74 protein-coding genes, 1 pseudogene and 1 riboswitch (1 of these 76 running past the window's edge) are annotated in these 115,343 nt (G+C 52.6%); of the genes and pseudogenes, 44 read left to right on the top strand and 31 right to left on the bottom strand.

Features of this window, described 5'->3' with window-relative positions; genetic code table 11:
- Positions 1 to 99: the beginning of a hypothetical protein gene (locus IPN95_21745; protein ID MBK9451991.1), read on the bottom strand. The gene continues 210 nt to the left of window position 1, outside the view; only the first 99 of its 309 coding nucleotides appear in the window; it begins with the start codon at positions 97 to 99; the stop codon falls past the left edge of the window.
- A gap of 338 nt (positions 100 to 437) precedes the next feature.
- On the opposite strand from IPN95_21745, the gene IPN95_21740 reads away from it, so the two are divergent.
- Entirely contained in the window at positions 438 to 761 is a 324-nt protein-coding gene (locus tag IPN95_21740) for a hypothetical protein (protein ID MBK9451990.1), read from the top strand.
- A 202-nt stretch (positions 762 to 963) separates the two neighbouring features.
- Here the strand turns inward: IPN95_21740 and IPN95_21735 are convergent, their stop codons facing one another.
- Both IPN95_21735 and IPN95_21730 read right to left on the bottom strand, forming a co-directional pair.
- Entirely contained in the window at positions 964 to 1,920 is a 957-nt protein-coding gene (locus IPN95_21735) for an aldo/keto reductase (protein MBK9451989.1), read from the bottom strand.
- A 186-nt stretch (positions 1,921 to 2,106) separates the two neighbouring features.
- Positions 2,107 to 3,993, bottom strand: a complete 1,887-nt coding sequence (locus IPN95_21730) for an SBBP repeat-containing protein (protein MBK9451988.1) — start codon at positions 3,991 to 3,993, stop codon at positions 2,107 to 2,109.
- Between the two features lie 267 nt (positions 3,994 to 4,260).
- On the opposite strand from IPN95_21730, the gene IPN95_21725 reads away from it, so the two are divergent.
- The 6 genes from IPN95_21725 to IPN95_21700 all read left to right on the top strand — a co-directional run bounded on the left by IPN95_21725 (position 4,261) and on the right by IPN95_21700 (position 29,498).
- On the top strand, positions 4,261 to 6,261 hold the full coding sequence (locus IPN95_21725; protein ID MBK9451987.1) for a tetratricopeptide repeat protein: 2,001 nt from the start codon (positions 4,261 to 4,263) through the stop codon (positions 6,259 to 6,261).
- A gap of 9 nt (positions 6,262 to 6,270) precedes the next feature.
- Entirely contained in the window at positions 6,271 to 7,023 is a 753-nt protein-coding gene (locus IPN95_21720) for a response regulator transcription factor (GenBank protein MBK9451986.1), read from the top strand.
- A 330-nt stretch (positions 7,024 to 7,353) separates the two neighbouring features.
- The gene (locus tag IPN95_21715; GenBank protein ID MBK9451985.1) at positions 7,354 to 15,252 is read left to right on the top strand and encodes a hypothetical protein; all 7,899 of its coding nucleotides are present in this window, start codon (positions 7,354 to 7,356) and stop codon (positions 15,250 to 15,252) included.
- Positions 15,225 to 19,376, top strand: coding sequence for a T9SS type A sorting domain-containing protein (locus IPN95_21710; GenBank protein ID MBK9451984.1), 4,152 nt, complete (start codon positions 15,225 to 15,227; stop codon positions 19,374 to 19,376). The genes IPN95_21715 and IPN95_21710 overlap by 28 nt, the downstream gene beginning before the upstream one ends.
- Positions 19,377 to 19,489: 113 nt before the next feature.
- Positions 19,490 to 20,992, top strand: coding sequence for a hypothetical protein (locus tag IPN95_21705; protein MBK9451983.1), 1,503 nt, complete (start codon positions 19,490 to 19,492; stop codon positions 20,990 to 20,992).
- 13 nt (positions 20,993 to 21,005) lie between these two features.
- A complete protein-coding gene (locus IPN95_21700; GenBank protein ID MBK9451982.1) occupies positions 21,006 to 29,498 on the top strand; it encodes a PKD domain-containing protein in 8,493 nt (2,830 codons plus the stop codon).
- Positions 29,499 to 29,685: 187 nt separating this feature from the next.
- On the opposite strand, the gene IPN95_21695 is transcribed toward IPN95_21700, so the two are convergent.
- The gene (locus IPN95_21695) at positions 29,686 to 30,072 is read right to left on the bottom strand and encodes a hypothetical protein (GenBank protein ID MBK9451981.1); all 387 of its coding nucleotides are present in this window, start codon (positions 30,070 to 30,072) and stop codon (positions 29,686 to 29,688) included.
- Positions 30,073 to 30,390: 318 nt separating this feature from the next.
- Here IPN95_21695 and IPN95_21690 point away from each other — a divergent pair, with 318 nt between their 5' ends.
- From IPN95_21690 to IPN95_21635, 12 genes are all read left to right on the top strand, one after another.
- Positions 30,391 to 31,308, top strand: a complete 918-nt coding sequence (locus IPN95_21690) for a hypothetical protein (protein ID MBK9451980.1) — start codon at positions 30,391 to 30,393, stop codon at positions 31,306 to 31,308.
- 8 nt (positions 31,309 to 31,316) lie between these two features.
- Positions 31,317 to 31,805, top strand: coding sequence for a hypothetical protein (locus IPN95_21685; protein ID MBK9451979.1), 489 nt, complete (start codon positions 31,317 to 31,319; stop codon positions 31,803 to 31,805).
- 70 nt (positions 31,806 to 31,875) lie between these two features.
- Positions 31,876 to 32,115 (top strand): hypothetical protein, encoded by a 240-nt coding sequence (locus tag IPN95_21680; GenBank protein ID MBK9451978.1) that lies wholly within the window; start codon positions 31,876 to 31,878, stop codon positions 32,113 to 32,115.
- Positions 32,112 to 32,402, top strand: coding sequence for a type II toxin-antitoxin system RelE/ParE family toxin (locus IPN95_21675; protein MBK9451977.1), 291 nt, complete (start codon positions 32,112 to 32,114; stop codon positions 32,400 to 32,402). Before IPN95_21680 ends, IPN95_21675 begins: the two co-directional genes overlap by 4 nt.
- Before the next feature lie 8 nt (positions 32,403 to 32,410).
- Complete coding sequence (locus tag IPN95_21670; protein MBK9451976.1) at positions 32,411 to 34,195, top strand: serine/threonine protein kinase; 1,785 nt, start codon at positions 32,411 to 32,413, stop codon at positions 34,193 to 34,195.
- Between the two features lie 360 nt (positions 34,196 to 34,555).
- Positions 34,556 to 35,101: a hypothetical protein gene (locus tag IPN95_21665; protein ID MBK9451975.1), complete on the top strand. Its 546-nt coding sequence runs from the start codon at positions 34,556 to 34,558 to the stop codon at positions 35,099 to 35,101.
- 478 nt (positions 35,102 to 35,579) lie between these two features.
- Positions 35,580 to 36,020, top strand: a complete 441-nt coding sequence (locus IPN95_21660; GenBank protein ID MBK9451974.1) for a T9SS type A sorting domain-containing protein — start codon at positions 35,580 to 35,582, stop codon at positions 36,018 to 36,020.
- 37 nt (positions 36,021 to 36,057) lie between these two features.
- Positions 36,058 to 36,399, top strand: coding sequence for a hypothetical protein (locus IPN95_21655; GenBank protein MBK9451973.1), 342 nt, complete (start codon positions 36,058 to 36,060; stop codon positions 36,397 to 36,399).
- 327 nt (positions 36,400 to 36,726) lie between these two features.
- Positions 36,727 to 36,939, top strand: coding sequence for a hypothetical protein (locus IPN95_21650; protein MBK9451972.1), 213 nt, complete (start codon positions 36,727 to 36,729; stop codon positions 36,937 to 36,939).
- A 141-nt stretch (positions 36,940 to 37,080) separates the two neighbouring features.
- Positions 37,081 to 37,785 (top strand): hypothetical protein, encoded by a 705-nt coding sequence (locus tag IPN95_21645; GenBank protein ID MBK9451971.1) that lies wholly within the window; start codon positions 37,081 to 37,083, stop codon positions 37,783 to 37,785.
- A 236-nt stretch (positions 37,786 to 38,021) separates the two neighbouring features.
- Complete coding sequence (locus IPN95_21640; GenBank protein ID MBK9451970.1) at positions 38,022 to 38,204, top strand: hypothetical protein; 183 nt, start codon at positions 38,022 to 38,024, stop codon at positions 38,202 to 38,204.
- A 14-nt stretch (positions 38,205 to 38,218) separates the two neighbouring features.
- Positions 38,219 to 38,497, top strand: a complete 279-nt coding sequence (locus IPN95_21635; protein MBK9451969.1) for a hypothetical protein — start codon at positions 38,219 to 38,221, stop codon at positions 38,495 to 38,497.
- A 106-nt stretch (positions 38,498 to 38,603) separates the two neighbouring features.
- Here IPN95_21635 and IPN95_21630 read toward each other — a convergent pair whose 3' ends face one another.
- The 6 genes from IPN95_21630 to IPN95_21605 form a co-directional block, all read right to left on the bottom strand.
- The gene (locus tag IPN95_21630; protein MBK9451968.1) at positions 38,604 to 38,954 is read right to left on the bottom strand and encodes a type II toxin-antitoxin system RelE/ParE family toxin; all 351 of its coding nucleotides are present in this window, start codon (positions 38,952 to 38,954) and stop codon (positions 38,604 to 38,606) included.
- A complete protein-coding gene (locus tag IPN95_21625; protein MBK9451967.1) occupies positions 38,951 to 39,199 on the bottom strand; it encodes a hypothetical protein in 249 nt (82 codons plus the stop codon). Before IPN95_21625 ends, IPN95_21630 begins: the two co-directional genes overlap by 4 nt.
- A 93-nt stretch (positions 39,200 to 39,292) precedes the next feature.
- Positions 39,293 to 40,759, bottom strand: a complete 1,467-nt coding sequence (locus tag IPN95_21620) for a hypothetical protein (protein MBK9451966.1) — start codon at positions 40,757 to 40,759, stop codon at positions 39,293 to 39,295.
- A gap of 3 nt (positions 40,760 to 40,762) precedes the next feature.
- A complete protein-coding gene (locus IPN95_21615) occupies positions 40,763 to 41,131 on the bottom strand; it encodes a BlaI/MecI/CopY family transcriptional regulator (GenBank protein MBK9451965.1) in 369 nt (122 codons plus the stop codon).
- 408 nt (positions 41,132 to 41,539) lie between these two features.
- Positions 41,540 to 42,292, bottom strand: coding sequence for a class I SAM-dependent methyltransferase (locus IPN95_21610; protein MBK9451964.1), 753 nt, complete (start codon positions 42,290 to 42,292; stop codon positions 41,540 to 41,542).
- Positions 42,293 to 42,388: 96 nt separating this feature from the next.
- Positions 42,389 to 44,491 carry a DUF3857 domain-containing protein gene (locus IPN95_21605; protein ID MBK9451963.1) on the bottom strand — a complete coding sequence of 701 codons (2,103 nt, stop codon included), beginning with the start codon at positions 44,489 to 44,491 and terminating at the stop codon, positions 42,389 to 42,391.
- A gap of 660 nt (positions 44,492 to 45,151) precedes the next feature.
- Between IPN95_21605 and IPN95_21600 the strand changes: the two genes are divergently transcribed.
- The 3 genes from IPN95_21600 to IPN95_21590 all read left to right on the top strand — a co-directional run bounded on the left by IPN95_21600 (position 45,152) and on the right by IPN95_21590 (position 47,738).
- A complete protein-coding gene (locus IPN95_21600) occupies positions 45,152 to 45,805 on the top strand; it encodes a penicillin acylase family protein (protein ID MBK9451962.1) in 654 nt (217 codons plus the stop codon).
- A 70-nt stretch (positions 45,806 to 45,875) separates the two neighbouring features.
- Complete coding sequence (locus IPN95_21595; protein ID MBK9451961.1) at positions 45,876 to 46,370, top strand: hypothetical protein; 495 nt, start codon at positions 45,876 to 45,878, stop codon at positions 46,368 to 46,370.
- Between the two features lie 510 nt (positions 46,371 to 46,880).
- The gene (locus IPN95_21590) at positions 46,881 to 47,738 is read left to right on the top strand and encodes an RNA polymerase sigma factor RpoD/SigA (protein ID MBK9451960.1); all 858 of its coding nucleotides are present in this window, start codon (positions 46,881 to 46,883) and stop codon (positions 47,736 to 47,738) included.
- 80 nt (positions 47,739 to 47,818) lie between these two features.
- On the opposite strand, the gene IPN95_21585 is transcribed toward IPN95_21590, so the two are convergent.
- Positions 47,819 to 48,355 (bottom strand): hypothetical protein, encoded by a 537-nt coding sequence (locus IPN95_21585; protein ID MBK9451959.1) that lies wholly within the window; start codon positions 48,353 to 48,355, stop codon positions 47,819 to 47,821.
- Between the two features lie 169 nt (positions 48,356 to 48,524).
- On the opposite strand from IPN95_21585, the gene IPN95_21580 reads away from it, so the two are divergent.
- On the top strand, positions 48,525 to 50,300 hold the full coding sequence (locus IPN95_21580) for a DUF4139 domain-containing protein (protein MBK9451958.1): 1,776 nt from the start codon (positions 48,525 to 48,527) through the stop codon (positions 50,298 to 50,300).
- 6 nt (positions 50,301 to 50,306) lie between these two features.
- Positions 50,307 to 52,283: a glycosyltransferase family 39 protein gene (locus IPN95_21575; GenBank protein MBK9451957.1), complete on the top strand. Its 1,977-nt coding sequence runs from the start codon at positions 50,307 to 50,309 to the stop codon at positions 52,281 to 52,283.
- A gap of 87 nt (positions 52,284 to 52,370) precedes the next feature.
- On the opposite strand, the gene IPN95_21570 is transcribed toward IPN95_21575, so the two are convergent.
- The gene (locus tag IPN95_21570) at positions 52,371 to 52,841 is read right to left on the bottom strand and encodes a hypothetical protein (GenBank protein MBK9451956.1); all 471 of its coding nucleotides are present in this window, start codon (positions 52,839 to 52,841) and stop codon (positions 52,371 to 52,373) included.
- A gap of 155 nt (positions 52,842 to 52,996) precedes the next feature.
- Positions 52,997 to 56,440 carry a T9SS type A sorting domain-containing protein gene (locus IPN95_21565; GenBank protein ID MBK9451955.1) on the bottom strand — a complete coding sequence of 1,148 codons (3,444 nt, stop codon included), beginning with the start codon at positions 56,438 to 56,440 and terminating at the stop codon, positions 52,997 to 52,999.
- Between the two features lie 224 nt (positions 56,441 to 56,664).
- Between IPN95_21565 and IPN95_21560 the strand changes: the two genes are divergently transcribed.
- Entirely contained in the window at positions 56,665 to 58,746 is a 2,082-nt protein-coding gene (locus IPN95_21560) for a T9SS type A sorting domain-containing protein (protein MBK9451954.1), read from the top strand.
- Positions 58,747 to 58,815: 69 nt separating this feature from the next.
- Here IPN95_21560 and IPN95_21555 read toward each other — a convergent pair whose 3' ends face one another.
- The 5 genes from IPN95_21555 to IPN95_21535 all read right to left on the bottom strand — a co-directional run bounded on the left by IPN95_21555 (position 58,816) and on the right by IPN95_21535 (position 67,792).
- On the bottom strand, positions 58,816 to 59,514 hold the full coding sequence (locus tag IPN95_21555; GenBank protein MBK9451953.1) for an endonuclease V: 699 nt from the start codon (positions 59,512 to 59,514) through the stop codon (positions 58,816 to 58,818).
- Complete coding sequence (locus IPN95_21550; protein ID MBK9451952.1) at positions 59,507 to 62,482, bottom strand: DUF504 domain-containing protein; 2,976 nt, start codon at positions 62,480 to 62,482, stop codon at positions 59,507 to 59,509. The genes IPN95_21555 and IPN95_21550 overlap by 8 nt, the downstream gene beginning before the upstream one ends.
- 354 nt (positions 62,483 to 62,836) lie before the next feature.
- Complete coding sequence (locus tag IPN95_21545) at positions 62,837 to 64,228, bottom strand: ankyrin repeat domain-containing protein (protein MBK9451951.1); 1,392 nt, start codon at positions 64,226 to 64,228, stop codon at positions 62,837 to 62,839.
- Between the two features lie 72 nt (positions 64,229 to 64,300).
- Positions 64,301 to 66,958 carry a hypothetical protein gene (locus tag IPN95_21540; protein MBK9451950.1) on the bottom strand — a complete coding sequence of 886 codons (2,658 nt, stop codon included), beginning with the start codon at positions 66,956 to 66,958 and terminating at the stop codon, positions 64,301 to 64,303.
- A 114-nt stretch (positions 66,959 to 67,072) separates the two neighbouring features.
- Positions 67,073 to 67,792: a hypothetical protein gene (locus IPN95_21535; GenBank protein ID MBK9451949.1), complete on the bottom strand. Its 720-nt coding sequence runs from the start codon at positions 67,790 to 67,792 to the stop codon at positions 67,073 to 67,075.
- A gap of 344 nt (positions 67,793 to 68,136) precedes the next feature.
- Between IPN95_21535 and IPN95_21530 the strand changes: the two genes are divergently transcribed.
- On the top strand, positions 68,137 to 68,487 hold the full coding sequence (locus IPN95_21530) for a hypothetical protein (protein ID MBK9451948.1): 351 nt from the start codon (positions 68,137 to 68,139) through the stop codon (positions 68,485 to 68,487).
- 137 nt (positions 68,488 to 68,624) lie between these two features.
- Here the strand turns inward: IPN95_21530 and IPN95_21525 are convergent, their stop codons facing one another.
- From IPN95_21525 to IPN95_21490, 8 genes are all read right to left on the bottom strand, one after another.
- Complete coding sequence (locus IPN95_21525) at positions 68,625 to 68,990, bottom strand: Uma2 family endonuclease (protein MBK9451947.1); 366 nt, start codon at positions 68,988 to 68,990, stop codon at positions 68,625 to 68,627.
- Positions 68,991 to 69,036: 46 nt separating this feature from the next.
- Positions 69,037 to 69,201, bottom strand: coding sequence for a hypothetical protein (locus IPN95_21520; GenBank protein ID MBK9451946.1), 165 nt, complete (start codon positions 69,199 to 69,201; stop codon positions 69,037 to 69,039).
- An 81-nt stretch (positions 69,202 to 69,282) separates the two neighbouring features.
- Positions 69,283 to 70,479 (bottom strand): DUF1501 domain-containing protein, encoded by a 1,197-nt coding sequence (locus tag IPN95_21515; protein MBK9451945.1) that lies wholly within the window; start codon positions 70,477 to 70,479, stop codon positions 69,283 to 69,285.
- Positions 70,476 to 71,894: a DUF1800 domain-containing protein gene (locus tag IPN95_21510; protein MBK9451944.1), complete on the bottom strand. Its 1,419-nt coding sequence runs from the start codon at positions 71,892 to 71,894 to the stop codon at positions 70,476 to 70,478. The genes IPN95_21515 and IPN95_21510 overlap by 4 nt, the downstream gene beginning before the upstream one ends.
- Positions 71,895 to 72,009: 115 nt before the next feature.
- Positions 72,010 to 72,198 (bottom strand): hypothetical protein, encoded by a 189-nt coding sequence (locus IPN95_21505; GenBank protein MBK9451943.1) that lies wholly within the window; start codon positions 72,196 to 72,198, stop codon positions 72,010 to 72,012.
- A 63-nt stretch (positions 72,199 to 72,261) separates the two neighbouring features.
- On the bottom strand, positions 72,262 to 73,461 hold the full coding sequence (locus IPN95_21500) for a restriction endonuclease (protein MBK9451942.1): 1,200 nt from the start codon (positions 73,459 to 73,461) through the stop codon (positions 72,262 to 72,264).
- Entirely contained in the window at positions 73,458 to 74,402 is a 945-nt protein-coding gene (locus IPN95_21495) for an AAA family ATPase (protein MBK9451941.1), read from the bottom strand. The genes IPN95_21500 and IPN95_21495 overlap by 4 nt, the downstream gene beginning before the upstream one ends.
- 99 nt (positions 74,403 to 74,501) lie before the next feature.
- Entirely contained in the window at positions 74,502 to 76,079 is a 1,578-nt protein-coding gene (locus tag IPN95_21490; GenBank protein ID MBK9451940.1) for a hypothetical protein, read from the bottom strand.
- A gap of 451 nt (positions 76,080 to 76,530) precedes the next feature.
- Between IPN95_21490 and IPN95_21485 the strand changes: the two genes are divergently transcribed.
- Complete coding sequence (locus IPN95_21485; protein ID MBK9451939.1) at positions 76,531 to 78,084, top strand: amino acid permease; 1,554 nt, start codon at positions 76,531 to 76,533, stop codon at positions 78,082 to 78,084.
- An 84-nt stretch (positions 78,085 to 78,168) separates the two neighbouring features.
- On the opposite strand, the gene IPN95_21480 is transcribed toward IPN95_21485, so the two are convergent.
- The 3 genes from IPN95_21480 to IPN95_21470 all read right to left on the bottom strand — a co-directional run bounded on the left by IPN95_21480 (position 78,169) and on the right by IPN95_21470 (position 80,790).
- A complete protein-coding gene (locus IPN95_21480; protein MBK9451938.1) occupies positions 78,169 to 79,359 on the bottom strand; it encodes a T9SS type A sorting domain-containing protein in 1,191 nt (396 codons plus the stop codon).
- 223 nt (positions 79,360 to 79,582) lie between these two features.
- Positions 79,583 to 79,794: riboswitch (cobalamin riboswitch) on the bottom strand.
- A 106-nt stretch (positions 79,795 to 79,900) separates the two neighbouring features.
- Positions 79,901 to 80,296 carry a hypothetical protein gene (locus tag IPN95_21475; protein MBK9451937.1) on the bottom strand — a complete coding sequence of 132 codons (396 nt, stop codon included), beginning with the start codon at positions 80,294 to 80,296 and terminating at the stop codon, positions 79,901 to 79,903.
- Positions 80,293 to 80,790, bottom strand: coding sequence for a hypothetical protein (locus IPN95_21470; GenBank protein MBK9451936.1), 498 nt, complete (start codon positions 80,788 to 80,790; stop codon positions 80,293 to 80,295). The genes IPN95_21475 and IPN95_21470 overlap by 4 nt, the downstream gene beginning before the upstream one ends.
- Positions 80,791 to 81,098: 308 nt before the next feature.
- Between IPN95_21470 and IPN95_21465 the strand changes: the two genes are divergently transcribed.
- Genes IPN95_21465 through IPN95_21445 form a run of 5 tightly spaced genes read left to right on the top strand, consistent with a single transcriptional unit; the run spans position 81,099 to position 92,310 of the window.
- Entirely contained in the window at positions 81,099 to 81,656 is a 558-nt protein-coding gene (locus IPN95_21465) for a hypothetical protein (GenBank protein ID MBK9451935.1), read from the top strand.
- Between the two features lie 7 nt (positions 81,657 to 81,663).
- On the top strand, positions 81,664 to 89,619 hold the full coding sequence (locus tag IPN95_21460) for an HYR domain-containing protein (protein ID MBK9451934.1): 7,956 nt from the start codon (positions 81,664 to 81,666) through the stop codon (positions 89,617 to 89,619).
- Positions 89,564 to 91,675 carry a SprB repeat-containing protein gene (locus IPN95_21455; protein ID MBK9451933.1) on the top strand — a complete coding sequence of 704 codons (2,112 nt, stop codon included), beginning with the start codon at positions 89,564 to 89,566 and terminating at the stop codon, positions 91,673 to 91,675. The genes IPN95_21460 and IPN95_21455 overlap by 56 nt, the downstream gene beginning before the upstream one ends.
- Positions 91,632 to 91,958: a hypothetical protein gene (locus IPN95_21450; GenBank protein ID MBK9451932.1), complete on the top strand. Its 327-nt coding sequence runs from the start codon at positions 91,632 to 91,634 to the stop codon at positions 91,956 to 91,958. Before IPN95_21455 ends, IPN95_21450 begins: the two co-directional genes overlap by 44 nt.
- Positions 91,888 to 92,310 (top strand): T9SS type A sorting domain-containing protein, encoded by a 423-nt coding sequence (locus tag IPN95_21445; protein ID MBK9451931.1) that lies wholly within the window; start codon positions 91,888 to 91,890, stop codon positions 92,308 to 92,310. The genes IPN95_21450 and IPN95_21445 overlap by 71 nt, the downstream gene beginning before the upstream one ends.
- Before the next feature lie 702 nt (positions 92,311 to 93,012).
- On the opposite strand, the gene IPN95_21440 is transcribed toward IPN95_21445, so the two are convergent.
- Together IPN95_21440 and IPN95_21435 are read right to left on the bottom strand one after the other, a co-directional pair.
- On the bottom strand, positions 93,013 to 96,816 hold the full coding sequence (locus IPN95_21440) for an HYR domain-containing protein (protein ID MBK9451930.1): 3,804 nt from the start codon (positions 96,814 to 96,816) through the stop codon (positions 93,013 to 93,015).
- Positions 96,817 to 97,756: 940 nt separating this feature from the next.
- A complete protein-coding gene (locus IPN95_21435; GenBank protein ID MBK9451929.1) occupies positions 97,757 to 98,614 on the bottom strand; it encodes a hypothetical protein in 858 nt (285 codons plus the stop codon).
- Between the two features lie 731 nt (positions 98,615 to 99,345).
- Here IPN95_21435 and IPN95_21430 point away from each other — a divergent pair.
- From IPN95_21430 to IPN95_21375, 12 genes and pseudogenes are all read left to right on the top strand, one after another.
- Positions 99,346 to 99,753 (top strand): hypothetical protein, encoded by a 408-nt coding sequence (locus IPN95_21430; protein MBK9451928.1) that lies wholly within the window; start codon positions 99,346 to 99,348, stop codon positions 99,751 to 99,753.
- Between the two features lie 150 nt (positions 99,754 to 99,903).
- A complete protein-coding gene (locus IPN95_21425) occupies positions 99,904 to 100,416 on the top strand; it encodes a hypothetical protein (protein MBK9451927.1) in 513 nt (170 codons plus the stop codon).
- Positions 100,417 to 100,436: 20 nt separating this feature from the next.
- Complete coding sequence (locus IPN95_21420; protein MBK9451926.1) at positions 100,437 to 108,422, top strand: HYR domain-containing protein; 7,986 nt, start codon at positions 100,437 to 100,439, stop codon at positions 108,420 to 108,422.
- A 16-nt stretch (positions 108,423 to 108,438) separates the two neighbouring features.
- A pseudogene (locus tag IPN95_21415) lies at positions 108,439 to 108,795 on the top strand (HYR domain-containing protein).
- Between the two features lie 213 nt (positions 108,796 to 109,008).
- Positions 109,009 to 109,905, top strand: coding sequence for an HYR domain-containing protein (locus IPN95_21410; GenBank protein ID MBK9451925.1), 897 nt, complete (start codon positions 109,009 to 109,011; stop codon positions 109,903 to 109,905).
- A 20-nt stretch (positions 109,906 to 109,925) separates the two neighbouring features.
- Complete coding sequence (locus IPN95_21405; protein MBK9451924.1) at positions 109,926 to 111,626, top strand: SprB repeat-containing protein; 1,701 nt, start codon at positions 109,926 to 109,928, stop codon at positions 111,624 to 111,626.
- A gap of 29 nt (positions 111,627 to 111,655) precedes the next feature.
- A complete protein-coding gene (locus IPN95_21400; GenBank protein ID MBK9451923.1) occupies positions 111,656 to 112,165 on the top strand; it encodes a hypothetical protein in 510 nt (169 codons plus the stop codon).
- A complete protein-coding gene (locus IPN95_21395; protein MBK9451922.1) occupies positions 112,143 to 112,325 on the top strand; it encodes a SprB repeat-containing protein in 183 nt (60 codons plus the stop codon). The genes IPN95_21400 and IPN95_21395 overlap by 23 nt, the downstream gene beginning before the upstream one ends.
- Before the next feature lie 42 nt (positions 112,326 to 112,367).
- Positions 112,368 to 112,889, top strand: a complete 522-nt coding sequence (locus IPN95_21390; GenBank protein ID MBK9451921.1) for a SprB repeat-containing protein — start codon at positions 112,368 to 112,370, stop codon at positions 112,887 to 112,889.
- Positions 112,837 to 114,027: a SprB repeat-containing protein gene (locus IPN95_21385; GenBank protein ID MBK9451920.1), complete on the top strand. Its 1,191-nt coding sequence runs from the start codon at positions 112,837 to 112,839 to the stop codon at positions 114,025 to 114,027. Before IPN95_21390 ends, IPN95_21385 begins: the two co-directional genes overlap by 53 nt.
- Before the next feature lie 3 nt (positions 114,028 to 114,030).
- On the top strand, positions 114,031 to 114,960 hold the full coding sequence (locus IPN95_21380) for a SprB repeat-containing protein (GenBank protein MBK9451919.1): 930 nt from the start codon (positions 114,031 to 114,033) through the stop codon (positions 114,958 to 114,960).
- A gap of 2 nt (positions 114,961 to 114,962) precedes the next feature.
- On the top strand, positions 114,963 to 115,343 hold a 381-nt coding region (locus tag IPN95_21375; protein ID MBK9451918.1), incomplete at its 3' end, for a SprB repeat-containing protein.

Genomic DNA, 115,343 nt, shown 5'->3' with positions numbered 1-115,343 from the left:
CTGATCCCGAAGTTCATCACTGCGCGTGTAAAGACCGATGACGAGATGGCCATCAGGCAATTCAAATATGTCACCAACATTCAACCTTTGCCGCGCCATTGCTGATCTGAAATATCGTCTAAGATAGGCCCTGCCACGTGATTTGGCAAACTGCTGAGGGCACTTTCGGACTTTGTGTGTGCATTAGGATGATGGCAAATTCTTCAGCAGCAACGGAAAACAAGGGCAGATTGGCATTGGCCAATAGGAGGGAGGGCATCATTTGCAATTGCACCCCATTCCCCACCTTGCAATTCCCGCGACCTTTTGTAACTTCATGGCCGCACAGTTGATGAACCATTGGGCAAGCCGGGAGGTGCATTCCTTTTCCCTTGTTGTGCTTTGGTCGGAAGTTGGCGCATTTACCTCAAGTGAAACCTCTTTAACTGGATAATACCATGCTAGGACTCATTCTACTTTACTTTATTGGCAAGAGATTCTACGATTTGGCCAACACTTACGAAAAAAGCCCCTGGCCATTTGCCATTTTGGGGGTCGTGACCTATTACGCAGGCACCTTTTTGTTTGGCATTTTGCTCGGCATCACCCTCGAAATCTTCAGCCCGGGCACGCTCGACGACATGAACGACTTCGTGGTGGGTTTGATCGCGATGCCTTTCGGAATCCTCTGTTCCGTGGGACTCTTTTATCTCCTCCGCCGGATTTGGGAAGGGCAGCGCGTGGATGCCGTTGCGAGCATGGGCCCCAAAGACAATTTCTGAGGCTGCCAAGGGGATGATTTTGCCGCTTGGCTGCGCTAGGTGGAGGTCATGGAGCGCGCGATCCGTTCGGATCTCAGTTCCAATTGGCCTTGTTTTGCGTTTCAGGTAGATCAGGGCAGGACGGGAGCAGCATCAATGATGAAGGTCCCGATTGCGCTTGGATCAAATTCTGCGATGATGGAAAACGCCCTCTTTGCCCCGTTCAATGCCGCGCGCCCCGACCGTCGTCGCAGTACATTCCTGCAATGATCGCCAAATCGGCGGCTGTCAATTCCACGTTGTAGGCACCCAGATTCTCTTCCAAGCGATGGACCTTCCTGGTTCCGGGAATCGTCGTGATTTCATCGTTTTGAGTCAGGATCCAAGCGAGGGCCACTTGTGCGGTGGTCACGCCCTTGTTTTGGGCTATCTCCCGGATCACCTCGACAAATTTCAGATTTTCCTGGATGGCCTCGTCGGTAAAACGAGGATTGACTAGTCGGAAATCCCCTTGCTCAAAATCAGCACGGCTCTGAATTGCACCGCTTAAAAAGCCGCGTCCCAAGGGGCTGTAGGCGACAAAGGTGATGCCCAATTCGCGGCAGACCGCCAACAATTCTTGTTCCGGCTCACGGCTCCACAACGAATATTCCGTTTGCAGGGCCGAAATCGGATGCACGGCATGCGCTCGGCGCAACGTTTCCGGATCTACCTCAGAAAGACCGATGTACTTCACCTTTCCCTGCTTGACGAGCTCAGCCATGGTGCCCACGATTTCTTCGATCTCTACCTGCGGATCTTTGCGGTGCATGTAATACAAATCGATCGCCTCGACGCCCAATCGTTGCAGACTTTGGTCGCAAGCCTGCCGAATGTAATCCGGCTTTCCATTCACTCCCAGGAATTCGCCATTGGGCCCACGCATGACGGCAAATTTGGTCGCCAAACAGAGCTGATTCCAGCGCCCTTTGAAGGCCTTTCCCAAGAGTTGTTCATTGGCGCCGCTGCCATACATGTCTGCCGTATCAAAAAAGTTGACGCCCAAGTCGATGGCCTTGTGCAGGGTGTGAATGGATTCGGCCTCGTCAAAGGATCCATAAAACTCCGACATGCCCATGCAGCCTAGGCCGATACGATGAATACTCACGGTACTGTGACCGAGCGTCGTGCTTTTTTTCATACTCTCTTCCGATCGTTCTTTGGACAAATATCAGAAGATTGGGAACGCGATACCCATTTCTTGCATCTATTTTTTACCATGACTGCCTCGCGCGATGGAGGAGCAATCTTGTGTGCAAACAAGGCAGCCAATGTTGTAAAATTCGGACTTGCTGCTCTTCGAAGAACAAAAATGCCGATTCGCCGCTTAACGCTTCATAAACCGTGCATTTTTCATTCCCGACGCCGTCTGAATGCGCAGCACATAAACACCTTGCGGCAGCGCCGCGACCGAAAAACGATGGGTGGTTTCCATTTGTACCACAGCCCCCAACATGTTGGTGAGGGTAATGGATTCAATGACTTCCAGCGATTGGATATTCAGGGTTTCCGTTGCGGGATTGGGGTAAACCTGAATGGCAGCGGCTGCCAAGGCATCGTCTGTCTGCGTGATCGTGACCGTCGTGCAGGTGGATGTGTCCGCGCAAGTGCCTTGGCTCACGATCACAGCGTAGTTGCCGCTTGCATTCGGCGTAAAGCTCTGACCATTCGCGCCTGAAACCGGGGCAAACAGGTTGCAATCCATCCATTGGTAGGAGGCGCCTGGTTGGTTGGCAGAGAGCGTATTGCCGCTTACTGTCACGCTGGTATTCAGAAGACAATTCCCGATTTTCTGAACAAAAGAATCAAAATTACCCATCGAGGTCAATGTCAGTGTCCCTGCGCCGGGGTCAAAATCTGCGGAATCGCCAAAAGTCCCCGTGGTGTAAATACTGCTGGTTGCATCCACGAAGATCGATTCGCCACGATCGGTTGTGCTACTGCCCATTTGCCAGACGTTCATGAATCCGCCGGCGCTGTCAAGGTTCAGGATGAAAACGTCCATGTTGCCCACTGCAGTCAAGGTCGTGGTGCCTGCACCGGGATCAAAATCCCCATTGCCCATAAATCCACCTGTAATGTAAACTTCGCTGTTGGCATTGACCGCTATGGCATTGCCGTAGCCAAAGCCGGAGGTGGGTAGGACTTTGGCCCAAGCATAATCCCCATTGGCATTCAATTTTGAAACGAAAATCACACCAATGCCACTTCCCATGTAAAGTGAATTTGGACCCGGGTCCATATCGACGCTGCTGTTGATATAGCCAGTCGTATAGACATTGAGATCGGCATCCAGGGCAATTCCTTGGCCATAATAGTCCCCGGCACCACCCTCAAAATGTTTGGCCCATACGAAGTTGCCCGAGGCGTCCAGTTTGGATATAAAAACTTCACTGCCAAATGAATACAAGTCAAAGGCGGGGCCATTCGGATCAAAATCGACGCTGTCTTTGAAGCCTCCCGTGGTATAGACGTTTCCAACATCATCGAGTTCCAAATCGTAAACTTCGTCCCTGTCGATGCCTCCAAAGCTTTTTGCCCAAACGAAATTGCCGGAAGCATCGAGTTTTGAGATGAAAATATCAATATTTCCGTTGGAAACGAGCTGAAAGGTAGCAACACCTGGATCAAAGTCCACGGTATCCACAAAGTATCCCGCCGTGTAGATATTGCCCAAGGGATCGATTTTGATGCGTTTTCCTACACTTTCGCCACCTGATAATCCATTGGTAATGAAATTTTTGGCCCAAACGAATTCGCCTGCAGCATCCAGCTTCAAAACAAAAATTTGCGCACCGTATGCGGATGTCATATTAAAAGTTCCGGCTCCCGGGTCAAAGTCCCCGGTACCTGCAAACTGGCCTGTGACATAGACATTGTTGTTTTGGTCAAGGTCGATGCCCCAAGCCCAAGTCTGGCTGTTGGTTTGGACTTTTTTTGCCCAGACAAAGTTGCCGACAGCATCCAATTTGGAAATATAGGATGCTCCCAAGGTACCATTGGATGTCATGTGATAAACGCCCACTCCGGGATCAAAATCCGTGGTATCGTAGAAATAGCCGGTGGAATAGACATTGCCATCACCATCCACGACAACCGAGGTGCCTTTCTGCGAACTGATACCCCCCAATTGTTTCGCCCATTGAAACGTCTGCGCCTTCGCAGCGGAAAGTCCAAAAAGGGCAACAAAGAAAAACGTAAATGTGATTCTCATACAAATTATAGATCGATATTCAGGGCAAGGATATCGGAATTGGATGCGAATGTGGTGCAGAAGTTCAGGAATGGTCGGGATTGTTCAGGAATGGACGGGTGTTTCCCGGATGCTCAAACAATGCGCCCGCTTACGGCATCAACACCACCAAATACTAAACCTTGTTTGGCTTGACCCAATGCAGGAGTTTCATTTGTTTTGCAGGATGCGGTCTGTCGGCCGTCTTTTGGCCTGCGCGGTAGCAGTTTTGAATTTCGAATCCCCTCGATGAAAACCCCCTTCGCTTGGACGCGGAAAATGCGGTTGTTGCCTTTTGGCAGCAGCGGGTTTGGTCGTTTGCTGCTCATGATGGTGCTGCTTTGGGTTGGTCATTCAAAGGTAAAGGGGCAGGATCAGCATTACCTTGACAGCCTCAAACAGGCCGTGACCCGATTGCCCGCGGATACCAACACCGTGCTTGGCCTCAAGAAAATCGCCAATTACCTTCGCTACGAAGACGCGGAGCAGGCAATCCTCTATGCCAAACGGGCCTTGGAATTGTCGATTCGGCTGGATTACAAACGTGGAATCGCAAGCAGCTATCAAGTGGTCGGGCAATGTTATTTGCTCGAAAGCAAGTTGGACAGCGCCTTGGAATGCTTCAAACTCGGTGGTATTGAAGCTGCGAATGCGGGTTTGCGCAAGTCGTTGTTTCAGGCTTTTTTGAATGCCGGCATCGTTTACGAAATCCAGGGCGACTATCTGAATTCGGTCAGGGTGCAATTGAAAGCGCTGGATATGGCGCAGCAGGACCAAATTGGCAGCGATATCCGCGACTGCGAATACAACCTTGGCATCACCTATTTCAAGATCGGCAGTTACGATTCGGCAATGACCTATTTCCAACATTCGAGTGCCCTGCATTTCGAGGCGGGGGATTTGGCCAACTATGCCGCCGCCGAGGACGCCATCGGAAACGTCTATTTGCATCAGCACCAATGCGACAAGGCCAAACAACATTACCGCACAGCCATCGAAACCGCGAAGGCACTGGAATCAGGTGGTAACCTTTCGCCCAAGTACCTGAACCTCGGGAGCGCTTATTTTTGTGAGAAGGACTATGCCAACTCGATTGCCATGAGCGAAAAGGCCAAGGAATTGGCGATTGTATCAGGGCAGCCCGGCGTGGTGGCAGACTGTTACAACAATCTGGGAAACGCCTACCGCGCCAATGGCAACCTGGACCTCGCACTGGAAAATAGCCTGCGCGCAGTGGAATTGGGGAAATCGATCGACCGCCCGGAAACGGTGTTGGAATCGTTGGGGAATCTTGTGGAAGTGTACATTCTGAAGGGAATGGCCGACGAGGCACTGCAGTACAATCAGGCGCTCCGTGAATTGCAGGATTCGCTACAATTGGACAAAGCGACGTCGGAAATTTCGCGGTTGCGGGTGGAGTTTGAAGTGGAGCAAAATGCGCAGAAGCTGCTCTTGCTGCAAGAACGGACCGCGAATGCAGAGTCCAAGGCCGAAAAAAGTGCTTTGTGGTTGATCGTGTTTGCGACCTCGGCGATCGCCTTGTTGTTGATTTTGGCCGTGATTGCCCTTTTTCAATATTTCCGTAAGCGCAACGCCGAGCTGAAGATGGCCCAAGAAGCCGCCGAATTCAACCTCAAAAAGCGGGCATTGGAGCAACGGGCGCTCCGGGCGCAGATGAATCCGCATTTTATCTTCAACAGCCTCAATTCCATTCAAAGGCTGTATGTCGAGGGCGACTTGGACCGCGCCGGCGATTATATGAGCGATTTTGCGACCATTTTGCGCAAAATTCTGGACCATAGCGGGAGTGAAAGCATCTCCCTCGCCGCCGAATTGGAGACGCTGCAACTTTATCTGCGGTTGGAGGAGGCCCGGTTGGAAGGCCAATTGGACCACGAAATCACGGTAGATGAAGACATTGACATCCACAACACCCATTTGCCACCCTTGATTTTGCAGCCCTTTGTCGAAAATGCCATTTGGCACGGGATTTTGCCCTCGGCAGGCAAAGGGAAAGTCGGCATTCACCTGAAGATGGGCGAACAGGACAATACCTTGATTTGCACCGTGGTCGACGACGGCATTGGGATTGAAACTTCGCGCAGCACCAAAGCCAATTCGATCGGCCACGAAAGCAAGGGCATGAAAATCACCCTCGAACGCTTGGGAAGTGAAGGGGAGGTGCTCGCCGAACAATTGCCGGAGGGCGGCACAAGGATCACATTAAGAATCCCCGTATCTTACCATTAAGGAAGGAATATGCTCAGGGCAGTCATCATCGACGACGAAAAAAATGCCAGGTTTCTGCTCAGCGACCTGTTGACCCGCCATTTTGCGGATCGTGTGAGTATCGTTGGCGAGGCCAATGACGTGGATACGGGCTTGGTGGCGATCGAGAAATATCAGCCGGATGTCGTTTTCCTGGACATCAAAATGCAGAAGGGCACTGGATTTGACCTGCTGCAAGCCTTGCCCGCGATTGATTTTGAGGTGGTGTTTGTCACCGCCTACGACAATTTTGCCATCAAGGCATTTGATTTTGCGGCGATCGGCTATTTGCTCAAGCCTGTGAAGTCCGTGGACCTGCGCAACGTGATCGAGCGCATCGAGAAGGAATCGCGGCGCACCAAGGAAGCGACCGAGCAACGGGTGAAGGTATTGATCGACAATTACAGCGATCAGCCGGGCAAGCTCAAGCGCATCGTGATCAGCAACATGGAAGGCTTCAAGGTCGTGAACATGGAAGATATCATTCGACTGGAAGCCTCGAGCAACTATACGACGTTCATCTTGAGCCATGACCGAAAGATCGTGGTGTCCAAGACCTTGGGCGAATACGAAGAACTGCTCAATGACCATGGATTTTTCCGCATTCACCAAAGCCATATTGCCAACCTGCGCCATGTGGAAGCCTACCACAAAACCGACGGCGGGCAAGTGCAAATGTCTGACGGGGCGCTGCTTACCATCAGCCGAAACCGCAAGGCTTCGTTCATGCGGCGCTTTTTTTGAGGAGCTTCCTTCGAATGCATTTCCGGATGCTAGATGGGTCGGTGCATCTACGCGACAAATAGCCCCAATCACTCATTCATCTGACAGGATCAAAATTCCGTCTGCAAGCTTTACGAAGGTAGCTTGAGGTAGGTCATGGCCTGCCTTGTGGTATCTCCGAGGGTTGGGGATAAGATTTCTCCTGAAATCTTCGGATGCAAGTGGTTGAATTCGAAGGATCGTCTTAGCTTTGCGCCGCCTTTTGGGGCAGGTGCAAGCCAATGACACCAACGGAATAATGTACGGGACTTCGGTTCTTTTTTGGGTGTTTACCCCTCTATGATCAGAATTATGCGGAATTTTCACACGTTTTTGCTCGCGACTTTCCTATTGGTCTTTGCCGGATCCTTGTCTGCGCAGACGATCACGATCACTTCACCCAACGGCGGTGAAAGTTGGAACGGCTGTACTGCCCGAAACATTACCTGGAGCATGTCAGGTATCGGCAGTCCCTACTTTGACATCGACTATTCGCCCGACAACGGCTCCAACTGGGTGGCTGTCGCGAGTAATTACTTTTCGCCGGGCGGCACCTATTCTTGGACCCTCCCCAACATCACGTCGAGCAGCTTTTTGGTGCGGGTCAAGCTCAGTTCCAACGGCGCGATTGTGGACGTGAGTAACTCCACCTTCACGGTCACCGGGCCGCTCATTTTGACATCGCCCAACGGCGGTCAAAGTTGGGTTACCGGTACAGTGCAAACCATTACTTGGACGCCCAACGGTACGAGCAACAACTATAACATCGAGTATAGCACGAACAATGGGGCATCATGGCTTACCATCGTGAATCCGCTCAGCACCACAGGCAATACCTACAACTGGACAATCCCGAACACGCCGAGCAACACCTGCCTTGTCCGTGTCAGCGACAACGGTGACCCCACTTGCAAGGTGGATGTGAGCGACAACGTATTTTACATCCTCTCCTCCATCACTGTGCAGCAACCCAACGGTGGGCAAAACTGGACTGCCACGGTGGGATCTCAAGGCGTGTCGGTGAACATGGACAACGTAAACTTGACCGCCAATACGGGCAATTTTTACGACAATGGCGGCTCCGGCGGCAACTATACCTCCGGTGCAGTGCTGACGAAGACCTTCACACCCGACGTCGGCACCAACAAGTTGCGCATCAACTTCAACAGCTTTGCCACCTACAATTCCAGTGACGTCCTCCGCATTTACAACGGCCCCTCGATCGCATCTCCATTGGTCGGCGCGTATAGCGGTAGCACCCTTCCACCATCGTTCACGTCTACGCACGCTACAGGCGCGCTGACCTTCACATGGACTACCGGTTCTGGCAACACAGCCGCTGGTTGGGACGCCTATTTTGTAAGTGTCGGAACGCCGACACAAAACCTGAACTGGTCCATCGTCGGTACAAGCGGAAAATTCAACCTCGACTACAGTACCAACAATGGCACGAGTTGGATCCGGATCGTCTCCGGGCTTCCTTCCTCCACCGGCACTTTCCCTTGGAGCATTCCCAACACGCCCAGTACGAACTGCCTTGTCAAGGTTTCTGATGCTGCCAATGGCGGGATCGTGGACCAAAGCGATGCCGTTTTTACCATTGGCCCCGCGAATCCATTGCTGCTTGCACCGAATGGCGGTCAAACGTGGTATGCAGGAACCGTGCAGAGCATCACATGGGTTCCGGCATTCTTCACTGGCGCCAATGTGAAACTCGAATACAGCATCGACAATGGTGCGACTTGGATCAACATCGTCAGCAGTACGCCGAATGCATCCGGTACTTTTGCCTGGACATTGCCCAACAACCCGAGCACCACGGCGCGTGTCCGCGTGAGCGACGCCCTCCTGTCCACAAGCAATGACATGAGCGACGCCGTATTCACGATCGGGCCACATGTAACGGTGACCTCTCCAAACGGCGGACAGAACTGGACCGGCTGTAGCACGCAAAATATCGTATGGAACCATGGTGGTACCACAGGCATATTCGATATTGACTTCAGTACGGACAATGGAACGACATGGAGCGTTATTGCCAATAATTACAATGCGGGTTCAGCTGGGCCAACCTCTTCTTATCCTTGGCAGGTGCCCAATATCGGTACACTACAAGGGCTGATCCGTGTGCGGGATGACGGTGACGTGCTCAAGACGGATGTGAGCAATGCCGTTTTCACCACAACACAGACCACAAACATCGTCCTGCTCTCTCCCAACGGCAATGAGAACTGGGTAACGGGTACAACACAGGCAATCACCTATTCGGTGGGCGGCGGTGTCACCACGGTCTATCTGGAATACAGCACCGACAACGGCACCTCTTGGAATACCATCATCGGAAGCACATCGGGTGGCGTGTATAACTGGGTGATTCCTAACACACCCAGCAACGTTTGCTTGGTTCGTGCCACAGATACCGGCAACGCTTGCAACAGTGATCAGAGCAACAGCAACTTTGCAATCGTCTCTCAAGTGACGGTCACCGCTCCGAATGGTGGCGAAATATGGCAGGCAACAGTCGGCAACCAAGGATTGAGCTATAACATGGACAACGTGCCTGTGACACTCAATACCGGCAACTTCTATGATGGAGGAGGCATCGGCGGAAGCTATCTTTACAATGGCGGTACGACTTATACGAAGACCTTCACGCCTGACATTCCAACGAATAAGCTGAGAGTGACCTTCACAGCATTCAATACCTACAGCAGCTATGATCAGTTGAAAGTCTATAACGGACCTAGCAACCTGTCTCCACTCATCGGCACCTATTCTGGCACGAGCATTCCACCCACTTACACTGCGACGAATGCCACAGGTCAGTTGACTTTTGAATTCCGCAATACCAGCGGGTCGACGACATACCCGGGCTGGGAGGCCTATCTGACAAGCGTAGGAACTGCCACCCAAAACGTGACTTGGACCATTGTCGGCACTTCCCAGAAGTTCAATCTGGAATACAGTACCAACACGGGGACAAGTTGGACGCGAATCCTCACAAATTATCCATCCACCAATGGCCTTTTTGCATGGTCTGTCCCCAATACACCGAGCACACAGTGCCGGTTCAGGGTGGTAGACTATAACAACAATGCAATTGTGGATCAAAGCGATGCCAACTTTACCATCGGGCAAGCCTCTGAATTGTTGCTGGCACCGAATGGCGGGGAAAATTGGTATGCAGGGACCGTGCAGAACATCACTTGGGTGAGCATGTTCAACCCGAGTCTGAACGCAAAGCTGGAATACACCACCGACAACGGCACCTCTTGGACGACGATTACGAACTCGACACCCAATACAGGTTCGTATGCGTGGACGCTGCCCAATACCCCGACCACGCAAGCGAGGGTGCGTATCAGTGATGCGATCACATCGACCATCAACGACCAAAGCAATGCGGTGTTCAACATTCGTCCTTATGTTACGGTATCATCGCCCAACGGAGGACAAACCCTTGCAGGCTGTTCTATCGTGACCTTGTCATGGTTGCATGGTGGCACCACTGGGTTGTTTGACGTCTTTTACAGCCTGGACAATGGCGCGACATGGGTGCAGATAGCCAACAACGTCAATTCAGGCGCTGGACCAAACGGTTCTGTTTCGTGGCAGGTGCCCAACACATCCTCCTCACAGGCACTTGTGCGGGTAACGGATGACGGCGATCCGCTCAAGACGGACAATAGTGATGCGACGTTTACCATCACGCCCACCAATTACGTCACGGTGTTTTCTCCGAATGGAAATGAAGCTTGGATAGCCAATAGCAGCCGTGCGATTACCTACAGCGTATCCGGCCCGGTGACCAACGTGGCCATTGAGTACAGCACAAACAACGGCACGTCCTGGAATACCATCACCAGCAGCACAAGCGGTGGCACTTATATCTGGACAGTACCCAACATCAATTCGACGCAGGCATTGATCAGGGTTTCCGATGCCTCCAACGCATGTATTGCTGATGAGAGCAACGCGGTGTTTTATATGATCTCAACCGTAGCCGTTACCGCTCCCAATGGTGGAGAAGTCTGGCCGGCGACTGTGGGTGCGCAAGGACTCGTGCACCAGATGGACAACGTGCCTGTCACACTCAACACGGGTAATTTTTACGATGGAGGTGGCTTCCTCGGCTCCTATGCTTACAATGGTGGTGCGACCTATACGAAGACCTTCACGCCTGATATCCCAACCAATAAGCTGCGGGTGACTTTCACGGCCTTCAATACTTACAGCAGCTATGACCAGTTGAAAGTCTTCAACGGACCCAGCAACCTTTCTCCGCTGATTGGCACATACTCCGGCACGTCCATTCCACCATCTTATACCGCGACCAATCCCACAGGTCAGTTGACCTTTGAATTCCGGAATACCAGCGGCTCTACTACTTATCCAGGCTGGGAAGCCTATCTTACAAGCGTAGGAACTCCCACCCGTAGCGTGAATTGGAACATTACGGGTACTTCTCTGAACTACAATTTGGATTACACCACTAACAATGGGACTTCTTGGACACGCATCCTGACCAAATACCCTTCCTCAATCGGGACATTTGCGTGGCAGGTACCCAATACGCCAAGTACAAACTGCCTGTTTAGAGTCATGGATTTTGATAACAATGCGATCGTAGACCAGAGCGATGCGACGTTTACGATCGGATCTGCCTTGCCGGTATTGCTGACCCCCAATGGTGGGCAGACATGGTATGCGGGTACCTCCCAAGCCATCACTTGGGTCTCGATGTTCATGCCAAGCCCGACGGTCAAATTTGAATACAGCATCGACAATGGCGCCACTTGGCTGCTGATCACAAACAGTGCTCCCAATACGGGTTCTTACAACTGGACGATCCCCAACAACCCGAGCACCACGGCCAGGGTTCGCATCAGCGATACCGCCAACAACACCATCAATGACGTCAGTGATGCAGTCTTCACAATCGCCCCTCATGTTACAGTGACTGCCCCAAATGGTGGGCAGAACTTGCTGGGATGTAACGTTCAAAGCATTTCATGGGCGCATGGTGGCACCACGGGACTTTTTAAGATAGAACTCAGCACGGACAACGGTACTTCATGGTCCACGATATCAGCCAGTTATAACGGTGGCGCAGGTCCGAATTCTTCCCTCAGTTGGGTTGTACCAAACATTACAACCACCCAAGGATTGATTCGTGTATCAGATGCTGGCGATCCGCTGAAAACAGATGTAAGCAACGCCACATTCAATATCAGCCAGACGAGCAATGTACAATTGCTTTCACCCAATGGGGCGGAAGTGTGGGTAGCCAACACGGTCCAAAACGTCACATATACCGTTTCTGGCGGCGTGACCGCTGTGGATCTGGAATACAGCACAGACAATGGCACGAGCTGGAATACCATTGTCAATAGTACATCGGGTGGTGCTTATGCTTGGACCATCCCTAACGTGAACAGTGCACAATCACTGGTAAGGGTTTCAGATGCCTCCAACTCGTGCAACTCCGACATGAGCAACGCGGTGTTCAGCTTGGTATCGCAAATCGCGATCACCAACCCTAACGGCGGGCAGACGTGGCCGGCCACTGTCGGTAGCCAAGGACTCACATATTCGATGGACAACACCCCAGTGACGTTGAACACAGGCAACTTCTATGACGGAGGTGGACTCCTCGGAAGCTACCTCTACAATGGTGGTGCGACTTATACGAAGACCTTCACGCCTGACATTCCAACGAATAAGCTGCGGGTGACGTTCACGGCTTTCAATACTTACAGCAGCTATGACCAACTGAAAGTCTTCAACGGGCCCAGCAACCTTTCTCCGCTGATCGGCACCTATTCCGGCACGAGCATTCCACCTGCTTTCACGGCGACGAATGGCACTGGTCAGTTGACCTTCGAATTCCGCAATACCAGCGGGTCGACCACCTACCCGGGCTGGGAAGCCTACATCACAAGTGTCGGAACACCGACACAGAATGTGACTTGGAACATCATCGGGACTTCGCAGAAATTCAACATGGAGTACACCACCAACAACGGCACAAGCTGGACAAGGATATTGACGAACTATCCTTCCACACTTGGTTCGTTTGCATGGTCGGTACCCAATACGCCAAGCACCAATTGCAAATGGAAGGTGATTGACTACAATAACAACGCCATCGTTGACCAGAGTGATGCCACATTCACCATCGGAGCAGCTTTGCCGGTGCTGTTGGCACCAAATGGTGGACAAACATGGTATGCTGGCACCACCCAAAATATCACTTGGATATCGATGTTCATGCCGAGTCCGACGGTGAAGCTGGAAGTGACGACAGACAATGGAACGACGTGGACGACGATCACGAATAGCACCCCTAACACGGGCAGTTATGCATGGACACTGCCCAATACCCCGAGTACGACATGCAAGGTGCGCATCAGCGACACCTCTAACAGCACGATCAACGACGTCAGCGATGCCAATTTCACGATTGCCCCACACGTCACGGTGACTTCACCGAATGGTGGCGAAAACTGGCTGGTCTGTGCAAACCGCGTCATCACTTGGACACATGGAGGAACCACTGGACTGTTTAACATCAGCGGCTCCACGGACAACGGCGCAACATGGTTTGCCATTGCGAACAACTACAACGGTGGCGCAGGTCCTAGCGGATCGATCGCATGGCCTGTTCCCAACGCCAATTCCGCACAGTGCCTTGTCAGGGTCACGGACGCAGGCGACCCCTTGAAAACCGATCAGAGCAATGCGGTGTTTACAATTACGCCTACCAACAACGTGACCTTGCTCACGCCCAACGGTGGCGAAGCATGGGTGGCTGGCACCGTCCGGTCGATTACTTATTCCTTGAGTGGCGGTGTCACGACTGTAGATTTGGAATACAGCACAGACAACGGCGTCACCTGGAACACGATTGTCAGTGGCAATACCGGTGGCGTTTATAACTGGACGGTTCCAAATGTGAATTCCAACGTTGCTTTGGTGCGTGCGGTTGATTCGAGCAACCCTTGCAACAATGATGCAAGCAACGGCAACCTCTACCTGATTTCGACCATCCAAGTCACCGCACCCAATGGCGGGGAAATCTGGCAGGCGACGGTCGGAACGCAAGGACTCACTTACTTGATGGACAATACGCCGGTGACTTTGAACACAGGAAACTTCTATGATGGAGGTGGCCTCCTCGGCAGCTATCTTTACAATAGTGGGACGACCTACACGAAGACCTTCACCCCCGATATTCCTACGAATAAGCTGAGGGTCACCTTTACGGCATTCAACACTTACAGCAGCTATGATCAGTTGAAAGTCTTCAATGGCCCGAACAACTTGTCTCCACTCATCGGGACATATTCCGGCACGAGCATTCCGGCTACCTATACAGCGACGAACCCGACTGGTCAGTTGACCTTCGAATTCCGGAATACCAGCGGCTCTACCACCTACCCAGGCTGGGAAGCCTACATTACCAGCGTGGGCACCGCCACACGAAATGTGAATTGGAACATCACGGGTACATCGCAGGTATTTAATCTGGAGTATACCACGAACAACGGTTCTTCTTGGACACGCATCCTTTCGAAGTTCCCTTCTTCAACAGGAACATTCGCTTGGTCGGTCCCGAATACCCCGAGCACGAACTGCAGGTTCAAGGTCATGGACAATGGCAACAACGCCATCGTCGATCAAAGTGACTCAGTCTTCACAATCGGACAAGCTTCGCAGTTTGTCGTCACCCAATGGTGGCGAAATCTGGTATGCCGGCACAACCCAAATATCACTTGGGTGAGCATGTTTAACCCATCTCCCAACGTGAAGCTGGAGTACAGCATCGACAATGGCACTACTTGGGTTACGATCACCAACAGCACACCCAATACGGGAAGCTATGCTTGGACAATCCCGAATGCGCCGAGCACGACTGCCTTGGTACGCGTCAGCGACGCCAGCAACAACACATTTAACGATGTGAGCAATGCTGTCTTCACGCTCAGACCGCATGTTACGGTGACAGCCCCAAATGGCGGTCAAACGTTCAACGGCTGCGTAACCACCTCCCTTACTTGGGCGCATGGCGGTACCACGGGCTTGTTCAACATTGCCTACAGCTCGGACAATGGCACTACTGGGTACCCATTGCCAACAATTACAATGGTGGTGCTGGGCCGAACTCCAGCTTTTCATGGCAAGTGCCTAACATCTCCACCACGCAGATGATCGTAAGGGTAAGGGATGCAGGCGACACACTCAAAACAGACGTCAGCAATGCGGTCTTTACCGTCAATCAAACCACCAATGTGGTGGTCGTAGCGCCTAACGGCAACGAAAACTGGATTGCCGGAACTACGCAGAGCATCATGTACTCCGTTTCCGGGGGCGTGACAAACGTGAGTTTGGAATACAGCACCAATGGGGGCACCTCTTGGTCGACGATCGTTTCCTCGACTTCAGGCGGTTCTTACAGCTGGTTGATTCCGAATGTTTATTCTACGAATACGCTGGTGCGTGCAACGGATATTTCAGTTGCTTGCAACAGTGACGTGAGCGACGCGCCATTTACACTGACATCGAGCGTAACGGTCACCGTTCCCAATGGCGGAGAGGTCTTCCCTGCGACGGTGGGGCCACAAGGCAGTAACTGGGTGATGAACAACATTACCGAGACGATGAACACGGGCAATTTCTACGACGCCGGTGGCCCAACGGGGAACTACAGTTATTCGGGTTCCGTGATCGTGAAAACCTTCTACCCTGACGTTCCTGTGAACAAGTTGCGTGTCGCCTTCAACAGCTTCAGCACGTACAATTCGAGCGACTTCCTCCGTGTTTACAATGGTCCGAATATCTCTGCACCGGTTTTGGGTACCTACAGTGGTTCGACATTGCCTCCGACGCTCACTTCCACGCACAGCACTGGCGCGTTGACATTTGCCTTCACCACAGGGTCTGGGAACGTCGGCGCTGGCTGGGATGCGATGATTACGAGCATGGGTGGTACAGCAACGCAGAATGTAACCTGGAACATTATCGGAACTTCGCAGAAGTACAACATGGAGTACAGTACCAACAACGGTACGAGCTGGATCCGTATTCTCACGAATTATCCTTCAAGCACAGGCTCATTCCCTTGGCAAGTGCCGAATACGGTGAGTACCAACTGCCTCTTCAAAGTGATGGATTTCAGCAACAATGCCATCGTGGACCAAAGCAATTCGGTATTTACGATCGGCGAACCCACTCCTTTGTTGGCAGTGCCCAATGGCGGTGAAACTTGGTACTCGGGACAATCGCAGAACATTGTATGGTCTGCACCTAGTTTCCTCAATACCTTGGTCAAACTCGAATGGAGCTCTGACAACGGTGCAACGTGGAACCTGATCAATGCCAATGCGCCCAACAATGGAACGTACGCTTGGACAGTTCCCAATACCTTGGTGCCATTGCCCGTTTGTCTCGTGCGTGTGAGCGACTTTACGTTCAGCTACAAGTATGACATCAGCAATGCCGTCTTCCAGATTCGTCCACCGATCATGATCGTGTCGCCGAATGGTCCTTCAGGCTCGACATGGCGCGCTTGCACCTCGTCTTCGATTACTTGGACAGCAGGCGCCTCGGCCAACTACAAAATTGAGTTGAGCACCAACGCAGGTAGCACCTGGACGATTGTGAATGCCAACTATGCAAGTGGGTCAAGCAATGTGAACTATCCGTGGTCGATCCCCAATACACCAAGCACGCAATGTTTGGTCAAGGTCACCGACAATGCGAATCCGTTGTTTACCGACATCAGCGACAGCTTGTTCACGATCAGCCCAAGTATCCAAGTGACCTATCCTAACTTCGGAGCAACCATCCAAAGCGGATCGGTCACCAACATCACTTGGGTGAATTACAACGCATCCAACTTCTACAACATTGACTACACGACTGATGGAGGTTTGACTTGGACGAACATTGTGACCAATTACAATACTGGAACCTCCAGCTATGCTTGGACGGTTCCGGTGATCAACAGTACAAATTGTCGCGTACGAGTCACGGACTTCACATCGAGTTGTAAAAGCGACATTTCGGACTTTTCGTTCACGGTCCAGCCGACCGCGCCTCCTGTCACGATTGTAGCCCCCAATGGTGGTGAAAGTTGGGCTGGCTGCTCGACGCAAAACATCACTTGGACCACCAATGGTACAAGCACATTGTTTAACATCGAGTACTCCACCGACGGTGGCAATAGTTGGAATACGATCGTTACGAATTACAACACGGTCACCAATACCTACAGCTGGACTGTACCCAATATTGCCACCGGACAGGCATTGGTTCGCGTGACGGACGCTACAGCAAGCACGAAAGTGGATGTGAGCAACAACGTATTCACGATCACGCAGCCGGTCACGGCCGTGATCAACCCGACGGGAACGGTGAATATTTGTGCAGGCGCAACGGTGACACTCACCAGCAACAGCGCAACTGGAAACGTCTGGAGCACGGGCGCTACGACGCAATCGATCTCGGTGGGTAGCAGCGGCACTTATACGGTGACAGTGACCAACACGGGTTGCTCTGCGACCAGTTTGGCAACGACCGTGGTGGTAAATCCATTGCCGCCAACACCAACTATCACGGCGGGTGGATCGACAACGTTCTGCGCAGGTGGATCGGTGACGCTGACTTCAAGTGCGGCTTCGGGCAACTCGTGGTTGCCTGGTGGCCAAACGACACAGCAGATTTTGGTGACCGCTTCGGGAACCTATTCTGTGCAAGTCACCAATGCTGCGGGATGCTCAAGCACGAGCAACCCGACAACGGTGACTGTGAATGCGCTGCCAACCGCGCCGACTGCAAGCAGCAACAGCCCTGTGATTGTCGGTGGTACGATCAACTTGACGGCATCGACCGTGAGTGGTGCAACCTATGCTTGGACGGGCCCGAATGGATTTACCTCCACGGCACAAAATCCAACGATTTCCGGGGCTACTTTGATCATGGGCGGCACCTACACCGTGACCGCGACCGTCAATGGTTGTACGAGCACGGCCTCGACCACGCTCGTCAACGTTTCCAACGGCAGCGGCACCAGCCAATTGAGCGGTACGATCTTGCATCCAAATGGATTAAGCACGATTCGCACCACGACGGTTGCGCTGACCGGACCTACCAATGCCTCCATGGTGACGGGTACCAATGGTCAGTTCAACTTCGCAGGGTTGACCACGGGCGGCAACTACACGCTCACACCTACGAAAGCCAATGATACGGTCACCAACAATGGTGTCACGACTTTGGACCTTGTGTTGATGCAGCGTCACATTTTGAACATTGACACGTTGAATTCATCCTACAAGATTCTTGCGGGCGACGTGAACAACAGTTCGACTGTCACCACCTTGGACATTGTGCTTACACGTACGGTGATTTTGCAGACCAACTTGACCTTCCCCAGCGGCAGGTTGTGGTCCATGGTCGATGCCGGCTACGTATTCCCCAATCAGTACAGCCCATGGCCTTTCCCGTCCACGATCAACTATCCGGCGGTATCGACCCAGACCAATCAGAATTTCTACGGCATTAAGCTGGGAGACGTGAACTGGTCTTGGAATCCAAACACGGCCAAGACGGCGACGGTAGGGGAGCGGTATGTAAGCTTCGGAGACTTCTCCGGCCAAAAAGGTGACGAAATTTCGATTCCTGTCATGGTCGAGGACTTCCAGGCCATTGCCGGCTATCAGTTCACGATCAATTGGGATCCATCGGTTCTGCAATTGGTTGGCGAGGAAGGCATGGCAACCGAGGCATTCTTTGGCGAATCCAAAATCGATCAGGGTGCATTGATGGTGTCGTGGAATGAGCCAAATGGCGATTTCATCACCTTGCCAGACGGTGGAACGCTGTTTAACCTGCGTTTCAAAGTCGTCGGCGAGGCTGGTACTTCGACGGCCATCACCGCCACAAGCAACAGCGTGGCTGCCGAGGCTTACAACTTGAATTTGGAGGTCTTGGAGATCAAATCCCGCGACGGTCAGTTCAAGGTCGCCGGCGACCAAGGTGCGCAAGCAGGCGGCGCGGCGGTACAATGGTATCCAAGCTTCCCCAATCCGTTTTCCAAGGAGACGACCATTCGCTTTGATCTTCCCGAAACCCGTCAGATGCAGTTTACCATCAGCGACTTGCGTGGCACAGTGGTGAATCAGTTTGGCGGCGTATTTGAGCAAGGCATGCATGAAGTGAAGTGGGACGGCACGTCGACCAACGGAAAGCAGCTTGCTGCGGGAACGTATGTCATGCGCATCGAGGCAGGGAGCGAATCCCATTCTTACCGTCTTGTTTACATCCGCGAATAATCCCGCGTGACGCGTATGCAAGCGGCATTGAGCGCAATTCAAGATTGTTGTTCAGTCCTCTCCAAGGCTTTGGAGGGGACTGACAACGATTCCTCTTCAATTCAATTTGCCTGATGAAATCACTCCTGACCGGAATCTTTGTTGGCTTGCTCCTCTGCACGCGCGGATGGGCAATGCCTGCCGGTCAATTTGAATTCTTTGCAGATTCACTCACGGGAAACCAAGGTTCGCAGGTGATTGTGCCCATCAGGGTGAATCATTTTGATTCCATCATTTCCGTGCAGGGAACAGTTGCTTTTGACAGCGCGGTGCTTGCATTTGTCGGCGTTCAAAACATGAATTTGCCCAGCATGACCAATGCCAATTTCGGGACTTCGTATGTTGTCAATGGCAAGCTGACATTCTCCTGGAATGAAAACAATCTCACGCCAATTTCAATTCCCGACGGCAGTGAAATCTTTGGCGTTGTCTTTCAATTGGTTGGTAGTCCAGGTTCAGAATCTCCCGTTGCGATCACAGCGATTCCTACCCTCATCGAAGTTGTCAACTGGGCATATACGCCGATACCTTTTGTAACGCGGAGCGGCAATGTCCGCATCAACGTCCCCACGGTCTGCGAAATTCCGGATTCGTTGAATGCGACCGGCGTGTTGCAAACACAGGCGCATTTGCAATGGCATTCGACCAATCCCGGTGCCAACTACTTCCTCGAATGGGGTATTTGGGGCTTTACGCCGGGTTCCGGCCTTGGAAACGCATCCGGCACCTCCCAACAGGGCAACAATACTGTGTTGGTTTCGAACCTGCAGGCGGGAGGGACCTTTGAATTTTACGTGCAGGAAGAATGCGACAGCCTGAATACGGTGAGTGCAGGTCCGTTTGGATTCGCGACGTTGGCACCTGCCGCAGCAGTGACCATTTTCGGAGATTCGATTGAAGGTCCTTCCGGTGTAATGGATACGATTTACATCCGTGTTTTGGGCTTTCAGGACATCATCAGTGCACAAGGGACCTTGTCTTGGGATGCGGGCGTGGCCACTTATGGGGCTGTGATTCCGCTGTTGCCCAATATGTCCTTGTCCAATTTTGGCTTGACCGCTGTCGCCCAAGGAATTGTGACCTTTTCTTGGAACGATCCGAGCCTGATTGGCGTCAATCTTGCAGACTCTGCAGCGATGTTTGGTTTGCAGGTCCTCTACGTCGGCGCTGCCGGGGCGGCCTCCGATGTAGATTTCGTCCAATCTCCCACGCCTTGGGAATTGGTAGATGTCAGTTTCAACACGGCGCAATTGACCCTGCTTCAAGGTCATCTTTTGGTCACAGGTTCCGGAACCGGAATAGCCGCGGATCCATCCTTTGCCGAAGTTCAAATTTATCCCAATCCGGTTTCCGCTGATCGCGGCCGGTTTACAGTGTTTTCCGGTAGCGGTTTCCCCACGGTACAGCATGTATCCTGGATGAACGGCTTGGGCCAATCTTTCCCCCTCGATTGGATTTGCACTGGAAATATGATCGAATGCCAAATCCCTTCCGAAACCGCCTCAGGTTTTGGGTTCCTGAATGTCGAAACCGACGCAGGGCACTTTTTGAGAAAAATTGTTTTCGACAGACCTTAATTCCACGTTTGACATGAAAAAAATCTTGACATTTTTGAATTCGAAGGTTCCTTCCCTCAAAGGGTGGATCGCTTGTTTGCTCTTGTTTTTTGCCGCCACTCAGGCCAAGGCCACGTTCACGATCTGGGCCGACACCGTCAGCGGCACCAATGGCTCGCAGGTGGATGTAAGCGTAAAGGTGCGTGAGTTTACCGACATTATTTCACTTCAGGGCACATTTCAGTGGAACGTGGCTGTCGCGACTTACAACAGCACCGTTGCCTACAACTTGCCGTTTTTGTCCGGATCCAATTTTGGAACCGCACAAATCGGAACCGGTAGGCTGACCTTTTCGTGGAATGACAACAACGTCACCGGCATCACGGTGCCGGCAGGCACGACGATTTTCAAAATCAGGTTTAATTTGGTGGGTTCAGGTGGCTCAACCACACCGGTTTCAATCGTCAATTCTCCGACGCCGATTGAGGTGGTCGATCTGAGTTTTGCTCCTATACCTTTTGTGGTCAATCCCGGGAAAATTGACGTGACAGGTGGTGGTGCTTGCGCGATTACCAATCTCTCGGCTGGTACGCAAACAGCTTGCAATCCAGGGACCAATACCTATACGCAGCAGGTCACCGTGACCTATAACAACGCGCCTGGAACGGGAACGCTGAATGTCGCCGGACAAAGTTTTGCCATTACAAGCAGCCCCCAAACCGTGACTTTGACCGGTTTGACGGCCAACGGCGCTGCGGTCAACGTTACATCCAATTTTTCGGCATCGCCGGGTTGTGCCTTGACTGCCAATAACTTGTTTACAGCCCCGGCTTCTTGCTCGTCGGGCATTTTTAAGATATTTGCGGATTCTGTCAGTGGAAACACCGGTTCGCAAGTAGATGTTCCCATCCGTGCAAACGAATGGACCAATCTGATTGCAGCGCAGGGCACGGTTTCCTGGAATACCTCCATCGCAACCTACAACAGCATGACCTTTTTTGGATTGCCAAGTATGTCGCTGTCCAATTTCGGGACGACGCAGGTGGGAACGGGTAAACTGACTTTCTCTTGGAATGACCCCACATTGATCGGTGTCACAGTTCCTGACTCGGCGATCATTTTCACCATCCGATTCAACATTGTGGGCACACCTGGCTCACAAACCCCTGTTTCTTTCGTCAACACACCTACGCCGCTGGAATTCACCGACAATTCGTTTACGGTCATTCCGCATACCACCCGCAACGGAAATATCCGGGTGAATGGCTCGGTTCCGCAATTCAAAATCTTTGCGGATTCTGTTCAAGGCCCGACACTTACCACGGTGGATCTTCCTGTGCGCGCCAACGACTTCAATAACCTCATTGCGATGCAAGGTACGGTAGATTGGGGCGGCACAACGGTGGCAACCTACAATAGCATCCCATTTTTTGGCCTTCCCAACATGTCGCTCTCCAACTTCGGGACGACGCAAATCGGCACGGGAAAACTGACCTTTTCTTGGAATGATCCGACACTTGTGGGGGTCACCGTCCCGGATTCGGCGATTTTGTTTACGGTACGGTACAACTTGGTGGGCGCGCCAGGGGCAGTCACGCCGGTCACCTTTGCCAATACACCCACACCACTGGAATTTACCGACAATACCTTCGCTGTCATCCCGCATACCACGCGCAACGGCCAACTCAAGATCGTGGCCGCAGGAAATACAATCACCACTGGAACCGTAACAGGTTCGCCCTTCTGCGCCGGCGCCACTTTCAACCTTCCTTTCACCATTACCGGGCCGTATATTGCCGGCAACGTTTTTACGGCGCAGCTCTCCAACGCCTCGGGTAGTTTTGGTTCGCCAGTGACGATCGGCACGCTTGTGAGCACGACTGCAGGCACCATTGTTTGCACAATTCCCGGCGGTACCGCCACGGGAACAGGCTACCGGGTACGTGTCGTTTCCAGCACCCCTGCGATCGTGGGCAGCGACAACGGCGTAAATATCACGATCAATGCAATTCCTGCGACGCCGACGGTTTCGGCCTCCGGTCCGCTGACATTCTGTGCACCGGGTACGGTCGTACTCACGAGCAGCAGCCCAACCGGGAATGTTTGGAGTCCGGGTGGCGCGACGACACAAGCTTTGACGGTGTCGACAAGTGGATCCTATACGGTATCGGTGACAACGTCAGGATGCACCTCAGCAGCCTCTGCGCCAGTGGTGGTGACGGTAAATGCAGCGCCATCGACGCCCACAATCACACCTTCGGGGCCAACGACATTTTGCGCAGGTGGTAGTGTCAACTTGACCTCCACGGCTGCGACTTCCTATCTGTGGAGCCCCGGTGGGAGTACAGCGCAGAGTGTGAGTGTGAGTGCGAGCGGTTCCTACACCGTTCAAGTGACGGGTAGCAATGGTTGTACAGCAACCTCTGCACCTACGGTGGTCACGGTGAATGCTTTGCCCGCAACACCGACGATCACGCCCTCCGGCCCAACGACCTTTTGTGCAGGTGGAAGTGTCACGTTGACATCCACGGCTGGCACAAGTTATCTCTGGAGCCCCGGCGGAGCGACAACGCAAGCGATTTCGGCGACGACTTCAGGTTCCTACACGGTCCAAGTCACCAATGGTGCAGGTTGCACTGCTACCTCAGCACCGACGGTCGTGACGGTCAATCCACTTCCCGCAACACCTGTAATCACAGCTTCCGGTCCGACGACCTTCTGCGCTGGCGGAAGCGTCACGCTGAACAGCAGCAGCCCCGTCAACAACGTCTGGACACCGGGCGGCGCTACGACGGCTTCGATTTCAGCGACGACGAGTGGCACTTATTCGGTTGTCGTCAACAACGGCGGCTGTACTTCTTTGCCTTCGAATAGCATTACGGTCACCGTAAATCCATTGCCTTCGACGCCCGTCATTACGCCTTCCGGTCCGACGACCTTCTGCACGGGCGGCAGCGTGACCCTGACTTCGACCGCAGCGAATGCCTATCTCTGGAGCCCTGGCGGGAGTACAGCGCAGAGTGTGAGTGTGAGTGCGAGCGGTTCCTACACCGTCCAAGTGACCGATGCCAATGGTTGTTCGGCGACGTCCGCACCTACGGTGGTGACGGTCAATCCACTTCCCGCAACACCTGTGATCACGGCATCCGGTCCGACGACCTTCTGCGCTGGCGGAAGCGTAACGCTGAACAGCAGCAGCCCCGTCAACAACGTCTGGACACCAGGCGGTGCTACCACAGCTTCGATTTCAGCGACGACGAGTGGCACATATTCGGTTGTCGTCAACAACGGCGGCTGTACTTCTTTGCCTTCGAATAGCATTACGGTCACCGTAAATCCATTGCCTTCGACGCCCGTCATTACGCCTTCCGGTCCGACGACCTTCTGCACAGGCGGCAGCGTGAACCTGACTTCGACCGCAGCGAATGCCTATCTCTGGAGCCCTGGCGGGAGTACAGCGCAGAGTGTGAGCCTTGAGCGCGAGCGGTTCCTACACTGTCCAAGTGACCGACGCGAATGGTTGTTCGGCGACGTCGGCACCTACGGTGGTGACCGTCAATCCACTTCCAGCAACGCCTGTGATCACGGCATCTGGTCCGACGACCTTCTGCGCTGGGGGAAGCGTCACGCTGAACAGCAGCAGCCCGTCAACAACGTCTGGACACCGGGCGGCGCCACAACAGCTTCGATTTCAGCGACGACGAGCGGTACCTATTCAGTTGTCGTCAACAACGGCGGCTGTACTTCTGCGCCTTCGAATAGCATTACGGTCACCGTAAACCCATTGCCTTCGACGCCCGTCATTACCCCTTCCGGTCCGACGACCTTCTGCACGGGCGGCAGCGTGACCCTGACTTCGACCGCAGCGAATGCCTATCTCTGGAGCCCCGGCGGGGCGACGACACAAACCTTGAGCGCGACCACAAGCGGTTCCTACACGGTCCAAGTGACCGACGCCAATGGTTGTTCGGCCACGTCCGCACCTACGGTGGTGACGGTCAATCCACTTCCCGCAACACCTGTGATCACGGCATCTGGTCCGACGACCTTCTGCGCTGGCGGAAGCGTGACCCTCAACAGCAGCAGCCCTGTCAACAACGTCTGGACACCAGGCGGCGCTACCACAGCTTCGATTTCAGCGACGACGAGCGGTACCTATTCAGTTGTCGTCAACAACGGCGGCTGTACTTCTGCGCCTTCGAATAGCATTACGGTCACCGTAAACCCATTGCCTTCGACGCCCGTCATTACGCCTTCCGGTCCGACGACCTTCTGCACAGGCGGCAGCGTGACCCTGACTTCCACTTCCGCGAATGCCTATCTCTGGAGCCCTGGCGGGAGTACAGCGCAGAGTGTGAGTGTGAGTGCGAGCGGTTCCTACACCGTCCAAGTGACCGACGCCAATGGTTGTTCGGCAACGTCTGCTCCTACCGTCGTGACCGTCAATACCTCCGCAGTGACCCCTACAATAACCCCATCCGGCCCGACGACCTTCTGTACGGGTGGAAGTGTGACGTTGACATCCAGCGTAGCCAGCGGTTATGTTTGGAATCCCGGCGGCGCGACCACGCAAGGCATCACGGTCGGCACAAGCGGGACCTACACCGTGCAAATCACGGATGTCAACGGTTGTACTGCCACCTCAGCGCCAACCGTGGTCACCGTCAATCCAATTCCTGCGACACCTTCGATCACGGCATCTGGTCCGACGACCTTCTGTTCTGGCGGAAGCGTCACTTTGAACAGCAGCAGCCCTGTCAACAACGTTTGGACTCCCGGCGGCGCGACAACTGCATCCATTTCGGCGACGACAAGTGGCACATATTCTGTGGTTGTGAGCAATGGCGGATGTACTTCTGCGCCTTCGAATAGCATCACCGTCACGGTAAATCCTTTGCCTTCGACGCCAACGATCACGCCTTCCGGTCCGACGACCTTCTGCACGGGCGGCAGCGTGAACCTGACTTCGACCGCCGCGAATGCCTATCTCTGGAGCCCTGGCGGGAGTACAGCGCAGAGTGTGAGTGTGAGTGCGAGCGGTTCCTATACCGTCCAAGTGACCGACGCAAATGGTTGTTCAGCAACCTCAGCACCGACGGTAGTGACGGTGAATCCACTTCCCGCAACACCTACGATCACGGCATCTGGACCGACGACCTTCTGCGCCGGCGGAAGCGTGACCCTCAACAGCAGCAGCCCGAGCAACAACGTCTGGACACCGGGCGGTGCGACGACTGCTTCGATTTCCGTGACAACGAGCGGAACTTATTCGGTGGTCGTCGACAACGGGGGTTGTGTTTCTGCGCCTTCGAATGCCATCACGGTGACCGTGAATGCGGCTCCTGCCACACCTACCATCAGCGCATCCGGCCCCACCACGTTCTGTACTGGCGGATCTGTAACGCTGACTGCACCATTGGCAACGAGTTATCTCTGGAGTCCAGGCGGTGCCACCACACAGGCCATCACGGTCAGTGCCAATGGTTCTTACACGGTGCAGGTAACCAATGCATTGGGTTGCTCGGCAACTTCGGCGCCCACCGTTGTTACGGTCAACAGTTCGGCGGTGACGCCAACGGTAACGCCTTCCGGTCCGACGACCTTCTGTACAGGTGGCAGTGTCACCCTGACTTCCAGTGCGGCAAGCGGATTTGTCTGGAGCCCCGGCGGCGCCACGACGCAATCCATCAACGTTTCGACAAGTGGATCTTATTCGGTCCAAATCACCGATGTGAACGGCTGTACCGCTACGTCTGCACCTACAGTTGTGACCGTGAATCCTATCCCGGCAGCACCCAGCGTTACAGCGGGCGGTCCGACGACCTTCTGCGCTGGCGGAAACGTCGTCTTGACCTCCAGCGTAGCCTTGGGCAATACTTGGTCACCCGGCGGTGCTACGACACAGGCCATTACGGTGACCACAAGTGGTTCCTATACGGTGACGCAAACGGTATCGGGATGTACTTCCCCGGCATCTGCGCCTACCGTCGTGACGGTAAATCCGATCCCGGCAACCCCGACGATTTCGGCGTCTGGACCGACGACATTTTGCGCAGGCGGCAGCGTCGTGTTGACCAGTAGCAGCCCGACGGGCAACGTTTGGTCTCCCGGCGGCGCGACGACGCAATCAATCACGGTTTCTGCCAGTGGATCTTACAGCGTCCAAGTAACAACCTCTGGTTGTACATCGGCGGCCTCAGCCCCAATCGTCGTGACGGTGAATCCTACACCAGCCGCGCCTACGGTTTCCGCCTCAGGTCCGTTGACGTTCTGCGCAGGCGGAAACGTGGTATTGACATCCAGTGCGACATCCGGCAATACTTGGTCTCCAGGTGGCGCAACGACACAGGCCATTACGGTCACCACATCTGGATCCTATACGGTCACCGAAACAGCTTCCGGCTGTGTTTCAGCTGCCTCAGCGCCAGTGGTGGTCACTGTCACCCCTGCACCTGCCGGACCCGTGATCACACCCAGCGGCCCAACGACCTTTTGCGTAGGCGGCAGCGTAACGCTCACCTCCAGCGCTTCCAATGGTAATCTTTGGTCACCGGGTGGTGCCACGACGCAAGCAATTACGGTCAATACCTCCGGCACCTATACGGTGACGCAAACGGTTTTGGGTTGTACTTCGGCACCTTCTGCGCCTGTGACCGTCACCGTGAATGCTGTTCCTGCAACGCCTAGCATTTCCGCATCCGGCCCCACGACCTTTTGTGCTGGCGGATCGGTGACATTGACCAGTAGCAACCCTTCGGGCAACTTGTGGTCTCCTGGAAATCAGACGACGCAGACGATAACAGTGACCGCATCTGGAAACTATACCGTCATGGCGACGGCCTTGGGTTGCAGTTCGGCAACGGCCGTTCCAGTCACGGTAACCGTGAATCCGGTACCTTCGACACCTACTGTTTCAGCATCCGGTCCGACGAGCTTCTGTATTGGGGGCAGCGTCACCTTGACGAGTTCGAGCGCCACCAACAATACCTGGAGTCCTGGCGGAGCAACGACGCAGTCGATCACGGCATCAGCTTCAGGTTCCTACACCGTCCAAGTCAGTAACGGATTTGGTTGTACAGCGACATCGGCCCCGACGGTTGTCACCGCAAGTGCCCAGCCATCGACGCCGACGATTACGCCAAGCGGCCCAACGACATTCTGTGCTGGGGGAAGCGTAACGCTCACATCGAGCAGCGCAACCAACAATAGCTGGTCACCTGGCGGTCAAACCTCTGCTTCGGTTTTGGTGACTGGCAACGGTACCTACACCGTGGTCGTGACCAACCAAGGTTGCGCAAGTAACCCGTCTGCGCCGGTGACGATTACCGTGCAGCCACTTCCTGTTGCGCAATATACCGCGACCACGGCTGGCTTGAACGCAACATTCACCGACAACACCCTCAATACGCCGATTAGCTGGAGCTGGAATTTTGGGGACGGAAACACCTCCACCTTGCAGAATCCGACGCATACTTATGCTGCTGCGGGCAGCTACAGCGTCTGTTTGACAGCGACGAATGCCTGCGGAATCAATGTCAGTTGCCAAACGGTGACGGTTTGCCAGCCGCCGGCGGCAGCCTTCAGCAACACGGCCAATTTGCTGCAATTGTCGTTCGCAGATGCTTCCACGGGTGTACCGACTTCTTGGAGCTGGGACTTTGGTGATGGCGGAACTTCGACTTCGCAGAATCCAAGCCATACCTACGCTGCGCCCGGCACCTACAATGTCTGCCTCACAGCAACCAATGCTTGTAGCACAAGTACGAGTTGCCAGAATGTGACCGTCGTTTGTCCACCGCCAGTGGCTGGCTTTTCGACAATTGTCCTCGGCTTTCAAGCCAATTTCACCGTTCAGAGCACTTCTACAGGTACACCGACATATTCGTGGGACTTTGGCGATGGCGGCACGTCGGTGTTGTTCAACCCCAGCCATACCTACGCTGTCGGCGGATTGTACAACGTCTGCTTGACGATGACGACAGAATGCGGTACGGATACCTATTGTGATACCATTTCGGTGGCTTGCCCGACGCCTGGAACGGACTTTTCCTTTGCTGGAAACTTGTCGTCGATGGCCTTCACGGACTTGAGCAGCAATTCCCCGAATGCCTGGGCTTGGGACTTTGGCGACGGCGGGACGAGTACACTTCAAAATCCGACGCATGCTTATGCTGTGGTTGGCCTGTTTTATGTTTGTTTGACGGCAACCAATGATTGCGGAGCCTCAACGATGTGCCACGATGTGGATGTCATTTCCGGTGTGGAAGATGCCTTGGAATGGTCAGAAGTGGGGCTTTTCCCGAATCCTACACGGGACAGGTTCACGGTAGCCGGGACCACGGCAAAGCCGGGTGTCCTGCTGATTGAAGTGACTGACCTCTATGGTCGTCAATTGATCCATCATACCGCTCAGGCGGGGGCCAACTTCAGTGAGGAGATCGCTGTGGATGGGCTTGCGGCCTCGGTTTATATTGTGAAGGTGACACGCGGAGCGCAATCTCGCATATTCCGCTTGGTCAAAGAATAAAGTACTCCTACATTGATTCTCAGCCGATGGCGCTCAGCGATAGGATTTTAATCCTTGCTTGGGCGCCATCGCGTTTTTGGATCCGTCGGAAATGGAATGCAAAAACCTTCATTTTGGCAGTGATTCGCTCCGCCAAAATGAAGGTTTTTGCCGGCAATGCGATTGCCGGTGAACTCAATATTATCTACTATTTCAGCGCCTTCTCGAAAAAGTCGCGTACGTAGGCAATTTCCTGGTGTTCAGTCATTTTGTCTGCCGATTGGACGACAATCTTGATGTTGGCAAAATGCGCATCGTCGGCAAGCAGATTGTGCAGCTCCCGCTTGGCATCCGTGGGACCAAACAACAAAACGGAATCGTAATGCTGGATGATTTCGCCGAGACGTTTGTAATAATCCAGATGCTGATGGTGCTCCTTATTGTGCATAATATGTTCGCTTTTGCCCAAACTATCCTCTTTGACAGTCTGCGTAAACGCGGAATGCACGTGGAGCGTCTTCATTTCCGGCGCCAATTCGATCACATGCGCGTTGGCGTGATCCATCCAAATGCCTACTCTTTTTTCGATTTTCATCTTTTATTCCGTTTTAGAATGACAAAGTACCCTTTCTTTAAAGCCGAAGGAGTAACCTGACCATTGTCATGCAAAAGTGGCGCGGCGGAGGGAGGGAAATGTTACAGAATTATTGGAAAGAGTTGTAGAATCGGCAGGGGATGGGATTGTCCGCATCGTGAAGTAGGCAACCGAATTCATCGCGGCCTGCTTACCGGTATGGTGCAACTGTTCTGAAAATGATGGAAAGAGGGTTCTGATACTTGAAATTCTGAGAAAAAAACACGAAATTGATGCGGATTCCACCTTCTTAAGTCACCCTCTTCATGATTCAGGCACATGGCAAGTGAAATGCATTCATCCAGGCAGCTCAAGGAAAGCAGAAAATATGGAAATGATGCCGAAAACGGCGTGAAAACCAATTCGGGAGCAACAAAATCTCCGCCACAATTCAAACTCGAAGCTTCAAGCGCCCAAGGGCCCGAGGGAGCAGAGGTGGCCATTGATGACATACACGACGCCGGATTTGGCGTACGGATCAACCACGATCAGAAGACGCTGCAAATCGTGGCGAATGTCTACACAAGCACAGGTGCTGCGCATCTTCAAGCCCAACAGGCAGCGGCGACATGGAATGCGAAAACGAGTACAGCAGACGGGTATACCATCTCCTTTGACATGCAGGTGATTCAAGTGGAGAGGGTAACACAAGAGGAGGTGATGGCCACTTACCCTGACAAGGAATGGTATAATAAGAAAGGGAAGCTCAATCAGAGTCTGGTGAACAAGTACATCGTCGGACTCACCAGAATGAGGGCAGTGGATGCTGCTGAGGCTGACCCGATTGGGAAATCGTTTGCCGGCAACCAAGGGATGTATTCACGCGTCGTAGATGGCGAATCTTACGTAGGTGGACAGACCGGCAATGGAAAACACGCAGACATGAACACGCATCGCGAGAAGGGTGATTTGGGTGACAACAACGACCTCGTCGTGCACGAGTTTGGGCATTTCTTTGGATTGGATGACGAGGACGGTAACCACGATGGCACTACCGACGCTTATTACCCTGGCGACGGAGGTACGATGGAATACGAGGGAAGTGATCTGCACGATATTAGCGAGGCTGATGTTCAGACAATTCTGCGGTACGCCAAGGATGCCCTTGCATCTACCAAGGAAGGTGAGGAATCCCCCATTCGAATTCTCGAATCTGTTGGAATGTCAGATGGCAACAACCCCATCGGCTATAAATGAGTTGATGGATGAAGAAGTTGCTAGCGTATGCCTTTGCTTTACTGATTTCAATCTTGGCCCCGATGCAGGCCAAGCCTTGCAGTTGCATCGGGGAGGCAAATCCAAAGCAGGCGCTCAAGGCTGCAGACCGCGTATTTCGAGGCAAAGTTTTGCGCGTGGAAGCCTTCGACGTTCCCGTGACGTTGTTTGGGAGCGATTCCAACCATAAGGTACCCTTCAAGCGCTACACCATCCAAATTCAAAAGATGCTCAAAGGGAAGATGCTCCGAAGGCAGATTGCCGTAATCACCGGCGTGGGCCACGGCGACTGCGGATTCAACTTCACCGAAGGCAAGGAATACATCATCTACGCCACTTGGCGGACGCAATTCCTGAACGATGAACCGACCGTTCGGCGGTTCCTTTACACGGACATCTGCACGCGCACGACGGACGATGTGGAGGACGAGTTGAAGGCGATTGGGGCGGGGAATGCAGGCGTCTCCAACCGAAATTAGCTCATAGCCCGCCGGTTTGGTAGGAGGTGAATACTTGCGGATTACCTCGCGATCGCATATATTTGATTCCATGAAAGAGGTGATCACCATCGAGGAGCTTCGTGCAAGCATTTTTGAGCGTCTGACGAAAATTGCCAGCAAGGACATTTTGGTGCAGATTCATACCTTGCTTCAAACGGAAGAAGAAGATCGTGATTGGTGGGATGACCTATCAGTAGCCCAGAAAACAAGCATCGAGGCGGGCCTGGCAGATTTGAAGGAAGGCCGTCGGAAATCTCATGCCGAAGTCATGAAAAAGTACGGGATGTGAAGTGGACGGTTTTTCATTCGAAGCGATCCGAAGACGAACTGGAGCAAATCCGAGCTTACCTACATGATGAATTTGGCAAGGCATCCGCCAAGAAATTTCTTGAAAAAATCGACAAGGCAATTCGGAAGATCGAATCGCAGCCCGAATCAAACCCATCTACGAAAAAACACAAAAGCCTTCGCAGGTGCAGTATCAAACCCTATACCGTTATGTTTTACCAAATCGTTTTGGACGAAATCGAAATCGTCGCCATTGTTGATTCCCGTCGCGATTTCATAGATCCCTGAACCTTTCCATGCTCACTCCCAACACCGTCATCCAAAACTACCGCCTGGTCCGCAAGCTCGGCGAAGGCGGCATGGGCGAAGTTTGGCTCGCGGAGCATTTGACCATCGCGCGGAAGGTCGCCATCAAGGTCCTGCATGCGCAGTACGCGCGCAACCCGAAGATTCAGCAGCGCTTTCGCAACGAAGCGGCCACGCTTTCCAAGCTGAAGCATCCCAATATCGTGGCGCTGTATGACTTTATTGAAAGCGATTCCGACATCTACCTCGTGATGGAATATGTCGAGGGCCGCAATTTGGAGGAGGTGGTGCGCACCGACACGGGACCGATGCCCACGGCGAAGCTCTTGCAGATTTTCAAGCAGATTCTGTCTGCGGTGGGTTATGCGCATCAGCAAGGTGTGGTGCACCGCGACATCAAGCCCTCCAATTTTATGATCGGCGACGATGGCGTCGTCAAGGTCTTGGACTTCGGAATCGCCAAACTCCTCGAAGACGATCAGCACCTCACCAAGACCGGCCTTCGCATGGGCACCACCTTCTACATGAGTCCCGAGCAGGTGAATACCGAGGCGGTAGATCATCGCTCAGACATCTATTCCCTCGGCGTGACCCTGTTTTTCCTCGCGACCGGCAAGGCCCCCTACGAAGGCGAAACCTCGGAGTACAAGGTCTTCGATCAAATCGTGCGCACGCCGCTGCCCGCAGGGCGGACGGTGTACGTGGGCGTGGCCCCGGAGGTGGATGCGGTGATCGCAAAGGCGACGAAGAAGGCTCCTGCGGATCGGTTTCAGGGGTGTGGGGAGTTTTGGGAGGGGTTTGCGGCGCCGGCGAAACCTGTTTTGCCCAAAGAGCAACTTCCTTCAGCGGCAAATCGGTACCCGAATTGGAAACGGATCAGTGCATTGGCATTCCTGCTTGGATTCATTGTGGTCGCCGTCGTACTTGTTAGCAAAAATGTGAAGGGAACGGAACCAAACAATGCTTCGATCGCGCGTGAAAAGGCGATTGAGGATTCGCTTTTCAACGATTCCTTGTTGAGGGCAACAGTTGAGCGTGACAATCAGGATGTTGTAGCAGAATCGAAAGTACCGGAGAACGAAGTGCCACTTGAGGAGCAAAGTGACATTGACGGGGATGGAATCGAGGATTTGAACGACGCGTGTCCGAAAGAGAAAGGGAGCCAAGGAGAACAATGGCTGCCCAAAACGAGTCGAGATCATGATGGAATTTCTGACTCTCAGGATTTATGCCCAGATAGGTTTGGTAATCAATTGCATAGAGGTTGTCCCGATACTGATGGAGATGGAGTGTATGATGATCATGATCAGTGCATTACTCTAATTGGTACTAAAACGAATTATGGATGTCCCCTCAACGATTCTGATAACGATGGTTTGCCTGATACATCGGACAGATGCCCTTACGCAAAAGGAACAAAGGCAAACTTTGGTTGTCCTGATGGGTATTCCGTTGTGGAAGGCGATATCGATGGTGATGGCGTGACAGACAGATTGGACAAATGTCCGAATGAAAAAGGAACGAAGACGAATGATGGATGCCCTGATCAGCCTCAATTTGAAAATGAGGATAGTGATGGCGACGGAGTATCGAATCGAATGGACAAATGTCCCACTGCTAAAGGACTCATGGCGAATTCTGGTTGTCCAGAGGGATATCGGACGATTGATTCCGATCAAGATGGGGATGGCGTAGCAAACCTATTGGACAAATGTCCGAATGCCAAGGGAACCAAAAAGAATCACGGATGTCCCGATGGGTACAGAATCGACTAGGAAGCGACACTACTCTAGTGGCAGAAGCTGCCACTTTGATGAAATTGACGACTATTTGACGGTTTTTTCCCAAAAGAGAAATGTATTTTTCAGTTGAGGTTTTAGGGCATGAATGGCACCTTTATGAAGGGGAGAGACAAGGCTAACTACACATCGTCCGAGTCGTTCGCGCGACGCTGCATTAGGGGTGGGTGGGTTACATTGTGATTTCTCCATCAGTGGAAGCCTAGATTGGAGAGACCGTTGCCAAAGGAGTTGAGGAAACAATATCGGGACGAAACCATTATGAAAAAAAGCGATACCTTGTAAAAAGGTGACGATTCATCCACCTTCTAAGCTGGGAATCCTTAACTCTGCCCAATGTTAGTGAAAAAGCAAATTATGAAAAAGGGAACCATTGGAATCATTCTTCAAATACTGTTCTTCCAGTTATCATTTTGCCAATACTGGCAACCATTGTCAACAGGTGTTACGTCTACAGGCATACTGGGCGGGGTTTCTTGTATGGTTGTTTTCAATAACCAATTGATTGTGGGAGGCGTTTTTGATAACGCTGGAGGAGTTCCAACAAGTAACATAGCTTCTTGGGATGGTTCAAATTGGGCAGCTTTGCAGAATGGCTTATCGGGCCAACTAGGAACCTATCCAAGTATTGATTGCTACCCCTTGGCTGGAATAAATGGGTGTATAAATTCTCTTGCTATTTACAACAATGAACTCTATGCAGGTGGAAAATTTAGCAATGCAAGTGGCATAACGGTAAACAATATCGCCAAATGGAATGGCTCCTCATGGAGCGATGTTGGCGGAGGAATCAGATTTAACAATTCTAGCGGAGGTGCTGGCTCCTATATTTCCTCGATGGCCGTTTACAACAATGCACTTCACGTCGTTGGTCTTTTTTGATACCGCAGGTGTGACAGTAGTAAGAAACCTAGCCAAATGGGATGGGGTGAGTTGGTCAGATGTGGGTGGGGGCATAGGTGGGTCGTCAGTTCTAAAAACGGGAACGTTATTAGTGCACAGCAATTCGCTTGTAGTTGGAGGGTCTTTTGATACGGTTGGCAATGTCGCTGCCAATAATATCGCAAATTGGAACGGCTCTGCTTGGAGCACATTTGGCTTTGGCATACCTGACTACGGGGGCGGATTATATGACAATGGAGTAACTGACCTTGCGATTTTTGGCGGCAGCATATTTGCTGGTAATCGCACAACAGGAGTTTCATGGTGGAACGGAACTTCATGGCAATCCGTCGGGGGTGGCCTAAGCATGACCGGTAGTTCTGGAACCGCCTTACTCAGCAATTGTTAGCAATAATCAACTTGTTGTGGGTGCCTTTGGTAGTGCTGGATTGATACCAAATGTCTCCAACATAGCTGTTTGGGATGGATCAAGTTGGGGACATCTAACCCTCCAAGCACTTTCGGATCTTCAGGGCTTGGTGGATGTGTTGGAGCGCTATGTATCTATAATGGGTATCTATACGCTGGTGGAACGTTTGGTTATGATGTTGTAAATGCTTCAATTCCTTTGAAAGGTGTTGCTAGACTTAATGCTTCAGTGGGACTTAATGATTCCGCAAACGAGAGAAATGTTTCAATCGGACCGAATCCTGCGCATGACATGATTTCCCTCAATTTGAATGGAATATCAGAGATCACAAATTTTACCATGACCAATTCTATGGGGCAAGTCATACATAGTCAGAAAAGAATGTTCGATCAACATCAGATTGAATTGTCTTCTTATCCATCGGGCATATACTTCATGACGTTTGAAGCCAAAAACGAACGATTGACTCGGAAATTGGTCCTTGAATGAGGCAATTCGCATGTTGATACGGAATTTTCATTCCTGCTTGTTGCGTAAAATTGGTATCAAAATAGAGTCATTAGATTTATACTTTGTTGGGTTGGTTAGTTTGATAGAGCAAGAAATGAACAAAGAGTCCATGGTAAAAGTACTGGAGATGCTCCAAGAACATCGCGATGAATCATTAGGCCTACAATGTTTCAGCAATTGTTCGATAATGGAAATAATTGGGGCATTAAACGAATGTACCAATGACATTGTTGATCCTGAGATAAGAAATAATTTAGTACTTGAGATCTATCAAATGGATGGCCCAGAGGGGTGCTTTCCCATGGCCAAAGGTGTTCTTCTAGCTTCGTTTGGGATTGGATTCAAATTGAAGCGATGAAGTCTCCTGATAGGAAAGCTAACTACAAAGGACGATTGCCAAATGATATTTTTGGAAGTTGAAGTCTAATGTCGATTATCACCAAGTCTATAACCATTCAGGAATTGCTTTCAATGAATTGTCCATCTGCAATTCCAAGCCTGTGAGGTCGCCTACCAAATAGAATTCCTTGTTGCGCTGAGTTTGCCTTCGGCGCGATCTTCAGCAAAAGTTCACACCAGCCCTTGAGGAGCTTTGCCGAAGTGAAGATTGGTCGAATCCGGAAACCTATTCCTTATGTTTCAGCACCACTAGCAGATAACCTCAAGGTTGCACATATTTGTAAATATGGAAAATCCCGTTCAAAATTTCCCGGAGATCAAGCGTGAGGCATTGCATCTCCTGATCGAATTGCAGGATGAGGCTCTGCTGTCTGAGGTACATCGAATCTTCAGTACCCAGGCCGACTGGTGGGATGACTTGACCCCAGAGGAGCAGGCAGGCTCGACGAGGCCGACAGACAACTTGACGCGGGCGAGTCCTATACCAACGAGGAAGTGACGGCCAGAGTCAAGGAATGGATCAAAAGATAATCTGGTCCAAAAGGGCCGACGCCAGCCTTGAGCGGCTGTTGCGCTACCTAGCCATCGACCGCAACTGATACCCACGTATGCGCACCAACTTAAATCAATTTCTCAAAATATGAAAAGACCCTCCAAGGACGAACTGGAACAATTCAACGCCTACTACGCAAAAGACACCGCATTCGCGGCACATGCCCGTCTGCTGCAAAGCAAGTGGCGTCAGGACAAGGGATTTCCAATAGCCGAAGGCAAACTTGGCAACTACTTGGATCTTGAAGTTTCAAAGACGGAGAAGTCGAACTTTTTGACCAACAACATCAAGCAACTCGTCACCGAAGAAATTGCAAACGCCAAGCAAATGAAAGCGCTCATCGGAGAACCGAGAATTTGGAACAATCTGCTGTCCTCGCAGCCACTTTGTTTCAACTTGTTTGGGGAGTTGAGTCCTGCCTCGGATTTGACGACAAGGTATTTTCAGGCGCTTTTTCCCGGACGCATCGATAAGGTGACCGCTGTAAAGTTTGAGTATTCGCCAGGTCGAAGGAATCTCAAGTACCTTGGTGACAATTCTGCGTTTGATGTTTTTGTTGAATATACCAAGGGCGGAAAAAGGGGCTTCATTGGCATCGAAGTGAAGTATTCCGAGAGTCTGAAGGAAGAAACGAAAGCCGTTGCAGACAAAAATTTCAAGTCGCGCTATGAGGAGGTTTCGGAGAAAAGCGGTCGTTTCAAACCCAACAGCGTGGAGGCATTGCGTCAACCGCCGATCGCCCAGATATGGCGCGACCATCTGCTTTCCATTTCCCTTCAGGCAGGACTATGACGAAGGATTCTTTGTATTCCTTTTTCCTTCCGAAAACGAGCATTGTCAGCAGGGCGTAAATGAATACCGAAAATTTCTGGCATCCGACCACGAAGTAGAGAACGGCTTCTATCCAAGGCATTTGGAGGAGTTTGTCGATACGATGGTGAGCGTTTCAGGAGCAGAGTGGGCAAAGGAACTCAAAATGAGGTACCTTGGCTTGACGTGATCCGGTATCGATAGAAAGACCAAAATCCATGCCCTACCACAAAGAAATCCGCGGAAACGAGCTCTATCTCTGGATGAACGGCAACCTCATTTACAAACGATGGCTAAACACGGGCGTTTCCAAGGTATTTGACGTGATGGCCTACGACAAATACACACTCTGCAGCATCACTGATCTCGATTTGGAGACTTCACCGGACCTAATCTGGTAAAAACAAAGTTTACGATGAAGTCCTCAGCGGAAGGTGGGCGTCAGACGGGTTTCGCGAATGGTTTTCGTCCCAATCATGTATTTGAATATCAAAATGGAAGGCCTTCAGGAACATTCATCGGAGACATTCGCTTTGAAGGTCGGGAATTGATTTTTCCGGGTGAGGAAACCATTGTGACCGTACGATTTTTGATGTCTATGCCGATTGAAAAATACCTTTTTATTGGGCGAAGATGGTGGATTCACGAAGGGGAGCGATGCATCGCGGAGGCCGAGATGCTCGATTTTCCTTGAGCGAATGAATTCAATTGGAACGACATTTTGCCGAATTGCGCTCCATCTAATCCACCCTTTTCCACAACTTCAAGGGATCTTGCCTGCAATCGAATAAGGTGGCGTCTTATAAAAAGGCGGTTTCGCCCCCCCCCCCCTTTCCCCCCCCCCCCCCCCGCCCCGCCCCCGCCCCGGGCTTCCCCCCCCCCTCCCCCTCCCCCCCCCCTTTTTCCCTTCTGCTGCCTTCAATCCAATAAATGATTTTCTGATTGCCCAAGATCAAGGATCGGTATTCTTCCTTTTTTCCTTCCAACTCGGGCTCGACTAAGCCAAGCAGTGGAAGTGATTCCAAGAGCATGCTTTGACGAACGATATGGTTCGTAACGCTTTTGGCAACCACATTCTGAGCATCGTCTTTGTAATAGTCAAAAAGTTTGCGCAAATCCTTCTTCGCGCGGTCTGTCCATTCGACCTTCATTTCCAAGATTCCATTTCCTTGAGCAAATCTTCTGCACCGATGGTCCTTCCTGCCTTTGCATCCAACATTGCCTCGTCCAACCGCGCGAGCAATTCGGATTGACTGAGAACAGCCTGCGGACGCTGCATCCCCAAGGAAGCTACAAGTTTCTCAAACACCGCGATCATCGCCTCCTCGTCCACACTCAGCAGGAGCTCAGCAAGGCGAACGCGACGATCTTGCAGGTCAAGTGATACCTCTTTCATATTTTAAAGATAATGAATTTTCATACTCAATGCAGTGGGAACCTATTTCAGAAGTACCTGCGCTCACGCTCACGCTCACTCTCACACTGTCCCTCAACACCCAGGCATTCCAAACTCAATCGGCATAATCACCCACCACTCGGTCGGGACGCCATTTTCTTTGCCGGGTTTGAACAGCAGGTCGTGTACGTGGGCTTCGACGGCGTCGCGCAGGCGTTGGTCGCCGGGCTGCGTGTATTGATGGCGGATGACGTGGCCGGTTTCGTCCACGAGCAGTTTCACGACGATTTTGCCTTTGATCAGTTCTGCCTTGTCGTCTTTGGGATTGCCCATCTGTTGCCTCACTTTGGAGCGGTTGAGCAAATAGGGATGATTGTCAACGTTTTGAAGCTCTTCGACGGTAAGGGTGGTGTCAAGATTCAAGACTTGTGGTTGGCGACCGAGGCAAACGATTCCCTTTTTCGTGTTCGAGGCGCCGGGCAATTGGGCTTCCAACAACATGTTTTCGACACTGAAAATCTCGGGCATCGGTGCGTTGGCTTCGGTGTTCGCGGTCCTCATCGAATCGTTGCCGGCTGTCGGCTGACTTTCAAGGGATGTCGGCTGACTTTCTACCGGGTGAGCGAGGCTTGTGCAAGCAGCCATCAAAGCGGCAAGTGGCAATACGAGCAAGTACTGCAGAATGGGCTTCCGAGGGGATTTTTCAGTGAGAATCATGATACGTGCTTTGAGATGTGAGTGAAAATAATTGGCGAATACAAGATGGGTTGCGCCGAACTGACGCATCAGCAAGAGCCGTTTGATGCCGTCGGGTCCTGCAACTTCCAAGGCCGCTTGATCGGCCAGAAATTCGTGGGTCTTGCGCAAGTCCTTGCGCAGCAAATAAATCGCCGGATTGAACCAGCAAAAGACCTTGATCAATTCGATGGCCATCAAATCCAGCGAATGCAATTGTCGGCTATGACATTGTTCGTGGGCAAGCGCGACCGCTTGGCTTTGCGCGTCCAGCGAACCGTTGTTTTTCCAGAAAATGTACCGGAAATAGGATGCAGGGCCAATTTCAGCCTCCGTTTCAACCAGCGTAAATCCGGCGTGACGCGTCTTTTGGCCCTTCCAAATCAGACGGATGACCTTGAGATTCCGCCAAATAAAGGCCAACAATGCAATGAAAACGCCGAGTCCATAAACCGCAATGGCAATGTCCAAGGCCGACCAAGTTGCGTTCACTACAGGCGCTATTGTGCCCGAAGTGGTTGGGATGGAGCTTGTTTCGTGGATCGGCGTTGCAATGTTGGGAATTTCGACGACGGTAGGGCTAACCTCCACCGCCGGACCCACGACGATTTCGGGAATGCTGCGAATGAATGCAGTTTCCGGAAGGGAAGCTGGCAAAATCTCCCAACGAATGGCCGGCAGGAGCAAGGCGACCGCAATTCCACCCAAAAGGTAGATGCGGTTCCAACCAAACCTGCGTTGCTTTGCCAGAAAAAGGCGGAAGTACAGCGCTTGGAACAAAAGCAGGAGATTGACGCTGAGGAAATAAACGGCGAATTTTTCCATGGCTTATTTCTCTTGGAGGGTTGCGGTATGCTCACGCATCAATTCGTCGAGGGTTTGGAGGTCGAGGTCGTCTTCCTCCATGTAGAAATGCAGCATTTTCTTGAAAGATCCGCCAAAGTAGCTGTTCAGGTATTGCCCGAAATAAGCCTTGGTATAGTCCTTGCGCGTGACAATGGGGAAGTATTCGAAGGATTTTCCGTAGGCCTTGTGGCCGATGAAACCCTTGGTTTCCATGATCTTGAGCAAGGTGGCGACGGTGCTCTGGGCGGGCTTTGGATCCGGCATGGCCTCAATGATGTCCTTGAGAAAGGCCTTTTCCAAGTCCCAAATCTTTTGCATCAATTCCTCTTCGGCGCGTGTGAGCTTCTGCATTTTTGTAATCCTTTCTGCAAAGATTATTCTAATGAATTAGAAATGCAACTAAGGAATTAGAATTTGTTCTAAATATTTAGAAGATGGGGGTGGATGTGATGGCTAATTGGTTGTGAATCAATTGGACGGCTCCTTCGGAGCGTGTGCGTTAGGATGTTTCACCCGAGGCTTCCACCTCGGGCTACAATCGTCGGCTCCTTCGGAGCGAAAACGGGTGAGATTTTCATACCACGGGCTTCGCGCTGCTGGGGACTCGTTACCAATCGTCGGCTCCTTCGGAGCGAAAACGGAGGATGCTTATACACGAAGCTCCCGCTACGTGGAATGCGGGACCAATAAACGGCCCGTTCCAGGCGATCGAATGCATCCTATACAGTTGTGTTTATCGTCAACTTCCAAGATTGCTGCTCAATCCAACCCCAATTCATAAATCCGGCGCACGCTCAAATCCAGGTACGGCGGAGAAGCCTTGGCTTCGTAGAGCAGCATATTGGCAGCGGCACCCATTTCGGCGACGAGTTCGGATTCGTAACGCAGAATGCCATCGTAGACACGGTTTTGATAGGCCTTCCAATCGGGTGTGTCTTCGCGGTGGATGAATTTCAGGCCGGTCATCTCAAAATAGGGGATGGCCTCGATCGACAGCAGGTCCCAATAGGTGAAAAGGAACTTTGCGCCGGGTTTCATCACGCGTTTGACCTCAAACAGGGCTTGCACTTTATTCGGAGCGGCCCATAGCGAATCAAAACTGATGACAGCGTCCATGGATTGATCCGGCAGCGGAATCTTGTAAAATTCGCCGACCATAAAGTTTGCAGAATATTGCAAATCAAAGGATTCCTTGAACTGATTGGCATGGTCCACAGCTTCGGAAATGATGTCAATGCCAGTCAATTTCAGCTTCAATTCCTTGGCCAGCCACAAGCCCGGCCCACCTTTTCCGCAGCCGATATCCAGGATTTCACTTCCCTCGGTCAGTTGCAGCCGCTCGGCAAAGACCCTGAGATCATGCCGGGTCACATAGCCGTAATGATCCAATCCTGCGGGATATTCAGCCCCAAAGGCTTCCGACCAAACCTTTTCCATCCACCGGCTGCGCGTCGGAAATCGATAATAGTCGCGGTAATACACCTGATTTTGATCTTCGTGCTGTTCTGCCATTGTGCTGCTGCATTGAATCCGGTTGCATGATACGAAGAATGCGGTTTGGAATGGCCGTTGATCCAGTGGCAATTCGAAGAAGCAAGCCCAAAGCTGTCATTTCCTCCGTTGCGCCCGTGTGACCAGAATCACAAGCAACACCGCAATGGCCCCGATGGCGCCGAGAAAAATCAGCGGTTGGAGTTGCTCATACATCTGCGAGGAGAAAATATTTCTTCCGCTTTTGCCACGCCCATAGGTGTCTTCGTCCACGCGGTAGACCATCGTCTTGCGGGCCTTCTGCAAATCCTCGACAAATTTCTGAAAATCATCTGGCTCCACCACTGGGGCATGGTTTTCGAAGGAAAAGTGCAATTCAAGCCCTTCCATATCGCTCGTGGGATCCGAACTCACGGAAAAGCTGAAAATGTCGGACTTCACCTCGGCTCTTTCAGAGTTTACCCGCACCTCCGTCGGAAATTTTGCGGTAATATGCGATTCGACATGCAGCGGATACTCCAGCGCCCAGGGTTGCTTGCGGTCGGGATGCTGCACCTCCTTGATATAGTCGTAAAAAACCGAAGGCACCAATTCGAAGTATTGCATGCCCTTGCCGCCATTGTCCATGGTCCACGGATTGAGCAGTTTGTAGTTTTCTGTGCAAATCAAGCGGTTGTCTTCGCGGAGGTCTTCGATTTCCAATTCGCCGATGCGCTCGATTTTTCCATACAAGCTTGCATAATAATTGAGATAGGCCTTTTCGAATTCCTGCACGCTCGATCCGAGGAGGCTGCTGCGCATGATATCGGCTTCCTGTCCCAAATAAACCGTTATGACCTTGATCGTGACCGGTTCGCCGACCAAGCCGATTTCCCATTCCTCGGAAATTTCAATATGAGCCCCGTCCGGACTTTCGGGCACGGTTTGCAATGCTTCCTTGCCTTCTGCAATCACGAGACCCTTTTCCCAATTTCCCCGCGAATTGGCATGCAGATTCCCGCCTTGATTCCGAATCGTAGGGTCGAGCCAATGGGTTTTGTCGGCCAATTGCAGCTTGACAACGCAATGGTCAAAACTCAGCGGATTGGGCAGTCTTTCCACGATATGACCCTTTTCATCCGTGTTTACGAGCACCGGCCACGCCCGCAAGCCCATGGCCCGCAGGAGCCCGACGAGCAAGATCGACTTGTCTTTGCAGTCCCCAAACCGCTGCTCCAAGGTCTGCCGCGAAGGATGCGGTTGATAGCCATTGATCCCGCTTTCCATGCCCAAATAGCGAATCTGATCCTGCACAAAACGCAAGGCGGCCAAGGCCTTTTGCACGGAATCCGCATTTGCACCGGAAATGCTGTCAGCAAGCTTGATGACTTCAGGGCCAGCCCATTCGACCTTGGTAAAAAACGCATCGACATGGTCCCGCACCTCATCCCAAGAGCCAAAGTCGGAAATTTCGATGGCTTGATAGGGATGGTAATCGGAGGGAACATTGGTTTCGTATTGCGCGGCCGGCACATTGTAGGCATGCCAATCGTAGGCCTTCAGGCCTTGAAAACTGCTTTCTTTGGGGGTTGGGGCACCGTTTTTGTACTTGAATTTCCCATCGAATGCAGCCGGAAGAATCTCTCGGCAAAACCGTTGATCCATCGGAAAGCCGGCATTCAGGAAAACGGTGGAAACGGAATGGTCCTCCAAAATCGGGTTTTCGCCATGGATCGTGTAGGCAAAGTCGATGATGTCGCCGACGCGCAGGTCCTCGATGAAAATGATCGCAGACAGTTCGCCGTCGTAGAGGTGCCTGTCAGAACGCCGCTCCATTTGCAAGACCGTCATTTCGTCCAAATCCAGCTTGTCGATGAATTTTCCGCCGCGGTAAATGCGCAAATAATGCCAATCGAGGGTTTGATAGGCCGGGTCGTGGTCGACACGCACCTCGGAGTAGGTTTCAAGTCCCATTTCGTTGAGCACGCGCTCGGTGCGGTGGCGAAAATAGGCCGCTTGCGGACGGTGGTGCTGCGAATCGTAAAGCAGGCTGTGAATCCCTTCCGAGACCTCCTCCTTGGGCACTTCCGTGTTCCACCTTGCGGTGATGGGCTGCACCCAAGTCGGAACGGAAGCCTGCCGGATGGTTTTGTTCTTCTGGGCGAATGCAGGTGCGCCAACAAGCAAAACAAGCTGCAGCGCAATGGAAACAAGGAAATAGGGGCGGAGGCGCAAATTCATTTGAGATGGAAATAGTTGGAGTACGAAGCTAGGAAAATTCGCTTTGTGATTCATTTGCAGGGCAATTAAATTTTGCCTTTTTTGGGAGAAATCTCTTGGTGATCCATTTGGGATTCCTGCCCACTCAAATTATGGGACAGGCGATTTCGCCTGCAACGATCACCATCCCCCGACAGTTTTGGTACCATTCTGAAGGGGGAGGACTTTTTGACTTGCGGCGGCCTTTGGAGGATCCAGGAACAACGATTTTGCTGCCTCGCATCCCAAAGAGATCCTGTACAAAAAGGCATTTCCGATCACGCCAACGGACATTCTGAAAGGATATATTCTATCCTCGCCTTTGAGGCAGGCTGGGATGGCGCTCAAAGCGTGCCGCGACCGATCTACTATGCCAATGACGGGGGTTCCCATGCATTTGCGGGCCGGAACAAGGAGGATGGAAAGGCCCTCGCCGCAATTCCACCAACCCAACGGGACTTTTCCCGCCCGCGAGGCCCAGGACAGGGGGGGAGGGCGGGACATGATCGGCGGCGGGGGAGCCGTTTACCGGCGAATCGCCACTTGGGGGGCGCACAACAACACCACAACACATGCCAAACATCCAAAAAAACAACAGAGGGAGAAGCGGTTTGAGGAAAGAAGACTCCGTTTGGGATCAAATTGGCTGGATTGCGTTTGCCGTGTCGCGCAAGGCCGTTGGACGGATTTGGGCCTGTATTGAAGGCCAAGCAAGGCACGTTTGCCTTCCGTTTTCCGGGATGTTTGGACATTCGGTCTCCCGAGCAGTGGTTTCGCATGAACAAAGCGCAAAACAAGTCCGAATTTGACGCTGCGATTCAGCTGAATGCGCTTCCATTGTTCAATATCGTTTACGGAGATGATGCCGGGAACATCCTGCTGCATTCAGGCGGTAGAATTCCTTTGCGGGATACGACCTTGAATTGGCGTCAGCCATTGTCAGGTATCGATTCGACCCAGATTTGGACGAATGTAATGCCGTTTGACCGATTGCCGCATGTGGAGAATCCGACTTGTGGTTTTGTCTACAATGCCAACAATACCCCGTTGCATGCATCCGGAGACTCTTGCAATTGGGAGGGCAGTTTTCCGGGATTGCAGCGGTTTGAATACAACCGTGGCGAAGTTTTAGGCGCGAAATTGAAGGCCCATTCCGGTCCATTTTCCGCACAAGACCTGCTCGACATTAAGTTTGATGCATCTTACGCTGATTCCGGTACTTATATGCAGCATTTCAAAGCGATGTATTTATTGGAAGAAACGCGTACCCAAATTGCAGATGCCATTCGAGCTTAAAAGATGGAATCTGAAGGGCGAAGTGCAAAATGAGGACGCAGCTGGCCAGATTGTCCAGATTCCTGCATAATTGATTGCCTTTGCCTTGCTCATGATTCGGGAGGCGGCGATCACTGAAGCGGATGCCGTTTGGGCGATCAAAAAGGCAAGAAAATACTTGCTGCGCCACCATGGAACGCTCGATGTCCCGTTGGGAAACGTTCAACGCTTGATTCGTGGCGAACACAGCTATCCTGTCGATGGCCTGCGCGAAGTGCTGCGCGCGGCAGATTCCAAGCAAGCAAAACACCACAAAGGCCAATATGCAGTTTCAGGAGGCGATTGCTTTATTCAGATCACGGAATTTGGCCCCGATGGACCCGAAATCAAGACCATCAACGCATTCGGAGCCCAAACCACCAAAGCGCATTGCAGACCAAATGGAGCTCTTTACGCAGCATGGATGGAAGAAAATGTCCTTCGACAAGGCAATGATCCTCCAAAATGCCGAACGGGTTTATCATCCATCACCAAATCTTGCAAAGGATTCACGTTGAAAACGTCAGCCAAAGCCTTTCATCCCTAAATAATTGCACTTCGCCCTCAGAACCATTCCGATTCGCGCTTCATTTCCGGCTGCTGAGGTCAAGAATGCTTGCAAGGTCTTGATTTAAGCCTGTTTGGCGCTTAGTTTTGCATCGTCAAGGTGAATGAACTGTCCTGCGAATAGATCCAAAGCCGTTATACGAATTGTTAAAATGCCTTAAGTCATGGCCAAATGTGAATAAAATCACACAACCTGACCCCTTACAAACTCAACGAACTTGGTTCAATGCCGTATCACAGTGCGAAACTCGGTTGAAAGAGCACGAAAATGAAGAAAAACTCAACGACTCCACTTGCTTTGCGCCTGAAACCCGGAACGAAATGTTCCGCATAGGATCGCAAATTTGACACTGAAAGGTTTCAGCGTCAACAAAATGTATTTACCAATTAAACATTTTCAGCAAAGGTGCGTTCCTTATAGCAAGCGCCTACGCTAACCAAAGGTGACAGATTTCCTGAATTAACTTATCAGAAGGGAAGAGAAAAGAAGATGAAGCAGCTAAAAATCACACAGCGTATCACAGACCGCGAATCTCGGTCTCTGAACTCCTACATGAACGAGGTGCGCACTTATTCCGGCATCACAGCCGACGAAGAAGTGGACCTCGCCCACCGCATCGCCCAAGGCGATTCGGCAGCGCTCGACAAACTTGTAAAGGCAAACCTCCGTTTCGTGATTTCCGTCGCTAAACAATATCAAGGATATGGCCTTACACTACAAGACTTGATCAATGAGGGCAACGTTGGCTTGATCAAGGCCGCGAGCCGCTTTGACCCGTCACGTGGCTTCAAGTTTATCTCGTATGCCGTTTGGTGGATCCGTCAGTCGATCATCCACGCCATTTCTACACAGGCAAGGATGGTGCGACTTCCGCAAAACAAGATGGCTGAGCTCCGCAAGATCCAAGAGGCTGGCATCAAGCTCACACAGGACTTTGGCCGCGAGCCGACGACCGACGAGTTGGCACAGTCGATGGGTGTTTCTGCCGCTTCGATTGAGAAAGTGGCCCACCTGAACTCCAAGCACGTGTCTTTGGACGCGCCAATGGTCGACGGTGAAGAAGGCACACTCAAGGAAGTTTTGCAAGACGAGGCTCCTCTGGCAGACGAAGAAGTGATCCGCAACTCGATGTTGGCGGCGCTGGACGACTGCCTCCAAGGGCTGCGCCCACGTGAACGCGAAGTTTTGATGCTGTCTTACGGCATCGGAACCGACATGCCGATGAAATTGGACGACATCGCAGACCGGTTTGAGCTCACACGTGAGCGCATCCGTCAGATCCGCGACCGTGCGATCCGCAAGCTGCGCAACTCCAACGTTCGCCATCAAATGGCAGCGTTTATGTAAGCGCAGAAGATAATGCAACAAAAAACCCGGCCATTGGCCGGGTTTTTTGTTTGCCCGAAGGGCGATTTTGTTGTGAATCCTTAGATCGCCTCGAAAGTCAATCGCATGGTTTCTTCGCGGGATTCAGTAGATCCACCGCTGACATTGGTTTCCATCATGTGACGGGAAAGGATCAATTCCTTGCTGGTCAGACGCTGTACATCCCAAACGCCGCTTGCCATCGACTGATCGTTCATCAGGACCTGGGACTTGTTTTTGTCGGTACCCAACCATTCCCAGTAGTTGACGTCGGTGGTGACATCACCATTTTCAGTCTCAATCGAGGTCAAAACACCACCTTTGGCAATGCTGACTTGAAGTGCATAGCTGTCGGTGCTTGTGCCAAATGGGGTATCCCTGGTCAGGATGGTTCCATTGTAGCTCACGAAGGTGATAAAAGTGCCAAGTCCATTGATGTCGATGGTGGAGTCCACCACAGCGGTGAGTTTCCAGTCGCCCATCAGACGGCCATCACGGCTTGCGAACGTAAGTCCTGGATCGTCGGCACCGACTTTACAGCCAAAGGATACCGCCATCAACAGGGCAAGGGTCAAAACGAGTGAAAAATTCTTTTTCATAACATTAACTATTTCGGTAATAAAACAAAACGCTGTAAAGATCGGGGAAACGCAGGAGACATTCAATCAAAAATATCAAACATCTCTGAATACACCTGAAGCGTTGGGCTTTGTTGAGTAAAGTCGGTGAATCCTTGTACTTTTGTATCCCACCCGAACGGTAAAATATATGAAAAGGCTCTTAAAAACGCTGGTATTGTCACAACTTGTGATGCTGACAGTCACCTGTTTTGGTCAGCCCAACCAAACGGAGGTGCTTGCACCGATTGGCGAGGTCAAGTTGCATCTCGACGGTGCCGAAGTGATCAGTCGCACTTCATTGGTGCTGCAACCCGGTCGCAATCATTTCCTTCTGCCTGATCTTTCCTCCAAAATCTATCCGCAGACGATTCAAGTCGCTTGCTCCGATGAGACGGTTAAAATCGTATCCGTTACCTGCAAGACCAATTTTTTGCGCAAAAGCAAAGAGGATCAGCGGATTCTGTCCATCCGGGATTCGCTCGAATTGGTCAAGACCAAGATTGATGCCCTGAACGATGAAAAAGGGGCATTCGAAGAAGAACGGGAAATGCTGCGTCAAAATCGTGCCTTCAAAGGTGATGACAAAACATTGACTGTCATGGAGCTCAAAAATACTGCCGACTTTTTCCGCAGCCGAATGGAGGAAATCAACAAAGGCATTTCCCGGTTGACCAACAGCCTTACCGACCACCATCGCAAGTTGTTTGACCTGAAGTTGCAACTCACCGAACTTAATGCAGGGCTGCAACCCACGGGGGAAATCCACTTGGTTTTGGAATCAAAGGGCACGGTCAAGACCGGCCTTGAACTGCGCTATGTCGTCCGTGATGCAGGTTGGGCCGCCATTTACGACTTGGAATCCGGCGATTTCAATCAGCCGATTACCCTCAAGTACAAGGCCTTGGCTTTCAACAATACAGGAATCGATTGGAACAATGTGAAGTTGAGCCTGTCCACGGCAGATCCGCTGCAGACTGCTACGCAGCCCCAATTGTCGGTTTGGAACTTAAGCGATTATTCCTCGGATCAGATTTCAGCCATCAGCAACCTCTCCGTAAACAACCAGGAAGCCTACTTCAAAAACAGCATTCAAACGCGCAGCATCAACGATTGGAATCAACTCAATATGGACGAGCAAGGCCGCGCCAACGAATTTAAACGCATTCTGGGCGACGATTGGAACGCCAAGGTCGATTATGAAACCGATCTCTACCGCCGTTACCAAGCTGAAAGAGTCAACGCGCCCGTCGCCAACCGCACCATCCTGGATGTCCCTGAATTCAACGTCGAATTCCCGATCGCCGATCCTTATACCATCCCTTCGGACAAAAAGCCCTATTCGATCGACATCCGCACCGATAGCCTCGACGTCACCTACAAGTACTATGCGGTTCCCAAATTGGACAAGGATGCCTTTTTGCTCGCCCAAATCGTGGGTTGGGAGGAGTTGAACCTGGTCGGCGGCCCGGTGAACATTTATCAAGGCAACAAGTACATTGGCCAAAGCAAACTCGACATCCGTAACTTGGGCGATACCCTGAGCGTGAGCTTCGGCCGGGACAAAGATGTGGTTGTGACGCGGGTAAAGGTCAAAGGCAAAACCAACAGTCAATTGCTGGGCGGCACCAAAAAGTCGAGTGTGGCCTACAATATCTCCGTTGCCAACCACCATGCAACGCCGATTTACATCCAAATTCAGGACCAAGTGCCCATTTCGAGTGACAAGGAAGTTTTTGTGACCGTGGATGAAATGGGCGGAGGTATACTCGAGGAAAAAATCGGGGTTTTGACTTGGGAAATGAGCCTGCAACCTGCTGAAACCAAAACTGCCGAATTTGGATTCACCATCAAATACCCCAAGTACAAAGCGGTGAAAATCGAGTATCAGAAGTCACGGCAGATGGAACAAATCAACTATTTCTAAGGAAGAATGACTGCCATTGAAGCAAATGCAGGAGCAAGGCAATCTTCAGGTTTGCTCGGGGCCGATCAGTCATTTTGGACTTGGATTTCACGGCATGTCCGTTGGATCGCATTGGCAATTTTTCTGCTGAATGTCGCCCTCAAGGCCCCCTTTCTCGGTGGAACAAGCCTGTTTCTCGATGAAGCCGTGGCGATCTACGATACACAGGGTTCGGTTCCCGAGACGATCAACTTTTCTGCGAATGACCCGACGCCGCCCTTGTACTACCTCACCCTCGGGCTTTGGTGCAAGATCTTCGGCATCTCCGAATTCAGTGCCCGTTTTCCATCGATGCTTTTCAGTTCGGCGACAGCGGCATTGCTGTTTTTGGTGGGTTTCCGGCACTTTAATGTCCGTGCCGGTTTGTACGCGGCGCTGCTGTTTACCGTGAGCGGCGTTGCGATGGTCTTCGCGCATGAGGCGCGCGCCTACGCCTTGGCGAGCATGCTGATGGTCATTTCCTATTCGCTGTTTCTGGACGTGTACCGCGCCGACCGCCCCCAATGGAAGACCTTTTTGGGGCTTGTGTTGGTCAATACGCTGCTGCTGTACACGCATTACCTGACTTCGATGGGGCTTGCAGCGCAAGCGGTATTGAGTCTTTGGTTGTTGAAAGGTAAAATCGCCCAATTTCTGCGCTATGCGGCAAGTCAGGTGCTTGTTTTGGCCTTGTGGCTGCCTTGGGCGGCCTATAACCGCAGTTTATTGTCTGATTCCAAGGTCACTAGTTGGCTCAAAGCGCCCGATCCGGGTGTGCTGGATTATGTCCTGATCAATTTTGCCGGATCCAAATTCTTGAAATGGATGGCCTTGGCTGTGATCGTCGTGGGAGCCGTTGCGGCGATTTATGTCTTCACAAGGTCAAAAAGACCTGAAAAAGGCGGATTTGGCATTGCCGTGGCCGCCGGATGGTTTTTCCTATCCTTGACACTGCAATACACCATTGCCAGAATGGTCATGCCCGTTTTTGACCTTCGTTACGTCATGTATGCACTCCCCGGAGGATTTTTGCTTTTGGGGGCCTTGATTTCATTTCTCCCGCTGCCCAGAATCTTTCAATATGCCCTTGTGGGTACGCAATTGGGAGCAGCGATTGCCTTGCTCAACCTGAATCCGCAGAAGTTGGAGAATTGGCGGGATGCCGTGGCTTTGGTCAAGGACATGGAAAACGACAAAACCGCTATGATGGTGATGGCCCATTACCACTATGTCACCTTCAGCTATTATTACAACCGCGAATACTTCAAGGAACACAACCAAACCACCGCCCTCTTTAACAACGACAACATCCACTTTGGGCAAGACACGGCATTGCTACCCGTGATTGACGACAGTTTGGTTTCCAATATCATTCTGGTCCTTTCACATGACGAGTTGGTGGATCCGAAGGGTTTGGTTTTCAATCATTTGAAAGGTAGGTATTGCATCGGTCGAAGGGGGGCATTTCCTGGCATCAAGGTGTATCAGTTCCAGAATCCGCCTTGCAAACCGACACCGGGAGGGCATTTCGTAGAGGATTTTGAAGTCGTGAAAACTGCAAGCGAGGCAGATCGCTACAAGGCTTTGCCGGATTCGGCGCATCCCACAAATAAGGGAACCTTTGTCGGCCCTGGTCATGAGTTCAGTGCGTCTTTGGCTTGGAAAGCTGCTGATATTCACCAAGGCCGATTCTCAGCTGCCGAAGTAAAAGTACGTGGCAAGCTGTTGGATGAAGGCAAGAAAGTCGTTGCGGTTTTTGTCATGGAGCATGCTGGAGAAACCTACAATTGGATTGGCTTCGAATTGCAGCAAAGCCATGGTGCCGGAGTCTGGTTTGAAGACAGTTTCCAAGTGATCATTCCCGAAATCAAAGGGCCTGATGATCAGGTGAAAGTCTATTTCTGGTCACCCGACGGCGGTGGCGGAGAGTTTGACAACCTTGAGGTCGACTTCTGGGAAGGATGATCCCTGTCGTTGGCGTATGATTGCAAAGAAACAGTTCGAAGAAGAATCCCCCGAACTGTTTCCTTGAACGCAAACCTGAGTTTCAAATCATCCGAGTTTACCTTGCAGGAAAGCTGCTGCGGGTTCGGTGCATTTGAAATTCTCCAAGATGTAGCCCAATGTGCGGCGCTCGATGTTGGTGACTTTTCCGTCTGATTCGACCATTCTCCAGATCAGTTCAGCATCGTCCATCGAAACGCGACCGTCGCCACGGCCTTCGACGGCCAACTTGGCTGCATCGATCAATACGCCGTCATAATGAACATTTTCGACGACGTGAAACAGCTGTTCGGCCATCCATGTCTGTGCCTTTTCGGTCACTTTGTGATTTTCGAAGATGTAATGCAGGGTGCGGCGCTCGGTGCGGGTAATGCGGCCACCGTCCATGGCGCTTTCCAACAAAGCCTTCGCATCTTCAAAGGAGATGCGGCCGTCGCCGGCTCCGGCTGTCAGGGCTTCTGCGGTATCCAACAACTCCTTTTCGTAGCGGATGCCATCAATTGTCTTGTAGTTGCTCATAACTTATTCAAATTTTGGACGAAGCTAGGCGCAGTATTGCAGAATGCCAATGACTTTCATCCACATTCGGTGAATAGCGCGGCTTTTAGCGAAGGGGGCGCTCACACCACACGTTGTGAGCGCCCCCTTCGCTAAAATTTCGCACTCACACTGAATCAGCGCCCCTTCAGCACCGTCAACTTCCCGCGCTCCATCAACGTCGAACCACTGATCATATAATAGTAGTTTCCAGCCGCCAAACCCAGTTTGCCCAGATCAAGACGCCCATTCTGCTGCATCCATTCCTGAGCGAGCACTTTCCCCTGTAAGTCATAAATCCGCACTTGGAACGTCTCTGTGCGGTTGCTACGCAAAACCACCGATTCCCCGGCAAGCACAGGATTCGGCGCCAATTGTGCGTAATCTGCAGATAAGGGCGCATGGACGCCGACCAATCCGGCGACGTTGATGTTGTCGATATACATCGTCTGACCAAAGTGGCCAATGCTCCTGAATACGACGACAACCTCGCCAAATCCTTGGTAGGCGCTCAAATCGACGGTATCCGTGCGCCATTGTGTCGAATTCGGGACAAATTCGCCAGAAGTAAGGTTGGGCGCGGTTGCAAGTGTCTGTCCACCTTTACGGTACAATTGGTTGAGCGTCACGCCGCAATCGCTCGAAACCAGCACTTCCAAGGTGTCGGTGTATTGCCCGCCGTATTCTGCATAGGCAACATCAAACACGACTTGCGCATTTTGGATGCTGCTCAGGTTCACGTAGGCGCGCATGTCGGCATAAGTGCCGCCACCATCTACATTGTAATTGTCACATTTAGAGCTGGTTGGCGAATTCCCATATCCACCCGTGCCCGATGCTTGGGCCCAAGTCAGGTTGCCGCTTGCACTTGTCGTATATCCTGCCGGCGGAAAATTGCTCTCAAAATCCGTAGAAATGCTCGTCGCAGTCACGCCCGTGAGCGTCACCGTCATGGTGTCAGTATCGCTTTGTCCGTTGCCATCGGTGACAACAAGTGTGACAAGATGCGCACCTATCCCATTAAAAGTGACGGCGGGATTGCGTTGGGACGACGTTGCCGGCGTTCCGCCTTGAAAGGTCCATGCCCAGGTCGCATTCGTATGATTCAGCATCGAATAGTCTTCAAAAAAGAAGGTGTCGGCACTGCAAATCGCCGTCAAGGCATTGGCCATAGGCGTGCAAATCGGACGCGTGGGTTGGGTATGGAATTCGCTTTCCCAAATGCCTTTGCCGTAGGAAGCGATTCTGATTTTGCCGTCACGGTAGAAGGGGCGGGCGATGTTCGTGGAAATGTAGAGCGGCAAATCGAGGTTGAAAGGCAGCCAGTTGCCTGTATTGTCGTCGCGGTAATAAACGGTTTTGTTGGTGCAGAAGTAGATGCCATTGGCTGTGCCGCCGGTGAGCACAATGCTGTGGACGGATTCTCCGTCCAACGCCGAGGTTGTCAGGTTTGTCCAGCTGGTGCCACTGTTGGTGGTAAAATAGATCTTCAGGCCGTTTCCGCCATCCGGGAATGCTGCGAATAGCTTGTTTTCGTCTTCGGGGTCCAAAGCGAGCAGGATTTTGCGGCGGTTGGTGCCCGATGGTGTTCCGATTTGGGCCCAAGTCAATCCGCCATCGGTTGTTTTCCAGATTTTGCCTTGGCTGCCGGATGCGGGTTGCTGCGAAAGGTACATCACCTCCGGATTGCTACGGGAGATTTCGATGTACTTTACCTGCGAATTCGGATCCGTCCCAAACGAATCCACCAATGTAAATGCGCCGCCGCCATCCACGGTCTTCCAGAGTTTATGGTCGCGGCCCAAATAAGCGATATTGTAGCAATTCGGATGAAATTCCAATTCGCTGGATTCCGCAGAGAAATAGGTTTCATTGGGCGAAAGGCCAAAGGGTACACCTGTAATCGTGCCCGTGATCGACAGCGGAATCAACCTTCCGCCAATGTCGCTGAAGTAGGTCTTGCGGTTGATGCCGGGATTGACGTAGCCGGTCGCAGCCTCGCCACCGCCTAAAGCCAAAAAATCACCGTTTGGATAGTTTTCATGATGAGCATTGTTGCCATTGTGGTACATGCCACCGACAACGACATCCTCATTCCAACCTTGCCCAAATCCCCAATACTCTGCTCCGTGAACGCCTTTCATCTGCACCGTTGGCTGCGTAGCAAAAAAGTCTGATCCATGGTAAATGCCGCCATCGGTCGTGATCCAATAGTCATTTCCAAATGCGCGAAAGTCCTGATTGTCAACGTGCATGTCAAGCGGTCCGCCGACGTAGCCAGAAACCGAACTGAAGGTAAAACCGCCGTCGTCGGAGCGATAGAGGTTCAGGCCGCCTACCAAAATCGAGTCTGCATTTGTTGTCGATGCCATCAACGCACAATTGTAGAAACCTTGATGGTATTGCCAAGTATCCGTGCCGCGGGCAAGGTTTTTATGGGTAGGGGTGTAGGGGCCACCTACCGGTCCATTGGGCAAGGTCCAAGTCAATCCGGCGTCGTCGCTGCGGTACAAACCGATGAATCCGACATCATTGGGCTTGGAATCGCCGATCAAATAGGCATACACACGATCGGGTGCTGCGGGAGTAACGGCAAGCCGTGCACCATAATCAATACGCGCCGGGTCGCTGCTGCTGTACCAGCCATTGCTCTGTAATTGCCAGGTTGCCCCGGTATCGTTGCTCGTGAAAAACTCTTGTTGGATCAGCGCAGGGTTGTTTTTGATCATGTAGGCCTTCGCGAGATTGGTCGGATGCCATTTCATGTCATAGGTCTTCTGTGGATACAATTGCGTGAAGCTTGTCCCTGCATCCGTGCTGCGGTACAGTCCTTGTTGGGTACAGGCAAAAACAAGGTTCCGGTTCAGCGGATGGATGCGAATTTCATTCACTTCCACATTGCCCATCCCCGACACTTGAAACCATGTGGCGCCGCCGTTGTAGCTCACAAACAGCTTGTTATATGTGCCTGCGAACACTTTGTCCGGATCAAAAGGGTCGATTTCCAAGGAAAGCACCCCACTTGTAATTTGCGACGTTTGGCTCGTAGGAAACCAATTGTTGCCGCCGTCGGTGCTTTTGTAAACTTCGCCGGGCTCTGTTCCACAATACATTACCAGTGGATTCGAGGCCGACTTTGCGATGGAATAGGTATTGGTTTGCTCTGCGAATGCGGTTCCATTGTTGTTTTTGACCTCGAGTGGACCCACGACCGACCATCCGCCGCCTGCGACTTTGCTGCCAAGGGAGGACCGTTTTTCAAGGTAGGCCGCCTGCATTTGTTCGGTTTCATTGGCAGAATAAACTTTCAAAAAGCCGTTTTCATCGATTTGATCCAGAATGCTGCGGCGCCAGCGTTTGTAATTTTGGGTATCAAAATTCTTGACAAAAGGATGCTGACGGTAATAATCTCGGTAGAGCCGATCGACCTCCCAAACGTTGGGTGTTGGGGCATACATAGCTTGAACCCAGGCAGGTGCGTTGTCAAGGTAAGCCTCAGACGGCCGCTGAATGGATTGCCCATGCAAACAGTAGCCAGCCATGGTCAACAAACCGAGGAATAAAAGTCGATGAAGTCTCATTTTTGCCGGAATTTAGATGGATGCAAATAACTGAAAACGCCGCGTTGAAACAACGTGTAAAGACGTCAAACTCACGGAATGTCGTTTGAAATCAGCACGATGACTTTCTGCCCGATTTGTTCGACTTGAGTCAGATTCGCGATGGAAGGGCTATGTTAACTCCTGACAATTGACTAACTTGCTTTTCATTTCATGGTCAATTTTTAGAACAATTCGATTTAATGATGAAGAAAATCTACTCCCTGTTTTGCCTTGCCTTGCTTGGAATGGGCCTTCAAGCCCAGTCAACATTTTCGGATGATTTCGAAAGCTACACCCTTGGCGCGTATGTCGCACAAGCGTCTCCAAATTGGACCACCTGGAGTGGCACTTCCGGCGGTCCGGAAGATGCCCAAGTGGTGAATACGCAGGCCTCAAGCGGTACGCAATCGATTTATTTCAATGCAACGGCTTCCACGGGCGGCCCGCAAGATTTGGTCTTGCCCTTTGGCGGTCAATACAATACAGGTCAATTTCATTACGAAATGGACATGATGATCTCCACTGGAAAAGGGGCCTATTTCAATTTTCAAGCGAATTCGACGATCGGTGACCTTTGGGCATTGGAGGCGCATTTTATCCAAACCGGAACCTTGATCCTTTCCAATACCAACGGAACGTATTTGACAACGACCTACCCCACAGGGGTTTGGTTCAATGTTGCATTCGATATCAATCTCAACACCAACGTCTGGGAGTTGTCGATTGACAACGTTTCCCAAGGTACATTTTCCAACTCGGTCAATCAAGTTGCATCGTTGGACATCTATCCCGTCAATTCCACCACCAATGGCGGAAATGGACAATCTACCTTCTGGGTCGATGACGTCTCGTACACCCACACCCCTTACACTTTGCCTTCGGTGAACGCCGGCGTATTTGCGGTCGGCTCGTTGAATCCTGCGACGCGGGCGCCAGGTCCCATCGTTGGTTTGGTCGGTCAATCGAGGAACATTTCCGCAACGATTCGCAACTTGGGTGTGGATCCCATTACCAGTTTTCAAATTGGCTATTTGTACAATGGCATCCCGGGAACAGCAAACGTGTCGGGTCTGAATATTCCTTCGTTGGCGACAAGCATCGTGAATTTCACCACACCGGCAACTTTGATTGCTGGCACCAACAACTTGACCGTCACCATTTCCAATGTCAATGGTGCAGGTCAGGATGCTGAGCCGTTGGATGACACCGGCACGCGTCCGGTCACGATTTCGGCGGTTCCTGCGGCCAACAAAATCGTGGTGGGTGAAGAAGGGACAGGCACATGGTGTCAATGGTGCCCACGCGGTGCGGTATTCATGGACTACATGCACGATTCCTACGCTGGATTTTGGGCAGGTATTGCGGTACACAACGGAAACAATGAGCCGATGAAGTTGGCCGAATACGATACCCCCTTTAGTGGATTCTTGAGTGGATATCCCGGCGTTTTGGTAGAACGGGGTACCGAAATCGATCCTTTGGACATCGAGCAAGACTTTTTGACCAAGGTTCAGGCTGCCCCGACGGCCAGTCTGGTCAACGGTGCCACGTGGGATGCCAATTCACGGACACTGAATGTGTCGGTCACCTACACCTTCACAGGAACTGCCAACGAATTCTGGCGTGTTGCTTGTGTTTTGACCGAAGACAGCGTGTCCGGAACCACGAGCGGATATAGCCAAGCCAATGCCTATGCCAACAATCAGGCAGGCCCAATGGGTGGTTTTGAATCGCTTGCTGCCTCCGTGCCAGCGGCGCAGATGAACTACAACCACGTTGCACGTGCATTGAGCCCCAATTTTTATGGCGCACCAGAGTTCACCGGTACGGTCAACTCAGGAGCGATTCATACCTTCAATTTCTCCTTTGTGCTTCCTGCTGATTGGGATGAGAATGAAATTTCGATCATCGGCATGTTGATCGACGATGGCGGCGAAATCGACAACGGTTCCAAAACGACCATTACCGAAGCTGTGACCAACGGATTTGTGCCCGGAACTGCGATTGTCGGTGTGCAGCAGCCCAGCGGTCCTGACCAACTCGTTTCGTTGTACCCCAATCCAACGGAAGCCAATGCTTGGTTGAGCCTGAATATGACCACGGAGGCAGAAGTGTCAGTGGTGATTTCAGACCTGCAAGGACGTGTGCTGTCGACGCGCAACTACGGAATCCTCAACGGAGGTCAGCAAATGGAAATCAATACACAAGGTTTTGCAAAAGGCCTTTACTTCGTTCAGGTTACGATGGGTGATGTCGTGAAAACACAGCGTCTCGTCGTGAATTGATTGGTTAGATGGAACAATGAAAATGGTCGGCTCTGTATCAGAACCGACCATTTTCTATTATCAGTGAGCTCAATCCAAATAGGTCATCCTGATCCCATGCTCACCCTTCGCGTAGGCGCGGCATGCCTGATCCGCCCTTCGCAACGGCTCAATGACGCGAAATCCGCCTCCCAGCCCCAGCACGAACTGCAAACTCGCACTCAAACTCAAAAGATGCCCGGGACTCACGAATACGGGCTTGACGCCCAGCGCTGTGCGAACTGCATAGCCGACGGTTTCGCTGTCTACAATCACCGGAATGGTGCTGCCGACCGGTTCATCGAGTTCGCCGGTGTATTGCACGAGCGTTTCCTTGGCGCATCCCAAAGTCGGAATTCCCAATTCGATGCCCAGCCAACAGGCCACGCCAAACTTGCGCGGATGTGCGATGCCATGCCCATCCACGATGATCAGTTTGGGCGCAAATCCGGCGTAGTCGATGGCCTTTTGGATGGCGGACTTGAGCACGGGGCCTTCGCGGAATGCAAAATACCCAGGGATGTAGGGTTCTGTAACCGGTTCATTTACAGCGTAAATCTCTACAGCATTTCCACGCCATGCGGCATGGTCAATGGCCACGAATCCTGTGTCTCCCACGTATTGCACATCGAGCGAAAAGATCGCATCGCCCGTTTCCAGTTGCAGATCATTTGCCGCATCCGGGATGATTACTTTTTGGGCCAAAGCTGCTTGCAGCAATGCCAATTCTTCCAAATTCTCCTCAGTCATGGGATTCAATATCGTGGTTTCCTTCGGATACAAGATTCTCAAATGTGATTTTGCTTTTCAACTTGGCGGATGCGGGACGGTTGGACATTTCATGAAAGGCCTTTTCGAATTGTTCCAACAGGGCATCTATCTGCTCGATTTCAGCCTCTTGCGGCAATTGAGGCAACCCAATTCGGTATTGTCGCTGCAAGGCAGCTGACCTTACAAAGCCTGAAGAAGGTCTGGGTGTCAGGAATGGCAAAGCCTCCAGATTTCTCAGCAGTCCAATGATCTGACTTTGCATCCACCCACTGACGTGTTCCAGTTCCTCAGAAGTTCTTGCCTGCCATTCGAGTTGAATGGTCGCTGCGAACAAAGGAGCGGGCAAGGCGAAGAAGTCATTCCACGTCAATTGGCCGTCCCAAATCTCCCAGATTTTCAGCAAGGCCTCCTCCGCGTGTACGCGTAGGGTCGCAAGCGTGCCTGTGCTGACATTGCGCGTAATGTTGAGCCCGCCGGGCGCGCCCGACGTGAGGAACATGGGTTCGCCATTCAGAGAATTCGCTGACCAATCCTGCCGCAAAAACCATTCGAAGAAGGTCGAAAGCCATGATTCAGCACTCGCATGGATTTCAGCCTGGGCCAACATCAAAGTCCAGGCAAATCCACCGGGATAGCCGAAGGCATTGCCGTGGATGTCGTTCAAATCCGCCCAAGTTTTCAGCGCAATCGCAGCAATATGGAATTTGTCCTGCCAAGCAGAGACGATGCCTTCAACAATCTGAAAATCCTGAAATGCGTTGAAAATCCGCAGTTGCGTCGTTGAAAGCGAGGCGATTTCGAGGTCGCTCCAATGCTCAGGATGCTTCAACGGCTGCTTGGAAGTCAATTCGAGGTACATGATGTCAGCCTCCATATCCTCGAATTCCAGCCGCAATGTGGGTACAAGTGCATTTGCAGCGACACGCGCCAAGGTCAAGCCTTCTGCATTCCGTTGGAAATCAGTGAAGAAATCCGCCTGCGGCATGTGGCTCATGCAGAGGAAATCCAAGTCGCTGTCAGGCAACAAGGTCCCCAAAGCCAATGAACCAACCGGAAGCAGAATGTTGGGTTTTCCGAGTTTGGAGGCGGCCTTTTCGAGCCTTTGAATGATGCTTTTCCGTCGTTTGCTCAGCCATTTTGACGGCAAAAGGCCCATTCCGCCCAAAGTTGTTTCCAAAGCGACCTTCTGCTTGCCGAATTGGTCGAAAATGCTGGGAAGGACCCTGGATTTCTCCGAATCGGAAGGCATTTTGCCAAGAAACACCGTTTCGTGGACCTCGAATGCCCGATTTCCGGCTCTTGCAATCAACGAAAGTACATTCACTTCAAAAGAAACCGGGGTCCAGAGGGAGTTCCATTCGGTGAGCAGCTGTTTTGCCTCCCGTTTGCGGCTATGGGGAATCTTTGCCACGGTCAAATGCGGATTCCAGTCGCCATGGCGATTCTGTTCGTCGCAATTCGGGAACAAGTCACGAGAAATTTGCTGGATTTCGCGCAGTTTTCGGATCGAATCGGCATCTGGCCGCAGATAAATCGTGGTGCTGTCTGCATGTTCGAAGCTGTCAAATCCCTCCAACGTCAATTCGAAGGACGCAAATCCCGACAAAGCATTTTGCAGAACAACGGCGGCTTCGGCGAAATAGGGCTGCGGAATGAAGCCATACAGCAGGTTGATATGGGGCATCCATCGGCTGAACGTGCTGTCATATTGTCGCCGGAGCGCCTGAATTTCATGCCAGACATTGGCCGGTGGGAGCAAGGTCAATGCAGAATGATGCGTTTTGGGCGCCCTTCGCAGCGAACCAAAACTGCCACCGAAACTGAGTTTGGCCTGCACGCCGTAATGATCGGACAGGTATTCGCCTGTCGAAGGATCCTTGAGGTGAACGATTTCGATCATTTCGGCCAAAGGAAATCCCGTTTCGGTGCGCACCAACATACGATCGAGGCGACGGTCGCGGGCATTGGGAATCACCTTTTTGCTCATCGGATTGTGGGAACCATCGTAGGTGATGCCCGGGTCGCCGGGATGCAATTGCAGCCAAAAATCGGTGAATTCGGCCAAGGTCGGACTTTGGTATTCGTCCCCGAAGTTGAAGTCGCCCTGCAGCAACACCGCGTCATCCGGCGGCAATTGCGCCAACAAGCTGGACAAATAGGCCTCGCGTTTGGCGGGGGCATTGGCACCCGAATCGCTGAAAAGATGCACATTCAGCACCCAAAAGCGGCTTCCCTTGTGCTCGAAAGCCAGCAGGATGCTCCTGCATTCTTCGTCGATGATAGGCGCCAAGGCTATTTGCGGAACGACCTTCGTCAAGACAATTTCGAAATGGCTACGTTCCTGCGCGATGTGGCGGTTGTCGATCACGCAATAATTCCGCTGTACCCAAGGCTGTTTCCCCAACAATTCGAGGAATTCCCGATCCGATTCTTGCAGCGTGATCACGTCGGCCTCCATCGTGGAGAGGAGGTCCAGCAGTTGTTGATAGCGCTGGGTGCCGGGGACTTTTTCGAAGAGAAAGTGGTTGGACAGGAGGTTGACGGTGAGGGTATTCCAAGTGGATGCGGCAAGTGGTTGGGCGTTGGATGCCTCCCAATTTCCGGCCAAGGCATCAAACTGCAAGGCTGGAATACGTTGCCAACCGGAGCCGACGATGCCTTCCTCGGCTTTGAATTCGATGATCAAGTTTGGAGGTGTATCACCGGACCCGAAGATCATGTCGATGCGGGTTTCGCGGTCCCAGATGCGCAGCTCGGCGAGTCGGAAATATTGGATGCGGTCCCAGGGAACGCGTCCGCCGGGGGTAAAATCGGAAAATGGCATCTCGACGAGACCGCGCATGCGGTCAATGTAGCCTATGAAAATGGATTCCGTGGGAATTCCCCCGTCCCATTTGAGGCGACTATGGACATCTTTGATGCTTCGGAGTGTTGGTTTGGCTTTCATGCCGCGAAATTAGTGGCTCGGTGGCCGATTTGCGTCGATATTGGGAATGGATGGTGAATTTTGCGGGGTGAAAGGGTTATTCTGGTCTCTGGAGCCCGTGGCCTCCCCAGAACCCGAGGCCTCCGGCCTCCAGGGTTATGCTGCTGCCACCGCGTCCCGCGTACGCGGGAGCCTCCGGCTGATAAGTTCGAGGAAACAGTTCGAGGACGAGCGGTTGGCGGTACCAATATGAGCGCGATGCCAGCAAATTTTATGAATTCTTCAGCCGGAGGCTGGCTGCAGGATGGGCGTTGTGGCGGGACGCCACCGCCTCAATGCTTCGCCACCGCCTCGAACAAACGCCACCGTCTCGATTCACCTCACCCCATTCAAGATCAGCAGGTTGGTCTTGGCCACCAAGGGACCCAAGCTGCGGATGCGGCGTTCCGGCAATCCGGCGATCAAGGCTGCGAGCAGCTTGGGCTTCGCCGTCCAAATCGCATCGTTCAAGACCGCCGAAAGCTGCGCATTCTCATCCAGAAAATCCGTCAGGCTGCGGCCGTCCTCGGTGCGTGTCATCAATTCTGCAGCTTCAGGCCATCTTTTGTTGCGGGACATCGTTTTGAGGAGCGTGAGAAATTGGCCGTGAACCGCTGCGCTTTGCCAAAGGTTCAAGCCCGTTGCCGGATCCTTGCGGACGCAATCAGCAGGCGTGAGGGCTTCGCCCGTCATATTGAGCTGCGATGCGATGTCTTCAATGCTCTCCAAAACCGCTTTCCGGTGGATGCGCCAAGATTGGTTTTTGCTGGGCGAAAACAAGAAATCCTTTTCCAGGGTATCGTCGATCGCTTGGCCTTCCATTACGCCAAACAAATCGACGGTATCTTCAACTGCCTTGGCAACAGGCCCGTTGTGCTGCACTTGCATCGGCGGTTCGGCGGCAGCAAAATCCTGAACAATAGTCTGCACCTGCTTGATAATCGGCGGATTGGGATCATCATCGTCATCTTGCGGGATCGGCGACTTTACCTGCATTCCGGGTGTGCGCATGGACGGCTGTTGCACAGCAGCTTGCTGAAACGGATCTTGCTTCGGACTGTCGTCGTCAAACGCCGAACGAAGGGTAGGGGAGGCCTCCTCGGGCTGATCTTCCTGCGCTTCGCCTTGGAAATTAAGGACGCGGTTGAACAAGTCTCCTGGAATTTTGAGGAATTGCTGCCCTGCCAAGGTCACTGCACTGACTTCGTCCTCGTCCTCCACTTTGGGATTCCCACCTGCATCCATCAAGACATTCACGACCTCATACCATTCCTTGCTCATCGCAAAATGCAAGGCGGTACGTCCTTGATTGTCACGGATATTGAGTCGAAGTTTTGGAATCAAAATGATAGCGCGCACAAGGTCCAAGGCCTTTTTTTGTCCCCAATTGCCTTTTACTGCGGCTAGGAGGGCCGTATCGCCATTTTTGCTCTGCAAATTCCCATTCACCGTGCTCATCCTTGCCAATTCGCTCACATACTCGACAAGACCCAAAGTGGCACAATGACGCAATGCACAATATTCAGCACTGGAAACCAATACCTTGGGGATTTTGAGCAATGCGCGGAACAGCTTGAAATTTTCGGCCTTGATCGCCCGCTCAAACAGCTCATGAATGTGGCTGTTGACGATCTTGATGTCGAGATCGCTCAAATCAGCATACTGATCCACCGCCGAATAGTCGCCGGCGTTGAGGGAAGTAAGAAGGGCTCTACCTTGATTGGACATCTAAGTGAAAAGTGAAAAGTGAAAAGCGAAAAGTCAGAGGCTGCATGCAAAACTGCTAACGCTCCATCATGTCTAATTCTTCATTTCTAATTCCAACGCGCTTTGCTCCAAATATGCTTGGATCTTGCGTGGGTCGCTGAGTCGGGTCGCAAAGACCGGCCGCTCACAGAGAGCTTCCTTGTTGGATAGCAATTCGGCCAATTTGAAAGTATCCAAACGGTCGATGTTGCCAATGAGGTCAAATCCGGGAAGCGAATTGCGGTGGAAGAAGCTGGCTACCAGCAGTTTTTCGGTTTCAGGCGGTGCTTGAATCAGCAGGCGATTCAAAAAGGTCTGAATGCGCGTTCTTGCATTGCCTTCGTAGCGATCGACAAATTCGATTTTGGCTTCCTTGAGGAATTCCTTCAATTTCTCCGAAATCGATTCGCCGACGATCAAAACATGGTCTTTGCGCGCATCACGCAGCACGTGCATCGGCAACAATCCGCCTTTACCGCCATCCATTTTCCCGACAACCAAGGTGGTCATTGAGAGCCCCGAACCAGCGACGCCGCAGGAAATCTGCAGGGCTTCGTCCAACTGTGCCAATGGCGAATCAATGGACAAAATCAAGGATTCATTCCACAATGCCCGCAACGAATTTTGTCCGATTTTGGGAATGGCCAAAGCCGCCAAAAGATGTTCCTGACCGATGGCATCGTCGTCGCGCAGGCTCACCGATCGGCCGTTGAGGGTCATGGTGCTATCGAGCAGCGCCATGGCCAAAAACATGTTTTCCACGCTTACCAATGGCGCGTAGTTTTGGGCCATGATGTACTTCTGTCGGGCGTCGGTCGCTGCAGGAACAGAGGTTTTTGACGCCTTGTCGATGCCTTTTGCGATCGTATCGAGCGTGACAATGTGGTTATTGTCCTTGCTCAAGGGGGTATTCGGGAAATTGGCGCGGAGTTGGTCGCAGAGGATTTCCTGGATTTTGAGGTTGCTGTTGCTGCCTTGCGGCGCACCGTTCAACAAGTCTTCCAGGTAAACCCCGCCCGTTTTCATGCCTTCGCTCAAAGCCGGGCGCATCATGCGCAGGCTTTCGAAGAGCACCTTCAAACGCATGTAGAGATTCACTTTGCCGACCCCGAGGGTGAGGCGCACCATGTCACGGTGGAAAATTTCGACAATGTAGGTGCCTAGTTTCTCCTCAGGATGGTATTCGGCGCGATTTGGATTCAATTCCGGCGGTTTGGACCAGTCTTGGCTGAGGTCGTATCCCGAACTCAAATGCGGTTGCTTGGTCGCCGGACGGCCGAGCATGGCCATTTTGAAGTAATAAATGTTGCGGCGCATCGAGCCGCCGGCCATGTTGTAAAATTCTTCGTCGACTTCGGTAAACAGCTCTGGAAATTTTCCTTCACGAAACGCCTGCGAATCGGGATTCGTCATCTGATCGTAGGCGTTGTTGTACTTGGAAATGATCTCCGTCGCGTCCAAAACATCTTCCCAGCGGTCGATGTAATGGCGGTGCGCATCGGGAACCTTGACGCCGCCTAGCCCGCGGATCATGTGCAGGAACTTCGTAAACGCCTCGGGATTGGCATCCCATTGATCCCGTTTGCTTTCGTAGAGAATCTTGACCGGCAATCCGCAGAGCATTTGGCACCAACGGTGTTGCCAGTCGTCTTGGATCATGTCCTGAATGATGTTGGGCAGGATGCGGTCGTTGGCGGATGCGCTCAGGGTATGGGTCGCGACACCGTCTGCCTGCATATTGCCATCGAGGTAGCAGAAAAAGCAGGGCCAACGTTCGGCATTGTCAAATGCGAAATTCATGCCACCGCTTCCATAGACGCGGCATTTGGCATTTTCGCCGTTGAAGACCTGCAAAACCGGGTGCAGGCAGGTGTCCGAGCCTTCCTTGCATTTGTTGTATTCTTCCAAATGCACGACACGGCCTTCGTTCCAGACACTCGGAAGCAAACCGAGCTGTGTTTTGATCGGCATGAAGGAGGCCTCTTTGGCAAGACCTTCGACTTGGGCGATGCGCAGCAAAATGTCTACCACTTCGTGGGTTTTGGCGCCATTGAAGACGGCTTCGGTTTTGACGAGCCCGTTTTCGTCCGTGATTTTCTCGAGGATGGTGCTGCCAACGCGCTCAAAATCGATCCAGGGCTTGCCGTTGTTGGTCGAATAGGCATCGCCAACAACGTCTTTGAGGGCATTGATCGAAGCTTGGTTGAGCGTGCCTGCCTGCAAGCGCTCGTTGATGCGCGTGTACAGGTCCGGATTCGCGCCCACGTCCAGCACGGTTTCGAAGAGCAGTTCGTTGAGGTCCCGGTCGGCGCAGTTGATGGTGATCGGACCTTCATCGTGCAGCAAATCACCCACAAGGCGTCCAAGAAAGGACTTGCCCGAGCCGTGTTTGCCGATGTAAAACTGGATGCGGCGGTCATTCTCAACCTGCAACAACTGCAAGGTTTCGTAAAACAGCGGCAACATCGACGGGGTCGGCAGCAGCCTGTAAATCAGGCCCATCACTTCTTCGTAGGGTCGTCGAGACCAGATGATGATAGGGTGGACTTCGTCTTCGATGGCCTCGAGGCGGTAGGCATCGTCGGCATTGGTGGCCTGCGGATTGGGCACCATGATCGGCAACGGCCGACCGGGGATACCGATCACACATTTATGCAGCCCCAGGGCCAGAAGTTCCTCGTCGGAGTATTTTCGTTGTGAACCGTTCAGCACTTTCTTCTCTTTCCTTGCTTACCTTCCAAAGATAACAAGAGTTGGGGGATGGGCAAGAATGAAAACGGGGGCTGGAAGATTAAGTTCCCACCCAATTGTCTCCAGCAATGGCTTCTATTTTCGAATCGCTTCCACCTCCACAAGTTGCCGCAAGTCCACCCAGGCGACATAACCGTAGTGCTGCAAAACCCTGACGATGCGGCCGTATTGCTTGCGGCTGAGGATACGCTGACCGTTCTTGATTTTGGAAAGGGTGCCGCGGCCCAAATCTGCCAAGATTTCCAATTGGTTGGTGCTGAGGGCCGAACGATGTTGAAGGAAATGTTGGATGCTCTGACCTTCCATGAAATCGAGGTGGCGGTCCAAATTGAAAAGCTGCCATTTTTCGCTGATGGCTTCCGGGTCTTTGGGGGCAAATTGGTCGTTGGCAAAGGTGATGGCTTCCGGTTCCGTGGCAAAAAAGACGCGTTGCTCATCCGCATTTTCGGCAAACCATTCCATGCCTGCCGCACGTTGCGCAATGAGCTGTTTGGCCAAGGGTTCCATCCTGCCAAGGGGAAATGGCTGATGCCGGTTGCTCATAATTTTCGTGCGTTCGGTTTCAATGCGGTCGGCATCGAGATGGAGGAGGTAAAGTTGCGTGTTGGGGAATAGTCCGGTGGTGAAATGCCCTTTGCGGGGAAGTGCCGTGTCGTTTTCATGTCGTTGCAAATAGGCTTCGCGGGCTTTGCAGAATTCATCCATTCCAAACTCCTTCTGGGTAGCTTCGGATTTGGGACTTGCCTGATGCACAAGTGCGTAGGCGAAATAGTTTTTGATGCGTGTTGTTTCCATGTCGTAATGTTACGACAAAAGTTTCAAAAAGGTGCAATGTTGCGACAAATTATTCAAAAATCTTGAGAGAAATCTTGAAAGGAATTGCGTTCAGAAATGGAATGCACCGGGAAAGTGAGGTTTTTTTGTGATTTGTATATGTTAGAATGTTTCTCGAAATGCTACTTTCTGAATGGATTTAGTTGCAGCAATTCGGCGAATCAATGGTTGTAAATTCCTAAATATATTGATTTTATCATTCAGTATAGATGGTCGTCTTGGATGGTGGCTTGATAAATGATTAGTTTATTCATGTAAGAATTGTAGCTTTGCTGTCTCAATCACCACAAAAACGTTTTGGAATTATGAAAAAGCACTTTCTCTCAATCTGCCTGTTTGTGATGGTCCTGTTGGTTTCCGCAACAATGGCCAATGCACAAAACAACGGCAATGGCAATGCAAACGGCAGCGGCGACCATCTGATCGGACGCGCCACCGGCGCTTTCAATTCAGGTTGCACGAGCTACAATGGCCCAATGAACGCTCAAGTTTCTACTGTGGGCATCTGTTTTGTCAGCGGCTTCATCACCCGCGTTACGTTTTATCCGCAAGTGAATTGTCAGCAAGTCGATTGCAATTTGATTCGCTTTGGTGCGATCGGCTACGTGGACTTTGACTGTGAAGGCAACGTCACCGTTGTGCACTGCAATTATTGATTCTCATAGAATTGAATTCAGACAGGCGATCCTTTTTGGGGTCGCCTGTTTGGCTTCGGTCAGGCCTCTGATCCGAGAGGAATCTTGGGATTGAATTCGACCAAACGTTGACAAACCTCAGCTTGTGAGAAATCCAATTATGATTCGAATTCAACACCGAGGTAAATTCCTGAAAGCGGAATTTTGATCCCCAGGGAATTGAGTGAAACCACATCTTCCAAATCCTGATAGCTGCTGAATACCCATTCACCATTTGGAGATTTGGTGTAAACATCTACTTGCGGATGCGTTTGCTCGATGATCACGTATTCAACCAAGGAGGGGATCGTCCAATATTTGAGGAGCTTGCCGCCGCGATCCCATTTCATATTGCTGGGCGACAATACCTCCACGATCAAGGTCGGATTTGTGGCGATGTCTTTGCGATCTTGTGTCGTCTCCAATTCCCCACAAATTACGGAAGCATCTGGAAATACGATTGAGCCATCAGATTCGATCTGTATCGTGAGACTATTGCTGTAAACATTTCATTGGGAGCCATCCAAAGCGTTACCAAGCTCCCGCGATATTTGCCTCAATTAGGCTATGGGGAATAGACCCACCTGCCATGTCATAGATTTCGCCATTCAGGTATTCGGCCTTGCCCTCTATCGAATCGAGGTAGTCCAAAAACACGGCGCGACTCACCTTGGTAGGCTTTTCAGTTGTCCCCATGAAGTAATTTTACCAAAATTCGGAAGCAAATACAACACTTTCGGCATCAAATACAGCAGATAGACAGCGCCTTTTTGACCCTCAAACCACGCCCAAGGTCTCGAAACGCCCTTCCAAGACCTTTGTTGAATCGGCGCCGAGCCAATCTTGGAGCAAACTGGCATAGACCCGCCTGAAGTCAATCGAATGCTTCAAATCACCTTCGTCCAGGTCCTCCAAGGAGGGTAATGGGTTGTAGATTCCGGGCTTTTTCAAGGCGCCGCCGAGCAGGAAAACATTGCTCGCTGTGCCATGATCCGTTCCGTTGCTGGCATTCTGGGCAACCCTGCGGCCAAATTCGCTGAAGGTCATCACGGTCACGTCCTGAAACCGCCCCTTTTGTTTCAAATCACTACAGAATGCAGCCATGGTGTCGGCGTAGAGCTTGAGCAATCGGCCTTGCTTCGCTTTTTGGCCCGCATGCGTGTCAAATCCGGTCAGACTCACATAGTAAATCTGCGTTTCGCTGCCGCTGATGATCAACTCCGAAATCAGCTTCACGTGCTGCGCAAATGGATTCTGCGGATATTCCACCTTGCTTTGGTAAATCTTGCTTTGGGCGTGAATGTAGTCTGCACTTTGGCTTGTCTCCACCAATGTTTTGTGGAGATATTCCAATGTCGGATGATCATGCACAGCGGTTTGTGGCTGATTTGCAACGGAATGGAAAAACGGTTCGTGTACATTCCTGTAAAAACTCTGCGGATTCGTGAGGGCAATGCCGTTCATGGTTTTGCCTTTCATCGCAAGGCTCAGCCCTTCGTCGACTTCAATGGCTTGGTAGGGCTTGCAATCCGGACAATTGGCATCGAGCAATCTGCCGATCCATCCATCGTTCCAATATTGGTCTGCAGGGCTTGCGCTTTGCCAGATGTCCATGCTGCGAAAGTGGCTGCGAATGGGATTGGGGTAGCCTACACCATTGACAATCGCCAAGTTGCCGCTGTCAAATAGCCCCTTGAGGCCTTCCATTCCGGGTGCGAGCGCCAAGTCGTCGTCGAGCCGCAGGCATTCGCCTTTGGAATGCGCAATTCCCGGCCGCAGCTTGTAATAAACATCGTTTTGCCAGGGCACAACCGTATTCAATCCATCATTTCCGCCGCCCAATTGTACCACGACGAGCACTTTTCCACGGGCATGGCTACCGAATTGCACGTCCGCGCTGCTGCGCAGAAACCTTGGCAACAACAGCATTGCGCTTGCCAAAGCCGATTTTTCAAGGAATTCTCTACGTTTCATTTGAGTTGGAATTCGGGTAGGGCCATCACACGAATGGCAAGGCTTTGAATCAAGCTATTTGGGCTGCTGTTGTCGCCGTATTGGCGCAGATTGTCGAGGTCGACGCGCACCTGCGGGCATACGAGCAAGGCATCCACGATCGCTTGCAGCAATTCGTTTTCGCTCAGGCCGGCAAAAGCGTGCAGGAATTCCTTCCAATCCGACTCCGCTTTGAATTGCTTGGGGATTTCTGTCATCGAAATGTCAGGTCCTTCATCCTCCAAATCGCCTTTGACAGCAATGTCAAACGCATCCGCCCCGAAGAGCACCAATGGCAATTTCATGCGCAACAACAGGGTCGAACTGTCGATCCACTGCGTACCGTTGGGCCAACCTGCGACGTTGGGCGGAAAAAAAAGCACTTGGCCGAGGGCCGTTTGGGCTTTGAGTAGCAACTGTTCGCGGCGCAAGTCCATTTTCAGCAAGCGCTTGAATTGTACAAGCAATTCGACCGGAGATTTGACCAATGCGCCGATGTTTTCCGGGGAATAAAACCATTCGCTGAGAAATAGCTGCTTGAGCGTCAAGCCAATATCAAGCTGGGAATCCTTGAGATTCTTTTCGATTTCAAGGATGCGTTCGGGATGCGGCTGATCGTTGACAAACCAACCGTAAAGCTTTTTGGCAAGGTGCCGACTTGTTTGTGGATGCGTGGCGAGCATGTCCAGGATGTCTTCGCCGGTCCATTCGTCCGTTTTACCGAGCACCGCTTTGTTGCCAAAATCATGCTGTCGCGCGTTGAATTCGTATTTTCCGGTTGCTGTCACCTGCCATCCGGTAAATGCCCTTGCAGCCTCCTTGACATCGTTTTCGGTGTAATTACCGATTCCCAAAGTGAACAATTCCATCACCTCGCGGGCGAAATTTTCGTTGGGATGGCCCTTTTTGTTTTGCTGATTGTTGAGGTAAATCAGCATCGCGGGATCCTTGGCGATGTTGTGCAACAGCCGGTCAAATTTCCCCAGCGCATGGGCGCGGAGCGTATTGTTTTGCACCTGCATGAGGTAGCCGACCGGGACATTCGTTGCAAAATGGTCGTGCCAAAACAGGCATAGTTTTTCGCGCAACTGACCGTTTGCGGTGGCCATACGGTCCAGCCAATGCAGGTTCAATTCCTTGAGTTCCTTCTTGGAGCGCATAAAAATGACGCCCATCTTAAATTTCCCGACTTCCCGTTCGTGTCCGGCTGTCGGATCGGGGAGGAGTTTAAGGTCTTGAAAGGACTTCGAATCCGAAAACAAACGTTCAACATGCCATTCGAGTGGCTTGTCGGCATTTTCCTTCAAAAACTGCGGGGATTCACCAAATCCGGCACGCAAATACAGGTGTTGCAGCTTGCGCGCGGCGTCGGGAAAGGGATTTTTGGAAACTGCCATCGTGCAAGATAGACTTTGCAACGGCGGGATGGTTTAATGCACACTCGGAATTTTCAGGCGTTGGCGAAGTTTGACATCGCCGCTCCAATTACGCTTTCATTACCCAAAAGCGGATTCACCCCATCAAAACGGGCAATTCGTCCTTGAACATCCGTGCCCAAGCCTTCGCCCGCCGTTGCAACTGTTGGGCTGTGCGAATCGGCCTCTCTGCATGATCTTGATTTTGAGCTCCTTGAAGTTCGCATTGAGGCTGGATTTTCCTCCGTCGAACGCCAAACCAAATCGTGATGTCTTTCTGATTCATACCCCAATTTGCGGATGGGTTTTGACACCTCGTGTCAATTACAAGAGGGAATTTCAGCAAGAATCAGCCGTAGGTTTGCAGCAACTCCGCCCAGATCGCCTGTCCCAAATCCGGATTGAGCTGCTGCCCTTGAAGGACATTTACCCCGAGAATGTGGCAATGGTGGGAGGGGTTGTTGAACTTGCCATGGACGCAATTCAATTCGCGGTCGGGATAGACCAAATAGCCGTCAGCGGCTTTCCATTGGTGTTGATAGGCAAAAAGTTGCCGCAAATCCTGGTCGCTAGGTCGGTTGCCATCGAGCAGTTTCCATTTGGTGTCCAAAACGACTGTCCGGTCTGCAGGGCCGCGCAACACGATGTCAGGCTTGAGGTGCGCATGGAATCCCTCTGCATGCCAAAACAGGTCCCTGCTCTGTCCTTCTACCGTCCAATCGGCTGGCGCCGAACGCCTCAGGACCATCAAAATGTAACGTTCCCAGAGTTGGTTCATGTCAAACATCAAAGCGAGCACGTCTTCTTGTCCACCACGAATGTCTGGGTGATAATTGAGCAACAATAGCCGCGCGATGCCGATGGCCTTGCGGTAGCCTTCGGTTTTGCGTGACCAAGGCAGGCGTTGAAAAACAGCCTCGCTGACGGCGATATCCGGCAATTCGGGGAAATCGAGGAGCAGTTGCGTGATGCGCCCGCGAAGGTTGGGGTGGGTGCAAATGCGCGCGAGCAGGCGCAAGGTCTTGTACAAGATGCAATTAAAAGCGTTTTCGCGGTCGTAGGTCGTATGGCGCACGTAAAAGCGCTCCGCGTGCACAAGATTTTGTTGGATTTGCTGCGCGAAAACAAGCCTGCCTTTGAGAGCAGTGCGATTGCCTTCGGTTTTGCGGTAGGACTTTGTGAGGCCGTTGTGCATCAAATAGGCCACTTCGGTCACAAAAAGCTCCATGTAAAGGTCGAGAATGCTGTTGGGTTTGAGTCGGAGGTCGGCGTTTTCGGTGGTTTTGAGGTCGAGTCCTTCGACTTTGCGCAGCATATCGATCAGCACCTTCCGCCAATCTTGGTCGCCTGTGACGCGATCGATTTTCGGCAGAACTTCGATCGTAAAACTGCCGATTTGAAGGATGCCGACGAATTGATTGAATTGGACGCCTCTGGAAATTAGGGAATAATATGGAACACCCTGCTCCCCATAATGCCTTTCCAGCGCCTCTCGGATGTCTGCGGGGGCGGGACTGAAACGTTGGTATTCAAAGAAGGATGCAGTCATAGCTGGCAAGACTTGACCTTCATGGTTTGAATGGCTGACAGGAAATCTTCCTCGGACATCTCGCCGATATGGACGAGGTGCCAAACTTGTTTTTCCATCAAATCGCTTTCGTAGCCGGTTTTGGTGAAGTCGGCAAAAAAATCATCGGCTTTTTTGATTTCGGGATGGGCTATTTTGACGAAGCCGCTGCCCAAAACAAGGCCGATTTTGGAATAATCGCCAAAGAAATATTCCTGCAAAAGCGGCATCAGCTTGTGCTGGAAGGCATTTTTGAGCGCTGAGAGGTCTCTGAGACCCATGAAGTACGCGTGGCCGATTTGATGGTCGCGGTCGAGCAGCTTTTCGATGCGCAGGTTGATGGTATAGAGGATGTCACGCGGCGAAATGTCGGTGGCATCGGTGAGCGATTGGTCCACGAGATCAAGCCGAGGGGGCATTTCGACAAATTCAAAGCGGCGTCGGAGCGCGGTGTCGAGGGCTTCGACGCTGCGGTCTGCGGTATTCATTGTGCCGATGATGTAAAGATTGGGTGGCACGGTGAAGGACTCCTTGGAGTAGGGGAGGGTGACGGAAAGGGCTTCAGGTCGACCGGCGCGCTTGTCGTCCTCGATCAGCGTGATGAGTTCGCCAAAGATTTGCGAGACGTTGCCACGGTTGATTTCGTCGATGATGAGGATGAAATTTGAATTGTCGATCGTCTTTGTCGGCAGGTTCGATGAAGTGATTGTCTTTTCAAATTCTTTGATCGCTGCAAAAACGGCATAGTAGTTTGTAGTCCAGCCGATATCATTTCCAACTTCACTTCGTAATTGTGAAATTCTCGTCACAGATTCAGCATTTTCGAACGTTTCATAAATACGGCGAAGCTTGTCTTCTTCACTTGCGCTTTGGAATTCGCTGTTTGCCTTTGTAATGATGTCCTCACCTTTGACACTAACCAACCCGACTCTTGGAAACTTTGCCGGAAACGTATGCGTTGGTTTCGGATTCTATTCCATCAATCGATCAATAAACCTTTGAATGGCCAATCATCAAAAGTCTTAATGGGTTTTAGATCGATTGAGAAACATTTTCCAACTCCTTGTCACTGAACCTTGGAAGCCAATTCTTTTTAGGATTCCCGGCATTATCTCGTAACCAACATTCCCTCCATCTGGGCTTGGTTTCATTGGCTTTATCCCCTCCACAAAATCCTCATAGCTCATGCTTTGATGGAACGTGGTAAAGGCAATTCGCTCTTCTGCGACATGCTTCTCAAAGATACGTTTCATCTCTGTTCGATTTTTTGGATCGTAGGCTATCCCCAAGATTTCCAAGGCTTTGTTGATGGTGTTGTAGGTTTTTCCGGTGCCGGGCGGGCCGTAGAGGATTTGGTTGACGGGGGAATTGGTGTTCATTTTTCTGACCGTAGAATCTATTTCAGTATTCGATTTTCCAAAAGCTGCTCTCAGGTAGGCCTCCAAAAGACTGGAATGGGTGGCGATTTCAAAAAGCGTTTGGTTGTGATGGATGCGGTATTGTGACTTTTCCTGTTGTGGTGCATATTCACGGCATCCTTCGATCCAAATATTCTCCAATTCCGGAAGATTCGTCGCAAGTCGATCGTCAATTGAGATCGTTTGGAACACCGCCGAAGTACCAGCGCCTGCAAATGGCTCGGTATGCAAGATTGTAACAACCGCAGATACTTCCGCCTTATTTGCCTGATCGATCATCAAGCCGATCTTCTTTCCTGCGTAGATGACTAAAACCAGCCTCCCATTGAGACTGACTGAGATACTGCCTTTGTCTTGCTTTCGCATCGCAATGGCCAATTTCTCGTTGCTGGCATCCAACTGCAGTTGCGTTAATAAGGTGCCCAAAAAGCGAAAAAACGTTGCGATAGAAAATTCATCCCCAATTGACTGAAACCGCCGAATAATCTCTCGATCAAGTCCTTGGATCCCATCTTCCTCCGCATCCTCCTGATCCAACATCACATACAAGATATTCTGCGCCAACAAAAGATGATTTGGATCCTGATAGGCCGTTGGAGGTACCAATTCGGCCATCAAATCCAGCAATTCTTGGTCGGATTCAATGTAAAGGGAAATGAAATCCTGAAGTAGGGCTAGGTAATGGGCGTATTTCTCGCCTTTTCCTTTGGGCGCGACGCCGAGCAGCGTGCAAAACTTGTCGTAGAAGGACGCTTTGTAAATCGGATACTTGTCGGGATTGTGAAAGGCGAGCAACAATCCGGCCATCCGCTCGTCCTGATGATGGCCCTTCTTTTCATCGGTTTTGATTTCACCGTATAGCGCAAAGGTGGCTTGATCGTAGGCACGAATTCGCTCGGAAAGGGGGCGGTTTTCATCGAATAATCCTTGGATACAGGACCGTAAGCGCTCGGGTTCTTCCTTTGACAAATGCCTCAAAACAGCTAGAGCCACGCCATACGGCAGATTTTTGAAATCTACGGAACGCACTTCCTGCCCAAAATCAGTTGCTTCTACGTCCGGCCGCCCTTTGAATTTGCCGATCAAATCCCATTTGTAGAGCTCGTCCATCAAGCCGTGTTCTCGCAAATGTTGCTTGTAGCGGGTGATCAGGTCGAGTAAGGCCGGTTGATTCTTTTCCATAGGGCCCAAGCTAACAAATTCTGGAAGAAGCGTGGGCTTCAGTGGCTAATTTTCCATTGATTCAGATGCTGAAAATTCCCTCGTCGAGAATCCTTCCGCGCCAAACGCAATCGGAATTCCTCCCAATGCCATTTACAGAAGCCCGAAAACCATTCGCCTACGGCTCCCGGATCATGCGAAATTCATTTTCCAGTGCAAAGTACGCAAGCAGTCACTTCTAGCGCTCGAAGGATGCACCGGCGGAGGAGCCGCATAATAGGTTGGCAATTTGCCGTTCATTGGCGCGCGGGCAGACCATTAGCTTGCGCTGTCCGTATGAACGTTCCTTTTCCATTTCTCATTTGGCTTCGCCGATCTTCGATTCTCATTTGCTTGCGCGATTTCTCAATTCTCAATTCTCAATTTTCCATTCCCCATTATTCCTCCTATCTTCCCATTCTAAATCGAAGCAATGGCAATTTCTAAGACTTCCGGACCCGGATTGGAGCGGTCCATCACGATGTGGGGCGTTGCCCTGTTGGTCATCAGTTCGATGATCGGATCGGGCGTGTTCAAGAAAATTTCCGGCATGTCCCTGTCCCTCGGTTCGCCGGGGCTGGTCATCGCCTGTTGGGCTGCCGCCGGATTGATCACCTTGTTGGGGAGCCTGGCCAATGCGGAAGTCGCCTCCATGTTTCCGGAGGCCGGTGGCCAATACGTTTATTTCAAGCATATTTTCGGCAGATTTTTTGCCTATATCTATGGCTGGACCACCTTTTCCGTCGTGCAAAGTGCGACCATCGCCTCCGTCGGATTTGTATTCGCCGAGTCGCTCAACAGCTTTTTGAAGTTGCCCAATTTGAGCGATAGCCTTCCAACCGGATTGGCGACATGGGGCTTGGAGGGCTTCCAACCCTTCAGCAATCTCACGGTCAAGTTCATTACCATCGGCCTGATCTGGATTTTGGTGATGATCAACATCCGAGGGATCAAAATGGGCAAGATTGTGAGTTCGGTACTTGCCACCACCATCGTGGTGAGTATTGTTTCGATCATCGTCATGTGCTTCGGATTCAGCGGGGGAAGTTTCAAGAACCTGACCCACGTGCCGGAAGGGACGCATTATTACAATGCCATCCACATGCAAGACACCGCCACGGGGATGATGATGGGCCCCGAAACCTTGCATACGGAGGGCGACCACAAGGACTTGAGCCCAGCAGAATTGGCGGTCCATGAGAAATCGGATGTGCCGCCGATCGGGCTGTTTGGGGCATTTTTTGCGGCGATGCTGGCTGCTTTCTGGGCCTACGAAGGTTGGATTTCGATTGGCTATGTCGGAGGCGAAGTCAAGGATGGCGCCAAAAATCTCCCGCGCGGCTTGCTTTGGGGCACGGTCATCGTGACGGCGGTGTACATTTTGGTACAAGCCGCCTACCTGTTTACCGCGCCCATCGAAAAGATTGCCGGTCTCGCAGCCCAACAAAACGTCATCGCCGCCGTCGAAATCCTGAAATGGTTCCTCGGTGGGGCAGGGGCGATGTTTTTGTCGCTGCTGATTCTCTGTTCGACCTTCAATGCGACCAATACTTCCGTCCTCGCGGCCCCGCGCGTGTACTACGCGATGGCCAATGACGGGCTCTTCTTCAAAGGCATCAACGAAGTGCATCCCAAGTTTCATACGCCTTACAAATCCTTGCTGATCCAAGGCGTCTGGGCCTCAGTACTTTGTCTTTCGGGCTCGTTTGACATGCTCACCGACATGCTGATTTTTGCGGCCTTCATTTTCTACGGAGCCGGGGCATGGGGCGTGATTACCCTTCGCCGGAAAATGCCGAATCACCCACGTCCGTTTAAGGTACCGTTGTATCCCGTCGTGCCGATTGTCTTTACTGTATTCAGTGCCGTGTTGGTCGTGAACACGATCTGGGATCAGCCCGTCATGGCAGGCTTGGGCTTGTTGTTGATCGCAACAGGTGTGCCGTTTTACTTTTATTGGAATCGGGAGAATCCTGTAGTGGGTTGATTTTAGCCACGAAGGCACGAAGACACGAAGAATAGCTATCTTCTCTTCGTGTCTTTGTGCCTTCGTGGCTATTTTTCAGCGGAATTACTTGACAGCCTTCACGATTTTCGTCGTCCATACGCGACCGCGGGCAGTCACGCGCACGAGGTAGGTGCCTTGTACAAGTGTGGTCGTTTCCATGGCCCGAACACCATTGGAAGCTATCGATTCCGACATCATGACCCTACCGGTAAGATCCAAAATGTCAATGCGTTCGGCAGGGTAGGGGAGCGACCGCAAGTCGATGTTCAAATGGTTTCCAAATGGCTGTGGGAAGCTTTTGATGGCAACTTCAGCCTCCGTTGAAGGTGTCTCAGAGGTAATTACATAATAATCAGCCGCAATCGCCTCCGGAGAAATTCCGACATCGATGCTGTCGAGCACGACTCCCAATCCATTGTATTCGTAAAGCTTCCCGTAGGTGAAATAGTCCGTTTTGGTCCCATAAAACCTGTGATTGACTTCGTCGTAATCGATTGCCGCAAATTGGCCCGTGACGATGTTGGTATCGGTCAAAGTTTTGGAATTCAGGTCCCAGCCGCCTATTCCTGCGCCAAATCCTGCATACAACTTGTTGGTGTTAAAGACACCGATGCCTGCATTTGCCGACATGTCTACACGGTGATGCTGCAAATCCGCCGTGGCAATATCATAGGTCGAAACAATGCTGTAAGGGCTGAAAAAGTCGATTTGATTGATCGAATACACTTTGCCGCCGTTGATGAAAAGGTCCGTGATCACCCTTCCGTTCGTATCGAGGTCGATTTCCCGCACCAATTGCTGACTTGCCAGAGAGACCACGGCGATTTTTCCGGTGCTTGCGCCAAATCCTTGTGGTACAGCGATATAGGCAGTGTCTTGGGCGGATGCGACGCCCTCGCATTCGCCAGAAATGCCAGGAATCGAAAACAACAAGCTCAAATCGCCCATATCACGGACTTCAAAATTGTCTCCAACGGCGCCGTAGCCCTTGGTCACCAATAGATAATTGAGATGGACACGTGTTTGCCGAACTCCCGGAACCGTCACCATGGCCGTACGTTGATAAGTGTCCAGATTGTAGCAGGCCAAAATACTGTCTGCACAGACGTATGCAAAGCGTTCATGCACCGTTACGTCCTGTACAGAACTCGCGGGAAAGGAATCAAACACGGTGTATTGCCGCGTGAGCAAGTCCCAGGACGCAATCTTAACGATGTTGGAGGGGCCATACACGCCACCATTCGCGATGATCACCTGTGGATGGACCTGTGCTTGTAGGTTTTGGAAATCAGCCCGATACAGGCCGTCAAACAGATTGAAAATAACAATGCCTTCATAACCATTTAAGGATAAATGTTAAAAAAAGGCCCCAGGAAAACGAATATGGAAGCAAACAAGCGAAGCGAGGAAGATGGCGAGGGATACGCAGCCTCTGACGCTTCAAAATGCAGGCTCCACGGCTTTTCTCCCGAAAGCGATGAACCAAACACGCGATGGCAGGTCTTCTGACTCTCCTGGCTTTGGCGCCTTCCCCTCCGCCGAGGCGGAAAGTGGCCTTGATGCCAAAAACTGCAACTCAATGAGCAGCAGCAGGATTACAGCAGCGGGGACTGTCCCGGATTTTCACCGGATTCCCTATTAAAGTCCAAGGTTGCTAGACCAAGGACTACCATTGCACGGCAAATGTAATACTTCGAGACGGAGTTTGAAAATGGGATACGGGGAAACGAAAAGGGCAGGAAAATCAGATTCTTCAGACCGACTTTCCTGCCCTAACGTTAATGTTGGTTGCCCCTCAATCAAAAATGGTGAAGATCGTGCAGTCACAGCTTCCGCCAGTGGAGGCTCCGCCCGTGCTTCCTCCCACTTTGGATTGGTTTTCATTGGTTTTGAAGTAACCCTTGGAACGGATGACGCCGTTGTTGTCGACAGCCTCAAAGGTATGGCGAGTAGCGTCTAGCGTCAGGTGAATCAGGGAATCCAATGCGCCGTTGGCGTTTTCACAAGTGGCGTCCAATTCGGGATTGGGCAATACGCCTTTGTTTTGACCATCGATCCAAAGTGTCCATTCTTCCGACGCGGTACTTTCAGATGTCTGAAAATAGAATTCGCAGGTGGTATTGGCATTGTTACAGGAAAAAAATGCCATCGAGACGGTCATTGCAGCGAACAGGAAAAGGTACTTTCTCATATTCTGAAACCAGTTGAAATTGAACTTGAAACAAAGTTACCTGATCGTCGTCCGTCTTGGTAGCCATTAATTTTGGGACGGTAGATGAGTAAGTTGACGGGCAGCATGAATTCGCCCGGAAAGTATTCCATAATCGGATAAAAAGTGAGCTTGGCGGCCGTCATTTCACTCGAAAAAGGGCTGAGGAATGGTGCATTTCTTACACCCACATTTACGGAATCCATTGGAACCCAAGCTGCCAAGGTTGGTATTCCAGCGTTGCATGGCATCCTCTGCATCACCGCAGGAAAGTGGCCTATGGGAGCGCCAAGGCTAAGATATTGGTAATTTTTCGCCGAATTGCCACGTTGTGACGCGTAGCGTTGGATGACCGTTTTGGATAAAATGACCTTTCTTGTTGGTATCGGGCTCTTTTTAATGTCCGATCGCGTCCATGTTGGCACATTTTGAAACAATTTTATCGGGATCGTTGGATAAGATTTTTTGGAAATCACAAAAATTCTTACTTAGTTTCCATCATCAATCTGCAACTGGCATTGCAGATTGAAATACGGAATCAAGGATAGGGCGATTTGGACATGTTTGGAGCGAATTGTTGAAATTCATTTTTTGACGACTGCATTGCAAATGCATTTTGTTTGAATCGTTCTGCCCCGAAAAGTCATTGGAAAACCAAAACCCGAGTACTATGGAATTATCTAGAAAATTTATTGGTTCGAAGCAGCTTCTACGTACCAAGCTTGACCACATTCTAAGATCGGCTGGCAGATGGCAAATAGGCCTATTGCTGGTGATTTGCACGTTGGCATCTACCAATGTGTTACTTTCCAAAGGTGTAGTTGCGATGCCATCCCAGAAGTCAGATCGACTGGAAATTCAGATGTTGATCATCCAGCGGTTGGTGGAAGTCGAACGTTTGAATCTTCAAGGGGCGAAGAAAGGCTTGTTGATTTATCAAGTCGATGCAAAGTCAGGTTACTGGTACTTTGACGGGACGGGTTGGATTGCGGTTTCTGGAGAAACCTTGAAGGTGGTAAGGCCGGCACTCAAGCCTGAGGGAAATTGGATTCTGAGTGTGCCGGGTGGACAAGAAATCGAAGTGCTTGCTCCGATGACAAGGATTGGTGCGGAAACGCATTCGTCAAACGGCAGGGAGTATGATTTTACGGCCCAGATAACCATTCGGGAAGGTCGTGAGGCTGCTTTTGCTTCACGCGTTCGCAGTATTTATCCACAGCTCTCGGCATTGGAAATCTCCGGAACCAGGGTGCGTGCCACATTTTTGAAGGAAACTTCGAATGCAGATATCAATTCGTTTTTCAACCTCTTGGGTTGCAATGTTATCCAACCAATCAACTAAGGAAATCATGGAACAATCTACTTTCAGGAAGATGAAGTGGTTGGGCTTTGTGTTGGTCGCACTTTTGTTTGTGCTTCCGACCACTGCCCGGTCACAATGTAATGTGAACACTTCGATCTGCGTCTCAGGAACGGCAGGTCCTTTTAGTTTTGTGGCCAAAGGTCCGGCGGTAAGCACCTGCCTCGACTGGTCCGGGCCCAACGTGGCCTATATCATGCTCAACATTTCGACTTCGGGACCGTTGAACATGCTCATTCAAGGAAATACCTCATCAGGATTTTTGGACGTTGCAGTTTTCAACGTCCCCACTGGCGTTGCACCTTGTACGGCAATCCAGAATACTGCAAATCAGCTCGGTTGTAACTATGCCGCCGCAGCGGGGGGTTGCAACCAATTTGGAACCTTCTATGGTTGTAGTTCCTCGGTTCCTGCCCCTAACGTGGTGGCCGGACAAAACATCATGATCGTCGTGGAGAATTGGAGCGGCTTGCAAGTGGGTAGCCCAACCTCCTTCACACTCAGCCTCGCACCGACAGGGGCGCAGGCAGGCCTTCCCAACGCGACGATTACACCCAGCGGGCCGGTTTGCAACAATACGCCTGCATACCAACTCGTCGCAGCCGATGCAGGTGGCGTTTGGAGTGGTCCAGGCACATCTTCTACAGGTATTTTTACACCTGCCTCTGCTGGCGTCGGAACGCATACGATCAATTACACGGTAGGGGTTTCGCCATGTATTGCCTCTTCGTCCACAACGATCACGGTATATGCAGCACCTGCCACGCCTTTCATCCCACCACAAAATCGTTGCGGTGCAGGTTCCGTGACACTCTCTGGATCGCCAGGCAGTTTGGGGCTGACCTTTAGATGGTACAGTGCAGCTTCGGGAGGCCCCTTGTTATTCACCGGTACCTCCTATACGGCAGTCTATACAGCAACGACCACGGTCTATGTATCACAATACAACCCCACCACAGGATGTGAAAGTGCTAGAGTACCGGTAGTTGTGACGGTAAATTCCCTTTCTACCCAACCAAGTTCGATTGCTGGAACAACGACAATTTGCGCCGGCGGGACAACAACTTTGACTCAGGTAGGCGGAGCATTGGGTACAGGTGCGTCCTACCAATGGTTTTCAGGTGGATGCGCCAGCACATCTGTAGGTACTGGAAATTCAATCATCGTGGCTCCGACAACAACCACGACCTACTTCGTGCGTGCAGCAGGAACTTGCAATACCACGAATTGTGCGTCAATTACAGTAGTCGTAGACCAGTTCACCACCGCCAATGCCGGGCCGAATCAGACGGTGTGCGGTTCTTCGGCGACGTTGGCTGGAAATCTTCCAACCACTGGAACCGGTGTTTGGACCGTGGTTGGTGGAAGCGGTACGATCACGACACCTTCCAATCCAAGCACGACGGTAACCGGCCTTGGGCTTGGCAACACGACCCTTCGTTGGACCTTGTTGAATGGTGTTTGTCCTGATTCGCAGGACGATGTCGTGATCTCACGCGACAACATTCCCCCAAGCATCGCTTGTCCACCCAATCAGAATGTTGCTGGAAGTCCTTGTCTTGCTGTCGTCACTTATTCTGCTCCGAATGCATCGGATAACTGTGCCATTGCCTCCGTGACTTCATCTCCGGCCTCTGGATCGGTATTCGCTTTGGGTACGACAACTGTGGTCGGTGTGGCAACCGACGTCAATGGAAACGCAACAAGCTGCTCATTTACGGTTACAGTCAGCGATGTGACGCCTCCATCCATCAGTTGCCCCGCCAATATTGCCGTGAATGCCTCTCCTGGATTGTGTACAGGTGTAGCAACCTTTGCTGCGCCTTCAGGATCTGATGCTTGTTCAGGGACAACCATATCCCAATTAGGTGGTTTGGGAAGCGGGGCAACCTATAGTCCTGGTATTACAACGAATACCTTCCGCGCAACGGATGCGGCTGGCAATTCCGCCACTTGTTCCTTTACGGTTACAGTCGTGGATAACCAAACGCCAACGATCAACTGCCCTGCAAACATCAACGTCAACGCAGCGAGCGGACTTTGCGCAGCAGCAGTCAGCTATGCTTCTCCGACAATTGCGGACAACTGCCCAGGTGCCACATTGAGCCTTGTTGCAGGTGCTCCAAGCGGTGCATCATTCCCCGTTGGCGTGACTAACAACACATATAGGGTTACCGCTGCGAATGGTGCTACTTCCACGTGTTCCTTCTCGGTAACAGTGGTTGATAACCAAGCGCCCACGATCACTTGTCCCCCCAATCAGAATGTCGTTGGAAGTCCCTGCAATGCTATCGTTACCTATACTTCTCCGAATGCATCGGATAACTGTGCTATTGCCTCCGTGACTTCATCTCCGGCCTCTGGATCGGTATTCGCTTTGGGTACGACCACGGTGGTCGGAGTGGCAACCGACGTCTATGGAAACGCAACAAGCTGCTCATTTACGGTTACAGTCAGCGACGTGACACCTCCATTCATCAGTTGCCCCGCCAATATTGCCGTGAATGCCTCTCCTGGATTGTGTACAGGTGTAGCAACCTTTGCTGCGCCTTCAGGATCTGATGCTTGTTCAGGGACAACCATATCCCAATTAGGTGGTTTGGGAAGCGGAGCAACCTATGGTCCTGGTATTACAACGAATACCTTCCGCGCAACGGATGCGGCTGGCAATTCCGCCACTTGTTCCTTTACGGTTACGGTCGTCGACAACCAAGCGCCAACGATCACTTGTCCTGCGAATATCAGCGTGAATGCCGCTCCTGGCCTCTGCGCTGCGAATGTCACTTATTCGGCCCCGAATGGTACGGATAATTGCCCCGGTGCGACCACGACACAAATCAGTGGGGGAGCAAGCGGTACTTCTTTCCCCGTTGGCGTTACCACGAATGCATTCCGAGTGACTGCCGCCAATGGTGCAACTTCAACCTGTTCCTTCACGGTCTCGGTGATTGACAATCAATTGCCAACGATCACTTGTCCAGCGAATATCAGCGTGAATGCTGCCTCTGGACTCTGTGCGGCGAATGTCACTTTCACTGCCCCGAATGGAACCGACAATTGCCCGGGTGCAACCACCACGCAAATCGCTGGAATCGGTAGCGGAGGTTCCTTCCCCGTTGGCGTGACCACCAATACATTCCGCATTACAGCCGCCAATGGTGCAACAGCCACATGTTCATTCTCGGTAACGGTCGTGGACAATCAGCTTCCAACGATTACATGTCCTGCGAACATTTCCGTGAACAATGTCCCCGGACTTTGCGCTGCGAATGTCACTTATTCGGCCCCAAATGGTACGGACAACTGCTCAGGCGCAACCACGACACAATTCGCGGGCGGTGCAAGCGGGACTTCATTCCCGGTTGGCGTGACTACGAATTCGTTCCGCGTCACAGCAGCAAATGGTGCAACGGCGACCTGCTCCTTCACGGTGACGGTGGTGGATGCCCAATTGCCCACGATTACCTGCCCTGCCAACGTCACCGTCAGCAATGACCCAGGAATCTGCGGCGCGATGGTCAACTATGCAACCCCATCCGGCAGCGACAATTGCACAGGTCAAACCACCGTTCGCACCGCAGGTCTTGCAACAGGTGCTACCTTCCCATTGGGTACGACCACGAACACTTACGTTGTAACCGCCACGAATGGCCAAACTGCAACTTGCAGCTTCACCGTGACGGTCAATTCGGCCGAGATCAACGTCACCGGCAACGCTGTGGCGATTGTGGATGGCGATTTGACCCCTTCGTTGACGGATCATACCGATTTTGGCAACCCATTCCCTGGAGTCCCAGTCACTCGTACCTACACGATCCAAAACAGTGGTTCGATTCCTTTGACGGTGAATACGATCACGATGGGCGGTGCCAATGCAGCGAATTTCACAGTCGGCGGCATCACTTTGCCAGCCACCGTGGCGCCGAGCGGAAGCACCACCTTTACAGTGACCTTCTTGGCCTCGCCACTCGGCGTGTACAATGCAACCGTCTTGATCAACAACAGCGATTGCAACGAAAGTCCGTTTGACTTCGCAGTACGCGGTGAAGTGAGCTGTCAGCCACCTGCATTCAGTAGCTGCCCTGCCAACATTTCAGTGAACGCAGCACTCAACCTTTGCACGCAAGTGGTCACCTACGCACCTGTGGTTACAGGCGCGCCGACTCCGACACTTGCCTATACACTCACGGGCGCAACTACAGGTTCGGGTTCAGGTACGGGTTCCGGCTCGGCCTTCAACGGCGGCGTCACCACGGTCACCATTACCGCGACCAATCCTTGTGGAGCGGCAACTTGCGTTTTCACAGTTACCGTGATCGATACCCAATCTCCGGTTTTGAGTGGAGTTCCTGCGAATGCGACCGTGTCTTGTGACAATATCCCAGCACCCGCCAACGTCACCGCAACCGACAATTGTCCAGGTCTTGGGGCAGTCGATTTCACACAAGTGGTCGGTGGTGCTCCGCTGAATGGACTTTTGACACAATGGCTGTTCAATGAAGGTGCTGGAACCACCACCGCCGACGCATCAGGTAACGGCAATACCGGAACACTCAGCCCTGGCGTGAGCTGGACGCCTGGAATGAACGGCACCGCTGTGACCTTCCCTGGAACTGGCAACGATTACGTTGAATTCCCCAACGGCACGGGTGGTCCTTTGGATGCGCCAAATTCGATTTCGCTGTTTGCAAGGTACTGGCCTGGAACGAATGGTTCTGTGCAAATGCCGATTATACAATACAACCCCGGCGGATGGGGCGTTCACTTGTGGCAAACCGGCCCCAATCAATTGTTTGTGAGGTTTACCGTACGTGGTTCGCTCGCATTTACCACTGCGTTGGCTGCGAATGTCCTTGTCCCGAATACGTGGAACTGTGTGGGCGCAACCTACGATTACAATTCCGGCATGGCCAATCTCTGGCACAATGGCGTCAATGTCGCTTCCTTGAACATCGGCCAAATCCAACTTGCCACCAACCACCCCTTGAGAATTGGCAGTGTGGACTTTGACGGTAGGCGCACGAATGGCAAGGTTGAGAATGCATTGATCTACGACAGAGCCTTGAACTCAACGGAAGTTGGAAACCTTTGCGACAATGGATCCTGCCCGCAGAACTACCAGATTACCCGCAATTGGACGGTGACGGACGGCAGCGGAAATACCGCAAGTGCTGGACAAACCATTACGGTGCAGGATGTTACGCCTCCGGTAGTTACTTGTCCTGCGAATGTCAGCGTAAACACCACGCTCAATCAATGCGGTGCCGCTGTCAGCTTCCAAGCAACTGCCACCGACAATTGCGCGAATGTGGTCACCGTCACCCAGGCACCTGCGTCGGGTTCCATCTTCAGTGTCGGAACGACCAATGTGGCTGTCACGGCTGCGGACCAATGCGGCAATACTTCTACCTGCAGCTTCACGGTTACGGTAAATGATGTCCAAGCCCCGAATGCCATCTGCCAGCCAGTAACGGTTCAGTTGAACAGCGCTGGAAACGGAAGTACTTCTGCTTCAGCGGTCAACAACGGTTCGAATGATGCTTGCGGAATCGCCTCCATGACCCTGAACAACAGCAGCTTCACTTGCGCAAATGTCGGAGCAAACACGGTGATCCTCACCGTAACCGACGTCAACGGCAACAGCAGTACTTGTTCGGCAGCCGTCACGGTGCAGGATAACATTGCGCCGATCGCGCTTTGCCAGCCTGTTACAGTCAACTTGAACAACGCCGGCAACGGCAGCACCGCAGCCTCGGCAGTCAACAACGGCAGCAGCGACGCTTGCGGAATCGCCACCACCACGCTGAACAACAGCAGCTTTACTTGCGCCAACGTTGCGGGTCCCAACACGGTGATCCTCACCGTGACCGACGTCAACGGCAACAGCAGCACCTGCTCGGCTAGCGTGATGGTTCAGGACAACGTTGCGCCAATCGCGCTTTGCCAGCCTGTCATGGTCCAATTGAACAGCGCCGGCAACGGCAGCACGACAGCCTCGGCAGTCAACAACGGCAGCAGCGACGCTTGCGGAATCGCGACCACCACGCTGAACAACAGCAGCTTCACCTGCGCCAACGTCGGAGCCAACACGGTAATCCTCACCGTCACCGACGTCAACGGCAACAGCAGCACTTGCTCGGCTAGCGTGACTGTTCAGGACAATGTCGCTCCAGTGGCCCTTTGCCAGAGCGTGACGATCAACCTGGCAAGCAGCGGCAGCCAGACGGTTGCAGCAAGCAGCATCAACAACGGCAGCAATGACGCCTGCGGTATCGTAAGCACGTCGCTGAACCCGAACACATTCACATGCGACGACTTGGGCGTGAACAACGTGACCTTGACGGTGACGGACGTGAACGGCAACAGCAGCACTTGTGCGGCGACGGTGACGGTGACCAACGATCCGTTGGTGGCTACCACTTCGAGCCCGACTGTTGCTTGCGGTTACAACGTGACCTGCAATGGTGCCACCAACGGCAGCGCAACGGTCGCCACGACCGGCGGATGCTTGGGTTACACCTATCTCTGGAGCAACGGTCAGACGACCGCAACTGCAACAGGATTGGGTGCAGGCACCTACTCGGTGACGGTGACCGACCTAAACGGCACGACGACAACTGCGTTGGTGACACTCACCGAGCCTGCCTTGTTGACGAGCGCCACGACGAGCCCGACCTATCAGGGCGGCTGGAACGTGAGCTGCAACGGTGCAACTGACGGCAGCATCGACTTGACGGTTGGCGGCGGCGCAAGCTGCTTGGCTTACACCTATCTCTGGAGCAACGGTGCCACGACCGAGGACTTGTCCAACATCGGTGCCGGCACCTACACCGTGACGGCAACCGATGCCAATGGCTGCGTGACCACGTCGAGCATCACATTGACCGAACCCGCAACGCTTGCTACAACCTTGATTCCGCAAGTCTACCAAGGCGGCTGGAACATTTCCTGCAACGGTGCTGCTGATGGTTCGATCTTCGCAAATACCAATGGTGGAACACCTGCCTTCATTTACGCTTGGAGCAACGGTGCAACCACGCAATTGATCAGCGGCCTGACCGCAGGCACATACACGGTGACGGTCACCGACGCCAATGGCTGCTTCATCGTTCAGTCCATCACCTTGACCGAGCCACCTTTGATGACCGACGCGATCAGCGCCTTGGTACGCAGCTGCGGCTACAATGTGAGCTGCAACGGTGCAACTGACGGCAGCATCGACTATACGGTAACGGGCGGAACGGCGCCATATAGCTACAACTGGAGCAACGGCGCGACCACGGAAGACATCAGCGGCTTGGCCGCAGGTACGTATTCTGTGACCGCAACCGATCGCAACGGTTGTACTACAAGCAGCACGATCACGTTGACCGAGCCTGCTTTGTTGACGGCCAATATTGTTCTTGGAACATATATCTGCGGCACGAATGTGAGCTGCAATGGAGCAAGCGACGGTAGCGCCACAGTAAACGTCGCTGGCGGCTGCGGTCCATATACCTATACATGGAGCACGCTGGGAACCTCTGCTTCGATCAACGGACTTCCTGCCATTGCAGTTGCGGTGACGGTAACCGACGCCAACGGATGTCAGGCTTTTGCTTCGGATGAGTTGATTGAGCCCGCCTTGTTGGTCAGCTCTGGCGTTCCCGCAACGTATGTCTGCGGAACCAACGTCTCTTGCAACGGCGCGAATGACGGAAGCATCAACTTGACGGTGACCGGCGGTGCAAGCTGCGTCGCTTACACATACCTCTGGAGCAACGGTGCAACCACCGAAGACGTGAGCAATTTGACCGCTGGCAACTACAGCGTCACCATCACCGATGCGAACGGCTGTTCAACCAGCTCGAGCTTCACGCTCACCGAGCCAGCCTTGTTGGTCAGCAGCGGTGTTGCCGCAACCTTATGTCTGCGGAACGAATGTCTCTTGCAACGGCGCCAATGACGGCAGCATCAACTTGACGGTCACTGGCGGTGCAAGCTGCACAGCCTACACCTTCAACTGGAGCAACGGCGCAACCACCGAAGACGTCAGCAACCTGCGTGCTGGAACGTACACGGTGACGGTGACCGATGCCAACGGCTGCAGCACGACAAGCAGCTTCACGCTCACCGAGCCAGCCTTGTTGGTCAGCTCCGGCGTAGCCGCAACCTATGTCTGCGGAACGAACGTCTCTTGCAACGGTGCCAATGACGGTTCGATCAACTTGACGGTCACCGGCGGTGCAAGCTGCACAGCCTACACCTTCAACTGGAGCAACGGCGCAACGACAGAGGACGTCAGCGGTCTCACCGCAGGCAACTACAGCGTCACCATCACCGACGCCAACGGTTGCAGCACAAGCAGCAGCTTCACGCTCACCGAGCCTGACCAACTGCGTGTACAGTCGATCACCTCTGCAACCTTCGAATGCGGCTACAACATCAGCTGCAACGGGGCAAGCGACGGTTCGATCAACCTGACACCTGACGGCGGTGCAAACTGCGTGGCTTACAGCTACAACTGGAGCAACGGTGCGACGACCGAGGACCTCAGCGGCCTGACCGCCGGCACCTACAGTGTCACGGTCACCGACGCCAACGGTTGCAGCACCACCGCAAGCATCACGCTCACCGAGCCTGCCTTGCTGCAAAGCAGCGGCATCGCAGCAACCTATGCTTGCGGAACGAATGTCTCCTGCAACGGCGCCAATGACGGTTCGATCAACCTGACCGCCACCGGCGGCGCAGATTGCAGGGCCTACACCTTCAACTGGAGCAACGGCGCGACGACCGAGGATGTCTCCGGCCTGACCGCCGGCACATACAGCGTCACGGTGACCGACGCCAACGGTTGCAGCACGACCTCGAGCTTCACACTCACCGAACCTGCTCTCCTCCAAAGCAGCGGCGTGGCAGCAACTTATGTCTGCGGCACGAACGTGTCTTGCAACGGTGCAAGCGACGGCAGCATCAACCTGACCGCCACCGGCGGCGCAACCTGTGCAGCCTACAGCTACGCCTGGAGCAACGGTGCGACCACCGAGGACATCAGCGGCTTGACCGCGGGAACCTACACGGTGACAGTGACCGACGTGAACGGCTGCAGCACGACCTCGACCTTCACCCTGACACAGCCTGCTGTGTTGGAGAAGACGAACTTCAGCAGCCCGACCTTTGCTTGCGGCTACAACATCAGCTGCAACGGGGGCAACAACGGCGCGATCAACCTGGATGTGACCGGCGGCGCGTCTTGCGTGGCCTACACCTACATCTGGAGCGACGGTGCAACGACCGAAGACCGTACGGGCCTGAGCGCAGGCTTCTATTCGGTGACGGTGACCGACGCCAACGGCTGTTCATTCACCGACGGCATCACCCTGACCGAGCCTGCCTTGTTGACGGTGGCGATCTCCAGCCCGGTACAGGTTTGCGGTTACAACATCAGCTGCAACGGCGGCTCTGACGGCATCGTGGCGATGACGGTGGCTGGCGGTGCCTCTTGCACGGGCTACACCTACAACTGGAGCAACGGCGCGACGACCGAGGACCTGACCAACGTCGCTGCGGGCACCTACACGGTGACTGTGACCGACGCAAACGGTTGCGTGGCAACGGGAAGCATCACGCTGACCCAACCTGCACCGCTTGTGATCACCTCAACCCCTGCACTCACCTACGTGGGCGGCTACAACATCCGCTGCTATGGCGAGGCGAATGGTGAGTTCACGGTGAACTGGAACGGCGGCGCATCATGCGTGAACGGAACGGTGACCATCAGCGGTCCGCTGACCATCACGCAGTCTGGCTTGGGCACGACGACGTTCAGCGGCTTGGTTGCCGGCACCTACAGCATCCTGGTGACCGACGCCAATGGTTGCACGACCACAAGCAGCATCACCCTGACGCAGCCTGCGGCTGTGGTCAGCAATGCCGGACCTGATCAGTGTGTACTCTTCGGTTACACGACCAACAACTGTGCGACCCTCGTGGGAACACAAACCGGCGGCGTGGCACCTTAACACGGTTCGCTGGAACGTCGGCAGCTCGACCGGCACACTCGTGGCAAGCACAAGCACCACGACGGTTTGCCCATCGGTGACCACCACGTACTGCTACACGGTGACCGACGCGAACGGCTGTACCTACACCGACTGCATGGTCGTGAATGCGACCGACATCCGCTGCGGAAACAACCTGCAGAAGATTACGATCTGCCACATCCCACCAGGAAATGGCGGCAATCCGCAGACGCTTTGCATCGCTGTGCCAGCTGTGCCTCAGCACATCCCGGGACACGGCTGACTACCTCGGCGCTTGCGGTGCGGTGTCGCCATGTACCAACCTCAAGACCGACGAGCCAAGCAGCGCAGCTGCCGCTCAGGACGGTGGCGAGGCGGAATTGGCAGCCTTCCCGAACCCCTTCAGCAGCATGACCACGGTGCGCTTCAGCCTTCCACAGGATGGCGCAGCGGAGTTGCGTGTGTTCAGCATGACGGGTGAGCAAGTTGCAGTCCTGTTTGACGGAATGGCCGAAGCCAACCGCAACTACGAAGTCGAATGGAAGCCTGAAAACGTCGCTCAAGGCATCTACTTCGCCAAGCTGATCACCAGCAACGGCGAGGTGATGACCAAGAAGCTGGTCTTGAACAGGTAATCAGTTGTCAAAGTGAAAATTGGCAGTCGGAGGTCCCTTTGGGGATAGCCGGCTGCCAATTTGTTTTTGGGGGTGCATTCGTTGGACCTCAGCCATCGAATTTCTTTCTTCAAACTTGCGTTAGAAGTGGGGTGCATGCGTTGGACCTCAGCCATCGAAATTCTTCCTTCAAACTTGCGTTAGAAGTGGGGTGCATGCGTTGGACCTCAGCCATCGAAATTCTTCCTTCAAACTTGCGTTAGAGTGGGGCTTGGACCTCAGCCATCGAGCTTTTTTGTTTCCCCCGAAAATGGCATGAACTGCGTCCAAAAGCATTTGATTTTTTGAACTGTTCATTCGAAATGGGGTTAGTACCTTTAACAGCAGTTTGTCTACCGTTTCTGGAATTGTTTATTCGAAATGGGGTGCATGATTTGACATCAGTTCTCGAAGATTTCCTTGCATTGTTCACCCGAAATCGGGTGCATTCGTTGGACCTCAGTCAGCGAAATTATTCCTTCAAACTTGCGTTCGAAGTGGGGTGCATTCGTTGGACATCAAAGCTTCGAACTTTTTACTTGAAATGCATTGCCTCAAAAATTTCAAAACGCATTCTCACTGATCTCCAAAACCCATAAACAGCAACTATTCTTCAAGGTACTTGGAAACTGAAAATGGCAGTTTCGTTCAGGTCCGAGCTAAAGCATTGAACGTGAGTATGTTTTATATTTTCACAAAACGTAATGTCTTTCGAGATTGATCCATTGAACCATTCCCTTCCGACGTCACTTCGATCAAATACATGCCCTTGCTGAGGTTGGAACAATCGAGATGAAATTCGGTACAATTCTCAACTTGATGTTGGGACAGGACCTTCCCTGCCATATCCGTCACCTTGATTTTTGCAACGAGCACCACTGGATTGAAAAGGATTTTGTATGCTGAAATCGTAGGATTTGGAAATCCGTTGATACCTTGATCATGAGCATCTTGCGCACCAACATTCACAATCGGGTAACAATCGGAAGTGTCTCGGCAATTACCAATGCTCAAGGCAACCGCGAATGAACCACTATAGGTTGGAAAAAACTGTTGTGTGGTCGCAAAAGGAATGGGAAGCATGGAGTTGCAATCCAACCACTGGTAAATCGCAAACATGGATTGGGAGGTTAGGCTGTTGGCAGCCACGGTGACTCCTGTATCTACGCCCTGGGAAATCGTGAGGTTGGTGGTCACGATGGAATCACAGCCTGCCACGGCGGTCAATGTATCGACGTAAGTGCCTGAAGTTGAATACGTGTTGTTTCCAACAGGAATACTGAACCCGGGACACTGCGTAAAAGATTGTGAAACGAAGTTATTGGGCGTGATGGTCACATTAAATGCACATGTAGCAGTATTGCCCGACGCATCTGTCGCTTGAAACACCAATTGCGTAACGCCGGCAAGAAATTGACTTCCGCTTGGACTTCCCGCCAATTGCGTGAAGGTGGTTCCGGAACAGAAGTCGGATGCGCTAGGAAGGTTGAAGTTTGCCGTTCCGTAGCAGCTTCGAATTGCCGCTGTTTGTGTGACATTGTTGGGACAAGTGATGAGCGGAGGGGAGTTATCATACACGGTGACCGTGAAACTGCAAGTGCCGGTATTGCCTCCGATGTCGGTGGCCATGAAGGTATTCGTCGTCGTACCCAACGGGAAATAGCTTCCTGAGGCGTTTCCTCCAATTCTAGTGACGACAGCTCCCGGGCAATTGTCTGTACCCAAAGGGCTCGAATAGGATACGAGGCCGCCACAAGAGCCTTGATTCGTCCCTGCTAGTACGTTTGCTGGGCAAGTGACGGATGGGGCTTGCTGGTCAGTGATCGTAACCTCAAAGGAACAAGACGCAGTATTTCCTTGCGCATCGGTGACTCGAAATAAATTCACCGTCGTTCCAATTGAAAAGGTCAAGCCGCTGCCGGTCCCACCAATTTGGGTCGTTATCGCCCCGGGACAATTGTCTTGGCCAATGGGATCAACAAAGGTCACAACGCGATCACAGGACAACTGCGTTGCGGCAAGGGTCATATTGGAGGGACAGGTGATGGTTGGAGCCTGCAGGTCCTGTATCGTGACTGTAAATGAACATGTATCAGTCTGCCCGTTGCTTACGGTAGCCAAAAATGTATTGGTGGTAGTTCCGCCAGGAAAGTTGTTTCCGGAAGGAAGTCCTGCAATCTGCGTCACAACGGGCACATAACAATTGTCTGTTGTGGTAGGGAAAGGATAGGTGACCTGCTTTGAACATTGACCTACCGCTGCGGTATCGACTACGTTGGAGGGACAGGTGATACTCGGCGGCACCACATCCTGCACCGTGAGCATGGCGTTGCAAGTGCTTGACAATCCAGTACTTGGTTGAAAAACGGTCACCGAAACGGATTGCGTTCCAATATCGGAACAGGTAACGACGGAGGGTGAAGCTGTCATGGAGAGAAATCCATTGCAGCTTGTGGTACTTCCCGAAGCAATCGCGGCCCCGCTGACCGGCGATGATATCCCGTTGAGACTGATGGTGGTATTTTGACAAACAGCTATCGGAGGACTCAAAATGGAGGTGCAGGTATCTGCAAATTTGACAATGAATCCATCAAAGCTATTTGCACCCAGCACCATTTGATGGCCATTGAAGGCAAATGCAGAATCAGATGAAGTGATTCCCCCGATGTAAATATTCCCAAATTTGTCGGTTGTGACCGCGTACCCTACATCAGCTACATTGCCGCCAAAGGTTGACGAAAAAATAGGCGCACCGAGCGGGCTGAATTTGACAAAGAGCACATCGGAATAGCCAAATGTGGTGCTTGGGAGGCTGTAATTCACTAAGTTACCGCCCCGAACCTCGCCCACGATGATGGGATTGTCGTTTCGGTCCACCGTGAGCCCAAGTGCAAACTCAGGGACAAGCGGATGGTCTCCCCAATAGGTGCCCCAAAGCCGCGTACCATTCGGAGTAAACTTTGCCAAAAATGCATCTCCTGCGCCGGAAACGGTATTTTGATAGCCGTTTTGGGTAATGCCGGTCGTGCTGCTACTTCCACCACAAAGATATAGATTCCCAAATCGGTCGGCTGCTATTGATCCAAAGTTCTCTCCGTTGACACCTCCGTAATAGGTCCCCCAAAGGCGCACACCATTGCTGTCATACTTTGTGACAAACAAATCTGCGGGCCCACTCAAAACTGTTTGGTGTCCTCCAACGCCCATCACATTCGGGCTGTAGGTCAGTCCGCCAAGAAACACGTTGCCAAACTTATCGGTAGTCAGGTCAAGCCCTTGATCATCCCCCGATCCGCCACAATAGGTTCCCCATATTCTTGCGCCAGAACTGCTGAATTTTACTAAAAATGCATCATTTGGACTTCCTACGAAAGTGTTTTGGTGTCCCAAATAGGCGATTCCTGATGGACTTTGGGTGCTTCCGCCCAGGTACACGCTCCCACCATTTCCGATGGCACAGCTTGAACCGTAGTCAACGTTAATCGTGCCATAGTAACTTGCCCATATCCGTTGCCCCATCGGGTTAAATTTGGCAATAAAGGCATCCCCACTGATGCCTCCGCCGTAGGTCATTTGGTAACCGGCAAAGGCAATATTGTTTACGCTACGCGTATACCCGGTGATGTAAAGGAAACCAGCAGGATCCCAAGCGATGCCACCCGGTTCCTCATAGGAGGTGCCACCGTAATAGGTAGCCCATTCCCGCACCCCTGAAGCATTCAATTTCGCGATAAATACGTCTACATTTCCAAGAAGGGTGTTTTGATAGCCTCCCATGGCGATCCCCGAAGCGCTGAAAGAATATCCATACGAATAGGTGGTTCCCAATGAGTCGGACGTGATCCTTTCAATCCGCTCACTTTGGCTTCCGCCATAGTAAGTTGCCCAAATCAGCGTGGGGTCAATTTGAAGCTCCTTTTTGGGGTCATAGGCTCCGATTTCGAATTGCACGGTGTCACCACTTAAAACAAACCTGGAAGGAATGAGTACATGATCCTCCGGAGTAAACGTCTGAGGGGCCTCTTCTCTGATCTCGCCAAAAGGTGTCATCAAGACCAAGTCCCCCTGCGCATTGAGACGCGTCGAGACGGCGCCTGCATACTTGATTTTGATCGAATTTGGATTGCCACCCGGATGCACGATGAAGTCGTATTTGAGGCCATCCGCATTCGGATAGAGGACCCAGTCGATGTTGGGATAAACGTCATGTACAACAAGGCGACGGTAGGATCTCACGCCAGTAATGCCTTCTGGAGTTCCCTCTACATTGTAATGGTTTTCGTAGTATTCCTGCTGCAATTCACCCACGACATCGGCTTGTAAATTGCTTCCAATTAATTGCATGTCAACGCGGTAAGTCTCGTAGGGCAATGCCTCGCGGCTGGAAAGATCCGCGATATTCTTTCGCTCCTCCATTGCCCCAAACGCTTGCGGATCCATCTTCTCAAATTGATAATGGATGCCTTGGTTATGAACGAAAACCTTCATTCCGTTTTGCTTGGCGACAAACCGTATTTCGGGCTTGGAATGACCATGTTGATCCAGAACTTGTCCCGCATTTTCAACGAAAAGGAGCGAGGGCGTGGTAGCATTTGTTGGATTAGGGCCTGAAGCGAATACCCCAAAGTTCAACACAATAAACATTAAAAAGGCCAAATTAAACTTGCTCATATTGGTAGCATGAAAGTCAGACAATGTGTTCGTTTCAAAGGTAAAACAATTCACGCAAAACATGCCAACCCCCATCATTCAAATCGCAGGGTAGGGGAACGTGAAGAATCGTGCACGTATTTCCGATCTGCGTGAAAGATTCATTCTGCTAGGATTGGTACCATCTGAGGAAATCTTCGTCCTCGAACCATGCAGCAGCCTTCGAAGCAGTCCTGCGCATAAAAAGGCGGAATCTGCGAATCCATTGTTGGTTTTGGCAGTGCGGGAGGTCAGCTTCATCGTCGCGTTTGAGGCTAACGAGAAATGCCGGTTACGATCGTGGAGCAGCAAACAGACGCCAACAACTAGGATCTCTTCCGTGTAGATCTATCTCACGTGAATATGACGGCCCGTAGAAAGCTCAATTTTTCCGGACCTTCGGTTCCTGGGCTCAGCAATGTGACAGGTACTCTTGACAGTTGCGGGGAGGTAACCTTGTATCCTTCGGGATCTTTCCCCTTGCAGTGAGGTTTAGAAGATTTCGGGTGGTAGTTCGTGGATGAAGTGTTGAGCTATGTCGGAAAGCGCAGCATTTCCTATGAAATTCCGAATTCCGGCGCCTCATGGGCGTGCCACTTCGTTTCGCGTTACCCCGGAGTCAAATGTTCTTAAAGCCTGTCCCGAACTCGGGGCGGCATCAGTACCCCAAAAACCAATTTGCCAACCCGGAATTGCTTCTGAATTGGCAAATTGGTATGGCGCAAAACTGCGGTGTGGTTTACCTGCGGCCCCTTGGTCCTTTGTGGACCACGACTGCTTTGGTGCCGCCTCTTGGACCTTTGACGACTGTGACTTGGCGCTTCTGGTAATGCGCCCTTGCCGGACGGTAGTGGTTCACGACGACGACGGAGGTATGGCGATGCGGACGGTAAACCCCGTGGGCGACGACAACGCGGTGGGTGGTTACGGGACGGTAATGCGCGCGGAAGGGTGCACATAGAATATGGTGTCTACGCCAAGGCGCCGGACGCCATGGGCGGTACCAGCCCGGATAATGACGCCATTTCCAAGGTGAAACATAGGGGCGGTATGCGGGTGCGTACACAAACCGCACGGTCGACCAGCCCCAGACATTGACGACCACGGCAGGGGAATAGGTGATTTCGGGCATGGCGGGTCCGCGGCCATTGCTGTTTTCTACGTCATCGCCCGTGGGTTCGACGATGACCTGTTCCCCGTAGACCTCTTCGTCACCGAGAATCTGCAGGATGGCGGAGGCATCGCCGTTTTTCTCCAATTCGATGACGGCGATGTCTTGGGATTCGGTCTCATTCACAGGGACTTGCAAGACGATGGCATAGGCATTACCTTCGAGATGGTCCTCTACGCGGATGTAGTCCGTTTCGCCGTCTTGGTTGAGGTCGAGGTTGTTGACGCCGTTGGCTTCCGTATTGAGACGCTGCTCGAAGTCTTCGAGAGAGGTGGCCTCTTTAAACTGTTGAAGGGCGCCTTCAAGGCTGAAATTGTCACCGGGCATGCCGGTACTGTCTTGAATACCAACGGCATCTGCCCCTTGGGCAAATGTGATGCCCGACCAAAGGCCGAGGCAGGTGAGGAGGGAGAATAGCTTTTTCATAATCAATTTCATGATGTTTGGGGATTGGACTGCCGATCGGGCGGATGGTTTAATGGAAGGTAGGCCTCTCCGTAAATTTCTTTCGAAGATCGGACTTTCATAGCGTTTCAAGAAGGCCTTCAGAAAAGTCAGCGCTTATGTTGTCTGATGGAGGTCGAAAATGGACTTGGTCATAGACCACATTGCAGGTCGATTCCGCTGGATTTTGATTTGAATCTAGTAGCTTATCCACATTTAAGAGGGCGATGGTGGAATTTTATTCTGATTCAAAATCCCGCTAAATTCTTACATCCATAATGGGCAACAATGACTTGCCGATTGCCGTTGTTTCCGGAGTTTTTAGGTTGTGGAGGCTAGGTATCGGGTAGGTATCTTCTTTGCATTGTCTTACAATGTCTTGATTAATAGATGTTTATGGATTTTGGTATTTGATGTGGTTTGTTTTGTTTTTCGTTGATTCCGGTAATTAGGACAGTAGCAGAATGGCCTCTAAGTCACTCAAAGCTGGATTTTAAGGAAATCTTAATTCTACGTTTTTGAGTATTTTTTTTCGAATGGCCTTGGAATCTGCGATTTTTCTTACGTACTTAGAATCGGTTTGCTGGAAGTCAATCAACTTTTCGCGACGAAAGCACACTAGGGGAAACCCACAATTGGAAAGTCAAACGGAACCGCATTGCCCTTGGGTGATGTGGGCTGGTTGTTTATTGGGTTTGAAATTGGTGAAAGTTATGAAAATACGAATCGTTTTGAATGCAACCATGTTTCTTTTCGGTGTGGTTGCCTTTTTCGGAAGCGTCAAGGCACAAGGTGCGGCTGTTCCTACCTCGAAAAATATCGCGATCATCGAGGTTTCAGTGACCGGCATCGAAGCCGAAGGTGCGCTGACAACTTTGGCTTTAATGGTCGATACGGATCGTTTGGTGAGTGCGAGCGGCGAAGAACTTGCAAAGATTCCCGGCAATTCGCTGGAATTGATGCAGGAGCGGTTTCTTTCCTTGAAAGAATGTTTGGGTGTTGTCAGCTGTACGGTTGACAAAGCCACGGGCAATGTCGCGATTCAAGTGGCTGCCGGGCAAACGCTCACGGATTTGAAAGCACAAATTCAACTTGTTGCGCAGGGTAAGTCCTGTAAGTGAGCTATCCTGACAATATACACATACACGGTTTGTATGTATTCCATTCACCTAGATCTCTCAATTTTGAATTTTTTTGGGGATTACATCAACATCGTAAAAGCCTTCATCAAGCCTTAAAATTGGTCGAAAAAAATGCTTAGTTCAGTCAATATGAAAACGTTACCTGTAGCTATTCTCCTTGTTCTATTCTCGCTTGCTATAAAAATGCAAGTGCTTGGTCAATCATCGGTGGTGTCATCGACAACGATTTCAACGCAAAAACCGACGGTTGTTTCCACGATCTCTTTCAAGGAACAGTGCCCTTCGCGCCAAGAACACATTCTTGCACATCCAGAGCAATATAAGGTGTTGGAAAATGGCATGGTGGAGGTGTACGCGGTTGCGGGGTCAAACGCAGCCTCTGATTCTCAGCAGGAAATCACTCAGCCACAGGAAGCTGCAAACGAGGTGAAAGTTGCAGAGCAATCGATGAAAGGACTACCCAAGCAAATGGCTGCTAGTCAGATTCTTATGTTACCACCAGCGGTTCAGAGGATGATATTGGAGCATCAGGATGATCACGAGATTACCAAATCAGTATTGACAAAGGCCGAGTTTGATAACCTGAGGCCTGATCAGAAAAAAACGATCGAGACAAACCCAACACTCTTCACGATCAAGTAATGAATCCATCAGTAAAGCTTATGAAAGCGACTCAATACACAAAGGGCATTCAGAAGACTTCAGAAATTACCGCTTTCAGAGCGGTGATGCTGTTTCTAAGCGTTTTTTGCATCGCCCATCTAGGTTGGTCTCAGGCGACCACGTTTAATTATGTGGGTGTAATGCAGAACTACACGGTGCCGTCGGGAGTGACCTCCATTACCATCCAAGCTTTGGGTGCCGAAGGGGGAAGTTCTTCTGGAACTCCTGGTGGATTGGGTGCTTCTATTACCGGCACAGTGAGTGTTACTCCTGGACAGGTGTTGAAAGTACTCGTTGGTGGACAAGGAGGAGCAGGCACCCAAGGAGGCGGTGGGGGAGGATCATTTGTAACGACAAGTGCAAATATTCCGCTTGTGATCGCTGGTGGCGGTGGTGGCGGGTACTACCCTGGCTATGCATTTAGCTCGGGAAACGCAAGCGGGACGACCAGCACCACTGGCCAAAATGGCATCGATGGGTATAACTATCAGGGCACACAAGGCGGGACGGGCGGAACTGGAGGGAACGGAGGCGGAGTCGCTGGCGGCATTTATTATGATTCTGGAGCTGGAGGAGGTGGTCTTTATGGAAACGGTGCGAGCAATGGTGTGGCACAACCAGGGATTGCCTTTGTCAATGGTGGTGCTGGAGGTGCAGGTGGCGGCACTGGTGGATTCGGCGGATTTGGCGGCGGCGGCGGCGGCGACTGGTACTCATGGACTGGTGGCGGCGGTGGCGGCGGATATAGCGGTGGCGGCGGTGGCACCTTCTATGGTGTCGGCGGCGGCGGCGGCTCATACAATGGAGGAAGCAGCCAAAGCAATCTCGCGGGTGTAAGGTCTGGCAACGGACAAATTACCATCACTCCTCTTGCGCCTGTTTGCGTGACAACCGCATCTGCGTCCCCCAATTCGATTTGTGCAGGCGGATGTACAACGCTTTCTGGATCCGTCTCAGGTGGCGGAAGCGGTGGAACCAACACCACTTACAACTTTAACGGCAGCGCACAAGGTTGGTCCATATTGAGTGCAGGAAGTACTTGTGGTGGCGCGGGATCTATTGCGCCCACTTGGGGCATCCAAGCTTGGGGATTTGGAAGCACAAGCTTTGGAACACCTAACTATGGAAATCTAGGGGCCGAGAACTCTTATATCATGTCTCCGACGCTTTCGTTCGCCTCGACATTGACCGTTTCATTCCGCTCCTTCTCAAACAACGAAGGTGGATGGCCATGTTATTACGATACGGAACTCGTAGATTATTCAACTGACGGTGGAGCAACTTGGACACCGATGGTCACTGCCTTTAACGCTGACCTTCACAATTATGGTGATGCAACTTGGCGTTTAGTGACGTTGACCTCATCCGTGCCAGCGACAAGCAATGGTCGTCTTCGCTTTCGGTATGATACCGGTGACGGTTGCTGTGGACCGGGAACTGCAAATAGTGGCTGGTATGTAGACGACGTGAATATCGTTTCTGGCTCGGTAACCACCTATTCTTGGACACCAAGTGCCGGCCTTAGTTCTCCGAATTCTGCAACAACCACGGCTTGCCCGACATCTACGACGACATATACCCTCACCACGAATGCTAGCGGTTGCGTTTCTTCGGCAACAACTACGGTTACTGTCAACTCAAACTCGGTTCAACCGTCTTCGATCTCCGGTACAACCTCCGTATGCCCAGGGACGTCGACAACGCTTACCGCAGTTGGTGGTTCGTTGGGAACAGGAGCTGTGGTTCAATGGTACTCGGGTGCTTGCGGAGGGACTTTCCTTGGTAACGGTGCCTCGATTTCCGTAACGCCGGGTTCAACGACGACTTACTTCGCCCGATATTCTGGGACATGTAATACAACTGCATGTGCATCGGTGACGGTGACCGTCAACTCAAATTCGGTACAGCCATCCTCCATCTCTGGTGGGACTACGCTTTGCGCAGGTTCGAGTACCACCCTCTCGCAGATCGGCGGCGCTCTTGGAACAGGTGGAACCTATCAGTGGTTTGCAGGTTCTTGCGGAAGCACCGTAATTGGTACTGGCGCCTCGATCGTCGTAGCGCCTTCGGTCACCACGACCTATTTTGTGCGTGCAACTGGCACTTGTAATACCACGGGTTGCGCATCCGTCACGGTCACAGTTTACAATGCGCTTGGTGCCGGTACGATACAAGCTGATCAGGTCACCTGCAGCAGTCCCGTGGCGTTCACAAGCGTGAACCCTGCGGTCGGTGGCAGTGGCGGTTATGCCTACCAATGGCAATCGTCCAACGACAACATCAACTTTTCGGATATCCCCGGAGCCACAGGGGTAACATATACCCCTCCAGGTACAGTTGGGACGATCTATTATCGCAGGAAAGTCACAGATGCCTGCGGGGTCGTATTTACAGGGTCTTCACAAAATATCGCGTGGACCGCAGTTTCCGGCAATGCATTCACCAGCGGCAACTCGATTACCAAGAATGGTCCCGATGGATGGGATGCGGGTGCTTACAGCTTACAAAATGTAAGGGTAGGTGGCTTCATTCAGTTTCAGGCTGGTCAAACGAATACTTACAAAATGATGGGATTGAATTCCGATCCCGCCGCTGACAATAGTTATTGCAGCATCGACTACGCCATCTATTTGGCTGCCGATGGCAATGAGTACATCTACGAGAATTGTGGCAACCCAGCCTCGTTGGGACCCTATAACACTGGCGATGTATTCCGCGTCGAATGGACAAGTAACAATCAAATTGTCTACAAGAAAAACGGGGTCGTCAACTACACGAGCGCGATAACCCCTTCGGCAACGCTCTATGGTGACTTGTCCTTGTATTCAAATGGGTCAAGTTTTGTGAACGTGGTCATGGCAGGGGACGATAATCTCGCCCTCACTGTAAATTCACCCTCCGTCGCACCAACGTCCATCTCGGGCATAGCCTCCGTTTGCGCAGGGTCATCGACTACCCTTACCGCCGTTGGGGGTTCGTTGGGTACAGGAGCTGTCGTTCAATGGTATTCCGGTAGCTGTGGAGGTACATTCATCGGAAACGGTGCTTCGATTTCAGTAACGCCGGGTTCAACTACGACTTATTTTGCGAGATATTCTGGCACATGTAACATCACAGGATGCGCCTCGGTCACGGTGAATGTAAATTCGGCATCCGTCGCTCCTACATCCATTTCAGGGGCAACCACAATCTGCGCGGGAACTGCCACGACGCTCACTGCGGTCGGCGGATCTCTCGGATCAGGTGCCTCGGTACAATGGTATTCGGGTAGTTGTGGTAGTACTTTCGTCGGCAGCGGTGCTTCAATTTCGGTTGCGCCTGGTTCTACGACCACGTACTTCGCAAGATATTCTGGGACTTGTAACACAACGGGATGTATCTCAACTACGATTAACGTAACGCCAGTGCCTGCATCTCCGACTTCTGTTACTGCGAGCCCTTCTGCGATATGCATTGGTGCATCAAGTAACCTGAATGCCATTTCAACCGGAAACAATATCAATTGGTATACAGTTCCGTCGGGTGGGGTAGCCATTGGCACTACAGCAAGTGGCGCCAACTTTTTGGTGTCTCCTGGCTCCACAACCACTTATTATGCGGAGGCAGTAACCCTTTCCGGCGGTGGAAGCGGTTCGCAAACATTCAACTACAACGGCGGAATTCAAACATTTACGGTTCCATCCGGTGTGACTTCAATTTCGATAACTGCGCTGGGCGCACAGGGAGGAAATCCCAATGACCGTTTGACAACCAATTCGACGGGCGGTCTTGGTGGTTCTGCAACTGGAACGCTTGCCGTAACCCCGGGTCAGGTACTCAACGTTTATGTGGGTGGCCAGGGCGATGCTTCTGGAACTGGTGGTTTCAACGGTGGTGGAACCGGTGGACTTGGTGTTGCTGGAGGTAGCTGTTCGGGTGGCTTTGCCGCTGGTGGTGGTGGCGCATCCGACGTGCGCGTGGGTGGCGTTTCCCTCACAAACCGTGTGATTGTTGCAGCAGGTGGAGGTGGTGCCGGACGCGACTACTGCAATGGTTCATGCCAGCCTTGCGGATGCGGTGGTGGCGGCGGTGGTGCTGGTGGTGCCATTGGCACCAACGGTGGTGCTGCCTACGACTGTGGCTTTACTTACCCTGGATCGGGAATTAACTATGGAGGTGGTGGAACCGCAGGTGGCGGTGGTAATGCTGGAGCTGCCGATGGAGGCGGCGGAAACGTCGGAACTATTGGTGTTTCCGGCACAGGTGGCACCGGTGCCAATGGTCAATATGACGTTGCAGGCGGCGGCGGCGGCGGCGGCTATTTCGGTGGCGGCGGCGGCGGCGGAGCTAGTGACGGCTCAGGTGTCGGCGGCGGTGGTGGCGGCGGTGGTTCCTCCTACCTTGGGGGTGTCACTGCAGGATCAACTTCCACCGGTGTGAGAGCTGGCCATGGGCAAGTCGTAATCGCTTGGAATTCTCCGTTGGCAGCAGCTTGTGTTTCTGCAACGAGGACACCAGTAACCGTGACCCTCAATACACCTTCAACTGCCCCTACCAGCGTCAGCGGCGTAACTTCTATTTGCGTTGGCGGTAGCACAACGCTGACGCAAGTTGGTGGTGCTTTGGGTACGGGCGCCTCCTACCAATGGTTTACCGGAAGCTGCGGCAGCACATCGGCGGGCTCTGGATCATCGATCACGGTGTCACCGACGGTCACGACGACCTATTTTGTGCGTGCCACAGGCACCTGCAACACGACAACATGTGCACAGGTTACCGTCACCGTAATCCCCAACAACACGGTTACAGCCTCAACCCCACAAACACGTTGCATCAATACGGCACTTTCGCCGAATATGACGCATACGACAACCGGAGCAACCGGCATCGGCGCAGCAACGGGCTTGCCAACTGGCGTGACTGCTACTTGGGCTTCGAATACGATTACCATCAGCGGTACACCTACTGTTGCAGGTACATTCAACTACTCGATCCCCTTGACAGGTGGTTGCGGTGCGGTGAATGCAACCGGCACGATTACGGTTACCCCCAACAACACGGTTACTGCCTCAACCCCGCAGACACGTTGCGTCAACACGGCATTGTCGCCGAATATGACACACACGACAACCGGTGCGACCGGCATCGGCGCAGCAACGGGTTTGCCTGCAGGTGTGACCGCAGTTTGGGCTTCGAATACAATCACCATCAGCGGTACGCCAACAGTAGCAGGTACGTTTAACTACAGCATCCCCTTGACAGGTGGTTGCGGTTCAGTTAATGCGACAGGCACGGTGACCGTCAATCCATTGCCAGCCGCAGCCGCTACGAGCGCAACGATTTGCAACGGCCAAACGGCTACAATTACGGCTTCTGGCGGTGGCACGTATCTCTGGAATACCGGTGCGACTACCGCTTCCATTTCTGTGAATCCAACATCGACGACGACGTACACTGTGACGGTGACAAGCGGTGCAGGTTGCACAGCAACTGCATCTGGCACGGTGACGGTCAATCCACTTCCAGTTGCAGCGATCGCTGGCACCAACACCATCTGTACCGGTCAATCCACAACGTTGACCGCCTCGGGCGGTGGCACATATCTATGGAGCACGGGTTCAACCTCAGCTTCCATTTCGGTGAATCCGACGGCAACGACAACCTACACCGTCACAGTTACCAGCGGCGCCGGTTGCACTTCGACTGCAACGCGCACGGTGACAGTCAATCCGTTGCCAGTGGCTGTTGTTACAGGCAGCACCAATATCTGCGTCGGATCCTCTGCGACGCTGACTGCCTCTGGTGGAGCGACTTACGCTTGGAACACTGGTGCAACGACTGCAACGTTGACGGTTTCGCCATCGGTTACCACGACTTACACGGTAACGGTGACGAGCTTGGCAGGCTGTACTTCGACAGCCACCGGCACCATCACGGTAACGCCTGCTACAACGATCGCCAATGCCGGACCTGACCAGGCTGTCTGCGCGACGACCACGAACTTGGCGGCTAACACCCCAACCAACGGTACCGGTGCATGGAGCATCATTTCGGGCGCTGGCGGCTCGATCGCAACGGCCTCGAGCCCGACCTCGGCCTTCACGGGCGTGGCCGGAAACACGTACACCCTGCGCTGGACGATTTCGAATGCACCTTGTTTGCCTTCGACGGACGATGTGGTGATCACGATCAACACGGGTTCGACCCAACCTTCCAGTATCTCCGGAACGACCACGGTTTGCAACGGAACCCCGACAATGCTCACACAAGTGGGTGGCATTTTGGGAACCGGCGCGGTTTACAACTGGTATTCGGGAAGCTGCGGAACCACGTTGGTGGGAACCGGTCCTTCGGTTACGGTGACCCCGACAACCACGACGACCTATTTCGTCCGCGCTCAAGGCACTTGTAATACGACCAACTGTGCGACGGTGACGGTAACGGTCAATCAATTCACAGCTTCGAATGCAGGACCTGATCAATCGGTTTGTACCACAACTGCGACTTTGGCGGGTAATACTCCAACGACAGGTGGCGGCACCTGGACCTTGGTCAGCGGCACCGGCACGGTCACCACACCTACGAGCCCGACTTCGGGAGTCACAGGTTTGGGTGTCGGACCGAATACCTTCCGCTGGACCTTGTTGAATGGTCTTTGCGCGGATTCGCAGGATGATGTCGTGATCACACGTGACAATACACCTCCTACGATCGTTTGCCCTGCTCCGGTCACGATGTGTGCGGATGGATTCTGCCAGGCAACGGTTCCGAATTTCATCACGACGGGCACGACATTGATCACCAACAGCAGCACGGACTTCTTCGGCGGCCAAGGCTATCGCAACTGGTTCTACGGTCAATACTTCGCCAACTCCTCCAACAACTTTACGAATCTGCCAACTTGGACCGGATTCGTATGGCAGGACGCCCAAGCATTCAGCACGCCTTATTTGGATGCGAATGGTGGCCACCCTGGTGTGAATGACCTGAAATGGGCCGTTCGCAGGTGGATCAGCACGTATTCGAGAGCTGTCAATATCCGGATTCAATTCTATGACCGCAACACCTCTTGCGGCGATGGTGCCAACATCCGCGTCTTCAAAAACGGTGTGGAGATCCAGAATTACCTGAATATCCCCGGTTCGATGGTCACGTTGAATGTTCCTACCACGGTTGCCTGTGGAGACCGCATCGACTTCGCGATCGATCCGAAGTTTGACGCAGGTTGCGACGACACACATTTCACCGCTGAAATTACAAGCACCAACACAGCCACGGTCAACGACAACTGCGGTGTGGCCTCGGTCACCCAAAGCCCCGCTTACCTTGCCAGTGCACCGATCGGAGTGTCTCCGGTGACGTTGACGGCAACCGACGTGAACGGCAATACAGCGAACTGTACCTTCAACTTGAATGTTGTAGATCAGCAGGCTCCGGTCGCAATCTGCCGGAATGTCACGATCCAGTTGAATGCAGGCGGATCGGGTTCGGTCACTGCAGCAGCGGTCAACAACGGCAGCACGGATAACTGCGGTGTCCCGACGGTTTCAGTGTCTCCTTCGACCTTCGGATGCGCCAATGTCGGAGCCAATACGGTCACTTTGACGGCTACGGACGGTTCGAACAACACGAATACCTGCACAGCAACGGTCACGGTCCAAGATGTGACAGCACCAACGGCAGTCTGCCAGAACGTGACGGTAGCTCTCAACGGCTCCGGCAATGCGACGGTAACCGCTGCGCAGGTCAACAATGGTTCGTCAGACGCTTGCGGTTTGGCAACCTCTGACGGTGAGCCCGAGCAGCTTCACCTGTGCCAACCGCGGCCCGAATACGGTGACCCTGACGGTACGCGACGTGAACAACAACCAGAGCACCTGTACGGCAACGGTAACGGTGGTAGACAATACCAATCCGACGATTGCCTGCCCTGCCAACATCAGCGTGAACAACACCTTGAATGCTTGCAGTGCACCGGTGACGTTCACGGTAACGACCACGGATAACTGTTCTTCCAGCGTAGTGAGCAGCCCGGCAAGCGGCAGCACGTTTGCAGTGGGAACGACAACGGTCAATGCAACTGCAACGGACGTCGCTGGAAACACTGCTGCTTGTTCATTCACGGTAACGGTCGTCGACAATCAACTCCCGACGATCACTTGCCCTGCGAACGTGACGGTCAACAACGACCCCGGACTTTGCAGCGCGGTGGTGAGCTACAGCACCCCGGCGGGCAGCGACAATTGCCCCGGTCAGACGACATTGCGCACCGCAGGTCTTGCTTCAGGCGCTGCCTTCCCGCTCGGCACAACCACGAACACGTATGTTGTGACCGCTGCGAATGGTCAAACTGCAACCTGCAGCTTCAACGTGACGGTCAATTCTCCTGAAATCAACGTGACCGGCAACTCGGTGACGATTGTCGACGGCGACTTGACCCCGACAGTGACGGATCATACCGATTTCGGTACGCCGTTCCCTGCGGTTCCGGTCACAAGGACATTCACCATTCAAAACAGCGGCACCTCCAACCTGACGGTTTCGACCATCACGATGGCGGGCGCCCAAGCTTCGAACTTCACAGTCGGCGGCATCACTTTGCCTGCAACGGTGGCCCCAAGTGGAAGCACTACCTTTACAGTGACCTTCTTGGCCTCGCCACTCGGCGTGTACAATGCAACCGTCTTGATCAACAACAGCGATTGCAACGAAAGTCCATTTGACTTCGCAGTCCGTGGTGAAGTGAGCTGTCAGCCACCTGCATTCAGCAGCTGCCCAGCCAACATCACCGTGAATACGGCGCTCAACCTCTGCACGCAGGTGGTCACCTACGCACCTGTCGTTACGGGCGCACCGACCCCAACGCTTGCCTACACGCTTTCGGGCGCGACCACAGGTTCAGGCACAGGTACGGGTTCCGGCTCGACCTTCAACCGTGGAACGACAACCGTGACGATCACAGCGACGAATCCATGCGGTTCTGCGACATGTTCGTTCACGGTAACTGTGAATGATGTTCAAGCTCCGAATGCGATTTGCCAGAATGTGACGGTGAACTTGAACAGCGCCGGCAACGGCAGCACGACTGCCTCGGCAGTCAACAACGGTTCAAATGACGCTTGCGGAATTGCAACCACGACACTGAACAACAGCAGCTTCACCTGCGCCAACCTTGGTGCCAACACGGTGGTTTTGACCGTGACGGATGTCAATGGCAATAGCAGCACCTGCTCGGCAACTGTGACAGTGCGCGATTTGATCGCACCGACTGCGGTATGTTCGAATGCCACAGTAACACTCAATGGTACCGGCAACGGTTCGCTCGGTGCCTCGGTGGTTGGTCTCGGTTCCGGAGACAATTGTACGGTTTTCACTGCTAGCTTGACTCCGAATACGTTTAACTGCGCGAATCTTGGTGCGAATACCGTGGTCTCACCATCACCGACGGTAGCGGAAACTCCTCTACTTGCTCGGCGATTGCAACGGTAATCGACGTAACGCCTCCGGTAGTGGTTTGCACGAATGCGTCGGTTCAATTGAATGCCTTGGGTAACGGTTCGATCGGCGCATCGGTCGTTGGGCTTGGAACCGCTGATGCTTGCGGACCTTTCACCGCGACTGTAAGTCCAAATACCTTCACCTGTGCAAACGTCGGGGCCAATACAGTGGTCTTCACCGCTACGGATGCTTCAGGTAACAGCAGCACATGTTCGGCCACGGTCACAGTCCAAGATTTGATCGCCCCGATCGCGCTTTGCCAGCCTGTGACGGTGCAATTGAACAGCGCCGGAAACGGCAGCACAACTGCTTCGGCAGTGAATAACGGAAGCAGCGATGCTTGCGGCATTGCAACCACGACCCTGAACAACAGCAGCTTCACTTGCGCCAACGTTGCGGGTCCGAACACGGTGATCCTCACGGTCACCGATGTCAATGGCAACAGCAGCACATGTTCGGCAGCGGTAACGGTTCAGGACAATGTTGCGCCGATCGCCATTTGCCAGCCTGTCACAGTCCAACTGAACAGCGCCGGCAACGGTAGCACGACGGCTTCGGCAGTCAACAACGGCAGCTCAGACGCTTGCGGAATCGCAAGCACAACGCTGAACAACAGCAGCTTCACCTGCGCCAACGTTGCAGGTCCGAACACGGTGATCCTCACCGTGACGGACGTCAACGGCAACAGCAGCACCTGTTCGGCAGCGGTAACGGTTCAGGACAACATTGCGCCGATCGCGCTTTGCCAGCCTGTCACGGTCCAACTGAACAGCGCCGGCAACGGCAGCACGACGGCCTCGGCAGTCAACAACGGCAGCAGCGACGCTTGCGGCATTGCGACGACGACTTTGAACAACAGCAGCTTCAGCTGCGCCAATGTCGCTGGCCCGAACACGGTGATCCTCACGGTGACCGACGTCAACGGCAACAGCAGCACCTGCTCTGCAGCGGTAACGGTTCAGGACAACATCGCGCCGATCGCGCTTTGCCAGCCTGTCACGGTCCAATTGAACAGCGCCGGTAATGGCAGCACGACCGCCTCGGCCGTCAACAACGGCAGCAGCGACGCTTGTGGCATTGCTAGCACCACGCTGAACAACAGCAGCTTCACCTGCGCCAATGTCGCAGGCCCGAACACGGTGATGCTCACCGTGACTGACGTCAACGGCAACAGCAGCACCTGCTCAGCAGCGGTAACGGTTCAGGACAACATTGCGCCGATCGCGCTTTGCCAGAACCTGACCATCAACCTCGGCAGCAGCGGCAGTCAGGCGGTATTGGCGAGCAGCATCAACAACGGCAGCAATGACGCTTGCGGTATTGCAACTACGACGTTGAATCCAAATACATTCACCTGCGATGACTTGGGCGTGAACAACGTGACCTTGACGGTGACGGATGTAAACGGCAACAGCAGTACTTGCGCTGCAACGGTCACCGTCACCAACGATCCGTTGGTAGCGACAACCGCCAGCCCGACGGTTGCTTGCGGCTACAACGTGACCTGCAACGGTGCCACCAACGGCAGCGCTACGGTAACGACCACCGGCGGATGCTTGCCTTACACCTATTTGTGGAGCAACGGTCAGACGACCGCCACAGCCAATGGTTTGGGTGCAGGATCCTACACGGTGACGGTCACCGACCTCAACGGCAATACGACGACTTCGACATTGACCCTTACCGAGCCAGCATTGCTCACATCGGCCTGACAAGCCCGGTCTATCAAGGTGGCTGGAACGTGACTTGCAACGGGGCGAATGACGGTTCGATCGACTTGGCAGTCGGCGGCGGTGCAAGCTGCCTGAGCTACACATTCAACTGGAGCAACGGCGCGACGACCGAAGACTTGAGCAACATCGGCGCAGGCACCTACACGGTGACCGTGACCGATGCCAACGGCTGCTCTTCGACGTCGAGCATCACATTGACCGCGCCAAACAGCTTGTCAAACACATTGATCCCGCAAGTGTACCAAGGCGGATGGAACATCAGCTGCAACGGCATCGATGGTGCTCTTCGCGAATGTCAGCGGCGGCACAACTGCCTACAACTACGCCTGGAGCAACGGTGCGACGACGCAACTGGTCACCGGCTTGGGTGCAGGCAGCTACACGGTGACGGTTACCGACCAAAACGGTTGCTTCCTGGTGAATTCGATCACGCTGACCGAACCGCCATTGATGACCGATGCGATCAGCGCTGTGGTTCGCAATTGCGGATTCAACGTGAGCTGCTTCGGGGCGAATGACGGATCGATTGACTACACGGTGAATGGCGGAACGGCTCCTTACAACTATATCTGGAGCAATGGCGCGACGAGCGAGGACATCAGCGGACTCACCGCAGGCACCTATTCGGTGACTGCGACGGATCACAACGGATGTTTCACCACAGAGACGATTGTCTGACCGAACCTGCTTTGTTGACTGCGAATATCAGCTTGGGTACTTATGCTTGCGGCTGCATGTGAGCTGCAACGGTGCAAGCAACAGTTCGCGCCCACCAACACTGCTGGCGGATGCACACCTTATACCTCACTGGAGCACCTTGGGCGTTTCGGCTTCGGCGGTCCTGCAATCGCGGTGGCTGTGACTGTGACAGATGCGAATGGTTGCCAGGCCTATGCAACGGGCGAATTGATCGAACCAGCCTTGCTGGAAAGCAGTGGCGTTCCTTCGACCTATGCATGCGGAACGAATGTCTCTTGCAACGGTGCGAATGACGGAAGCATCAACGTAACTGTCACCGGCGGCGCATCTTGCACAGCCTACACCTTCAACTGGAGCAACGGCGCAACGACCGAAGATGTCAGCAACTTGACCGCTGGCAACTACAGCGTCACCATCACCGATGCCAACGGTTGCAGCACAAGCAGCAGCTTCACGCTCACCGAACCAGCATTGTTGGTCAGCTCAGCGTGTGGCCGCAACTTATGTCTGCGGAACCAACGTGAGCTGCAACGGCGCGAATGATGGCAGCATCAACTTGACGGTCACCGGCGGTGCCTCTTGCACAGCCTACACCTTCAATTGGAGCAACGGCGCAACCACCGAAGACGTGAGCAATTTGACCGCTGGCAACTACAGCGTCACCATCACTGACGCCAACGGATGCAGCACCAGCTCAAGCTTCACGCTCACCGAGCCAGCCCTCCTGGTCAGCTCCGGTGTCGCCGCAACTTATGTCTGCGGAACCAACGTGAGCTGCAACGGTGCGAATGACGGCAGCATCAACTTGACGGTGACCGGCGGTGCAAGCTGCACAGCCTACACCTTCAACTGGAGCAACGGCGCAACGACCGAGGACGTGAGTAACTTGACCGCTGGAAACTACAGCGTCACCATCACTGATGCGAATGGCTGTTCAACCAGCTCCAGCTTCACGCTCACCGAGCCAGCCTTGTTGGTCAGCAGCGGTGTAGCCGCAACCTATGTCTGCGGAACGAATGTCTCTTGCAACGGCGCCAATGACGGCTCGATCAACTTGACGGTCACCGGCGGTGCAAGCTGCACAGCCTACACCTTCAACTGGAGCAACGGCGCAACGACCGAGGACGTCAGCGGTCTCACCGCAGGCAACTACAGCGTCACCATCACCGATGCGAACGGCTGTTCAACCAGCTCAAGCTTCACGCTCACCGAGCCAGCATTGCTCGTCAGCTCTGGCGTAGCCGCAACTTATGTCTGCGGAACCAACGTGAGCTGCAACGGTGCCAATGACGGCAGCATCAACTTGACGGTCACCGGCGGTGCATCTTGCACAGCCTACACCTTCAACTGGAGCAACGGCGCGACCACAGAAGACGTGAGCAACTTGACCGCTGGCAACTACAGCGTCACCATCACCGATGCGAATGGCTGTTCAACCAGCTCAAGCTTCACGCTCACCGAACCCGCATTGCTCGTCAGCTCAGGCGTAGCCGCAACTTATGTCTGCGGAACGAATGTCTCTTGCAACGGTGCCAATGACGGCAGCATCAACTTGACGGTCACCGGCGGTGCAAGCTGCACAGCCTACACCTTCAACTGGAGCAACGGCGCAACAACAGAGGATGTCAGCAACTTGACCGCTGGCACCTACGGCGTCACGATCACCGATGCCAATGGTTGAGACGTGAGCAACCTGACCGCCGGAACGTACAGCGTCACCATCACCGATGCGAACGGCTGTACAACCAGCTCGAGCTTCACGCTCACCGAGCCAGCTCTCCTGGTCAGCAGCGGTGTTGCTGCAACCTATGTCTGCGGAACGAATGTCTCTTGCAACGGCGCGAATGACGGTTCTATCAACTTGACGGTCACCGGCGGCGCAAGCTGCACAGCCTACACCTTCAACTGGAGCAACGGCGCAACGACAGAAGACGTCAGCAACTTGACCGCTGGCAACTACAGCGTCACCATCACCGATGCCAACGGTTGTTCAACCAGCTCAAGCTTCACGCTCACCGAGCCAGCCCTCCTGGTCAGCTCCGGCGTAGCCGCAACCTATGTCTGCGGAACGAATGTCAGCTGCAACGGTGCCAATGACGGATCCATCAACTTGACGGTGACCGGCGGCGCAAGCTGCACGGCGTACACCTTCAACTGGAGCAACGGTGCTACCACCGAAGATGTCAGCAACCTGACCGCAGGCAACTACAGCGTCACCATCACCGACGCCAACGGTTGTTCAACCAGTTCAATCTTCACGCTCACTGAGCCAGCACTCCTGGTCAGTTCCGGCGTAGCCGCAACCTATGTCTGCGGAACGAATGTCTCTTGCAACGGTGCCAATGACGGCAGCATCTACTTGACGGTCACCGGCGGCGCAAGCTGCACGGCGTACACCTTCAACTGGAGCAACGGTGCTACCACCGAAGATGTCAGCAACTTGACCGCTGGCAACTACAGCGTCACGATCACCGATGCCAACGGCTGTTCGACCAGCTCTAGCTTCACGCTCACCGAGCCAGCCTTGTTGGTCAGCAGCGGTGTTGCCGCAACCTATGTCTGCGGAACGAATCGTCAGTTTCCTAAGGCGCGAATGACGGCAGCATCAACTTGACGGTGACTGGCGGCGCAGATTGTGTAGCCTACACCTTCAACTGGAGCAACGGTGCAACGACAGAAGACGTGAGCAACTTGACCGCTGGTAACTACAGCGTGACCATCACTGACGCGAACGGCTGTTCGACCAGTTCAAGCTTCACACTCACCGAGCCAGCATTGCTCGTCAGCTCCGGCGTAGCCGCAACCTATGTCTGCGGAACGAATGTCTCTTGCAACGGTGCGAATGACGGCAGCATCAACTTGACCGTCACCGGCGGCGCAGATTGTGTAGCCTACACCTTCAACTGGAGCAACGGCGCAACGACCGAGGATGTCAGCAACTTGACGGCTGGAACGTACAGCGTCACGATCACCGACGCCAACGGTTGCAGCACAAGC

This window comes from Bacteroidota bacterium, from assembly GCA_016718825.1.
Classification (GTDB): domain Bacteria; phylum Bacteroidota; class Bacteroidia; order J057; family JADKCL01; genus JADKCL01.
Note: the sequence above shows the minus strand (reverse complement) of the source record. Positions and strands in the feature narration are given on the sequence as shown.

What these genes read in the sequence shown, in the direction of transcription:
- IPN95_21535 (MBK9451949.1), bottom strand. Translation starts at nt 67,792, where the DNA reads ATGGAAACAACACGCATCAAAAACTATTTCGCCTACGCACTTGTGCAT.
- IPN95_21610 (MBK9451964.1), bottom strand. Translation starts at nt 42,292, where the DNA reads ATGGCAGAACAGCACGAAGATCAAAATCAGGTGTATTACCGCGACTAT.
- IPN95_21575 (MBK9451957.1), top strand. Translation starts at nt 50,307, where the DNA reads ATGACTGCCATTGAAGCAAATGCAGGAGCAAGGCAATCTTCAGGTTTG.
- IPN95_21500 (MBK9451942.1), bottom strand. Translation starts at nt 73,461, where the DNA reads ATGACTGCATCCTTCTTTGAATACCAACGTTTCAGTCCCGCCCCCGCA.
- IPN95_21550 (MBK9451952.1), bottom strand. Translation starts at nt 62,482, where the DNA reads ATGAAAGCCAAACCAACACTCCGAAGCATCAAAGATGTCCATAGTCGC.
- IPN95_21645 (MBK9451971.1), top strand. Translation starts at nt 37,081, where the DNA reads ATGAAAAGACCCTCCAAGGACGAACTGGAACAATTCAACGCCTACTAC.
- IPN95_21515 (MBK9451945.1), bottom strand. Translation starts at nt 70,479, where the DNA reads ATGAAACGTAGAGAATTCCTTGAAAAATCGGCTTTGGCAAGCGCAATG.
- IPN95_21690 (MBK9451980.1), top strand. Translation starts at nt 30,391, where the DNA reads ATGGCAAGTGAAATGCATTCATCCAGGCAGCTCAAGGAAAGCAGAAAA.
- IPN95_21530 (MBK9451948.1), top strand. Translation starts at nt 68,137, where the DNA reads ATGAAAAAGCACTTTCTCTCAATCTGCCTGTTTGTGATGGTCCTGTTG.
- IPN95_21505 (MBK9451943.1), bottom strand. Translation starts at nt 72,198, where the DNA reads ATGAATCAGAAAGACATCACGATTTGGTTTGGCGTTCGACGGAGGAAA.
- IPN95_21640 (MBK9451970.1), top strand. Translation starts at nt 38,022, where the DNA reads ATGCCCTACCACAAAGAAATCCGCGGAAACGAGCTCTATCTCTGGATG.
- IPN95_21590 (MBK9451960.1), top strand. Translation starts at nt 46,881, where the DNA reads ATGAAGCAGCTAAAAATCACACAGCGTATCACAGACCGCGAATCTCGG.
- IPN95_21720 (MBK9451986.1), top strand. Translation starts at nt 6,271, where the DNA reads ATGCTCAGGGCAGTCATCATCGACGACGAAAAAAATGCCAGGTTTCTG.
- IPN95_21420 (MBK9451926.1), top strand. Translation starts at nt 100,437, where the DNA reads ATGAAAGCGACTCAATACACAAAGGGCATTCAGAAGACTTCAGAAATT.
- IPN95_21545 (MBK9451951.1), bottom strand. Translation starts at nt 64,228, where the DNA reads ATGTCCAATCAAGGTAGAGCCCTTCTTACTTCCCTCAACGCCGGCGAC.
- IPN95_21485 (MBK9451939.1), top strand. Translation starts at nt 76,531, where the DNA reads ATGGCAATTTCTAAGACTTCCGGACCCGGATTGGAGCGGTCCATCACG.
- IPN95_21555 (MBK9451953.1), bottom strand. Translation starts at nt 59,514, where the DNA reads ATGACTGAGGAGAATTTGGAAGAATTGGCATTGCTGCAAGCAGCTTTG.
- IPN95_21635 (MBK9451969.1), top strand. Translation starts at nt 38,219, where the DNA reads ATGAAGTCCTCAGCGGAAGGTGGGCGTCAGACGGGTTTCGCGAATGGT.
- IPN95_21475 (MBK9451937.1), bottom strand. Translation starts at nt 80,296, where the DNA reads ATGAGAAAGTACCTTTTCCTGTTCGCTGCAATGACCGTCTCGATGGCA.
- IPN95_21665 (MBK9451975.1), top strand. Translation starts at nt 34,556, where the DNA reads ATGTTAGTGAAAAAGCAAATTATGAAAAAGGGAACCATTGGAATCATT.
- IPN95_21560 (MBK9451954.1), top strand. Translation starts at nt 56,665, where the DNA reads ATGAAGAAAATCTACTCCCTGTTTTGCCTTGCCTTGCTTGGAATGGGC.
- IPN95_21705 (MBK9451983.1), top strand. Translation starts at nt 19,490, where the DNA reads ATGAAATCACTCCTGACCGGAATCTTTGTTGGCTTGCTCCTCTGCACG.
- IPN95_21700 (MBK9451982.1), top strand. Translation starts at nt 21,006, where the DNA reads ATGAAAAAAATCTTGACATTTTTGAATTCGAAGGTTCCTTCCCTCAAA.
- IPN95_21670 (MBK9451976.1), top strand. Translation starts at nt 32,411, where the DNA reads ATGCTCACTCCCAACACCGTCATCCAAAACTACCGCCTGGTCCGCAAG.
- IPN95_21445 (MBK9451931.1), top strand. Translation starts at nt 91,888, where the DNA reads ATGGCGGCAATCCGCAGACGCTTTGCATCGCTGTGCCAGCTGTGCCTC.
- IPN95_21580 (MBK9451958.1), top strand. Translation starts at nt 48,525, where the DNA reads ATGAAAAGGCTCTTAAAAACGCTGGTATTGTCACAACTTGTGATGCTG.
- IPN95_21625 (MBK9451967.1), bottom strand. Translation starts at nt 39,199, where the DNA reads ATGAAAGAGGTATCACTTGACCTGCAAGATCGTCGCGTTCGCCTTGCT.
- IPN95_21715 (MBK9451985.1), top strand. Translation starts at nt 7,354, where the DNA reads ATGCGGAATTTTCACACGTTTTTGCTCGCGACTTTCCTATTGGTCTTT.
- IPN95_21430 (MBK9451928.1), top strand. Translation starts at nt 99,346, where the DNA reads ATGAAAATACGAATCGTTTTGAATGCAACCATGTTTCTTTTCGGTGTG.
- IPN95_21435 (MBK9451929.1), bottom strand. Translation starts at nt 98,614, where the DNA reads ATGAAAAAGCTATTCTCCCTCCTCACCTGCCTCGGCCTTTGGTCGGGC.
- IPN95_21460 (MBK9451934.1), top strand. Translation starts at nt 81,664, where the DNA reads ATGGAACAATCTACTTTCAGGAAGATGAAGTGGTTGGGCTTTGTGTTG.
- IPN95_21695 (MBK9451981.1), bottom strand. Translation starts at nt 30,072, where the DNA reads ATGAAAATCGAAAAAAGAGTAGGCATTTGGATGGATCACGCCAACGCG.
- IPN95_21615 (MBK9451965.1), bottom strand. Translation starts at nt 41,131, where the DNA reads ATGCAGAAGCTCACACGCGCCGAAGAGGAATTGATGCAAAAGATTTGG.
- IPN95_21650 (MBK9451972.1), top strand. Translation starts at nt 36,727, where the DNA reads ATGGAAAATCCCGTTCAAAATTTCCCGGAGATCAAGCGTGAGGCATTG.
- IPN95_21520 (MBK9451946.1), bottom strand. Translation starts at nt 69,201, where the DNA reads ATGGGGACAACTGAAAAGCCTACCAAGGTGAGTCGCGCCGTGTTTTTG.
- IPN95_21425 (MBK9451927.1), top strand. Translation starts at nt 99,904, where the DNA reads ATGAAAACGTTACCTGTAGCTATTCTCCTTGTTCTATTCTCGCTTGCT.
- IPN95_21740 (MBK9451990.1), top strand. Translation starts at nt 438, where the DNA reads ATGCTAGGACTCATTCTACTTTACTTTATTGGCAAGAGATTCTACGAT.
- IPN95_21510 (MBK9451944.1), bottom strand. Translation starts at nt 71,894, where the DNA reads ATGGCAGTTTCCAAAAATCCCTTTCCCGACGCCGCGCGCAAGCTGCAA.
- IPN95_21570 (MBK9451956.1), bottom strand. Translation starts at nt 52,841, where the DNA reads ATGAGCAACTACAAGACAATTGATGGCATCCGCTACGAAAAGGAGTTG.
- IPN95_21735 (MBK9451989.1), bottom strand. Translation starts at nt 1,920, where the DNA reads ATGAAAAAAAGCACGACGCTCGGTCACAGTACCGTGAGTATTCATCGT.
- IPN95_21620 (MBK9451966.1), bottom strand. Translation starts at nt 40,759, where the DNA reads ATGGAAAAATTCGCCGTTTATTTCCTCAGCGTCAATCTCCTGCTTTTG.
- IPN95_21680 (MBK9451978.1), top strand. Translation starts at nt 31,876, where the DNA reads ATGAAAGAGGTGATCACCATCGAGGAGCTTCGTGCAAGCATTTTTGAG.
- IPN95_21440 (MBK9451930.1), bottom strand. Translation starts at nt 96,816, where the DNA reads ATGAAGGTTTTCGTTCATAACCAAGGCATCCATTATCAATTTGAGAAG.
- IPN95_21725 (MBK9451987.1), top strand. Translation starts at nt 4,261, where the DNA reads ATGAAAACCCCCTTCGCTTGGACGCGGAAAATGCGGTTGTTGCCTTTT.
- IPN95_21685 (MBK9451979.1), top strand. Translation starts at nt 31,317, where the DNA reads ATGAAGAAGTTGCTAGCGTATGCCTTTGCTTTACTGATTTCAATCTTG.
- IPN95_21565 (MBK9451955.1), bottom strand. Translation starts at nt 56,440, where the DNA reads ATGAGACTTCATCGACTTTTATTCCTCGGTTTGTTGACCATGGCTGGC.
- IPN95_21605 (MBK9451963.1), bottom strand. Translation starts at nt 44,491, where the DNA reads ATGAATTTGCGCCTCCGCCCCTATTTCCTTGTTTCCATTGCGCTGCAG.
- IPN95_21730 (MBK9451988.1), bottom strand. Translation starts at nt 3,993, where the DNA reads ATGAGAATCACATTTACGTTTTTCTTTGTTGCCCTTTTTGGACTTTCC.
- IPN95_21490 (MBK9451940.1), bottom strand. Translation starts at nt 76,079, where the DNA reads ATGGAAAAGAATCAACCGGCCTTACTCGACCTGATCACCCGCTACAAG.
- IPN95_21630 (MBK9451968.1), bottom strand. Translation starts at nt 38,954, where the DNA reads ATGAAGGTCGAATGGACAGACCGCGCGAAGAAGGATTTGCGCAAACTT.
- IPN95_21585 (MBK9451959.1), bottom strand. Translation starts at nt 48,355, where the DNA reads ATGAAAAAGAATTTTTCACTCGTTTTGACCCTTGCCCTGTTGATGGCG.
- IPN95_21390 (MBK9451921.1), top strand. Translation starts at nt 112,368, where the DNA reads ATGCTTGCGGCTGCATGTGAGCTGCAACGGTGCAAGCAACAGTTCGCG.